Below are 115,343 nucleotides of genomic sequence, written 5' to 3'. Positions count from 1 at the left end.
CGGAGGCGACTGGTGCCAAGCGAAACACTCTCATATCCGTTTTCCAGGGCCAGTCTCACCTCATCGATAGAGAAATCGCCCTCAGGTCCTACCAGCACGGTGATGTCATCGGCACCCTCCTGGGCTGCTCCGGCAGAATCATCAGCTGGGCATGACTTGAAAATCTCGGCAAAAAAGTCTTTCTTTTCTATCTCCTCATAACAATGGCAGATAAACTTTCTGCCATTGCGGGGAGTAGTAATAAAATCTTTAAAGTTCTGCAGTTCGTTGACCACAGGTTTCCAAGCCTTGCGGCTCTGCTTGACGGCAGAAACCACAATTTTGTCTATGCGGTCTATGCGGATGACCTTGCGTTCAGAGAACTTGCAGTTGAGGAAAGAGATTTCATCGAAGCCGATTTCCGTAGCCTTCTCTGCCATCCATTCTATGCGGTCCATCATCTTTGTCGGGGCGATGGCCAGGTGAATGTGTCCGCGCCAGGCAGGCTGCTGCGGCATAACCTCCTTCACCTCATAGATGCACCGTTTGTTGGTAGCCAGCGAAACTTCTGCACGGTAGAACACCCCCTTGCCATCCATCAGGAACAATTCGTCCCCCGTCTGGATACGCAAAACCCTGAGTGCATGAGTAGCCTCTTCCTGAGGCAGTTCTGTCTGTGTAGCCGCATCTGGCACATAGAAAAATCTAACTTCTTTCATTTCCTCTTATTGTTACTTTTTCTTCTTAATTTTCTGTTATTCCGTAAGAATATCCTTTAATTATTCACTTTTTTTGCCTTTGCGGTGCTCTATCTCATCGCGAATGGCTGAGGCTGTTTCGTAATCTTCTTCATTAATGGCACAATCCAATGCTTTTTCGAGCATTTGGTCTGGCAAAGCCGAAATAGGTACCGCACAAGAAGTCGAACTCATATCATTTTTATTAAAAGGAGTAGAAATTTCCTTTATAACCAGCTCTGTTGTATACATTTCTATATCCGCAGCCACAGACAGCAACACAGCCTGGTCAGTCTTGATGCTCATACGTTCATTTGTGATTTTATTCACAAGAGTAGCAAATACTCCCCTCTCTGGCGTAGCATCAAATTCGAGATAGAAATCGTCTACATTGAGCCTGTCAAATAGTGTCCAAAGTACAGAGACCACATCATTTTTAAAATCAGAAGTTTTCGAATTACATGCCTTCAGCTGCTCTGCTAAATATTCATTAGTCATAATAGACAATGCTCTTTTTTCGGATTCGTCTACCAAACTAATAATACATGTCCCGAAAGCTTCCGGGATGCCAAAGCAGGCAGCGAGTTTAAGTTTGTACAACATCATTATGTACCCTTTCTTTATTTAAATTTATTATATTCTTACGTTATTATCTGTTTTTACTCTCGTGTTGAGTATGACCTTTTTCTTCCTTATTTCTGTTCTTTCTTCGGACGGAAGAGGACAGCAAAGGCTACAGCTACCACGAGCGCATAACCGGCAAAGATGAACCAGCAGGTTTTCCAGTCACCCATCAGATAGCCATCGTCTGTCCAGTGGCAGTAATGGTTGATGACCATACCTGCGAGAATGGTTCCGATAGATGCACCCAGGCCGTTGGTCATCAGCATGAACAGTCCCTGAGCCGATGCTCTTACCTTCACATCACATTTCTGGTCTACAAACAGACCGCCCGACACATTGAAGAAGTCGAAGGCTACACCGTAAACGATGCATGAGAGGATGAAGAAGGTAACACCCGGGAATGCAGGATTGCCCAATCCGAAGAAACCGAATCGCAAAACCCATGCCATCATGGCGATGAGCATCACAACCTTGATGCCATAACGCTTCAGGAAGAACGGAATGAGAAGGATGCAGAGCGCCTCGGCCACCTGAGAGATGGATACCAGGAGCGTAGCATTGTTAGCTGCAAAAGTATCGAGCATCGCAGGATCGCCCTTGAAACTGGTAATGAACGGAGTGGCATAGCCATTGGTTACCTGCAGACTCATACCGAGCATGCAAGAGAAGATGAAGAACATCGCCATCTCACGGCTCTTGAAGAGTTTGAAGGCATCGAAACCCCATGTCTCTACCCAGCTCTTTGTCTCTTTCTTCACGATAGGACAGGCTGGCAATGAGAAGCAATAGAGGAAGAGAAGAATGCTGAGCACACCCGATACCAGGAACTGATAATGGGTATACTGGAACTTATGGGCGTTCTCGCTCAACAAGAACGAGAATGAACCGTTGTCCCAGGTAGCACAGTTCACAATCCACATCGTGAGGATGAAGCCCACGGTTCCGAACACACGGATTGGCGGAAAAGCCTTCACGGTGTCGAGCCCGTTGCTCTTCAATATACTGAATGCCGAAGTATTTGACAATGCCAATGTAGGCATATAGAAAGCCACGCTGAAGGTGTAAACGGCAATAAACATTACCTCATTAGGAGTCTGACTAGCCTGTCCCATACCGAACAGACCAATCATGGCTGCACCTGCCAAAAGGTGACAATAGCCCAAAAGACGTTGCGGCTGGATATACTTATCTGCCACAATACCCATCAATGTAGGCATAAAAATAGATACGATTCCCTGTATGGTATAGAACCAGGAAATCTCGGCACCCATCCCAGCCTTGCCGAGATAGTTGCCCATAGACGTAAGATAAGCTCCCCAAACTGCAAACTCCAGGAAGTTCATCACTGCTAGGCGTACTTTCAGATTCATAGTTTAATGTCTTTTTATTATAAAATATTAGCTGCAAAGATACAAATTTTCGGGTAAAAAGCACACGATTTTGAAGATTATCCGCATGAAAGCTAGCATATTTAACAAATTATGTGTATTTTTGCAGCCGATTTCAACAGATATAAGAGAAAAATAATATAGAAACAACAGATATGTTAGTAAAATTTTTCCTCACGTGCAATAAAATCGGGGCTTTCACGCTAGGTGGAGGCTACGCCATGATACCGATCATGGAACAGGAATTTGTAGACAAGAACCAGTGGATGAACAAACAGGAGTTCATGGATATCATGGTAGTGGCTCAGACCACTCCGGGCATCTTCGCCATCGACATGGCGAGTCATATCGGCTATAAGCTGAAGGGAGTCTGGGGAGGCATTGTGGGTGCCATAGGCATCGCCCTGCCTTCTATCATCGCCATTCTCATCATCGCCATGTTCTTCCAGCATTTCAAGGACAATTATTGGGTGGGGAAGTTCTTCATGGGTGTGCGCCCTGCCGTAGTAGCGCTCATTGCTGCGCCTTGCTTCAAGATGGCAAAGACGGCAAACATCAACCGCTACAACATCTGGATTCCCGTTGTCTGCTGTCTGCTGATTGCAGCTTTCGGTATCTCCCCTATCTACATCATCATCGCAGCCGGTGTGCTGGGATGGCTCTATGGAAAGGTAAAAAAGTAAAAAGGTAAAAAAGTAAAAATATAGAGATTATGCTATTTCTAAAGTTATTTCTGATATTTACCAAGATTGGTACATTTAATTTTGGTGGCGGATATGCGATGCTTTCGCTCATCCATAACGAGACGGTAGTGAAGAACCATTGGCTTACCAATGCTGAGTTTACGGATATTGTGGCTATCAGCCAGTCTACACCGGGACCTATCGGCATCAACTGTGCCACCTACGTAGGTTATACCGCCTGCCTTCACGACGGCTATCCTACCTGGGCAGCCTGTCTGGGTTCGGTATTGGCTTCGCTCTCCATCATGTGGCTGCCTTTCATCATCATGATTCTCATCAGCCGCTATCTGATTACGCACAAGGATTCTAAAATCGTAAAGGATATCTTTGCGGGACTCCGCCCTGCCATCATCGGACTGATAGCTGCTGCCGCCGTTCTCCTGATGAATAAAGAGAACTTCGGATCACCAACCGACAATCCGTTTGTCTTCGGAGCAAGCATCGTGCTGTTTCTGGCTGCTTTCTACTTCACAAAATTCAGAAAGACCAACCCTATCCTGCTGCTTTTCATCTGCGGTATCATCGGAATGGTTATCTTCTAAACATCGCCCTGCGGTCTGAACCAACGGCCTCCAGCCGATGGGTAAGACAAGGGGCTGATGCCTTCAGATAGGGACAAAAAAAAATTGATTGTCTCACGACAACCAATCTTTTATTAACCTTAATAATCTAATACCATGAAAAACACGATGCAAAGGTACAAATAATCTTGTAACCTGCAATAGTTTATACCTAAAAACTACAAGAATTTAACTCTCCTTAAAAGTTCTACCATTCCAATTAAATTTTCTTTGCACTTTTATTGCATTCACAGCCTTCTTATCGTCAGCAGGTAGGAAAGGTAAAGCCAAGCGCACTACGAGGCTGTTTTCATGTTGCAGGAGCAGAGCACTAACGATTTTGAGTTCAATTTTCCCCTTGAGTTCCTCAAACTTAGCCTCGCTCATCGTATCGGGTTTGGCAACAAGTCCGGAAGCCAGTTGCTGCAAAGATTTCCCATCGAAAATCCTGCTGGCATCCTGCTCCTGCCAATCCTGATTAAAGAGATAGAGTTCACTCTCCTTCTCTACTCCGGCAAAGGTTTTTACCACGCAAAGCAGCGAATCGCCATTAACCGATGGCAGTTTCTTCATCTGCAAAGTAGCGCTTTTACTCGTTCTCAACTGAGCGAAATCAGCAGTCAGCGTATCCATCACACTCGTTTCGCCTAACAGATTCTTCACTTCCGCCTTCACTCCCATCTCCTGCAGCTCAGCAAATTCCAGCCGCAGGTTGTGGTTGAGATAAGGCACAACAGAATCGGGCATCGAAACCAGCAAGTCCTTCATTGACTTGGCTTCCATGCCCAAGCTTGCCATCATCAGGCAAGCACATAATATATATTTTATCTTCTTCATCACTACAATTCCTTAGACCACTTCTTTCCCCAAGGAGTAAAGAGCCATATCAAAAATGCTGTTGCAGGAACCAAGCATATTGCAAAAGTTAAAGCCAATGTATTCATTTTTGAAGCCTTTAAATTATTTACTAAATTTCACAAGTATGCTCCACACGCCCTGAACCAACGGTCACCGGCCGAAGGGAAAGGTAAAGGGCAGAAGCTCCTAGCCCAGGGCAACACCCTGGGTATGCGATATAGAGATGGTACTAACGCCCTGTAAGGGCAAAAGCTTCTATACAGCAGCTATATTTTAAAGCTTTTGCCCTTACAGGGCGTAGGGCTAATACAACTATTACCCAGGGCGTTGCCCTGGGCTAGGAGCTTCTGCCCTTTCAGGGCGTGCCGGGAACATTAGTTCAGAACACAAAGGATTCTGCAGCAATACCAACCATTAGAGATCCTCCAAGAATTTCTTACCCCATTTTGTATGAAGCCAAAGCGCCATAGCCCCAGCAACGACCGTAATCGTCGCATAAATCATGACTAATCCTTCCATATTTCTCTATTTTCCGACAAAATTACGGAAAATAAATGTAACTTGCAAATGATTTGCTCATTTTCTTTCGAAATTTAACCTAAAAAAGACGAAAAAGAGGAAAGCGCTTCATTACGAAACACTTTCCTCTAATTATCTAATCATTAATCGTACAATCTTCTTTCTGAAGAGATTTACTCCTCAACAGCAGCCTGTGCCGCAGCCAAACGTGCGATAGGCACGCGGAATGGAGAGCAAGATGCGTAGTTCATGCCAACCTTAGCGCAGAACTTAACAGATGATGGCTCACCACCATGCTCACCGCAGATACCTGTGCGGAGGTTAGGACGGGTAGCACGACCATTCTCTACTGCCATCTTGATAAGCTGACCAACACCCTCCTGGTCGAGAACCTGGAATGGGTCAACCTTCAAGATCTTCTTCTCCATGTATGCAGGGAGGAAGGAAGCGATGTCATCACGAGAGTAACCGAAGGTCATCTGTGTCAAGTCGTTAGTACCGAATGAGAAGTACTGAGCCTCCTCTGCAATCTGACCTGCTGTAAGGGCAGCACGAGGAATCTCAATCATGGTACCAATCTCAAATTCTACCTCTACGCCGTACTCAGCGAATACCTCCTTAGAAGTAGCGAGAATGATAGCCTTCTGCTGCTTAAGCTCCTGAACGGTACCGATGAGCGGAACCATGATTTCAGGACATGGGTTGTAACCCTCCTTCTTCAACTCGCAAGCTGCACCGAGGATGGCACGGGTCTGCATAGCTGTAATCTCTGGGAATGTGATACCGAGACGGCAACCGCGATGACCGAGCATAGGGTTGTTCTCTGCCAGAGAATTTACACGCTTCTTGATTTCCTCTACGCTTACGCCCATCTCCTTAGCCATGGTCTGCTGACCAGCCAAATCGTGAGGTACGAACTCGTGGAGAGGTGGGTCGAGCAAGCGGATGTTCACGTGGCAGCCATCCATTGCCTTGAGGATTCCGTAGAAGTCAGCCTTCTGATATGGGAGGAGCTTGGCAAGAGCCTTCTCACGACCCTCAACAGAGTCTGCCAGAATCATCTCACGCATAGCTACAATCTTCTGATCATCGAAGAACATGTGCTCTGTACGTGTCAGACCGATACCCTTGGCACCGAATGCACGGGCTACCTCAGCATCGTGTGGAGTATCCGCATTGGTACGGATTTCCATCTTTGTATATTTGTCGCAGAGGTCCATCAGCTCCTTGAAGTCGCCTGAAAGTTCTGCAGCCTTTGTCTCAATCTGTCCTGCGTAAACCTGACCTGTAGTACCGTTCAGAGAGATGTAATCACCCTCCTTGTACACAACGCCTTCAATCTCTACAGTCTTAGTCTTGTAGTCAACGTTGATAGAGCCAGCACCCGATACGCAGCACTTACCCATACCACGAGCCACAACGGCAGCGTGAGAAGTCATACCACCACGAGCGGTAAGGATACCCTCGGCAGCAGACATACCTGCGAGGTCTTCAGGAGAGGTCTCGATACGAACCATGATGACCTTCTTGCCATCCTCGTGCCATACCTGAGCATCGTCAGCGTGGAATACAATCTGACCGCAAGCAGCACCTGGAGAAGCAGGGAGACCCTGAGTGATGACCTTAGCTCTAGAGAGAGCCAGCTTATCGAATACTGGGTGCAAAAGCTCATCGAGCTTCTGAGGCTCACAGCGGAGGATTGCAGTCTTCTCATCAATCATACCCTCGTGGAGGAGATCCATGGCAATCTTCACCATAGCTGTACCTGTACGCTTACCATTGCGAGTCTGGAGGAACCAGAGTTTGCCTTCCTGTACGGTGAACTCCATATCCTGCATATCGTGATAGTGGTGCTCCAGCTTATCCTGCAGCGCGTCGAGTTCCTTATAGAGTTCAGGCATAGCCTCTTCCATAGAAGGATACTTGGCCGCACGCTCCTCTTCAGAGATACCTGCACGCTCAGCCCAGCGCTGAGAACCGATCTTCGTAATCTGCTGTGGAGTACGGATACCGGCTACCACGTCCTCACCCTGTGCATTGATAAGATACTCACCATTGAAGAGATTCTCACCATTACCAGCGTCACGTGAGAAGCAAACACCTGTAGCAGATGTATCGCCCATGTTACCGAATACCATCGCCATGACAGATACGGCAGTACCCCACTCATCAGGAATACCTTCCATCTTGCGGTAGAGGATAGCACGCTCGTTCATCCAAGAACGGAACACTGCGCAGATAGCGCCCCAAAGCTGATCGATTGGGTTGGTAGGGAAATCCTGACCGGTCTGCTCCTTGATGGCAGCCTTGAAGAGTTCAACGAGCTTCTTGAGCGACTCTACAGAGAGGTCCTTGTCAAGTGTAACGCCCTGCTCTTCCTTCACCTTTTCGATGATAGCCTCAAATGGGTCGATATCTTCCTTGTTTACAGGCTTCAGTCCCATAACGACGTCACCGTACATCTGTACGAAACGGCGATATGAATCGTATACGAAATGAGGGTTACCGGTCTTCTTGACCAATCCCTCAGCTACTTCGTCATTCAAACCGAGGTTGAGGATGGTATCCATCATACCAGGCATAGATGCGCGAGCACCTGAGCGTACTGATACGAGGAGTGGATTCTCTACAGAACCGAATTTGCTGTTCATCAATGCCTCAGTATGAGCCACAGCAGCCATCACTTCGTCCTGAAGAAGTTCTTTGATTTTTTCCTCACCCACTTCATAATATTCATTACAAGTGTCTGTTGTAATGGTGAAACCTGGAGGAACAGGTACACCAATCAGGTTCATTTCGGCAAGGTTCGCGCCTTTACCACCAAGTACTTCTCGCATTTGGGCATTGCCTTCTGCTTTTCCGTTTCCGAATGTATAAACTCTTTTTTCGTTCATAATTGTTATAGGTATATATTTTATTTCGTTTTACGTTGCTAATTATTATTAGTAATGCAAAGATACGATTTTTATTTGATACTACCAAACTTTTATACGCTTTTTTGCTATCCCGAGATTACATTTTATACTGTTGACGCACACACGGGCAGAAAATTAACAATCCCGTATACGATAGAAAGATATTTGACGAATCTGAAAGTGCGTCTCTCGGGATTGCAGCCTGGATTCTGATGTTTTTTACCTCCCTGCCGATGCGCCCGAAACTGCGTCACGACGTAGCGATGGCTACGTCCCGACGCAGTGCCAGACACGTCGCGACGTAGCAACGGCTGCATCGGGACGCAATTTAAAGGTAAAAGGATTGTGAGGCGATAACAAAAGTAACAAAAGTAACAGGTGACCTCTGATGTAAAAATGTGAATGTGAATGTGAATTTGAAATGTAAATGAAGAAAAAAGAATGCATGTAATGATATTATATCATTTAATTCTAATATAATAAGGTACGCGCGTACGTACAATTTAAATATATACTATCAAAAATCATCAATAAACAGCCTTGACAAAAGGATACACATGACAGTCCGTTTTCTTCACTTACATTTCAAATTCACATTCACATTCACATTTCATCCCTTTACAACCACCGAATATTACCTGTTACTTTTGTTACTTTTGTTATCGCCTCACAATCTTTTTACTTTTTTACCTTTTTACCTTTAAACGCCTTTTCACCTTTAAAAGCAAATAATTTGGGACAACTCTTGCATTTCTCATAAAATTGCAGTATCTTTGCACCCATAAAAAATACAAAACATTATTATGGCAAGAAAACGTAAACCATTACCTCTGTTAGAGAACATCACCATCGAGGCTGTAGCAGCCGAGGGTAAGTGCATCACACGCGTAGATGAACAGGTCATCTTCGTACCTTTCTGCGTGCCAGGAGATGTTGTCGACTTGCAGGTAGTAAAGAAGAAACATAAGTATTGCGAAGCCAAGGTGGTTCGCTTCATCAAGAAGAGCGAGGTGCGACAGGAGCCTATGTGCGAGCACTTCGGCATCTGCGGCGGATGCAAATGGCAGAACCTGCCTTACGAAGAGCAGATCAAGGCTAAGCAGAAGCAGGTGGAAGACCAACTCACCCGCATCGGAAAGATTGAACTACCTGAGTTCCGCCCTATCATGGGCAGCGTGAAGACTCAGGAGTACCGCAACAAGATAGAGTTCGGATGCAGCAACAAGCGATGGTTCACCGCCGAGGAATTGGCTCAGCTCCCTCAGAAAGAGGATGATACCGTAACATCGCTCAAGGAGCGCCACGCCCAGAACGCCATCGGTTTCCATATCACCGGAGCCTTCGACAAGATTTATCCTATCAAGAAGTGCTGGCTGATGGATGACCTCTGCAACGAAATCCGCAACTTCGTATTCGAATATGCTGATTCTCACGACTATACCTTCTACGACCTGCGTGAGCAGCACGGTTTGCTCCGCAACATGATGATCCGTAATTCGAACACTGGAGAGTGGATGCTCGTCTTCCAGTTCCACTACGATGAGGAGGGCGATGAGCAGAGAGCATTGGAGCTGATGCAGCAGGTGGCTGACAAATTCCCTCAGATTACATCGCTCATGTACGTGGATAACCAGAAGGGAAACGATACCATCAACGACCTGGAACTCAGCCTCTTCAAGGGCAACGACCATATCTACGAACTGATGGAAGACCTGAAGTTCAAGGTGGGTCCGAAGAGTTTCTACCAGACCAATACCGAGCAGGCTTACCACCTCTACTGCGTGGCCCGCGAGTTTGCCAACCTTACCGGAGATGAGCTGGTTTACGACCTCTATACCGGCACCGGAACCATCGCCAACTTCGTGGCTCACAAGGCAAAGAAGGTAATCGGTATCGAGTACGTGCCAGAGGCCATAGAGGATGCCAAGGTGAATTCTCAGGTGAACGACATCGAAAACACCCTCTTCTATGCAGGCGACATGAAGGATATCCTGACCAACGATTTCATCGCACAGCACGGTCGACCTGACGTCATCATCACCGACCCACCACGTGCCGGAATGCACCCAGACGTAATAAACGTCATTCTGAATGCAGCACCAAAGCGCATCGTATACGTAAGCTGCAACCCGGCAACCCAGGCACGCGACCTGCAGCTGATGGATGCGGAGTATAAGGTAGCTGCCGTACAGCCGGTGGATATGTTCCCTCATACCCCTCACGTAGAGAACGTGGTATTGCTCGAAAAGAGATAAACCTAGAAATCAAAATAGAAACAAGATGAAGAAAACCATCATCATGGCGCTCATGGCTGTAGCTTCGGTCTCAGCCAGCGCCCAGCAGAAGCAGACCATAGAAATACCATCATGGTTGAGCAACGTGAAATTGTCGGGGTATGGAATGACCCAGTATCAGTACAGCGGACAGAAAGATGCTGAATCCAACTCATTCAACATCCGTATGGCGCGTATCTCTCTCGAAGGTCGCATAGCAGGCGACTTCTACTGGAAAACTCAGATTCAGTTCAACGGCAACACCTCTACCCTCGGTTCCAGTCCGAGAATGGTGGATCTGTTTGCTGAATGGCAGAAATATGAATACTTCAAGGTGAAGATCGGTCAGTTCAAAAACCCGTTCACCTTTGAGAATCCGATGCACCCTATCGACCAGGGCTTCATGGGATATTCACAGAACGTGAGCAAGCTGGCTGGTTTCAGCGACCGTGCCGGAGAACATGCATCCAACGGCCGTGACATCGGTCTTCAGTTCCAGGGCGATTTCCTCAAGAATGCCAACGGCCGCAACCTGCTGCACTATCAGATTGGTGTATTCAACGGACAGGGAACCAATACCAAGGACGTTGACCAGCAGAAGAATGTGATTGGTGGTGTATGGGTAATGCCTGTAAGCGGCATGCGCATCGGTGCCTTCGGATGGACCGGTTCTTATGCAAGAAAGGGAACATGGACCGACGATGAACAGGGAAACATCATCTACAAGAAAGATGCTGCTGGAAATTCCGTTCTTGACAAGGATGGAAAACCTGTAAAAGAGACTTTCAGCGGTACCCGCAGTCTGAACCAGAACCGCTACGCCTTCTCTTTCGAATATAAGAAAGACGGCTGGACCGTACGTTCTGAGTATATCCACTCTACCGGCAAGGCTTTTGCCAAGAGCATCACCAATTTCAACGATGCCAACGCCAAGGACTGCAATCTGAATGCAAAAATAGGCGATAAGGCTCAGGGTGTATACGGATTGGTTATCGCCCCATTGGCTCAGCTGCCAAAGAACAGCCGTATCGACGTGAAGGCGCGTTACGACATGTATCAGCCTAACGGCAAGAGCAACATGCAGAGAACCCAGTATGAGGCAGGTTTGAACTTCCACATCGGCAAGCGAATCTCTATCCTTACCGAGTATGCGCTCATCAACGACAAGACACTCGCGAAGCATAATTACTCCATGGCAGATGCCGAGGTTTGCTTCAGATTCTAACAGATACAACAAAGGCTCGCTCCTGCTACAGGAACGAGCCTTTATTGTGTTTATTGTCAACTACTTATCTAGAATGAATAAGAGAAACCTACTGACATGAATTCCTTAAACTGCCAGTAGCTCTGGTCATCCTTGCGCTTCACACCATCGTCGAAACGCGGATAGAGGAAGATGTTGGTAGAAATATAGCGGTTAAACTGGAAGGTAATGGTGTTTTCCCACTCTATTTCAGCACGCTTGTAAGTGGTGTATCCCCAGAGACGGGTCTTCCACTTGATATTATCCGCTATCTGCCACGACAGATCGAAGGTACACTCTGAACCGTAATCGGTCATGCCATGCTTCCCCTCATCCAGTCCGTACCGCGTAGCCAGCGACGCTCTGCCCACATACTTCCAGTTGAAAGCCAGAGGAGCCAGATGGGCACTACCCTTCAGGCGGTGATGGAACCAGTCTACATTATAATCCATACCGACAGAGAGGTTCAGATTGAATGGCGAGAAGAAATCGGAATAAACCGTTTTGTCATTACTCTTGTAACCATGCGTAAACTGAGTCTGGCCAACCAGCTGGATGGTATAATACCACTTTCTGGAAGCCTGCAGACCGAGTTTTCCGGTGTATCGGATCATATCGTCGCTCGTTTTCAGCGTATGAACCGTATCACCCTTCGAAGTCTGATAACCCAGGCGCATCTCCACCTTATTATCCCATTTTAGCTTCTGCTTGTTATTGTAATTGGCAAACATCGTCACTCTTCCGAGCACCGAATAATTGCTCTCACCACCCTTATACCAGTTGTCAGAAACATAGTTTTGCAGGAACTGCAGATAATAATCGCCCCCTATGGTCCAGAAGTTAGGACGGGTGATGACGATATCCATCGGCGCCGCATCCACCTCAATCGCCTTCGGAGCCACCTGCTCTACGATATCAGGATGATTCTTCTTCGGTTTGCTCTGCGCAGCCAGCGGTGCTCCCACCTCCTTGAGATGAGACTCAGTATTGCGCACCAGGTCGGGACGCTTGAGATATACCTCCATCAGCGTCTGGTCGAGCATCGTTCCGAGCGAATCCTTCACCCCATCCTGAGGCTTGAGTCGCAACATGCGGGCTACCGGCCCATGATAGAAGGTGAGCGGTGTAAAGAGCTGGGCATATCTGCTATCCTTCGAATCCATCTTCATGGAATCGATGCGCTGACGGCACATCAAGAGCGAGTCTGCATAGATTTCAGCCAACCTGTTCTTCGATGCCTCTCCGGGCGCCACCTTCTTCAATTTGCGCTGGGCAGAAACAGGCGTCAGAGCCGAAAGGAACGCAAGAACGAGTAATCCAAATTTTATTTTCATACCTTAATTTTATAAATTTGGGCACAAAGGTAATAAATAATTCATAAATCTATGCCCTTTATTAGAAATATTTTTGCTCATTTCACAAAAATGTCGTAACTTTGCACCCAAATAATTCTAATTTAAATTATAAATATCGTGGCTGAAACAAAGTACATCTTCGTAACTGGTGGTGTGGTTTCTTCTTTGGGTAAAGGAATCATATCTTCATCCATCGGTAAACTTCTTCAAGCAAGAGGTTACAACATTACTATCCAAAAGTTTGACCCATACATCAACATCGACCCGGGTACGCTGAACCCGTATGAGCATGGTGAGTGCTACGTAACGGTAGATGGTATGGAGACCGACCTTGACCTCGGACACTACGAGCGATTCACCGGCATTCAGACTACAAAAGCGAATTCTCTCACCACTGGTCGTATCTACAAGGCAGTCATCGACAAGGAGCGTCGTGGCGATTATCTCGGCAAAACCATCCAGGTGGTGCCTCACATCACCGACGAGATCAAGCGCAACGTGAAGCTGCTCGGCAAGAAGTATCACTATGACTTCGTGATTACCGAGATTGGCGGAACCATAGGCGACATAGAGAGCGCCCCTTACATGGAGGCTATCCGACAGCTGAAATGGGAGCTGGGCAAGAACGCCATCAACGTTCACCTTACCTATGTGCCTTATCTGAAGGCAGCAGGCGAGTTGAAGACAAAGCCTACCCAGCACTCTGTGAAGGAACTGCAGAGCGTAGGTATTCAGCCAGATATTCTGATTCTCCGTACCGAGAAGCATCTCGAAGAGGGAATCATGAAGAAGGTAGCAAGTTTCTGTAACGTAGACCTGGACTGCGTGATTCAGAGCGAAGACCTTCCTAGCATCTACGAGGTGCCTGTAAACATGCAGAACCAGGGCCTCGACACCGCTATTCTCCGCAAGATGGGCGAGCCTATCGGCGAAACACCTGCGCTGGGTCCTTGGAAGACATTCCTCGACCGCAGAAACAAAGCTACAGAGGTGGTAAACATCGGTCTCGTAGGCAAGTACGACCTGCAGGATGCATACAAGAGTATCCGCGAGAGTCTCTCGCATGCCGGCACCTACAACGACCACAAGGTGAAGATTACCTTCATCAACTCAGAATATCTCACAGAAGAGAACGTGGCAGAACAGCTGAAGGGACAGGATGGCATCGTCATCTGCCCAGGCTTCGGCCAGCGAGGCATCGAGGGCAAGATTATCGCCGCCCACTATACCCGCACCCACGACATCCCTACCTTCGGCATCTGCCTGGGTATGCAGATGATGGTCATCGAGTTTGCCCGCAACGTATTGGGTTACAAGGATGCCAACTCACGTGAGATGGACGAGAAGACTCCACACAATGTTATCGACATCATGGAGGAGCAGAAGAACATATCAAACATGGGTGGAACCATGCGTCTCGGTGCTTACGAGTGTGTGCTGAAACAGGGTTCACGCGTGTTCAATATCTATAAGAAGGAGCATATTCAGGAACGCCATCGCCACCGCTATGAGTTCAACAACGAGTTCCAGCAGGAATTTGAGAAGAACGGCATGATGTGCGTAGGCAGAAACCCTGAGAGCGACCTGGTAGAAATCGTAGAAATCCCAGGCTTGAAGTGGTACGTAGGTACACAGTATCATCCTGAATACCAGAGTACGGTGCTGAAACCACATCCACTTTTCATGGATTTCGTAAAGACAGCAATAGAAAACAAAAAGTAAATATTAGGAGTTAAAGGAGTGATCCCCTTTACTCCTTTAATTTCAAATTTTAAAAATGAACAAGAACAACATTATCGGTTTCCTCCTGATTGCCGTAGTGCTGATTGGCTTTAGCTGGTATAACCAGCCATCTGCCGAAGAACAGAGAACGGCATTCGTTCAGGACTCCATCGCCAAGGCTAAACATGCCGAGATGGAAAAGGCCAGCAAGGCTGCCGCTGCTAAGCGCCAGACTAATGCCAAAGCAAAGGTTGAGGCAGACTCAACCGCCCTCTTCTATTCGGCACTCAAAGGCCAGGCTAAGAAGATTGTATTGAAAAACGAGAAGGTAGAATTAACACTCAACACCAAGGGTGCTACTGTAGAGAAGGCTGTCATCAAGGGCTATGTGGGACACAACCTGCAGGTGAAAGACGGTTCGGCTGATGCCAAGGACGTAACACTCTTCGACGGTAACGACCAGAGCCTCAAGTTCATGCTCGAGGCTAAAGAAGCCAACATCATCACCAGCGATCTCTACTTCACTCCATCCAACGTGACCGACAAGTCTGTAACCATGACTGCTGTGGCTGGTGAAGGCAAGACGCTCACCCTGACTTATACATTGGGTAATGACTACATGCTGCACATGAGCCTGCAGGCAAATGGCATGGCGGGTCTGTTCTCACCTAATTATAATAAGATGGATGTTGACTGGAGCGACAAGGCACGCCAGCAGGAACGTGGTTTCATGTTCGAAAACCGTTACACTACCCTCACCTACCATAATGCAGAAGGCGGTACCGACCATCTGAGCGAGGGCAGCGAGAAGATTGACGAGAAGATAGAAGAAACCATCGACTGGGTATCTTTCAAGAACCAGTTCTTCTCTGCCATCATCGTAGCAAAGGATAACTTCGAGAAGGATGCTTTCATGACCTCTATCCCTCAGGAGAAGGGTTCGGGCTATCTGAAGCAGTTCCAGGCTAAGATGAAGACAGCTTTCGACCCAACCGGTAAGAAGGCATCTGAGTTTGAGTTCTACTTCGGTCCTAACGACTTCCAGATTCTGAAGAATACCGAGAAGGAAAGTACCTTCGGCAAGGACTTGGAATTCCAGAAGCTCGTATACCTGGGATGGCCTATCATCCGCTGGATCAACCGTTTCTTCACACTCTACGTATTCGACTGGTTGAGCAACGTGTTCCCAATGGGTATCGTATTGATTCTCATCACCTTGCTCCTCAAGCTCATCACCTACCCTATGGTAAAGAAGAGCTACATGAGTTCAGCCAAGATGCGCGTGCTGAAACCAAAACTCGAAGCAGCTACAGCTCAGTATAACAAGCCTGAGGACCAGATGCAGAAGCAGCAGGCAATGATGGCGGAATATGCCAAGTATGGTGTAAGCCCATTATCCGGTTGCTTGCCTATGCTGATTCAGATGCCGGTTTGGGTTGCGATGTTCAACTTCGTGCCTAATGCCATCCAGCTTCGTGGTGAGAAGTTCTTGTGGATGAACGACTTGAGTACCTTCGACCCAATCATCGAATGGAACACCAACATCTGGCTGATTGGCGACCACTTGAGTTTGACCTGTATCCTGTTCTGTGTAGCCAACCTGTTGTACTCTTGGATGACCATGCGTCAGCAGCGCGACCAGATGGTAGGTCAGCAGGCAGAGCAGATGAAGATGATGCAGTGGATGATGTATCTCATGCCATTGATGTTCTTCTTCATGTTCAATGACTACTCAGCCGGTCTGAACTTCTACTACTTCATCTCATTGTTCTTCAGTGCCGCTATCATGTGGACCCTGCGCAAGACAACCGACGACGAGAAACTCCTCGCCATCCTTGAGAAGCGCTATCAGGAGAACAAGAACAACCCTAAGAAGGCAAGCGGCCTGATGGCAAGAATGCAGGCTCTCCAGGAGATGCAGCGCAAGCAGCAGGAAGAGATGATGCGCAAACAGGCAGAACTGAACGAGAAAAAGAATAATCTCGGAAAATAAAGATTACCAGATAAAAATGAAAGCGTAATGGATTACCCTGAAAAAGGTGTTCATTACGCTTTTTTTGTCCCCGAAAAGGTATAATTTGTTAAATGATATTATAAATTATACCTTTTCGGGGGTATTTTCATTTTTTATTCGTATATTTGCCCCCGAAAGGGTATAATATAATATTATCCCATATATAACATTACCCGATAGGGTATAAAATAACAAGAATATGAGCAATACATTATCATCATACGTCAAGGAAATGCGCAAGCAATTCGGATTGACGCAAGTAGATCTGGCGGCGAAATCGGGCGTAGGTCTCAGATTCGTAAGAGAACTGGAACAGGGAAAGGAAACACTACGACTCGACAAGGTAAACCAGGTCCTCCTCCTGTTCGGTCAGGAAATAGGCCCCGTTCCTATCAAAAATAAAAATAATATATCATGAAACAAGGAAAAATATATCTCTACGACCAATACGTAGGTCTGCTGACGGAAGACGAAACAGGCTTTACCTTCGCCTATGATTCAGATTATCTGGCATCGGATGGTGCGGAAGCCGTAAGTCTGACGCTTCCTTTATCTGATGAGCCCTACCACGATACCGTACTGTTCCCATTCTTCGATGGATTAATCCCCGAAGGATGGCTGCTGAACATCGCAGAAAGCAGTTGGAAAATCAACCAGCGCGACAGAATGTCGCTCCTCCTTGCCTGCTGCAAGGATTGCATCGGAGCAGTAAGCGTCATTCCTACAAACGAATCTCCAGCAGAAGAAACGAATGGTTCACCCCAAAAACAGAAAGGAGAATAAGATATGGAGAAATGTCTATATTGTTATAAACCGCTCAAGCCTGGTCAGGTAGATTACCATCCTGCCTGCGCACGCAAGCTCTTCGGCACCAAGGAAGCCCCTGTCCTACCCTACGTTAGAAAGGAAATAGGCGACCTGGCAAAACAGGTAGTGCGTGCCCAGACCACCCTCACCGGTGTGCAGGCGAAGCTCTCGCTCGATGTAAATCCGGGCGGAAAGAACGAACCATCCCGCTTCACAATCGTAGGTCTTTGGGGAAAATATATCCTCAAGCCACAAACCGACCGCTACCGCTGTCTACCGGAAATAGAAGACCTCACGATGCATCTCGCTGAAGCCGCCAAGATAGCTGTGGTTCCCCACGGACTGATTCGCTTTACCGATGGTGAACTCTGTTATATCACCCGGAGAATAGACCGACTGGATGATGGACAAAAGGTACCGATGGAAGATATGTGCCAGCTGTCAGAGCGCCTTACCGAATACAAATATAAAGGTTCCTACGAGCAGATAGCCAGACTCATCAAGAAGTATTCATCGTTCTCGCAGCTCGACCTCGTGAACTATTGGGAAGTGGTCATCTTCTCATGGATTACGGGCAACGCTGACATGCACCTCAAGAACTTCTCGCTCTACAACAACCGCAAGTTGGGTTATGGCTTAACCCCAGCCTACGACCTCCTCTGCACGAAGATTGTGATGCCAGAAGATACCGAGGAGCTCGCCCTGACACTCAACGGAAGAAAGAGAAAGATTCAGAAATCTGATTTCGTGAAGGTAATGACCGCCTCGGGCCTCAGCGAGAAGGTAATCAACAACATCGCCAAAAAGTTCCGCCGATCCATCGTGAAATGGCTCGACCTGATAGAAGCCTCCTTCCTTCCGGACAGCATGAAGAAGGAATACAAGAAACTGATTCTCAGCAGAGTTATGGCATTAAGATAATGTTTCTGTATAAAATAAAAACAAACACCCCCGAAAAGGTATAATTAATCAATCTACGAGATTAACTATACCTTTTCGGGGGTATATTGTTTAAGGCAAATTTGCTTCTTCAATAGTATCCAACCCAAATTTACTTCTTCAATACCGGCTCGCAGGTGATATCCACACCGAGCTTCTTGAAGATTTTCTGGTCTACATCACTCAACATCACGGTGCAATGAGCCTGACAGCCGCGAAGCTTAGGCAACTGCTCCAATGCCTTCTTGCAGTTCTCATCATTCTCCGAAAGAACAGAGAGGGCTACAAGAACCTCATCCGTATGAAGACGAGGATTGTGACCACCGAGATAATTCACCTTGGTATGCTGGATAGGCTCAATCATCGACTGAGGAATCAGCTTCAATTCATGGTCGATACCTGCCAACTGCTTGGTAACATTCAGGAGCAAGGCGGCACTACAGCCCAGCAACTCGCTGCTATGACCGCAGATAATGGTACCATCCTCCAACTCAATGGCAGAAGAGGTATGACCCGTCTCCTTCTTATGATTCTTGGCAGCTACCGTCACCTTGCGGTAATCAGTAGTAATCTTAGCCTGATTGAAGAGCATCTGAATCTTATTGATCTCATCTTCATTGCAAGCACCAGCCGCCATCTTGTTGGTAGCCGCATAGTAACGGCGGACAATCTCATTCTTGGATGCCTCGCAGCAAGCCTCATCATCAGAGATACAGAAACCTACCATGTTCACACCCATATCCGTAGGCGACTTGTATGGGTTGCTACCATAGATACCCTCGAACAGCGCATTGAGCACAGGATAAATCTCTACATCACGGTTATAGTTGATGGCTATCTTGTTGTATGCCTCCAGATGGAACGGGTCAATCATATTCACATCGTTCAGATCGGCAGTAGCAGCCTCGTATGCGATGTTCACAGGATGCTTCAATGGGAGATTCCACACAGGGAAGGTCTCAAACTTGGCATAGCCGGCATGCACACCACGCTTGTTCTCATTATAAAGCTGACTCAGACAAACTGCCATCTTACCGCTGCCAGGACCCGGCGCAGTAACAATAACCAGCGGACGCTCTGTTTCAACATAATCGTTCTGACCGAATCCCTCGTCAGAGGCAATCAGACTCACGTTGTGAGGATAGCCCTCGATGAGATAATGGCAGTAAGTCTTGATGCCCTCGCGCTCCAAACGCTGTTTGAAGGCGATGGCGGCAGGCTGGCCATTATAATGAGTGATGACAACAGAACCCACCATGAAACCACGGTTTTGGAACTCACCACGAAGGCGCAACACGTCCTCATCGTATGTAATGCCCAAGTCGGCACGCTTCTTGTTCTTCTCAATATCGGCTGCACTAATCACGATAACAATCTCGATGCTATCGCTGATTTTCTGGAACATGCGCAGTTTGCTGTCAGGCTGGAACCCTGGCAAAACACGACTGGCGTGATGGTCATCGAAAAGCTTACCTCCCAATTCGAGATACAGCTTTCCATCAAACTTAGAGATTCTCTCCTTGATATGTTCGGATTGAATCTTCAGATACTTCTCGTTGTCAAATCCTATTTTCATAATTGTTATTATATCTTGCAATTTGAAATCAAAAATCGCCTGCAAAATTACAAAAAAAGTATCGTACTAACAAATCTTTTATCCGAAAAATAAAAGAGAACTGCTACATATAGGCATGCAGCAACATCTCACCCCCTATCAGGAAGGCTAAGACAAGAAAGATAAATATATACAACTGCTCCTTGAGGATAAAATCCAAGACACGAAAATACTTGTTGTCATTCTCCTCAAGATCGTTTTTATAATCCCTCCACATGAGGGAAAAAGCCCCCAATGCAATGGACAATATAATACATACACCTACAATATCGGCTAGATCAGTCGATTGTAATAAAGAAAAGCCTGTCATTTCGTAATTCACTTAAAAGTTAATAAGAATCATTATTATCTACTATTATTAAATGATGCAAAGATAATCAAAATCTTATAACCAGACAGTTTCATTACTCAAGAAAATAGTTTCATTCCCATCAAAAAGGTGTTTCATTGGTAGAAATGAAACTGTTTTTCGCTGCAAGTTATGGGCTATGGAGATGGCAGAGAAACTGACAATACGCAAAAAGACTCACCAATAATAGGGTGTGATTACCTTCATTGGTGAGTCTATACCGCAGGTTAGTCCTTAGAAATCGGCTCTCTAAAGATGCCAAACAGCTTAAATCCGTAAGTGGAAGTTCCATTTTCATCACCACTGTGTGACATTGCTACCATCGGAAGATAGTATTCGCCCAGTTTTGACAATGCCCATTCTCCATTGCTTTCTTTTGCAATCTTTATTGATTCTACAAACAAATGAGGATCTTTCGGTTCTACTACTCCTATGCTATAGTTATATTTACCGAAAGGATTAACTTTCTTAACGGCCAGTTCTGCATAGGCAAAGGTTGTGAAACCATTTTCATCACCCGTATGAGTACGTCCAACAATCACATTGTTACCTTCACAGGTAAAATTGAGATTAGACTGTTTGAAACTATCGGTATTATGGCTACCAAGAACGGCAATACGAACTTCATGTACCTCGTTACTTAAATCCACATCAAAGATCTTAGGTTTGCCCGTCAGGTAGTATGTATAACCATTCTCATCGCCAGCATGTTTTCGACCGACTATAACGCATCCGTATTTTGCCTTATACGAAGAGGTCCCATTATTTAAAAGACCCTTGCCGGATTCAACAATACCCTTAGTGCCTTTATCTTGCAATTGATCGATCAGAACATAGCCAATCAATACTGCTTTATCATTATCAGCCATATTTAAAACTTTTTATCCCTACTCGTTTTATAAGGGCTTTTCGGGATACGCCCTTCAGCATAACTGCCGAATATGACTCACGCTGTCTTGCTCACCGACGTTCTACTCCTTTCTCATGGCGAGTGATTGTTATAACTAGCCTGACACTTAGCTCCCGTCAGGCTTGGGAGTGTTTTATATCATTCTTACTATTTGCTTAACGCTCCTATTCCATCTTTGCTCGTCTGTTTTTGGTCGCTTGCCTTCAGCACTACACCCGGCCAATCTCCACCGTCCAAACCTATATAATTAAACCATAATATATCTCCTTTACCAATTTTATATAATATAATCGTGTTGCTAGTGCCTAAATCACACGTGAGCCTATTAAGAAAAGTTTCACTGCTTTCTACTGTTTCTATATTGATTGTGCCTCCGGTCAAGGTGGTGACCTTTGAATAATCAAAACAATATTCATTAGGGAATCCAATAGCAGAAGCACGAAGACCTCCTGTAGCAGTGATTGTAGAGGATTTGATATTAATATTCCCCATTCTAGGGGCTGAAGCGCTCTTACCGGCTCCCATTCCTATACCTGGAGCTCCATTTCCACCGGTAGCTGTAATCACGGCATTTGAGATCGTTATGTCGCCACAATGTGCTGATGACGAACTGCCGATTCCTGCACCGCCGGAATAATAGGGGGTAACAGTTTGATTGCCAGTTCCACCGGTAGCATCTATGCTTACATTTTCAATAACGATGTTGCCGCCATCGCTGCTGCCGATACCAGCTCCTGCTGTACTGGAACTTTCATTAGTAGTAGTAGATATGGAGCCGCCCTTGGCTGTCAGCTTATCAATTGTTCCGTTCTTGCCTTTAATGGTGAGTGTAGCACCATCGCATACATTAATGGCGGTAGCAGTAGTGGAAGTAACACTGTTCTCCGTGCCGGACACGATAATCGTCGGACTGCCGCTCTTGACATCGATACCGATGCCGTCAGCACTGATAACAGCATTCATCAACTGCACGGTGGCATTGCCGTTGATGGTGATAGTGTTTGCGGTGGGTTCGCCATTGGTGGTGATGACATAATAGCTGTTGCCAGTAATGTTGATGTTCCCTTTGGATAAATCTATTGGATCTATACTTGCTTCCCCACCGGAGATAGAGCCTGTGTTGCCCCAATTCTCAACCGAAACCGTGCCAAGACTTACTTCATTCTTACCGATGGTCAGGTTGAAATTGTAACTCTTTCCTGCTTCTAATGCTACAGGGTTCTTTACTGTGAGATCTTTTATATCGCTTTCATACTTAACTGTCAGTTTGATGAATTCATAGTTGGTTGCAGTGTTCGGTGCTACAAGAGCGTAGTATATGCTGCCTTTCTTGCCGTAGCGGTCCTGCGAGTAAGGTATAATGTCAGATGTTGCAGTAACTGCGCTTCCGTCTTTGGCAATTCTTTCCTTAGATGTTACATACATTTCGGAAACTGAGGCTTTATCAGAAAACTCATTGTTAAAGCCGGCGATAGTGATTACCACGCGAGCCATCTGACGATCGAAGTCAAAATTAACCTTTCTGTCATCGGGAATTTTACTATAAGCTGTTGTCGCAGTCATATAGTCAGCCGACGCTATTTTATCAATACCATCCTGATTTTTTGGTACAATAAAATCTCCGCTTCCTTTTGGATAACGGGCGGTGAACGTCATAGACTCGCTGCTCCACTTGAGGAATTGCCCAGAGGTTTCTGGTCCCCATGTGCCATCTTTAAGTATGTAGTTCACTGATGCCTGTCCTTCTGTGGAGATAGTAATCGCATCACCTCCGTTGAAATTCATCTGGTCTGTTTCTGTTGTTGCCACCGGGTTGCTGCGGGTAAACACACCGCCAACGTTAGCACTCACGCGCACAGCAGTAGGGTCGTTCTGCCAGTTCGTTCCGAAGTCATCATCGCTGCTGCAAGAGGCAAGTGCAGCCATAATCAGCGCCATGCCCATATATTTAATTGTCTTCATTGTCGTTATCATTAAATTTTATCTGTTCGGTTGTTATTCGGTCTCTACATTGGAAGTCGAACCTTCCTGCCATGCGTTGGCTGTCATTTCTCCTGCCACTACTATCTCCTTGCCAGCTGTCAATGCCAATGTGTAGGCGGTGTTCTCCGCGAGAGTTACGGCTTTGCTGGATGTCCATGTATAAGGTATTCCATTCAACTTAAAGCTTACGCTGAATATTCCTTTCTCGATGTTCTGAGGTATCAGCAGACACTGGTAGGTTGCCTTTGCATTGGATGATAGAGAGGTAGCTTTTTCAAATTCGCCATACTCAGACGGAGCAACGGCAATGGTATTGGCTTCTGTAGTCTTGGCTGTGACGAAGCCTGATTCCTTGGTAAAGTCGCATATACCTTCAATGTATGTACCGTTGACTTTCAAATCGGTGATAGGATTTGTGGTTACCAAATCCGGGGCGTTGAACTCTGATCCGAGCGTTACGGTAATGGTAAGTTGGCTCAGGGCGTGCTTGAAAGCCAAATTCAGTTTGCCTCCTTCACTCAGTCCTTTACTCGGCACAAAGCCCGGCTTCTTGCAGATAAGGAAGTCGCTTGTGTAGCCGTCTTTGATTTGTGTTTCTTCAACCTTGACAGGGAGATTCGTGGTGGATATATTGTAATCTCCTTCCACATAAGGAGAATAAGCCACAATGTCAACTGCCTGTGTGGAGTTTTGCCAAAGCATCTGTGTGGCTGGTGTCCAAGCGGTGATATTGCTGCCGGTCACTTTGACGTTGTTGTATGTGTAGGTTGAATTGACACTGTTGGCAATGCAGATACCAAACTCAGCAACATCGCTTCCATCAGTTGAATGTGAGGCACGTGTCTGCGGAATGTTCACTCCCACATTGAAGCGCACAACGCCATCTTGAGGAAAATTGTTGGCTGTGGACATATCGTCATCGGACGAGCAGGCGGCAAAGCCGGTCACGAGGGCTGCAGCCATAAGAAGTTGTAATGCTTTGTTCATTTTCTGTCTATATTTTAAAGGGTTGTTATTGATTATCTGTTTGTGCTTCACCTCCGTTAATACTTGAACCTTCCAGCCAGTTGTTGATTGATACCGAACCGAGGGTTATCTCGTTGCGACCAACGATAAGGTTGACGGTGGTGTACTTGCCGCTCTCAAGCGCGATGTCTTCGGTATGGGTAAAGGTGTAGGTCTTGCCATCTATCACGATGTTGATAGTTCGGAAATCGCTCTGCGGCACCATTATCGAGGTATAGCAGGTGTTGGCAGCAGTAGCGGGGAGGACGATGTCGCTCTGTTCACCGGTGGCAGTCACTACAGTGCCGGTGGCAGTCACATAGTTTACTGTGGCAGCATTCTTTGCCGTAGCGGTAACGGATGCTACTGTCGGAGTGGTTGCCCATTGGTTGCGGAACTGAAGGTTCACAATGAGTTTTGACATCACGTGGTTGAACATCAGGCTCACAGGATTGGCTGTTGCCGTAATGCCGGCTCCTTCGATGCCGGTGTTAACTGCTACCAATAAGTCTGACGCTTCCTGCTTCTCTGTGTCGAGCGCATACTCATCGGCAGTGAAATCTGTCACGGCACGGTTAGGATAGATGCCAAGGAAGTAGTGAGGCGTTTCCATGTCTTTCCACAGCATCTGCGGTGAAGCTGTCCATTTAGCGCCATCGTAGGTGTTGATACTGTTGTTTACCACGAAGTCTGCGGGAACTGCGGTGGCATTGCCTGTCCACGCATAGATGCTGATTTTGTCATCCTTCGCAAACTTCTGATTGCCGTCGGCATCAGTGGTAGTGCGTGTCATCTGTCCGATGGAAGTGGCAACGGTGATGTACTTCGATGTGGTCGAAGTATCATCATCGCAGTGACATGAGGTCAAGCAGAAGGCTGCAAATGCAATGGCTAAAGTTGAAAATTTCTTGTTCATACTGATTAACCTTACTGAATCATTATTATCTACTATTATTAAATAATGATGCAAAGATAATCAAAATCTTATAACCAGACAGTTTCATTGCTCAAGAAAATAGTTTCATTCCTATCAAAAAGGTGTTTCATTGGTAGGAATGAAACTATTTTTCGCAGCATTCTACCGTTTTTTCCGAACAGAATTTCTCCATTGTCCTGGTGTATATCCCGTCTTAGCCTTGAAAATCTTATAGAGATGGGCGTGGGATGAGAAGCCGCATTCTGTAGAAATGGTATCATTGCTGTACCTGCATTCTTCCAGCAGCATACGCTGCGCCTCCTTGAAACGGATATCGCTGAGCCAGATACGGAAACTACTCTTCAGATAATTCTCAAAATAGCTACTCAATTCGGGGCGAGGAATGCGCAACTTTGCCGATAGCATCGGCATATTCACCGTACTGTCTCTATATCCGCCATTTTCACACCACTTATCAAGCAAAGATTCTATCATATCTATTTTTTCAGAATCCAGCCCCATCACTTCACTCTCTTCCATCATCTCAAAAGGAGCATCAGTAGTATCCATCTCCAATCTCACCTCTGTTGGCATGATAATGTAACCGAAACCCAAGAAATGGACGACAAAGGAAATCAGAGAAAAAAGCGCCAACGGTGCCACGCAATACAGAAGAGGACGATAGCAGATGGCAGCAGCCATCGCCAATGCCATGATACCCATCAAACTATAACTGGCATAAGAATATCTGTCGAAAGGAAGCAAATCTTCTGTCGTATTATCCTCGATGATTTTTCGATGATACCGCATCTCTACGACTGTAGTATAAACGCAATACAAAATAGAAAGTACAAATAATGCGAGCATCACATAGAGCCACCCCCCCATGTGCATTCCCCTAGGAGTATCATTGTATCCGAAAAAGAAACAAATCAATATCAATGCATAGCTCACAACTCCCACTATGGCAAAATTCCTGCGCCCGCCTCTATGGGATATGACATGATACGCAGCATAGGAAACGATGAAAGAAATAGGAGAATAGAAGAGAATATTGACAACGGCTCCTATTTCATCGCCTTTAGCACGGAAACCATAAAGCATTTGTAAAACATAATGTCCAGCAAGTACAAACATGGAAAAAGCAAGGAGCCAACGAGACACCTCATAACGACGGTTGGACCAGCGAATCTGAAACCTGGACAATACCAATATCAAGCCCAACATCGACACTATAATGCAGCAAGCAAACTGCACAAGAAACAATGTATTCATTTACTAAATATTTATATCTTTCTTATATTCCTGAAAATTTAGCATTTAAAACGAAACGAAATCTACTCCTAAGGATTCAGCTCTTAAAACGAAACGAAATCTACTCCTAAGGATTCAGTTCTTAAAACGAAACGAAATCATTTCTGATGCAAAAATACAAAAAAAAGTTGCTTTCGAACAATGTTTTACGCAAATTATTCTTAATTCTCAAGGATTTGCCGTATCTTTGCATCTTGCAATGGGCAGCATAACATGTCATATCGCAAAAACATGAAGTTTAAAAGAAAACATAACCGACAAATGAAAAAGAATTTACGTACCGCCTCTATCTGCGTGCAGGGAGGCTATGAGCCAAAGAACGGCGAACCGATTGAAGTGCCAATTTATCAAAGCACTACTTTCAAGTATGACAACTCTGAGGAGATGGCTATGCTCTTCGACCTGAAGAAGGAAGGCTACTTCTATACCCGTCTCCAGAACCCTACCAACGATGTTGTGGCTAAGAAGATTGCCGAACTCGAAGGTGGCGTGGGAGCCGTATTAACCAGCAGCGGTCAGGCTGCCAACTTCTATGCAGTATTCAACATCTGCGAAGCAGGCGACCATATCGTTACATCTAATGAGATTTATGGTGGTACCTTCAATCTCTTCGGCGTAACCCTGAAGAAACTCGGCATCGAGTGTACTTTCGTGAATCCGAACGATAGCGAAGAAGAAATCCAGAAGGCTTTCCGCCCTAACACCAAGGTTGTTTTCGGCGAAACCATCAGCAACCCGGGCTGCGCAGTACTCGACATCGAGAAGTTTGCACGCATTGCTCACAAGAATGGGGTGCCTCTCATCGTTGACAACACCTTCGCTACACCTATCAACTGCCGCCCATTCGAATGGGGTGCCGACATCGTTACCCACAGTACCACCAAGTATATGGATGGTACGGCTTCACAGGTAGGTGGCGTTGTAGTAGACAGCGGCAACTTCGACTGGATGGCTCATGCTGATAAGTTCCCTGGTCTCTGCACACCGGATGACAGCTACCATGGTCTGACCTATGTGAAGGCTTTCGGCAAGATGGGTTACACCACCAAACTCGTGGCTCAGCTGATGCGCGATCTCGGCAGCATCCCTGCCCCAATGAATTCGTTCATCCTCAACCTCGGTCTTCAAAGTCTCCACCTCCGTATGCGCCAGCATTGTGCAAATGCACAGAAGGTGGCAGAGTTCCTGCAGAACGATGAGCGTGTGGCTTGGGTTCATTATAGCGGTCTGGAGGGCGATGAGTATCATGCGCTTGCCCAGAAGTATATGCCAAACGGCACCTGCGGTGTTATTGCCTTCGGATTGAAGGGAGATCGCGAGACAGCCATCAAGTTTATGGATTCTCTCGACATGATCAACATCGTAACCCATGTAGCCGATGCCCGCACCTGTGTGCTCCATCCAGCCAGTCACACCCATCGCCAGCTCAGCGAAGAGCAGCTGAAGGAAGCAGGTGTTGCGCCAGATCTGATTCGCCTCTCTGTAGGTATCGAAGATGTAGAAGACATCCTCGATGATATCAAGCAGGCTTTGGATCAGATTTAAGACAAATAGGATACATAACAACAAAGCAACATTATAACAGTAAAATTAGAAACATGATTAAAGCTATGATTTTAGCTGCTGCGGCTCTCACGATGAGCACAGCTGCTGATGCACAGACTATGATTCAGAAAAATGACATCAAGGTAGAAAACCACCTGATGACTCCTGAGGCTCTCTGGGCAATGGGACGTATCGGTGGCGCCGAAGCTTCGCCTAACGGCAAGCAGGTGGTGTACCAGGTGGGTTACTACAGTGTAAAGGAGAACAAGGGTCATCAGATGCTCTTCATCATGGATGCCAACGGCAAGAACAAGAAGGCATTGACCACCGATGCAAAGAGCGAAACAGATGCTGCCTGGATTCAGGGCGGACAGAAGATTGCCTTCATCCGCGACGGACAGCTCTGGAGCATGAACCCTGACGGTACAGGCAGAAAGCAGCTCACCAACGACAAGTTGGGCATCCAGGGTTTCCGCTTCTCTCCTGACGGCAAGAAGGTAATCCTCATCAAGGAACTCCCTTACCACGGAACCATCAAGGAGAATCCTTCTGATCTTCCATTGGCTACCGGCCGTCTCGTAACTGATATGAACTATCGCCACTGGGACCACTACGTAGAGAGCCTTCTCCATCCTTTCGTGGCTGATGTGGCTGAAGACGGTACCATCAACGCCGGCGAAGACATCCTGAAGGATGAACCATTCGAGTGCCCTATGGCTCCATTCGGTGGCATCGAGCAGCTGGCATGGAGTCCGGATTCCAAGACCATCGCCTATACCTGCCGTAAGAAGGAGGGCGTTCAGTATGCCATCTCTACCGACTCTGATATCTATCTATATAATATAGGTACGCGCGAGACAAAGAACCTCTGCAAGGAGGCTGGCTATGTAGAGCCTAAGATTGATGCTACCAAGAGCATGAAGAACCAGGCTGTCAACGCTCCTGAGAATCTGAAGAACAATCCGGGTTACGACGTGAACCCTCAGTTCTCTGCTGACGGCAAGTACATCGCTTGGCAGAGCATGGCTCGCGACGGCTACGAGAGCGACCGCAACCGCCTCTGTGTTTACGAACTCGCTACCGGCAAGAAGAACTATGTATCAGAGAAGTTCGACTCTAACGTAGAGGGCTTCGTATGGAACAAGGACAACAAGAGCCTCAGCTTCATCGGCGTATGGCACGGAACCCTGAACCTCTATCAGGCTAACTTCAAGGGCGAAGTGAAGCAGATTACCAACGAGTGGGCTGACTACGGAAGCATCTCGCTTGCCAACAACGGCAACAAGCTTCTTGCTACCAAGGCTAGCATGAGTCATCCTACAGATATCTACATCGTAACTCCAGGCAAGGATGCCAAGAGTACCAAGGTAGAGCAGATTACCCGCGAGAACGACCATATTCTGAACCAGTTGAATATGGGTAAGTGTGAGCAGCGTTGGGTAAAGACTACCGACGGCAAGCAGATGCTGGTATGGATCATGTTGCCATCTAATTTCGATGCCAACAAGAAGTACCCTACCCTTCTCTTCTGCGAGGGTGGTCCTCAGAGTCCGGTAAGCCAGTTCTGGAGCTACCGATGGAACATCCAGATCATGGCAGCCAATGGTTATGTAGTCGTATTGCCTAACCGCCGCGGTCTCCCTGGTTTCGGAAGCGCATGGAACGAAGAGATTTCTGGCGACTGGACAGGTCAGTGCATGAACGATTATCTTTCAGCTATTGATGATGCTGCCAACAATCTTCCTTACGTAGACAAGGATCGTCTGGGTTGTGTAGGTGCCAGCTTCGGTGGTTTCTCAGTATACTATCTCGCCGGTCATCACAACAAGCGTTTCAAGGCATTCCTCTCTCACGATGGTGCTTTCAACCTGGAGAGCATGTACACCGATACCGAGGAGGCTTGGTTCTCTAACTGGGAATACGAGGATGCTTACTGGAACAAGGACCAGACTGCCAACGCCAAGAAGACTTACGAGAACAGTCCTCATAAGTTTGTAGACAAGTGGGATACTCCAATCCTCTGCATCCACGGCGAAAAGGATTACCGTATCAATGCCAACCAGGGCATGGGCGCCTTCAATGCAGCCCGCATGCGTGGCATCCCAGCCGAGCTCCTCATCTATCCTGATGAGAACCACTGGGTATTGAAGCCACAGAACGGCGTGCTCTGGCAGCGCACTTTCTTCGGCTGGTTAGACAAGTGGTTGAAGAAATAATATATAAAAAAGGCTTGCTCCGTAATGAAGCAAGCCTTTTTTATATATTATAATTCTAAGATTTAGCTTACGCGATTCAACTTCTTGATGATAGAGAAGATGAAGAGAGCTGAAACCAGACAGATACCTGCGAGAACACCCCAGATGGCAATGAGGTTGAAGTTCTGACCCCACATGATGCCAGGAATCATAACCAACTGGTTACCGATGGCTGTTGCACCGAACCAGAGACCCATCATCAAACCAGCATACTTTGGAGGAGCTACCTTCGATACAAATGAAATACCGATTGGAGAAAGCAGAAGCTCTGCGAATGTAAGAATGAGGTATGTCGAGATGAGGAGGTTAGCACTTACACGTGTACCCTCTGTAGCAGGATCGCCCTGTGTCAAAGGAAGCTCCAGCCCCATAGAACCTACAGCCATCCATACGAAACCGAGAGCTGCAACAAGCATACCCAAGCCAATCTTCTCTGGCGATGTAGGCTCCTTGCCAATCTTGTGGAGCCATGAGAACAAAGCAACGCTCACTGGTGTCAATGCCACTACATAGCATGGGTTGAACTGCTGGAAGATAGGAGCCTCAACATCTACGGCACCTTCAAGGTTGCTGTACTTGTAGAAGAGGAAAGCGATGGCAGCAACAATGACACCAAGAGAGATGCCCTTACCCTTGCCAGTCTTGCTCTGTGCCAGACCGAAGCAACCGTAAACCACGAAGATGCAGGCTACGAGGTTGGTAACATCGAACGCCATTGACTGCAGACCCTCTGAAGTCTTCTGTGTATAATCGCGGGCAAAGAGTGTCAATGTATTACCATTCTGGTGGAAAGCCATCCAGAAGAAGATAACCACAGCGAATACGAGACAGAGGCAGATGATGCGCTCCTTGGTCTCAGCTTTAGAAAGTTCGTTTGTCTCATTAGCAGAAGTCTTATCATCCTTACTCTTGGTCTCAGAAGCAAGAACATGCTTGTATGTAAAGCTGAAGGCATAGTAGATAGCGATACTGAAAATCAGTGAAGCACAAGCCACGGCGAATGCGAAGTGATATGAATCTTCCACCGACACGCTCAGGCTCTCCTGCGCCCACTTCATAATCTTGATGGCAGCAGTAGGAGCAAACATAGCACCGATGTTGATAGCCATATAGAAGAGTGAGAAACCGGAATCACGTTTGCTGGCATACTGTGGCTCGTCGTAGAGACGTCCAACCATCACCTGCAGATTACCTTTGAACAGACCGGTTCCCAAAGCGATGAGGATAAGTGAAATACCCATGGCAGCAACGGCAACGGTTTCCTTGCCAAGAGGAAGCGAGAGAACAAGATAACCTATGAACATGATGAAGATACCTGTGGTAACCATACGTCCAAAGCCAAACTTGTCGGCTGCGATACCACCGATGATAGGAAGGAAATAAACCATCATCAAGAATGTAGAGTAAATAGTACTTGCCAATCCGGTTTCAAAACCGAAGTTGGCTTGCAAATAAAGCAAGAACACAGCAAGCATGGTGTAATAGCCGAAACGCTCACCCGTGTTTGCCAAAGCTAAGGCCCACAGACCTTTTGGTTGATTCTCAAACATAATTTTTTGTTTTGTTGTTATTTTATTATTTAGTTATTCTTTTCTCGCAATTTTTGTGCAAAGATACATAAATTATTCCATATTTCAAACTTATTGCACCAAAAAGCGCACTTCACATAGCATTTTTCTACTAGGAACCGGCTAAAATTCTAAAAAACAGACAAATCAGATAAAAAATTTCCGTTTATATTACAACGTAATTGCATTTTTTTTCGTACCTTTGCACCCCGAAACCATGAGGAGGTTTCGGGATACACAAAAATACTTCAAAAAATTCTAAATAGAAAGGTAAAAGGATATTTATGAGACAACTTAAGATTAGTAAGAGTATAACCAACCGTTCCAGTGAAGCACTCGACAAGTACTTGGTGGAGATTGGTAGAGAGCCTATGGTCTCTATCGATGAAGAAATCGAACTTGCCCAGAAGATTCGCAAAGGCGGTCGTGAGGGAGAACGTGCCAAGGAGAAATTGGTAAAAGCAAACCTTCGTTTCGTTGTATCTGTTGCTAAGCAATATCAGCACCAAGGTCTTTCTCTTACCGACCTCATCGACGAGGGTAACATCGGTTTGGTAAAGGCTGCTGAAAAGTTTGACGAGACTCGCGGCTTTAAGTTTATCTCATACGCCGTATGGTGGATTCGTCAGAGCATCCTGCAGGCTATTGCCGAGCAGAGCCGTATCGTTCGTCTGCCTTTGAACCAGGTAGGTGCATTGAGTAAGATTAGTGCAGAAATCAGTAAGTTTGAGCAGGAGAACCAGCGCAAACCTTCTGTTGCTGAGCTCGCTCAAATTACAAAGATGGAAGAAAGCAAGATTGACCAGACTATCAAGGCAGATAATCACCACATGAGTATCGATGCTCCATTCGGTAGCGATGATGATGACAATGCGATGGTCGACGTGATGGCTTCGGGTGATGACAGCCGTACCGACAAGGGTGTAGACTTCGAGTCTATGGCGAGCGAGCTTGACCGCGTTCTCAATTCTGTATTGAAAGACCGTGAGCGCAAGATTCTGTGCTACTGCTATGGTATCGGTTGCCACGAGAAGGGTTTGGAGGAAATCGGTAGCGAGTTCAACCTTACCCGTGAGCGTGTTCGCCAGATTCGCGAAAAGAGTATCATCAAGCTCCGTGATAGCGGCAAGATCAAAATCTTGATGAAGTACTTGGGATAAGTTAAGTGAAGAGTGAAGAACGAAGAGTGAAGAATTCTTTTGCTTTTCTTCACTAGGGTTTGAAGACGAGAGAAAAATAGATAAAAACAAAGTTGCTAATAGCAACGAAAGTAAAAAAGGGCAATCAGTTGGTTCATCCCAACCTGATTGCCCTTTCTCTATTAACTATAAACTGTTAACTATTAACTATTAACAAAGTTTCCAAACTTATCAATAAAGCCACTGATACCTTCACGGGATGCCTCGAAGTAAGGATATTCATCACGCAAGCAAATTTCGTCGTAAAGGAAATCCGCCACTACCGTATCGTTACCATCCGGCATTACCAGTCCCATCTTGCCATTCTTCTCAGCTATTACCGGCATGATGCTCAAGTCATCATTATAAATGTAGCAGGTGCGCAAGAAATCATAAGTTGGCGAGAGTAAGATGTTGCCTTGATGATCTTTCATACCAAACTTTCCATCCTGCTCAAATACTTCATGATACTGAATGTATTTCGCCTTGATGCGCTGGTAATAGAAAACCATCTTGCGCTTATCGTTGACAAAATCCAGCATATACTGGAAGGTGTCACAATAGTTGGCTACCGAACGGACCAGAATCATCTTCAAGTCAAGACCATCCAATGCTTTTCTGTTCAGATCAATATACTTGGCTATCGCCTTCTCCTTCTCTGGTACAGAGAGGCTGGCTAGCCTTTCCTCAAATTTCAACATAGCTTGCTTGGTACCCGACATACCCTTGATATACCGGTGTATCTGTCTGCCCATCTCTGAACATACAAACTTGTCAATCTCCTGCTGCTCTATCGGGTCAGCATAGTCCTTAATCAATGATTCAGGTGTCGCATTCATGGTTATTTCCTTTCTTTTAAAAATTATACTTTCACTCTTCACTTATTTCACATTAGGCTTCTGCAATCCATATCCCTTTCTCTTATCTTCAAACAAGAGGAGGAAAGAGATGATAATAGCAATCACACCGAAGGCTGCAAAGATAGTCATCGTCTGGGTATAGTCGATAACACCATCAGCACCCGTGTTAGCCTGGTTCACCTTTCCAATCCATACCGGAATGAGAGCCAGTCCGATGTTCTGGATATAGAAGATAAGGGCGTATGCAGTTCCTAAGAGTTTCATTGGGATAATCTTTGGCACAGATGGCCACATGGCTGATGGTACCAGACCAAATGCGATGCCCAGGATGAGCATCAGCACGATGGCAAGCACCCATGAGTTGATTGGCAGGGCAAACATGACGTGCACAAAGGTCAGGAGGCAACTGCCGATAATCATCAGCGTAGCACCCTTGCCATACTTATCGTATATACTACCGAAGAGCGGTGTGAGGAAGATGGTACCGAATGGCAACATCGCAGGAATCAGACCTGCCAAATTAGCATCCACACCATACTTGAAAATCATCAGTTTGGTGGCAAACTTCAGGAATGGGAATACACCGGCATAGAACATCAGGCAAAGGAATGCCACATACCAGAAACCTGTTGTCTTGAACAAACCGCCCAAGTCTGAAAACTTGAAACCTTCTTCCGGTTCTGTAGCTACAGCTGCTGCAGAAGCATCCTCCTTCTTGTCCATCACGCAATAAACCAGATAAACCAGTACACCAGCACAAAGCAATACGGCACCTAAAGCAACAGAAGCAGAAACACCGCCCATTGCCTTGGCAAAAGGAAGAGAAGCACTCAGAGCTGCAGCAGTTCCCAAACGAGCCGTAGCTACCTGTACACCCATTGCCAGAGCCAACTCATGGCCCGTAAACCACTTCACGATAACCTTGCTCACTGTGATACCGCATATCTCGCATCCTACACCATAGATGGCAAAGCCAAGAGCAGCTATCACTACCTGCGTACTATAAGTACCGAAGAATGGTACAGCAACCATTCCGTCAAACTCATGACCTAAAGCATACCACTTCAACAAGGCTCCACCAAACATCAGGACGGTAGAGAGGATACCAGTGAAACGGATGCCAAACTTATCAAGGATAAGACCACCGAAGAAGAGGAGCAGGAGGAACACATTGAAGTATCCGTAAGCTCCAGAGAAGAAGCCGTACTCATCCGAATTCCATCCGAGTCCGAGACCATTCTCTGCTCCCTTGGCTGCTGTCAAGAGAGGCTCCAGTGGAGACATCACATCTGTAAAAAAGTAACCGAACATCATCGTGATACTCACGATGAGGAGGGCGGTCCAGCGAGCTGACTTCGAGTCGCTCAATTTCATCTGCATTTTTTCTGTTGTACTCATTTTCTTTAAAACATAAATGATAAACCCGTTATCATTATTAATTATCAATTATTAATTATCATCTATTTCCGTTTCACGTTCTTCGTTCTGGTGATATCAAAGAGATAAGAGAGTTTCAGAACAATCTGTCCGTAGTTACTCTTTCCGAAATAATCACGCTTAGAAGCACCGTAGATATTTCCCAGACCATAGTAGTATCGGGCTTCGGCAAGGAAATGACCCACCTTCGGAATACTGTATTCAGCACCCAGACCCAGGGCGATACCATAATCGAGTTTGTTCTTGACTGCCATCGTATCCTGAGCCACCACCGGACTTACACGGTTATTGTCGGTTGCCGGCATGTGCTCTACCGAGAAGTTGGTCTTCTGCGAATCACTCAGATAGAGACCAAACTGCGGACCGGCATTCACGAAGATATTCAGTCCTCTTGTCTCCCTACCCCATGCCAGATGCGCGAAGACAGGCACCTGAATATAGTTGATGGTACGCTTGTAAGCCATCGCCTCTTTGGTTTCGGTGATAATCACCGGATTATTCTCCATATCCAGTATATCCTCTTCCCATCCTGCCTGCGCATAGTTTACTTCGGCATAGATAGAACAGATGGTCTTGAAATATTTCTCACAGGTATATCTCATCGAGAAACCGCCCGTCAGTCCGCCGTGCTGCTTCTGCTGTACCTCGGGTATGAATCCTACGCTACTCATCATATAGCCCCCATTAAAACCGATGGCGAAATCATTACGATGCTCTCCTATCTGTGCCGAAACTGGAATTCCGAAGATGAGCATCAGAATCAGCAGCCCAATATTTCTATTCATTATCAACTATAAATTGTAAACTATAAATTGTAAACTATAAACTAGTACTTCACCGCCTCTATCTGATGATTAAAGGTATAGTGAATCAACTGGAAACTCTTGTTCTTGTATCCTCCTCTACTGGTCTTCTCGAAACGGAGTGGAGTCTGCACAGGCTGGTAAGTCATCTGCTGGCGCTCACCTGTAAAGTTCTTGCCATATCTCTTGACGCCCTGAATCAGATACATTCCGTGATCGAAACCGGTGATGGCGAATCTTGGCTGTGCCACCATCATAGGCTGATGGAACCATCGCTCATAACGGCTCTCAAGCGCCTTGGTCTGTGCTGAGTTCGGGTTATAATAGAAGGTGGAAGGGATATAAGTATCATACTTATAGAATCTTTCCAGATTATACTTGGCATACATCAGCCATTCGGTATAGCCGAAGAGAGAGATGGCTGCACCCGGATACTTCGCATCAAATTCGTCGAGCTTGTTCAACACCTGAGTCAACTGTGGCGAACGTCCCGTATTCAGGATGATCACATTCTGCTTGGAAGGCATGAAAGCCTTGGCAAACTGATCGATACTTGAATTCACATTGGTGATGCTATAATTGATTTTCCTGCGTTCCAGTTCCTTGCGCAGACCGAACGTAAAGTTGCCCTTTCTCGAAGTAGAATCATTGCAGTCTACAAAGATAGGATGCACATTGGTAAAACGGCTCAGGAATGCCTTGATGGTCGCATCATTCAGCGCATCATCGCTCTGATAAACCTGGAAAATCTCTTTGTTTCTTTCTACATCATCTCCGCTGATAGAGAACGGAATCACCATTTTGATGCCGTAGTTCTTGCAGAAGTTGGTCAGCGGAGCCACCTGCTTGGTATAAAGTGGACCAAAGATGATGTCGCATTGGTTAGCGCCCTCCTGCAAGAGTGTATTCCGGATATCAGCATCAATAGGAACGTTCCAGGCACGCACATCTATATCGGCGCCCTGCTGCTTCAGGGTTTCGCAAGCCAGCAGCAATCCGCGGTAATACTCCACCATTCGCTTGCCGTCGCCATCAACATTATGCAAAGGTAACATCACGCCTACCTTTACCGCATTTCTGGCAACAGCAGCCTTTGAGGTTGCCGGAGCTGTAGCAGTTTTCTGAACCGTTGCCCCATTCCCCGACTTCTGACCGTTCACCTGATTAGGATTCTTCTGGTCTTTGGTGTATGGAATAAAGAGCGTAGCTCCCTTCTGCAGCATGTATCCCTCACGCTTCATCTCCGGATTGGCATCCATCAGTTCAGGAAGGCTCAATCCATATTTGTTGGCGATACCAAAGATAGTATCTTTCTTCTTAACCGTGTAAATGTCGCGCCATTTTACAGTCTGCGCGCCAATGCTGACACTGAGCAGAAGCCCAACGAGCAGCAGGAAATATCTCATTTTTTGTCTCATATCACAAGATTTTTTTAACGATATCTTCAAATATTTCATGTTTTCATCTGCAAAAATACAAAAAATCTTGCATCTGACGCAATATCTCTCATCTTTTTATTATCTTTGCACAAATTATTTTAGAAATGAGACGAAAAATAGCATTACTTTGCATCATGTTGCCACTTTTGACGTGTCAATTACACGCTCAGGAAGTCAACGACGACGAGGAGGACAACACAGAAGAGACGACCAAGGTCAGTTCTCTTCTCATGCCGAATGCCTTCTCTCCAAATGGCGATGGCATCAACGACATCTACAAGCCCAAGGATGGTTACCGGAACATTGAGGAGTTCCACGCCTATATATATAATAGGTGGGGACAGAAACTCTATGAATGGACCGACCCTGCCACGGGATGGGATGGCACCTACCGCGGAAAACCGGTCAAGGAGGGTGTCTACTTCTGTCTCGTCAAGGCGAAGGGGGCAGATGGCGTTGTGTATAACATCAAACGTGATGTCAACCTGCTCAGAGGTTATACCGAAGAGCAGAACAGTAACTATTAGGCAAACAGCAATTAGCAGAATTGGAATATGAATTCAGAAGAAAAGATAAATGTATGGGGCGCACGGGTCCACAACCTCAAGAACATAGATGTGGAGATTCCGCGTGATTCCCTCACCGTGATTACCGGACTCTCGGGTTCGGGCAAGAGTTCACTGGCCTTCGACACCATCTTTGCCGAAGGTCAGCGCAGATATATCGAAACATTCTCTGCCTATGCCCGCAACTTCCTGGGTAATATGGAACGCCCGGATGTTGATAAGATTACGGGATTGAGTCCGGTCATCAGCATAGAACAGAAAACCACCAACAAGAATCCCCGCTCTACCGTGGGCACTACCACCGAGATTTACGACTATCTCCGTCTGCTCTATGCCCGCGCCGGTACTGCATACAGCTATCAGAGTGGCGAGGAGATGATGAAATATACCGAGGAACAGGTCATCGACATGATTCTCAGCGATTATAAGGGCAAGGCTATCTTCCTGCTCGCTCCCCTCGTACGCCAGCGCAAGGGTCATTACCGCGAACTCTTCGAAAGCATGCGCAGAAAGGGGTATCTCTACGTGCGACTCGACGGCAACATCCTCGAAATCGTTCCCAACATGAAAACCGACCGCTACAAGAACCACAATATAGAAGCTGTGGTCGATAAACTGGTGGTGAAGGAAGAAGATGAGGAACGCATCCGCAAGAGTGTGGCAACGGCTATGAAACAGGGCGACGGCATGGTAATGGTTCTTGAGAAAGGTGCCAAGGAGGCCAAGACATACTCCAAGCGTCTCATGGACCCTGTAACGGGTATTGCCTACCAGGATCCAGCTCCTAACATGTTCTCCTTCAACTCTCCCGAAGGTGCCTGTCCGCATTGCAAGGGTCTGGGAAAGGTGAACCAGATTGATATCAAGAAGGTAATTCCCGATGATAAACTCAGCATCCATGAAGGCGGCATCGCTCCGCTCGGCAAATACAAGAACCAGATGATTTTCTGGCAGATAGAATCATTGCTCAGCAAGTATGACCTCAACCTGAAGACACCTATCTGTGAGATTCCGGGCGATGCCATGCAGGAAATTCTCTATGGTTCGCTCGAAAACGTGAAGATTGAGAAGGAAAAGGTGCATACCTCTACCGACTATTTCTGCGCCTACGATGGCATCATCGACTACCTGCAGAAGGTGATGGAGGATGACGAGAGTGCGGCGGGCAAGAAATGGGCCGACCAGTTTATCTCTACCATCGAATGTCCTGAATGCCACGGTTTGCGACTCAAAAAGGAATCGCTCTCTTTCAAGATCTGGGATAAGAATATATCCGAAGTAGCCAGTCTTGACATCGATGAACTGCGCGATTGGCTCGAAGAAGTGGAACAGCATCTTCCTTCGATGAAAGCGAAGGTGGCTCACGAAATCATCAAGGAGTTGCGCTCACGCGTTACCTTCCTCCTCGATGTGGGACTCAATTATCTCTCGCTCAACCGCCAGTCGGCTTCTCTCTCGGGTGGCGAGAGCCAGCGCATCCGTCTGGCTACTCAGATTGGTAGCCAGCTGGTCAACGTGCTCTATATCCTCGATGAGCCGAGCATCGGTCTGCACCAGCGCGACAACGAACGTCTGCTCAACAGCCTGAAGGAACTTCGCGACCTGGGCAATACCGTTATTGTGGTGGAGCACGATGAAGATATGATGCGGGCTGCCGACTGGATTGTAGATATCGGTCCGAAGGCGGGACGCAAGGGAGGTGAAGTTGTCTTCCAAGGCACACCTCAGGAGATGCTCAAGACCGATACCATCACCGCCCAGTATCTCAACGGCAAGATGGCCATTGAGGTGCCTGCTCTCCGCAGAGAAGGCAACGGCAAGCATATTACCATTCACGGAGCTACGGGCAACAACCTCAAGGGGGTGGATGTTGATTTTCCACTCGGCAAACTCATTGTCGTAACGGGTGTCAGCGGCTCAGGCAAATCTACTCTCATCAACGAGACCCTCCAGCCTATCCTCTCTCAGCATTTCTACCGTTCGCTCAAGAAACCGATGCCATACGAGAGCATCGAGGGTATCGAGAATATCGACAAGGTAGTGAATGTAGACCAGAGTCCTATTGGCAGAACGCCTCGCAGCAATCCAGCTACCTACACAGGCGTGTTCAGCGATATCCGCTCGCTCTTCGTAGGACTTCCCGAGGCAAAGATCCGCGGTTACAAGCCGGGCAGATTCTCCTTCAATGTGAAAGGTGGAAGATGCGAGGAATGTAAGGGTAACGGATATAAGACCATCGAGATGAACTTCCTGCCGGATGTCTACGTACCTTGTGAGGTATGCCACGGCAAACGCTACAACCGCGAGACGCTGGAGGTAAGATACAAGGGAAAGAGCATCGCCGATGTTCTCGACATGACCATCAACCAGGCGGTAGATTTCTTCGAGAATGTTCCTCAGATACTGCAGAAGATCAAGGCATTACAGAATGTAGGTCTCGGATACATCAGGTTAGGACAGAGTTCCACTACCCTCTCTGGCGGTGAAAGTCAGCGCGTAAAACTGGCTACCGAACTCTCGAAGCGTGATACGGGCAAGACGCTCTATATACTCGATGAACCGACAACCGGTCTGCATTTCGAAGACATCCGCATCCTGATGGATGTACTCCAGAAACTGGTAGACCGTGGCAATACGGTCATCATCATCGAGCACAATCTCGATGTCATCAAACTCGCCGACTGGCTCATCGACATGGGTCCGGAAGGTGGACGAGGCGGCGGTCAACTCCTCTTTGCCGGTACACCAGAAGAAATGGTGAAGCAGCAAAAGGGATATACCTACAAGTTCCTCGCCCCTTTACTGAAGAAATCAGGGAAACCTGAATAAATCAGGATAGGAACGAAGACTGTGGCAGAAGAAAAAATCCCCCAACCTACTTTCTTAAGCGGGTTGGGGTATTTTTATTTCAATATAAAATATGATGACTGCTACCCTTTCATCTTTACAAATATCAAAGGCCCAATCCTTGTAAAGGAGGAAGACATGGATACTTATATCAGAAACCACGAAAATGACTTCATCGGTCAAGCCGAGGAATCCTTGCCAATCAAATCTTGCAGAAGATTGTTTGAATTATTCGACATAGATACCGACCGGCTTGAATTATAACATACCGCCAAAGTACATGATATATGAATGTACTTTGGCGGTACGCTATTTAAAGAATTTATTTACTATCAGAGTTATTCTTCCTCTTCAGAATCACAGCCACTATCGGCGAAGCCATCATCGAAACCGGTATCATATTCTTCTTTATACCCAAGCTCATACTCCCTCCTTTTCTTCCCCTTATACCGACATGCATCATCGTAAGAATCGCCTCGTATATTTTCGATACCATCATTATACCCATCCTCCTGCCCCTGATCAAGAGCAGCCTCAATGATTAATATTTAATTAATGATAAAGAAATAAAAAAGAATATTGATATGATATACAATATATCGTATTTTCAGAAACTTTTCTAGTTTTTTTTGTTATTTCTCAAAATAATATTGTACCTTTGCTCTCAAAATAAATATAATTATGAATATAGCATATAACATTAAGATTATGTGGGATTGCTTGATACCTCAAGTTAGAGACTTCAAAAAACAAATCCCTCACTTATGAAAATAAAGAAAAGCTTAAGATTCGTATTTACTTTTTATAAAGAAAGAAAGTGTTTGATGCACTTAATTACAAATCTTAAATAAGCATTTTTCTGACATAACAAATCAATCTAAACTTTTGTTGTTCAGAAACTAACATGTTGAATAAGTAAGCTTATAGAATTAAGAAACATAAAATGAATATATTCTCATTCTTCTCTGGAGCCGGCTTCCTTGATTTAGGCTTTGAAACTCAGGGACATTTTAATGTGGTATTCGTCAATGAATTCCACAAAGCCTTTAATGATGTATATAAGTATGCACGCAAAAACATGAATTTGCCAATGCCTATTTACGGACATCATGTAGAAGATATTACTTTATATCTCGACGCAGAGCATCAGGAACGACTTGCGGCACTGAAAGCAATGGTTGAAGAATCAAAAGCTCATCAATTAACAGGATTCATAGGAGGACCTCCATGTCCAGATTTCTCTGTTGCCGGTAAAAATCGAGGTAGAAATGGTGACAATGGTCGTCTTTCCGGTACGTATGCTAGTTTGATATGTGAAGCTATGCCTGATTTCTTCTTGTTCGAGAATGTGAAAGGGCTTTATCGCACAGCAAGACACCGTGAATTTTTTGAAGAACTCAAACAGCAGTTTAGAGATCACGGATATTATTTGACAGAAAGACTGATTAATTCTTTGGAATATGGAGCTCCGCAAGATAGAGACCGAATTATCTTGATAGGTTTTCATCAGAGTGCAGTTAATAGGCTGCACTTGTCGGTTCAAGACAACATGCTTATGGATTTTCCTTGGGATAATCATAAGTTGTACAATCTGGAGGATATTAAAAAACTTCCATGGCCAGGCGTTGAACCATATCATGAAGGTATAATGACAAATATGCCTGAAGGAATTATTGAGCAGTTGACAGTGCAGTATTGGTGGAACCGAAACGATGTTATGCACCACCCTAATGCTGATATGTATTTCCAGCCGAGAGCTGGTATATATCGTTTCCAGACCAAAGATGAGGGGGATGTTGCTCGTAAATGTTATAAAAGGCTTCATAGATGGAGATATTCACCAACAGCAGCTTATGGCAATAATGAGGTTCATGTGCATCCTTATCTTCCAAGAAGAATATCTGCTGCAGAGGCATTGGCTATTCAGTCACTCCCACCGGAGTTTGTCTTGCCGCCAACCATTTCGCTGACAGATGCCTTCAAGACAATAGGCAATGGGGTTCCCTATGTTGCAGCACATGCTATAGCAAATACAATTTATGATTACATTCATCAACATAATCCAGAATTATGAAACTGACAATAGAACATGTTATAGATTTAGTTGACCAGCTACCAAAAAATAATCTATATGATTATGTTAGTGGCGGTAAAAACAAGGCCAAACTTATAGGAGTAAACAGAGATGATCAAAAATTAGAAATAGTTAGAGTCAACTCTGATAATTCAGAATCGGGTGCCAATATGTCAAAAGATGTCTTGGAGAAACTGTGCTCCAAGGTTAATTCTAACCAACCTTTCAAATTTGATAGTGTTCTTGACGGAAGCGGCAATACACGTTCTACATTTGAGGCTATATTTGCACATACAACAGAGTTCTATGCATGTAAAGTTGATAATGTCAAGCACTTGATTTGGGTTCCACAGATTAAGCATGAAATAGGTAAAATCTGTTATTATGATACGATTAAGGATAAAATTCAAGAATTGGGATTAGATTTCTCAACAAGTATAAATATGGCTTATCGAAATTATATAACAGCTATCAAGAGTAAACCATTCCTGCTTCTTGCCGGTATCTCAGGTACTGGCAAGAGTCGCATTGTGCGTGAATTAGCACGTGCTTGCTGGGATGTTGATTCCAATGAGTATGAGGCGCAAAAGCCAAGAAACTTTGAAATGATTCAGGTAAAACCAAATTGGCATGATTCAAGTGAATTGATAGGCTATGTTAGTCGTATTGGCGCAGATCAGGATGGTAATGGTATTTCATTTGTTGTTGGTGATTTTTTGAAGTTTATAGCGAAAGCTTGGGGAGAACCTGATGTTCCTTATTTCCTATGCTTGGACGAAATGAATCTTGCCCCAGTAGAGCAGTATTTTGCAGAATATCTGAGTGTAATAGAGTCAAGAAAAGTTGATATGGAAGGGAACGTTGTAACTGATCCTATACTAAAGCAGAATGCTCAATCTTGGTATTGGAACCTTTGCACAGAACTTACTGATGATGAAAAATTGAGAGCACAATTCCGTGACAAGGGTATATCTATTCCTCAGAACTTGATTGTAGTAGGAACAGTGAATATGGATGAAACGACCTTCTCTTTCAGCCGTAAGGTACTTGACCGTGCAATGACAATAGAAATGAATGATGTCGATCTTTATGGTGGCTTAACTCATCGTTACGAACAAATCGGTAAACTCTCTTCAGAACATCTTGTTGGAAATGCTGTAGAAGGAGTTGATGTTTACGAATCGAATAAAGATGTTTGTGATGTGGTAATCAACTATTTGCAAGATATTAATAAGAAACTCGAAGGAACACCTTTCAAGGTTGCCTATCGTACAAGAAATGAATTCTTACTCTATATTGTTAATAATCTCCCATACAATAAGGATGATTCTGGAGAAGAGTTATCTTTAGATTTTGTTATAGCTCGTGCATTGGATGGTAACTACTCAGCACCCCTATGGGCATGAGTAATCGTCTTACTGTTGTACTACAGCAAGAATTGCATTGAATTTAGAATTTCCGTTCTTCATAGCAGTTTCAGCAATGGAGTGCAACTTGGCAAAATCATCGGCACCGCTGTCTGTTCGGAAGCAACCGCTGACTTTCTGCTTTATCTTGATTTTCCTAACTCCCCGCTCACTGGCATTGTTCTCGTAAGGCACACTTGGATTGGAGAGAAAGGTAAATAGGTAGTCTTTGACTTTAAGGATACCCCTCTTGAATTTCTCAAACTCGTTATCTAAATGCGTGAGGCTTTCACCCAAGAGGTTCTTCATCTTTGTCTTCAGTACCTTTATCTTTCTAGAGGTAATGTTGTCCTCTCTTCTGAGATTTATAGAGTGTTCTATCAGATGGATGAATCTCCGTGACCAGTTCTGGTTTGGATCCAGTTCGTTCAGATACTCTGCATTCCTAAGAAGATGAGCCAGGCAGACCTGATGGTCCTTAACATTCATCTTGAAGTAGCTCTGATGTCTGTCAGTCACAAGTGTCGAATAGGGAAGTCCCTTTGGAAACCTGGAATCTATGGCCTTCTGACCTCGCGATTCTGACTGGAACACGTATGTAAGCAGGTCGTTCTGGAATATCCAGTTCCAATGCAGATGCTTTCCTACCGTAGCACCAGTTTCATCGGCTCCTACGACAGACGCTGTTTCCAGCCTCTTGCGTATTTCCTCATATGCACAGTCTGCCTTGCCGCTATTCTCTTTGAGTATGTTCTGCACTGTACCCTCACTTATATTCTGGCCGGACAGGTCGGATATAAGTTCTGCAATCCTTTTGAACGGAATACACTGCACTACATTAAGGTATGTCACCAGTGCACGGAGGTTGTCACCATACTTGATACGACAGTTGGGAGCTTCGCAGTTGTTTACGCAACCGCATTCACAGACCTTCTCGTAATACTGTTCCTCGCAGGTCTCTACGACCACCTTGATATCAACAATTTGTGTCTTACGGATCTTCTGGCATGGTATATCAATCAAGAGCCGACCACAGCATTTACAATAGACTGGTTCGTGCTTTACAATTACGTCTGGTTCTGCTATAGTCTGCAGTGTGTGACCCTTGTGGCCAGGCTGTCCACCGCTCGGCTTTCCGCTTGGCTTGCGAAGAGACTTTGTCCTGCGCAGCTCACGGGAAGCGATACTTTCTTGGGATGGAGGGATACTGCTGTTACTGCTGTTTTTCTCGGGCTTTCCTGGTGTACTTGATGTATCGTCATCAGCTCCCTCGAGTTCCTTGATGCGCTCTTTAGCAACGGCAAGTTCTGCCTTTGTGGAAGCAAGTTCTGTCTTTAGATTATGTATCTCCACGTCCTTCTGGTTAATGACACGGTTGAGGCGTCCGATCTCCTCAGTCTTCTCGGAGTCGGACTTCTCAAGTTTGCGCAGACGCTGGTTTATCTGGCGCAAAACAACATCTATGTCAGTACAGTCGCTTGCCATTTTTTTGGTGCAAAGATAAGCATTTTTCTCCACATGGCAAAATCACGATTTACATCCATTAACGCAGACTTTTGACTTACGGGGAATGCAAAAACGCATCTCCTGGCAGATAATCTGTTGAAAGGCGATAATAGACAAAGGAGACATGTTGGAGGCATCATCGGAAAAGAACTCGTTAAATGAACTGTTTTAAACAGCCTACGTCCTCATCGACTCAATCATTAAAAAGTTTGTAATGATGAAGAAAATAAGCAAAATCAAGTTTATGCTTTATTAACGAGAAGTTTTCTATAGGGGTGCTGAGTAGTTACATTGGATGAAATCACTAATATGAAGATTCTTTCCCGAATAGAAGGCGATGAAACAAAGGTTAGTGCTGAATTCCTTACAGAGCTAGAAAATACAATAAAAAGGAGTTTAGAGGCTATAAGTCATGAAAGTTTCGCTAAAGAGCAGACGGAAAATACGCACAAGTCTATTTCGTTGGCAAAATTGAGTGAAATGAAGAAACGTCTTTCATCGGGTTATACAAGTTTTTGGAGCTAATATATGGAACTTCTGACGATTAAACATCAAGATTTCACAATGAGCATCGAATGTAGTAAGTTCGATGCCATTTGGCAGAAGGCTGCGAGTAATGTAGGTGTTGAGAATCTTACATCTTCTTACTCGTGGTCTGAAGGTGTGTTGTCTGTAGTCAGAATGGATGAAGAAGGCCATAAAAACGCCCTTTCTCTTGGGGATGATGCGCCTGCAGTATTCTTTGATAATGCAGAATACCCAATATGGGTTGAGTTCGAAGATTATGTAACAGGCGCAGATTTTGGCAGCACTCTTCAGAGCGACAATGAGAATTTTAGCTTCAGAAGAGGGATACTTGCAGGTTTCCTAAATTATAAAAACGATATTGGCAAAAGTGAAATTCTTATCAACTATACAGTTGGAAAAGAGATTCGCCATTTCTCTTTTGGCTTTGAAGTGTTGAGTTCAAAACTGAACTATCATGAGCACTGGAGACAGATAGTAGAAGATATAGAAAAAGAATACCGCATGTTGTCTCTTGATTATCTGAGACGAACTTTTCATGGTTTCACTCCAGATGAAGAAGGGGAAACGCCAGAACTTATATGGTGGAATATATTTGCAGGCGAACAGAAGAAGTTTATCAATGCAGTCAAGAGTATTATCGAGCGCCCCCGTCATAGGCTGCATAGTATTGAAACCTATGTCCGGGCAGATAAGCTAATTCACATACCAACCTCTGTTGAAAATGAATTGGCAGAACATCGCAAAGAACAAGCTCACCTTTATCGTGTAGAACGACAAATACAGAGTAATGATACGCAAGAGAACCGCTTCTTGAAGTATGCTCTTCAGCAGATAACTGCAAGATATGAGTCATTGAAAAAACGGATTGAAGCTACTAAGGGGGTATCAGATGCTTTTAAAAGTGAAATGGATTCTGTTTTAGCTACGTTGAAATATCTTGGTAGAAATCCTTTTTTCCGCACCATAGGGCGATACAAGGGCTTGAATCAGGAAAGTATGGTGCTGCAGAAAGCAACCGGTTATAGTCAGGTATATCGAACCTGGAACCTTCTTCGTCGTGCATATTCTTTGTACGACGGCGTCTATCGTCTTCAAACCAAAGATATAGCAACACTTTATGAAATTTGGTGTTTTATAGAGGTTAGCCATATTGTAAAGGAACTTCTTGGTGACGATGTAGATATGGATCACCACAACCGAGGTGAAATGAACGGTTTATTCACCTGGAATCTTAAAAAGGGAGAACATTCGTGCATCTTGTTTAAGAAAGACGGGGTGGAGCTTGCAGAACTTGTCTATAATCCCAAGCATACTGATCAAGAAAATGACTCTATCAGCATGGAAAATCTTGTTGTTCCAACTGTTGCTCAAAAGCCGGATATTGTCTTGCAGCTTACAAAGAATGACCTTCAGAAAAATATGAAGATGACTTATCTCTTTGATGCAAAGTATCGTATTGACGGCAAAGTGAATGGTGTTGATACACCACCAGAGGATGCTATTAATCAGATGCACCGCTATAGGGATGCCATTTATTATAAGGACCATACGTCTGCAGAACTTAAAAAAGAAGTCATAGGTGGTTATATTTTGTTTCCTGGTGGTGGAGAAAAGGTCGATGTCGAAGTCTCAAAATTTTACAAGACAATAGACGAGGTTAATATTGGTGCTTTTCCGCTTCGTCCAAAGGATGCTGAGAATAGAGATTTGTTGGTTAAATTCATTGAATCTTTGATAGGAAGAGCTTCTATAGAGATACTTGATGAGAGTATTCCTCAAAAGGGCTTGTACTATACCTCAGATGAGCCAAAGAATGCAGAATACATGATTTTGACCATTGATAAAGAAGTTAATGATGATTTGAATGCTGTTCTTGATGGTTATGCCAACACAATAGTTATGGGCAAGAAGGGTATAGAAGAAACGAAGGATATTCAAACAATCCGATACATTGCTCCTATCACTTTTGGCAGTCATATTAAGGGCTATTATAGGGTGTCTAAGGCAAATCTGATTCGGGTAGAAGACGAAGAGTATCCTATCCGTATTAAGTTTGATGTTGGCGACTGGGTATCGTTAGAGCATCCTGCTAAATTCGGTATGCCTAAGTGGGCTCTTCGGGGTGTTTGTAAGACTAAAGAAGAATTCTTTAGACATTGCAAAGAACAGGCTATTTATAAAGAGAACGAATAATATATATTAAATAAGTAACTGTTCAAAATTAATTTTACAAATATGAATAATTCACGAATAAGTTCGTACCCACAGAGGCCAAGGCCCTGTTCGTACAATAGAAAAGCGAGTCCGTAGTCTCGTAATCTATCGGTCTTATCCATTTGCCCTTAAGTATACGCCAAAGAATCTCGGCAGGATTAAGTTCTGGAGAATAAGGTGGAAGATAGACGAGGAACAATCCTCTATTCTCCCAAATTTTCCTCAGTTCTTTCACCTTCCGATTTCTATGAACAGAAGCATTGTCCAAGACAATTACAGTCTTCTTCGTGACATTGAAAGAGAATCTGTCAAGATAGTCCACAATCTTGTCTGCGTTGATGGACTCTTTTGTGGTAAAGCCTTTATATTGGTTCCTTTTGGTAATCATACCAAAGATATTAAGCCGGGCAGCTTTCTCGGATGGGATGTAAACATCCTCATTCTTGAATTGCCAGCCATATGGAACATATCCATTTGTACAGACATGGCTTTCGTCGGCATAATATAGCACAAGTTCCCCTTTGGAATCAAGTTCTTCAAGTTCTTGCAACTTCTCTTTCTTGTATGCGTAGAGCTGCGGTGAGGGTTTGCCCCTTGGGCGTTTTCTTATACGCTTATATCTTGCACCAATGTTTCTAAAAAACGTTTGAAGGTAATGTCACTGGCTTCTTTACCAGTCGCATTCTGCCATGCCTCACGTGCTTTAGACACGCTTTGACGGTCTTCCTCAATTGCCTTGCGGACTGCTTCTTCATCAGAACAATCCATAATAGGCTTTCGACCCTGACCAGGACGTGTCTCCAAGCCTTTGATGCCATTTTCTTCATAACGTTTTACCCATGCGTAGACAGTAGGTACAGTCACCTCAAGCATTTCTGCTATTTTGGGAGCTGATTTACCTTCTGACTTCAGCAATATGGATTTGCATCTGATACGAAAACTATGAGTAGGGCCATTATGATAGCCTTTCTCTAATTTGAGGCGATCAACCTCTGATAATTCAAGTACTTTTATTGGTTTCATAATTCTACTTTTTCTATAAAACGGAAAATGAACCATATTAGTACTGATATATATAAATAATTTAGATCACTTACTTATATAAATATTTTATTGTATGATGAACGATTTTCAAGTAAAAAGTAGTCGATTACATTTTGAAGATTTGGAACCATCTATGTTTGAAAAGATGATTTTAGAAATACTTGACTTTTCAGGTATGTATAAAGATATTCGTCACTATGGCAAAAAAGGCGCTGATCAGGGCGTTGATATTTATTGTAAAGAAAAAGATAGTGGCCTAACATGTTTTGTCCAATGTAAGCGCTATAATAATTTAAAGAAATCACAACTTTGTGCGATTGTTGATAAAATTATTGAAGGGAATAAAAATACTGATGGTCAAAGCTTATTGGTGGTAACATCCTGCGAGGTAAGAAAAGAAGCTTACGAGGATTTTGATACTTACGCTAAAGTTAAAGGTTTCTCAAAGGTAGAAATATGGGGTGAGTCAATTTTGACTTCCAAGTTACACCAAGAAAAGTATAAAACTATAAAGGAGAACTATTTTGGCTCAGATATAGGCAAAGAAGAGCTTGCTCGAAAAAGAATAGAAGCAGCAAAACTTGGTGAACAGTTAGTTAATCAAAGCCTATTGCGTAAATTCAGTAAGTTGACAAATGAGGATGGACGCCATTTGTTAGAGTACCCTTACGATAAATTTAGGGCTTCCGAGGTGATAATTCGTTCTATATACGATGAAGATTATCCAGATACAGATGATGAGGGAAAACATGATTCCTGGTTTAAATCTTTCCCTTTTAATATATATCATGATGGTATCCAGATGAAAATAGCTCCTTGGATGTCTGAAACAATTGTCATCTATCCATGTGGAGAATGGATGCTCAAAAGCGAATTTGATAAATGTAAATATGATGGCGAATATATGGAACTTAATGTTGATATCATAGGTAATATTCCTTACTCGTACATTGCAAATATCAAAGAAGATGGAGATGAATATTTTGATTGTCCAATTATATTTTGCGCTTTCAATGGGAAGTCGGGACCATTTATCAATATATGGTATGACTTTTATGACAGAGAAATGCATGCGCACATACGTTTTGAAAAGAGTAGAAAACGAGCATTGATTACCGAAAACGACTATTGGCGTTTGAAAAGAAAATATGGTTTAAAGTAGAGAAGATGTTTCTTCTCCTTGTATAAAATAAACAGAGGGAGTATAAGCTAACTTTTATTGTTACAGTTTATACTCTCCTCTATATTTCTTTGCCATCTTCGGTTTCTCCGTGGAGACGATTTGAGTTTATGGTATAACGATATAAGGTTCCGTTTGCTTCTTTCCGTCCTGATTGGGAACCAACGTTATAGCAACCATCTGACTTACGACGGTACGTGGGAAAATAACTTGTTCAACTTCATCTGTATGGTCATTTCGAAACTGACACGTGATTTGCCTCATCCTTTCAGTATGAATGGTGTAATTCGGAGAGACGATACTCTCTACGTGAAGCTGTTACAAACATGGTTATCCACTCTGATTTCATGGTAAATGGAGTTCTGAAGGTTGAGAAATTTGACGATAGTTTTGTGCTAACCAATACAGGACTTTTGAAATTACCAATCGAGCAAATTTATAAAGGTGGAGAGTCTAAAGCACGTAATCAGCGCATACAGAACATGTTCCGCATGATAGGCTTTGGCGAAAACCTGGGTTCCGGCTTTCCTCTCATACTAAGTGCTTGGAATGAAAAGCATTGGCTCAAGCCTGAATGATTGGAACAGCCAGATCTTTTACAAGTTAAATTAACTTTGCATATACAAAATGAGCCTGTAAATGAGCCTGTAAATGAGCCTGTAAATGAGCCTGTAAATGAGCGACAGCAAGCCATTCTTTCTACAATGAAACAAAATCCATCTATAACAAGAGAGAATTTGGCTAATAAGCTAGACGTTTCGATTGCAACATTAAAAAGAGAGCTTACTTCGTTAAGAAAGAAAGGCTACATTTCACGTAGAGGAAGTGATAAAAATGGGCAATGGATAATACTCAAGAATCAGTAAGATATAATAAATATCCCCCAAGCTACTTACTCTAGTGGATTGGGGGATTTTTTTTTATATAGATATCAGTAACAACATACTTGATATGGGATGGGCATCCAAAAGGACTGCTACCCTTTCATATAGGGAGAATTGGCATTTATTCTATCTAAAGCTAATTCTTTCATTACAAGACATTAAATCTCACAGGCTCCTCGCCTGTACGTAATTTGTAGTCTTCATAAAGCATCTTCTGCATCTTGTCAACCATGGCTTTCTTTGTGGCCTTGGCAGATTTCCAACGTCTAAGCGCCTCTTCTCTTGTTAATTTATTCATATCCAATCCTCCATTATTAAATTATGAGCATCCCAGATGTCCGCTCTTTCTAAATTTCATTCTACCAGATTAAGCTTTCAAGAACTACTATCGGGAAGAATACGACTGCAAAGATACGGATTATTTTTGAAACTAAAGCATCTTTATCCTAATAAAATGCAGATAAATTTTATTTTAGCAACACGGCTGCAAAGAAACAGTATCTGGTAGAGTGTAGTGAGAAAATCGTGAGGGATAACCCCAAATCGTGAGGGATAGCGTGAGGGATATTTCCGTTTTTGAAGTATCTATCACGCTATTCAAGTATCTGTATATTAACATATTAAAATGTATGATACATGCAAATCGTGATGGATGATAGATGATTACATAAAATTATTTCATATGAAGGCTGCGCTGGGTTACGAATGTGGCTGCGCTGGGTTACGAATGTGGCTGCGCTGGGTTACGGATATGACTGCATCGGGTTACGAATATGGCTGCATCGGGTTACGGATATGACTGCATCGGGTTACGAATATGGCTGCATCGGGTTACAGATATTACTGCGTAAGCTAACGGAGACGTATCTGTAAGCTTATCGAGACGTCTGCATCAGCTAACTGAGACGTCTGAACCCGCTTACAGAAATACTTGAATTGTCTTACTGAACTACTTGAGTTGCTCGACTGAACTACTTGAGTTGCTACCCTTCCACTGGACTTACCGAACACGTACTTGCTCTTTTGGTAAAGTGAGGGTGTGTCATAAGTTTATGATTCACCCTCTTGACTTTTCCTGATGCACAAAAAAAGCACGGAATATTAAACTCCGTGCTCTTTGAACACTAAAATAATTCAATGTCTCTCAACATGCCACCTCCTCCATCCTCACCAACTTGCCAGCGACAAACTGCATGATGATTTTATGGAGCATTGTACCCTGGCGCAGCGCCTCGACCCTTGGAGCTGCGGCATATCGCTTGATTTGTTCCTCAGCCTCTTGCCATTGGGCTTCTGCCTTAGAAAGTTTGCCATCCTCTGGCTTTGACTCGTAATCTTTCTTCGACAACACCTTCAGCTCCAGGATATAACTATGCTTCGTAGCATAATGAGTAAGATTTGGCAAAAGGAAAAAATCACAATAGCCATGGTTCAACTCTAGCTCCGGTGCGGTATAATAGTAATTGTTCAAATTCAGATATGCCATGAAGAAACCTTGAAGATTGCGCTCCGACTCTATGCCGTCACGAACTGACGATACCTTGGAATAGGCATCTGCCATAAACTGTAATCCTTCACGCCACTTACCCTCAAGTGCCATGTAAGTAAACAGAATTTTCATCTGGTTCAAGTCAACAAACTTTTCCTCCTGATATTGCTCCAACAAATAACCATAGTATTGTTTACGAACATTATTGTTTGGAATACCCAATATCATCATATCACCAAAAGTACCCTTTATAGTAAGCATACCATAATAGAACAACAGACTGGTGAATGTTTGAGGATTAGTCAACCTACTGGCAGGAAATGTCTCTTCCAGGGTTGTCACAATCTGCCCCGTCTCGGCTATCGTGCGGATAACACCTTTGCGGTCGCCATCCAACTTATCCAACTGAAGAAGTTTCTTCATCTTGTTGTAGTCAGTCTTTGTGTTTGGGTCTATCATCTGCTTTGGAGCTTCTCCCCTATCTATATAATTTCGGAGATAATAGATGACCATATCACTATTGAACACCTTACTCTGAGTATGCAGAGCATCCTCAGAAAAACAATAGTTATCATACCAAGGTTTCATCTCGTCTATCATCGCCTCGATATCGCTTGCTGCAGGAATACCCCCCATTTTCTTGTAATAAGCAAACATCTTGCGCACTTCCTCCAAAGAGAAGCCCAACATCTGATTGAACTCTGGCTTGGTGGAGATATGCCAGCCAATATTGAACCCACTCGTCACATCATCCAAGGTCACAGGACTGACACCTGTAATGAAGATACGCTCAAACATGCCCTTGAACTTCTTGAAGACATCACGGTAGAAACCGTCGGCATGGGTGATTGCCCAATATACATTCTCGCCCTGCTCATTGAGCACGGTATTGGTGAAATTGTCATATTCATCGATGATCAGATAGAGAGGAATGCCCTTGGCTGCAGTCTCATCCTGAAGCAAAGCCAGTTTCTCCGTACCAGAATCCGACTTAAAAAACCTCTCCTTAAAATCTGCCAGATAAAACTCTTGGTAAACTCGCATGAAACCGTCCAATTTGACACGCAGATACATATTGAAGTTTTCCTCCAACTTTTCGATACCACCACCCACATACGAGAAATCAAGGTGAAGAATCTGATACTTTCCCTGCAAAGGAGTAGGATGCTTACCAACCCATAAATCACCGAAAAGAGTTTGGAATTTCTCTTTCTTGCTACAGTCATAGTAAGCATGGAGCATACTCAGGAATATGCTCTTACCGAACCGACGTGGACGAATGAAGAAGATGTTGCTTGGTTGGTTTTCCAACAAAGGCAAATACATCGTCTTATCCACATAATATTGATTTTGCTCTATAACAGCCTCAAAGTCATTGATGCCGTAAGGCAAACGTTTCATATTCTGATTCATGATTGCTCCTTTTAATATTTTACCTTTGCAAAAATAAGAAAATTATCTGAATATGCCAAAGAATCTGTCTGTCTTTTCTTTGTATTGCTAAAAATTATTGGTATTTTTGCAATATGAACCCTATATAACCTCCTAATAGTTGAATTGATTTGATGGCTATGGTGATTTTTTCCGAGACTCGTTTGTTATAACACAAAAAAGCACGGAATATTAAATTCCGTGCTCTTTTTTGCTTTTATATTTAATCTTGTCAAAACCTTCACCATACACACCGATAACGGCACTCTGACTGACAAAGGCATGGGGATCTATCTCGCTGATAAGACGGAAGATAGCAGGAGCCTGACGCTGCTTGGCTAACACGAAAAGCATCTTCACATCCTGACCGGAATAAAAACCGCTGGCATTCACCACCGTTACTCCCCTATCAGCATCTACATTGATGCGCTTGCCTATCTCCTCATACTTCTGTGAAATGATAAAGAACTGTACGCTTCGTCTTCTGCTGTTTACCACCTGGTCGATGCAGAATGCCTGAACGCAAAGAACTACATAACCATATAACACCTTCTCCCAATCGTGTACCACCAGATAGCTGGAACTGATGATGAAGATGTCGCATATCATAATCACTCTACCTAGAGAAATGTCGCGATACTTGTTGACGATGGCTGCGATGATATCCGTACCACCCGTACTTCCACCAACCGAGAAACCGAGTCCGATTCCGCAGCCACAGAAAACGGCACCCAGGAAAGCAGCCCATAAAGGTTGGTTTTCCAAAAGATGAAAATCACCTAAACGGCTGGAGAAGAAAGAGGTCAGGATGGTTACCACTATAACGGCATAAACAGTCTTGACACAGAACTTTGCTCCCAAAATCTTGAACGCACATATTAATAAGGTGGCGTTGACGATAAAATACGGAATTTGCACAGGGCAACCGGTTGCCCAATAGATAATACTGGAGATACCAGGAAGTCCGCTTGCTGTTACATTGGTTGGCAAGAGGAACACGTTCCATCCAATAGCGTAGGATATCATACCTATCGCAATCAAAACATAGTCTTGTACAGACTTCCACAAGGGTCGAGGAGGAGTCATAATTAATTTATAATTTACAATTTATATTTTTTTTAAAGCTTTTGCCCTTACAGGGCGTTTTTAAATGCAATTATATTTACCCAGGGTGTTGCCCTGGGCTAGGAGCTTCTGCCCTTACAGGGCGTGCTGACTATACATTTCTGGGCGTGTGGTTTTTACCAGAATTTCTTCTGCTGCTCTGACCACTCAAATCCTTGGGTAGCCATTTGGGCTTCTAATGCCGCACGGTTCACATTGAAGTGATTACAAATCTCATCGAGTGTTTCAAACTCGTGGTCACGAAGCAGGAAGTTGATGGCGCTTACGAGCATCGGAACATCATTCATTGGTAACTTATCCATCCTTTTTATATTGATTAATTAATATTTATTATTGATTACTTGAGGCACCATGCCTCTTTCGGGGTGCAAAATTACTGCAAAATTCAGACAATACCAAAAAAATCCCAGCAATCTTTTACCGATTGCTGGGATTTTTATAAATTATTGATGATTTACGCATTCACTGCAACTGAAATCCAGTCGAAGACGAATGAGCAAATACCGAATGCTACGATACCTACGGTGCAGATAGCAAGCGCCAACTTGGTTGAGCATGCGCTCTGGAAAGTAGGAAGCGGATTATCGCTGTGCTTGATGAACATAGCCTTCACGATGAGCAGGTAGTAGTACAAGCTGATAACTGTGTTTACCAACGCGATGAATACTACGCCGTATGCCCAGGCTCCCAATGTGGTGTGGATGTCGTGTGTACCAACTGCTGCCATGAACACGAAGAACTTCGAGAACATACCAGCGAATGGAGGAATACCACCCAATGAGAACAATGCCAAGGTCATCAGGAATGCCAGACGTGGGTTGGTCTTGTACAAACCATTGTAGCTGTCCATCTGAACTGTACCGTTGTTGTGCTCCTCAATAGATGAGATGATGGTGAAGACGCTCAGGTTGGCTACTACGTAAATCAATACATAGTAAGTCAGGGCGCTCACGCTCATCGCTGAGTTACCTACCACAGCCAACATGATGTAACCAGCCTGAGAGATAGAAGAGAATGCCATGAAACGCTTCAGGTCGCTCTGACGGATGGCAAACAGGTTAGCGATAGTGATAGAAAGTACAATCACGATGTAAAGCAATACGGTCCAGTACTCTACCATTGGCTGGAACACCTTCATGAGGATAGCGCAGAGAGTAAACGCTGCAGCACCCTTAGATACTACTGACAAATAACCTGTAACAGTAGTTGGTGCACCCTGGTATGAATCGGCTGTCCAGAAGTGGAAAGGAACCAAGGAAATCTTGAAACCGAGACCACTGAAGAAGAATACCATACCGGCAATGGTCAATGGTGATGCTGAAATAACCTTTGCTACATCATCGAAGTACAAAGTACCACAAGCTGCATAGAGCAGAGAGATACCATAGATCATCACGCCACTTGAGAAAGTAGCGGTAAGGATGAACTTAGCACCTGCCTCAGCAGAATTGTGACGGTACTTATCGAATGCTACCAAGCAAGCCATTGGCACAGATGCCATTTCGAGACCGAGGAAGAACAGGAGGAAGTGGTTAGCACTAACCATCATGTTCATACCGAGCAAGGTAGAGATAATCAGCATATAGAACTCACCCTCCTTGAAGGCTGTGTCCTCGCGGCTCAACCACTCCTTAGCCTGTACCATCACGATGAGGGTACCCAGCGCCAGGATAGTCTTCAAGACACCGGCAGCAGGACCTGTTGTGTACATGCCGCCAAATGCCTCTGTGGCTTCTGTTGGGAAGATATTGATGGCAATGTGAGCCACCATCAAGAGACATACCAGAGGATTGAACCACTTACGGTCTGCGCTCTTGGAACTGCAGAAGTCAGCAATGAAAGTGATCAACAGAACTACCATCAGAGTGGCTTCTGGAATCATATTTAAAAATTGACTGTAATTCATTTCTTCTGATATTTATTACATGATTACACTAAAGATAGGACCTACAGCGTCCATGATAATCTTCTCTGCCCAGAGTGGGAACATACCGAGACCTGCAACGCAGGCGATAAGACCTGCTACAGCGATACGCTCGTCCCAGGTAGCATCGTGAAGCTTCTCCAACTTAGGACTAGGAACCTTCTGATAAAGGATCTTACCAACACAACGCAGGATGTAAACCGCTGTTACTACGATAGAGGTACATGCGATGATGGTACATACACGATGGAACATATCTGCATTCTGGAAAGCACCTACGAAGATGGTCATCTCGGCTACGAAACCAGAGAAACCAGGCAAACCGAGGTTAGCCAAACCAGCTACTGCATAACCTACTGAGAGGAATGGAATAATCTTCATCAAACCACCCAGGTAACGTACGTCACGTGTACCAGCCTGATGGTAAATCATACCGATAACGGCAAAGAAGAGGGCGGTCATCAAACCGTGAGACAACATCTGGAGGATTGCACCAGTAGCGGCTGTCTCGGTCATCATACAGAGAGCGAAGAGCACCATACCACAGTGAGATACTGATGAGTAAGCGTTGATGTACTTCAAGTCGGTCTGCACACATGCTGACAAAGCACCATATACGATAGAGATGGTAGTCAGTACGAGGAACACCTTGATCCAGAATCCGTGAGTAGCAGCTGGCAAGAGGAACATGGCGATACGGAAGCAACCATAACCACCAAGCTTCATCAATACACCGGCGTGCAACATAGATACGGCTGTTGGCGCACTGGCGTGACCATCAGGAGACCATGTGTGGAATGGGAACAGCGCACCAAGGATACCGAAACCGATGAAGAGCAATGGGAAGAACACGTTCTGCACGCTCTCTGGAATCGCATGAGCACCATTAGTATGGTGAGCGATATCGAGGATTTCGAAGGTCTGAGCACCACTATAGAAGTAGATACCCAGGATACCGATAACCAAAAGAGCTGAACCACCCATCAACATCAAAGTCAACTTCATGGCTGAATACTCCTTTGCACCACTACCCCATACACCGATGAGGAGGTACATAGGAATCAGCGCAACCTCATAGAACATGAACATGGTGAACATGTCGACAGAGATGAAGAAGCCATATACACCGATGCTCAGGAGTGTGAACCAGAGGAAGTATTCCTTCTTCATTGGTTCCATCTGCCAGGAAGCAAATGTACCGGTGAACACGATGATAGAAGTCAAGAGAAGCATCACCACTGAGATACCATCCACACCGAGTGAATAGTTGATGTGCAATGGTTCAAACCAAGGCACACAGTAGGTGAAGAGCATCGGAGCTTGGTCGGCTGGCATTGTCTCACGAGCTTCGAGAAATGCAAACACCAAATAGATGGAGAGACCGAGCAATACGCTGGCACCTGCTACCATCACACCACGAACCTGCTTGTCGTTGCGTGCCAACCAGAGGCCGAGCAACATCAGGAGTGGTACTATGACGAATATACTTAAATTCATTTCTTTTCTATTTACTTAATTGTGAGACTTTCATTAAAGAAGTGCGAGCAGGCACAATGTCAATGCTACGGTACCGGTGAGGAACCAGATAGCATAGCTGCGAACATCACCACTCTGCCATGGGCGGATGGTTTCACCTGCCTCCTGTGTACCCCAAGCCATGAAGTTGAAGGTACCATCGATAACGCGACGGTCGAACCATGCGATTGGCTTTGAGAAGCAACCGAAGACAATCTTGTGGGTGAAGAACTGCCAAGCATCGTCGATATAGAAACGGTTCAAGGCTGCCTTGTGCAACTTAGGCATCTTCTTAGCCAAAGTGTCTGCCAATGGAGTCTTCTTAGGAGCATACATGTAAGTAGCCAGACCGATACCGATGATAGCAACGATAACAGAGGTTGTTGCCACACTCATGTCGATATGGATATCGTAGCTCTGACCTGTAGCAGATACGAAGTGACCAAATGGAATCAAACCGCAGAGGCAAGAGATGATGGCGAGGAATACCAATGGACCCCACATCACGAAAGGAACCTCCTGTGGTTTGCGACGGTTCTCAGGATCAAGCTCATAGTAGCTCTGTCCCCAGAAAATGACATAGTAGAGACGGAACATGTAGAATGCAGTCATACCGGCAACCACTGTCATGAACCAGCCCATGAATGGAGAGAACTGGAAGCATGCTGAGATAATCTCATCCTTTGACCAGAAACCTGCGAATGGAGGAATACCTGCAATCGCCAAGCAACCGATGAGGAAGCAGATGTTGGTAATAGGCATGTACTTGTGCAGACCGCCCATGTAATCCTTGAAATTACTGCCGATGATGACGATGATGGCACCAGAGCAGAGGAAGAGCAATGCCTTGAACATAGCGTGGGTAAACAGGTGGAAGATACCAGCCATATAACCCAAACCACCATGGTGGTTATCTACTGCGAAGCAGACACCGAGAGCTACAAGCATGTAGGCAATCTGAGAGATAGTAGAGAAAGCCAGACCACGCTTGATATCACGCTGGCAGCAAGCTACAGCTGCTGCATAGAATGCGGTAAAGGCTGCAATGTAAGCTACATAGTGCAATGTCTCAGGAGCATACTGAACCCAGATTGGGAAGAGGCTGGCTACCTGATATACACCGGCTACAACCATGGTAGCGGCGTGGATCAACGCAGAAACAGGAGTTGGACCCTCCATAGCATCTGGCAACCAGATGTGCAATGGGAACATCGCACTCTTACCGGCACCACCGATGAACATGAGGAACAACGCTGTTGGCATTACCCAAGCTGCACCTGCCAAAGCAGAGTTGAGCTCTGGCTGAGCATTCAAGTCATAGTTGAAGGTTCCTACATAGAAGCTGTAGAACAGGATACCGATGAGGAAGAAGAGGTCTGCGAAACGGGTTACGATGAACGCCTTCTTGCTGGCATGAACTGCAGCATGCTTTGGATAGTAGAAACCGATGAGCAGGTATGAGCAGACACCCACCAACTCCCAGAACAGATACATCTGGAAGATGTTGGTAGCTACTACCAGGCCCAACATAGACATGGTGAAGAGGCTCAGGTAAGCGTAGAAACGCTGCATACCCTTCTCGTATTCCTCAACCTTGTAGTTCTCATCACGCTCTGCCATATAGCCGAAGCTGTAGATGTGAACCATGAAGCTGACGGTGGTAATCACGATGAGCATCAATACAGAGATTGGGCTCAGACGGAAACCGATGTTGAAGGTGAGCAACTCAGTAAACTTCAACCATGTGAAATTAAATACGGTAACAGTTGGGTACATACCTGTAGAGGCATCGCGACCCACTGCAAAGAAGTACTCGTATGCTGTATAGACAGACATCGCGAATACACAGCCCATCAATACGGTACCGATGAGTGCTGCTACCGGTCTTTTCATCTTCATACCCACAAGTCCCAGAACCAGGAAGCTCAGGAATGGCAGAAGAAGTATCAAAAATGCATAATTGTATTCCATTGTCTTTTAGAATTTCATGTTTTCAATACTGTTCACCTGGTCACTGTGATAGTTGCGGTAAACGTTGATAATAATAGCGAGTGCTACGGCTGTCTCGGCTGCTGCTACTCCGATAGAGAACAATGTGAAGAAGAAACCTTCCAACTGTCCTGGGAAGAGGATGCGGTTGAACACAGCGAAGTTCAAATCGGCTGCATTCAATACAAGCTCGATGGAGATGAGCATGGCAACGAGGTTACGGCGTGTACAGAAGCCATAGACTCCGATGAAGAACAAGAGTGCTGAGAGCACGAAGAAATATTGTACTGGAATCATTTCTTATCCTCCTTTCTTGCGATTAAGATACCACCGATGATACATGCCAACAGGAATACAGAGATAAACTCGAATGGCAATACATAGCCATACTTGTCAGCACCTACCAGTGCAGAACCTACCTGATCCATTGGCACCTCGGTGTCGGCTACGGTTGCAGCCATATCAATAAAGTGATTCTTCAACACGATGACTGCCAAGGTTACGAAACCAACGAGGCAGACGAGTGCGCGACCTACAATCTTGCTACCCTTGACATGCTCCAAAAGACCCTGGAGAGTACGCTTTGATACCAACTGGATAGCGAAGACATAAAGCATGGTGATACCACCGGCATATACAGAAATCTGAGCTGCACCCAGATAAGTATAGTCGAGCAGGAAGAACATGCCTGCTACACCGAAGAGTACGAACAACAGGAAGGTTGCCGCACGCATGATGCGCTTGGTGAACACGCACATGATGGCTGAGCCAAGGATGACTACTGCCAAGATGACGAACATAAATAAATTTGCTGTTATCATTGTCTAAAGTCCTCCTTACTTAGTCTTGGTGTTAAACTTACCGATTTCCAATGGGGCACCACCCTCGATGAGGTTTGGAAGGCTTCCGCCCTTATAAACCTCCTTGTCAAGGTGCATCACCAACTTGTTGCGGTCGAAGACTGCATTCTCGAAATCGTTGACAAACTTGATTGCACCGAAGTTACATGCGTTCACACAGAGCTCGCAGAACATGCAGTCGCCCAAGTCGTACTGGTAATCTACCAGCTTGCGCTTCTTCTTGCCTGTCTCTGGGTCCTCCACCATCTCGGTTACGATCTTGATGGTATCGTTAGGGCATGACTTCTCACACAATGTACAACCCACACACTTGTAAGCCTCGTTCTCATCACGAACAAAGACCAGGCGACCACGGAAACGTGGAGAGATGTGGAGTGTAGTCTTGCGGTTCTCAGGATACTGCTCTGTGCTCTTTGGTGTGAAGTACTCCTTCATGGTAGTCTTCATACCGATAGCGAGGGTCTTCAAACCCGCTGCAATACCGCCGAAATATGAATTGTTAGACATACTTTCTTATTATTATAATAATGTGTATTAAAGATTATCCGTGGAATCCGAATGCTACGCATACTGTCATCAAGATCAGAATGACCAGTGACAATGGCATCAGATACTTCCACTCCAACTTCAGAATCTGGTCGATACGCAGACGTGGGAATGTCCAACGTACCCACATCAGGAGCCAAACCACAGCGAAGGTCTTACCGAAGAACCAGATGAAACCAGGAATAAGGTTCATCAGATTGTCGAAGCCCTCGATACCGATGTTCAATGGCGCCCAACCACCGAGGAATACGGTAGAAGCGATACCAGAAATCACGAAGAGGTTGAGGTACTCAGCCAGGTAGTAGAAACCGAAGCCCATACCTGAATACTCAGTGTGGTAACCAGCGGTCAACTCACTCTCAGCCTCAGCCAAGTCGAAAGGACCACGGTTTGCCTCAGCATTACCTGCTACGAGGAATACGAGGAAAGCCAGGATAGCTGGCACATGACCCTTGATAATCAACCAGTTCCAAGCACCAGTCTGTGCCTCTACGATACCGCTTACCTGCATGGTGCCGGTAAGAACGACTGCAGAAATCAGACAGAGACCGAGAGACATCTCGTAAGAAATCATCTGTACGGCACCACGCATGGCAGATACCACAGAGTACTTGTTGTTAGATGCCCAACCAGCGAGGAACACACCCAGCACGCCGATAGAACTTACGGCTGTGATGAGGAATACACCTACGTTGAAGTCAAGAATATGAGCTCCCTTGTTCCATGGAAGGAATGAGAAAGTACCTACAGAGGCAATGATCACGAGGAATGGTGCCATGTAGTAGAGCAGCTTGTCGGCTCTATCTACAGCGAAGATCTCCTTGATCAACATCTTGAGCACGTCGGCGAATACCTGGAAGATACCCCAAGGACCTACACGCATAGGGCCAAGACGGCACTGGAAGTAGGCACACACCTTACGCTCCATGAAGATAAGTACGATAGCGATGAGGGCGTATGCTGTCAAAATGCAGATACCCACGAGCACGCACTCAATCAGAATCGACAGGAAGTCGCCCAGACCCAAGGTCTGGCGAAGCAGATTGTCGATGAATGTTGTTACTATACTAAAATCAAACATAATTATCTATCAATATCAGGGATTACGAAATCGATTGCTGCACCTGTAGTGATGAGGTCGGCGATCTTCTGACCACGGAGCATTGGATCCAAGGCTCCTGTGAGTGAGAGACCCATCGGACGCATCTTCATACGGTATGGACTCTTGTCACCCTTTGAGTCGAGATATACACCAAACTCGCCGCTGGCACCCTCTACAGAGAAGTACCACTGTCCCTCTGGAACCTTGATGATTGGCTTCTGCTTGATGTAGTACTCACCCTCTGGAATGTTGTCGATCAACTGCTCGATGATGTCCAAGCTCTGATACAACTCCTGGATGTGTACATAGTAACGATCCATTGAATCGCAACCGGTAAGGGTGATTTCCTTCCACTCTACCTTGTCGTACATATCGTATGGATGACGCTTACGGGTATCGTTCTTCCAACCTGATGCACGACCAGCAGGACCGGTTACGGCATAGTTGATACAATCCTCAAGGTTCATTGGACCTACACCTTCGAGACGGTTGTGAGTAATCACGTTGTCGCCGAATACGTCGAGGTATTCCTGAATCATCGGACGGAGATACTTGCAGAGGGTCTTCACATTCTGAACGAAGTTAGGGTCGATATCTGCCTGCAGACCACCGATACGGTAGTAGTTTTGGATCAGACGGCCACCGGTTGTCTCCTCCATCACGTTCAATACGTGCTCACGGTCACGCATACAGTAAAGGAATGCGGTCAAGGCACCCAAGTCCTGTGCGGTACAGCCGAGGTACAACAAGTGAGAGTCGATACGCTGCAACTCATCCATAATGGTGCGGATATAGCGGATGCGGTCTGAGAGTTCGATACCCATCGCCTCCTCGATAACGCCAACCAGAGCGTGGCGGTGCATCATCGCAGAAAGATAGTTCAGACGGTCGGTCAATGCCAAGGTCTGTGGATAGGTCATGTTCTCCCACATCTTCTCGATACCACGGTGAATATAACCGAGGTGTGGATAGATGCGCTTCACGGTCTCACCATCAATAACGGTCTGCAATCGGAGCACACCATGAGTAGATGGGTGGTTAGGACCGATGTTGACAACATAGTCGTTCTCGTCGAAGCGACGCTTCTCTGTAGCAACGAGATGTCCATCCTCGCTCAAGGAATACTCCATGGTGAAGTCATCCTCTGGCTCATCAGTACAAGGGAACTTGTTTGCCTCAGGACTCATATCGAAATCCTTGCGCAATGGATAGCCCTGGAAATCGGTGCGGAGGAAGAGACGACGCATGTCTGGGTGACCCAGGAACTTGATGCCGACAAAATCGAATACCTCACGCTCCAGAAGGTCAGCCACCTTCCAAAGGTTAATAACTGTAGGAATCACATCACTGCCATCCACCTTCTTGGCGATGGTCTTTACTGAGCAGCGCTCGTTGGTCTGAGTATTCTCGAGAATATAGATACATCCGAGACCTTCCTCACCGAAGTCTTCACCGATGATGGTAACAAGGTAGTCGAAATGCTTCTCGTTCTTCAACTTCGCCATTTCAGAGGCGAAATTATCAAAACTCAATTCAATATTATTCAGTTTCATGTTCTTATACCTTATTATATTAATCAGTTAGACCTTTCTGAGGGTCGAAATCCTCAGGTACTTCAGTTACGATGATAGGCTCCTTGTGTCCGAGCTTCTCGCTGTCAGAGAGGTTCTCGTTGCTCAAGCCGCGAAGACCACCCTTGCTCATAGAGAGTTCCTTCTCATCCTGAGTCATCTTGTGGTTAGCACCACCGAAGAATTTCTCAACCTTTACCTTACGCTGCAACTGCATCATACCGTAAAGGATTGCCTCAGGGCGTGGAGGACATCCAGGGATATAAACATCCACAGGAACCAACTCGCTGATACCACGAACCACGTTGTAGCTCTTCTTGAACGGACCGCCAGAGATGGCGCATCCACCTACAGCTACCACATACTTAGGCTCAGCCATTTCATCGTACAAACGTTTGAATACAGGTGCCATCTTATTGGTAATAGTACCGGCACACATAATCAAGTCAGCCTGACGTGGAGAGTTACGGGTTACCTCGAAACCGAAACGGGAGAAGTCGTAACGTGCACAACCTACAGCCATGAACTCGATACCACAGCAAGAGGTACCGAAGGTCAAAGACCAGAGAGAGTTACTGCGTCCCCAGTTGATGGCTGCATCAAGGGAACCGACTACCACATTCGCACCACCCTCATTGAGCTCCTGCGCAATCTTTTCGAGGGTGTCATTGTCCTTAAACTCGTCGTAAGGAATACTCTTGATAGAGGCTCTTTTGTTTACTTCCATTCCAATGCTCCTTTCCGCCAAGCGTATGCAAGGCCAAATACTAATACCAACAGGAAGAACCCGATGCTCACGAGAGCCATAGATCCAAACTGCTTAACTACGACTGCCCATGGGTAAAGCAATACTGTCTCGATGTCAAACATCAGGAAAAGGATGGCGAAGAGGTAGTAGCCGATGTGTGATGGCAACCATGAGCTGCCACGAGTCGGAATACCGCACTCAAAAGGTTCACCCTTTACCGGATTGTATGAACGAGGACCGATCAACTTCGCGATGACATAAGCAGCCACCACCAAGGTTACAGCCGTCAGCAAAACGGTGATAAATAGTGTAAAGTTCATAAAATTTTTATAACGTTATTTTATATAAATGCTTCTAAGCGGCTGCAAAGGTAACACTTTTTTCTGAAAGAGCACATTTTTTTATGGTTTAATTTACATCTAAAGTGAAAAAACTCAAAAAACAGCCTGATTTCATCAGTTAACAGACAGTATTAACGAAGGTTCGGAAACAGCTAAAACGAGCGTATTTTGTAGCAATAAGGAACTGAACAGTAGGAATTTTTACCCAAAAATTCATCCGCTTCGACATTGTTTCCGGCACAACTTTCATCGCCTCTCCTACCCTTCATAAAAAGGATGAGAAAGAGATTATCTATAATCTCAATGGCCAGCAAGTAGATAAGACTTCAGCCCAAGGCGGCATCTTCATCTCCCGCCAGAAAGGTAAGTTCTATAAAGCATCCGGCTCTTCCCGGGGAAGAAGATAGTTCTGCTGGAGAATTCAGATGTTTGAATAAGCAGAAGATTATGATTGAATAAGCGTATTCTGATGTTTGAATAAGCAGAAGGATATGATTGAATAAGCGAAAGGAGACGTTTCTTTGGGTTCAAAGAGACGTCTCTTTTAGTTTTAGGAGACTGCTTCTCGAGTTGAAGGAGACTGCTTCTCGAAGGTTGCCACTAGGCTCAGCAGACCTGCTGAGCCTAGTCAGCAGCTCTGCCGACTGCAGTCAGCAGGTCTGCCGAGCCTAGTGACAACACCTTTTAATCGTACAACTACAACCCTTATAGTCGTACAACCATACACCCTATAGTCGTACAACTATAAACCCTTTTGTTGTACAACCATAAACCCTTTAGCTGTACAACCATAAACCTTTTAGCTGTACAACCATAAACCCTTTAGTTGTACAACCATAAAACGCAACCCCGCCAGGCGTTCCTCCTTTGACGCCTAGCGGGGTTGCCCTTTTACTTTTTTACTTTTAAACCTCCTTTTCAGCAAACAGGCCGAAGAGCTCAGCATCTATCAGGTCAGTAACCTTTCGGAAATCTTCAGGATTCTCTCCGAACTCCAGATTATCACCATCGATGATGATGAGGCGACCTTTATAATCCTTGATCCAATCCTCATAACGCTTGTTCAAACCCTGGAGGTAATCGATGCGGATGCTCTTTTCGAAATCGCGGCCACGCTTCTCGATATGCTTCACGAGCGTAGGAATGCTGCTCTTGATATATATCATCAGGTCTGGGAGTTTCACCAGACTAATCATCAGATCGAAGAGATCGGTATAGTTCTTGAAATCCCTGTCGCTCATCATACCGATATCATGAAGATTAGGCGCAAAGATACGCGCATCCTCGAAGATGGTTCTATCCTGTACGATGGTCTGCTCTGAACGGGAAATCTCCACAACATCATGGAAACGCTTGTTCAGGAAGTAAATCTGAAGATTAAACGACCAACGTTCCATATCCTTGTAATAATCAGCCAGATATGGATTATTATCTACCGGCTCGAAATTAGCTTTCCAGCCATATCTCTTGGCAAGCATCTTGGTTAATGTTGTCTTGCCGCTACCTATATTTCCTGCTATTGCTATATGCATCTTTGGTAATGTTGAATGTTAAATGTTGAATGTTGAATTGGGCTAACGCCATCCACTCTTTCTTTTTTACTTTTTTACCTTTAAGAGAACAGCCCGAAGAGCTTGGCATCTATCTTATCTACGATTTCACCAAACTGCTTGGGATTGTGCTCGAAATCGAGATTATCAACTTCTACGATAAGCACCTTGCCCTTATACTTGTTCATGATGAAATCTTCGTAAAGATTGTTGATACCTTCCAGATAATCCAAAGGCATCTTCTGCTCATAATCACGACCGCGCTTCTGGATATTCTTCACGAGGTGAGGAACTGAAGAACGGAGATATATCATCAGTTCAGGCATCTCCACCACTTCCATCATCGACTCGAAAAGCTCCATATAAGTCTCGTAGTCGCGCTGGTCCATATTGCCCATCTTTCGGTTGTTGGCCGCAAAGACATAAACACCCTCAAAGATGGTGCGGTCCTGGATAACCGTCTCTTTACTGTGTTGGATTTCCAGCAGATTCTTGAATCGCTGCTTCAGATAGAACACCTCCATATTGAGAGCCCATCGCGAGATATCCTTGTAATAGTCATCGATATAGGGGTTTTCAGCCACGGGCTCCAAGTACTGTTTCCATCCATAATGTTTAGAAAGCATCTTGGTGAGTGTTGTCTTGCCACTACCGATATTTCCTGCTATTGCTATATACATTTATTTTTAATGTTTAATGTTGAATGATGAATGTTGAATTTTTGATGCGATACCACCCTCAATTCTACATTGGCTGCAAAAGTACAATAAAAAATCGGGATAAACAAAAAAATCCAAGCAAATATATGATTTGCTTGGATTTTTGTTTTCTATTCCTGCCTTGCAGGGAATCTGTATGTTAATAGTCACGTTCGATGAGTTCGAGACACATGCGGGAGTTGTGGTAAGGACATTTCCAGAAACCCGCCTTATCATCCTCCTTGTTGACCGTACCATCTTCCAGGATAGCCCAGTGCCACTCACCGTTCTTGTTATCCAGCAGATGCTTGGCTACATAGTTCCAGCAGGAGATGGCAACCAGAAGATTCTCTTCGGTACGGAAATACTGATAGAGGTCGATATGTCCGATGATGTTCTCGCACTGCACCCACCACTGGCGCTGGAGATCATACTTATCTCCATCTTTCCAATGCTCATAAACCATACTGCCATCCGGACGTAAGCCTTCATCTGCAGCATCGGCTATACGACGGATGATGCGCTCTATCTTATGCAGCAATATCTTATCGTCTAAAACCAGCGCGGTTTCGTGGAGCAGCCAGGACGCCTCAATATCATGACCATAGCTCTCGATGTTGCGCTTGCCCTCCCACTCGTCATTGAAGAAGAGGTCGAGATGATAAGTCTCCTTGTTCAGAAGCTTATCGGTGAAGATATCGAGCAGATTGCGGATGCTCTTCTCCAGTTCCGGAGTCTTCCATACACGATAAAGATTGGTATATGGCTCGATGATATGCAGATGGGTATTCATCGTACGGGAACCATTCTCATCCTTATCAGAGAGACGCATGTCTGCAATCGGATTCCACTCACGGGTCAATGCCTCGATATATCCGTTGTTCTTGGCATCAAAGGCATGCTTCTCGATGTCATGATACAGGGAAATGGCGATATCCAACGCCTCCTTGTCACCTGTTGCACGGGCATACTCCGAGAAACCATAGATGGCAAAGCCGATGGCGTAAGTCTGCTTCTTGGTATCGAGCGGATTGCCCTGATAGTCAACACTCCAGTAGATGCCGCCATATTCCCTGTCGAGGAAATAATCGCGCACATAATCCTTGGCACGGGTGGCAGCCTCAAGATACTCCGGCTTCTTCAAGACACGATAGGCAGCAGAAAACGCCCAGAGGATTCGGGCATTCATCACCGCACCCTTCTCGGCTTCAGGATGTACCTGGTCGTTACCATCTACACGTCCATAAAAGCCGCCGTTTTCTTCATCTTTCACTTTCGTCAGCCAATAGCTGAGGATGTTATTCTCCAGAACATCCCGCATCGTTTCTTTAAGATTTTCCATGTTTCCTTTCTTAATAGTGATTATTAGTTATGTTAAAACAGTTATTTGCGGATAGGGAACTTCCAAGACAGCACCATCAGCAGGAAGGCGATGACGGCTGGGAAGAGAGAGAACAACGACCATACCATCGTAAGCACAGAGTCGGTGACACTGGCTGGATCGATCATCGTATTACCCATCTTATCTGTTATCATGTTGGCACCTGCCCAGCCCAGGAAGAGGGCAATGAGAGAACCGGAAATGGCGGTACCAAACTTCTGGCTCATCGTACCGGAAGAGAAGATAAGACCTGTAGCTGATGTTCCGAAATGCTCGGTATGATAGTCGGCTACATCGGCATACATAGACCACATCAATGGCGAATAGATACCGATACCCATAGAGGTAAGGATAACGATAACTATCATCACCCAGATATACGACGGATCCATCGGGATGAAGAAGAAGACAACCGAGAGAACCAGACAGAGTGCTGCAGCCCAGAAGAATGCCATGCGCTTGCTGCCTACCAGACGGGTGAACCAAGGAGATACACCACCGAAAATCATACAGGTTACTTCACCAAACGCCATGAAAACGGTATAGTTGATAATCAGTCCCTCGATGGTTACATTGCCATGCAGACAGTAATCGAACATATAGCCAGCAACGGCATAGCGGAATCCATTGAAGAAGTTGGTGCACACAGCGATGGCTGTCATATAGAGCCAAGCCTTGTTGTGAACGAGGTCGGCAAACTGATGGAATGAGAACTTCTCAGCGCGCTTCGGCTTCAGACGTTCCTTGGTAAGAAGTCCGCAAGCCAATGTCATCACAGCAGCAATAATACCGAGCACGGCACCAATGACAGCATACTGATGAGCGGCAGAACCACCTACCATCTTCTGGAGATAAGGGAAAGAAAGCAGGGTGACGAATCCCATGGCATAAGCACCCACCATACGGAAAGAAGAGAACTGGTTCTTCTCATCATCATCCTCGGTCATCACACCGAGCAATGAGCCGTAAGGCACATTCACCATGGTATATACCGCCATCATCAGCAGATAGAGGGCGTAAGCATAGATTCGCTTGCCCACAGGACCGAAGTCTGGTGTATAGAGCAAGAGGGCGAATATCAATCCGAAAGGAATGGCACCATAGATGAGCCAAGGACGGTAGGTACCGAAACGGCTCTGGGTACGGTCGGCAAGAGTACCCATCAGTGGGTCAGTAACCACATCGAACATGCGGGCTACGAGCATCAGTACTGCCGCATCCGCAAACGAGAGTCCGAAGACATTTGTAAAAAACAGAGGAAAAGCGATAGACATCACCTTCCATACAATACCACCCGCAGCGGCATCACCCAATGCATAAGCTATTTTTTCTTTTAAACGAGCCATTGTTTTTATTTTTAATGTTGAATGTTGAATGTTGAATGTTGAATGTTACTAAAAAAGGGATTCGCCCCTTATCCATATTCAATAATACGGATGAGGAGTACGAATCCCTACAATCTTAATACCTGAAACTTATTTACTTAAAGTCTGTTTATTTTTTGCTACCAAAGCCTTGATCTTCTCTACAGAGAACTGAGTACGATAATCATCCTTTGGTGTGTTCATGCAGTAGTCTACCAATCGGTCGATGGTAGAAGTTGCCACATGCATGCGGGTATCAGAAGAAGCATAGTAGATGAATATCTTGCCATCCTCATCTGCAATCCAACCATTGGCAAAGACTACGTTCATTACATCACCGATATACTCAGGACCTTCCGGTACGAGGAGATATCCACCTGGTTCTGCAATCACCTTTGTAGGATCCTCAAGAGAAGTCATGTACATATAGAGCACATAGCGGAGACCGCTGGCACAGCCACGAACACCGTGAGCCAGATGCAACCAGCCCTTATCAGTCTTGATAGGATGAGGACCCTCACCGTTCTTCACCTCCTGGATGGTATGATAGTGACGGGCATTGATGATCTTCTCTTCCTTGATTTCGGCATGAGTGATATCATCAACAAGAGCCCAACCGATACCACCACCAGAACCTGTATCGATGAAACCATCCTGTGGACGGGTATAGAAAGCATACTTGCCATCAACGAACTCCGGATGGAGAACCACATTGCGCTGCTGGCTTTTGGTCTTCAAGTCAGGAAGGCGCTCCCAGTTTACCAGGTCCTTGGTACGGGCGATGGCTGCAGTAGCAGTAGCAGCACTGAGGTCGCCAGGCTGTGCATCATCATGACGCTCTGCACAGAACACGCCATAGATGTAGCCATCCTCATGAGCTGTGAGTCGCATATCATAGATGTTGGTAGCAGGAACAACATCCTCCGGCATGGTGATAGGCTCATCCCAGAAACGGAAGTTGTCAACACCATTAGGACTCTCTGCTACGGCAAAGAAACTCTTGCGGTCAGCACCCTCAACACGAACAACGAGGAGATACTTACCATTCCACTTGATGGCACCCGAATTGAGGGTAGCATTCATCATGATGCGCTGCATGAGATAAGGGTTGCTCTTCTCATCGAAGTCGTAACGCCACTCCAATGGTGTATGTTCTGCGGTGAGGATTGGGTTCTTATACTTTTCGTAGATACCATTTCCCCACTCTACGGGTTCATTCTTACGGCTCAACAGTTCCTCATGATGAGCGCGAAGTGCTTTCACTTTGTCTTGAAATGTAGTCATATTTTATTTTATATTAATGTTGAATGTTGAATGTTGAATGTTGAGTATAAAATGCACATTGGACTAAAGCCAATTCAACATTCAACATTCAACATTTATTTAACCTTTACAATGTCTTTGGCAAAGAGAACTTTCTTTTCCTTCTTGAATTTCTTGAAGTCCTCGACGATGGCTCCATCGCCTACTCCAGGGAGGTAAGCCTCTTCCTGAGGTTTGTCCCAGGCATTACGCCAGAAGAGTACATAACTCAACTGATACTTCTGAAGTACAGGCCAAAGGGTTTGGGTAAACCAATCCTTCTTGCTGGAGATACCCCTGCAACCCGTTTCGGTGAGGGCAGGAATCTTGCCAACCTTCTTGGCTGCCTCCATCAGCACATCGAGTGTAGCAGCAAGGTTCTGCTGATAGTTGGCATCGCTGTTGTCGAACTCGTAGACGTCAACACCCAGCATATCCACATACTTTTCTCCCGGGAATCGCTCCAGGAATTTTTCTACCGTCTTCTCGTCGCTGAGATTTGGTGACCAAGCCCAAACGATGTTATTGCACCCTGCTTTAGTAAGTATATTTAGGGTTTTTACGTATAATTGGTTATATTGTACAGGTGTGCAACTGCTAGCTCCCCACCAGAACCATCCGCCATTCATTTCATGCCATGGTCGGAAGATGACAGGAACCAGTTTACCATCGTTTGTCTTCAAAGAAAGGATGAAATCGGAAACCTTCTTGAGCCATCCGTCGAACTTCTGTTGCTGGGCGCCTCCATCCAGGACTGCAGCCACAGCATCACCTTTCGGATCCCAGGCATTCTCGCCAGTAACCGGATTCCAAGGATGCCAACTCAAAGTAACGATGCCTCCTCTCTCATTTTGGGCAATGATTTCTTTTCGCATACGATCGAAAGACACGCCATCAAGGTTTTCCTTGCTGTCCAACTCTATTTTTCCGAGATCAAAGCCCATCACGGCAGGATAATCACCTGTAGTGAGTAATACATCGCTCTTTCCTTCATCCCATTTCCAAGTAGTACCATACACCGGATCATCCTGATGACCGAGCATGATTCCCTTGTTCAGTAATTTCTGCAGTCTGACCTTCAGTTGCTCTGCCGGAGTATTGCAACATTGCTTTTTATCCTTGCAGCTGGAAGTATTGGCAGTCTGGACTGATGCGCCCGTAACGCCATCAACCTGTGCCATTGCTCCTTGCATCGCCATGAGGCAAGCTGCACCAATCAAAATTCTTTTTCCTATCATATATCTATTTCTTTAATTGCTGAATAATCCAAGCCTGCCATTCATCCCACTGCTCCTGATACCAGTAATGACCGGTCATCTGGTACAGACTCAAGGTCTTTGGCGCTTTTACCGAATTATAAAGTCCGTAAGACGATGTTGGCGGAACCACCTCATCATTATAACCGAAACTGTACCAGCCAGGAACGGTGATACAACGGGCGAAGTTGACGCCATCATAATAGCGTGCACCTTCGAGTCTTGCCTTTTCCAAATCTGTAAGTTTTTGCTCTTTCCATGCAGCCCCCTGCGCCTTGTCTTCCTTATAGAAGTAGTGAGGCCATCCGCCTGCAACTCCGTGAATCTCAGCTTCATAATCACACATAGCATCATGAACAGGAGCCAGGAAAGTGATTCGCTTGTCGAGAGCTGCCACAGCGATGGAAAGGAATCCACCCTGTGAAGAACCCGTTACACCGATAGTCTTCCCGTTCCACTCAGGAAGCGAAGCAATATAATCCACACCACGAACAGCACCGGTTACTACCCGTCTGTAAGCATTGCGATAAGGATTCTCGAGATTGGTATCCCAGTAACCATTCAGTTCGCCATTGGCAAGATCATCATAAATCTTCTGCTGCATGGTAACAGGAACACCATGAATACCGATTTCCAGTACGATGCATTCAGCAGGAGCCGTATAAGTATCGCCGGCATAAGGGCGCACACCCGCACCAGGTACACGGAGCAAAGCCGGATACTTACCTTCTTTTACCGGGACACTCAGGATGCCATACATCTTAGAGCCCCATCGGTTGTTGTTATAACTGATTTCATATACATTCTTATCCTTGGTACAACGCTCAGGCAGAAGCACCTTGGTAGGATAGAGGTCATTCTGTCTTGCCTCATCCAGTGCCTTCTTCCAGAAAGCATCGAAATCCTTAGGTTCCTGTGCGAAAGGCTGGATCTTCTCTGGAGAAAACCCTGCCGTGCAAAGTCCCTCGTAATCCTTGCCATCAACATGAGCGATAACCTTGAGGCGGTAGAAGCCCGGTCTGTTCAGACTGCCGCACCATTTCATGGTTCCGTCCTTGAGAGTGGTACTTTTCTTCACCTCCGGAAACATTGCCGGTCCGGCTTCGTAATCAACCTTCACCTGGTTGAGTAGCGTACCGCTCTTTCTCACATTCACCGTGAAATTAGCCTTCTCGCCTACCCGATAATTCCAGTCCTGATGGTCAGGAGTTACCGTTACCACGATGTTGTTTCCTCTGATTTGTGCGCTGAGGCTTGAAGTCCCCAGCACACTCATCAGAACACCTATAATTATTAACCTAAAAACATTTGCTATACGATGATTCATATTGTCGTTGGTAATCTTGTTAGTTAAACATTCTGTTTTACGGTTGCAAAGTTAACACAATTCTTTCTATAACCCTTGTACTATTTTGCTAAATGATTACACTTTCTTTTCAAAGCATAAAAAAAAGCATTATTATATCATTAAATTACCTAAAAATATACACTAAAAAAGGTGGCAATCCCTTTTTAATGGGATTTGCCACCTTAATTATATAATTCATGATTGATTCGTTCAAACTATTATTTGAAACTTGGAACCTGATCACGGGTAATCACATTCTTGTTATTGAAGAAATTCTTCATGAAAGTTGATGTATTGTATGAACTGTTGAAGTAATCAATGCCATCGGCATCCTTACCATACCAAGGCATAGTCCAGCTCCACATCGCTCCATCGGTGAACATATTCTCAATAGAAGGAATGGCATCACACTCACCCAGTGTAATCAGCTTCTTACCATTGGTAATCTTGCGAAGTTCCTCATACTCCTGAGCAAAAGATGAATGATAAGGAGTCTTCTGGCTATTGCAGTAGTAATCACGTGCGATGATATCTACATACTCATCTCCTGGATACCAGTCCATATCATTGGTGATAGTCTTGTCATTCTCATCCTGATAGTAACCTTCAGAAGTCCAGACCCAAATCAAGTTATTCACGCCCTTCTCCTTGAAGGTATCATACATCAGTTTCCAGAGTTTCTTGAACTGAACAGGACCATTAGATCCCCACCAGAACCAAGGTTTGCCGGAATCACCCCACTTACCATAGTTACCACGAGCCTCATGAAGAGGACGCCAGATAACAGGGATACCCTTTGCCTGAAGAGCCAGGAGATAATCGGCAATGACATTCAAGTCGCGCTTTACGCGATTATTCTCCCAAGTACCATTTCTTACAGCTCGTCTACAGGTGAAAGAGGTCTTCTCTGCATAGAACGAATAAGAAGAAACGTCGTTAATCTTATCCTCAGATGCAGGAACATTCCAGTGCCACATGCATTCTACGATACCATTGTTGTTATACCAGTCCTCTACTACGCTTGTGTTGGTATAGTCTATCCAACTAGAACTGCTCAATGGCTTACTGTTGTTGAAGTGAACGAAGTCGAAACAGTTGAGTGCAGGATACTTGCCTGTGAGTTCATACATCTTCTCTGCATTCTCCGTATTCCAGTTTACATTAGCCATCGCACCGGCAAGGGTCTTCTTTCCGAAATTCTCCACCAGGTAAGCATAGAGCTTCTTGGTTGCCTCTGTAGCATTGGCGTTACACAAGTCAGGAGTAATGTCAAACAGTTCTGCATCCCAGTTGTTGTAAGCACGGGTAGAGAGACTGAATGTATACTCAGAAGCGAAATTATACGAACTGTCACGCACCGAAGGCTTCATGATCTGAATCTTATAATTCGTGGCAGCCTTTGCATGCAAAGGAATAATTAGCTGATTACCCTCAGTATAAGAAAGGGTATCATCCACATAATAAAAGGTGGAGTCATCGGTATATACTTTAATCGTCGTGTTAGGAGCTGCGTATACAGGCTCATCGTATGTGACAACCACATTGACGAAGGTATCGAGTTCAGAAGCTCCATCTTCTGGCGAAACTGACACCACCGATGGTGCCGTCGCATCGTCGAAATGACGAGCAGGCAAGTAATCGGTGTCGTTGTCAGAACATGCAGCAAAGGTCATAGCCAACATCGCTGCACATAAAAATAATATCTTCTTCATAATCTAAAAGTCTTTAATATTTCTTTGGTTCAATACGGAACTGACCGAAGCAATGGTCCACATTCCAGGCATCAGCCGTATTAGGCTGCATCACGAATTCCAATGCAACAAACTGGTCTGCCTCTGTAGGCAGGCTGCCACCCTTCAAGACATCTGTAAGAGGAATAGATACAGTTACCCATTTACCATAGGTATTGTTGATACCCATAGATACTGGGTCAAACTGGCATCTTCCTTCGCCACCAGCCTGCAGGGTGAAGTTGTATCCACCATTCTTACTGCCGCTGGCACCATTGTCACCATAGTTGTTGAATGGATTAGAAGAATTGGTAGCCACCTCAAACTTCAGCACATAGTTCTCTGGGTGAGCCGAGGCATCAAACCATTTCCAGTTGCAACCGAAACCAGTACTGTTCCATGACCATGCATCATAGGTACCCTTGACACGGAGGAAACCGAAACCGAGCGACTCTGGGTCGCCACTCTTGGTACCATCTGTAACAAGTCCCTTGCCCCAATCGTTCCACCAACCGAGGTCGCCGGTGAAATCACCGAACATCAGCTGGTCTGTCATGCGATAAGGAATCGTTACTGTCTTGTCCCCACTAATCTCATGCCATGAGAAATGAATCAGTGAATTGTCTGGGCAATCCTCAGGAATCACGATGCTGGTGAATTTCTCTGAGCAGGAATCACAATGGATTTCCTTTCTGTAGCCGGCATCCACATTCTCGATATATACCTTTGCAGGACTTGTCTCTGTGGTATCATTGAATCCATAGAGATCCATATAATCGGAAGTGATCTGAACCTGGTTGCCCTGTAGAGCAAACTCGTTCTTCAATCCTTCAATCTCTACGCTAGGAATAGAAACCGGGAAATTAATTTCCGTTGTTCCCTTATCTGTCTCATAGAGGAGGATATCGTTCTGCACACCAGGAATGACACGTGGAATCTTGACCCACGCCTCATCGGTTGTTGCATAAACCTGACGGACATCTACATCAACGTCGTTGAAGCGAATCTTCTTGGCATTAGCCAGGTTCTGTCCCTTGATGTGAATCATCTGGTTGAGCACACCGCCATTGAGCGGTGCCACATAACCAGTATCCTGCACATCATAAATCTGGCTGATAGCAGGCGCTCCACTGTTGGAGGTTCTATCTGGCACAGAGTAATCTACCACATCACTGCATGATGCAAAAGCGATGATTGCCATCGCAGATAGACTGATATTTTTGATATTAATCTTCATAATTATCTTCTTTTAAAAGAATTACACATTAATTCCAACCTGGGTTGTTGGATGAGATGCTATCATTAACATTGATTTCATCTGCTGGGATTGGATAAAGCAGATTGCGCTCTGTACGAGCCTTGTTGATATTTGCCTCATCACGACCTCCGATGGCATTCATTGCCTGGAGATAGATACCCCAACGAATCAGGTCCCAACGGCGGTCGCCCTCGCAGGCAAACTCCTTGGCACGCTCTTCCAGGATGCTGCTTCGCATACCGGTCTGGGTAGATACGGCACTCATCAATGTGGCATTCGAGCGCTTGCGAACTACATTGAGATACTTCATCGCCTCTTCCAGGTTGCCCAACTCGGTTTCTGCCTCAGCATAAATCAGGAGTACATCGGCATAGCGCAGGAATGGCCAGTAACTGTCTGGATACTCCAAGGCATCATTCTCACAGTCATCATACTTGGTGGTGAATGCCAGACACTCACTGCCCTGGTTGTACTGGTATGCCATACCCGTATTCTTGTACTCTGCATCCGGTTCACGTACATAGTTGCCATAAACATCATTACCGGTAATCTTCTCACACCAAGACTGTGGATAATAGAAGCATCCGTTATACTCTTCCTGGTAATAATATCTCCAGGTGTGACGTACACCCTTCACAATACGCAAGTCCTGGTCATCGAAAAGCTGATACCATGCATTGGTACAGCCTACCCATCCACCAGAAGTGAGGAACTCGCTACCTGCACTCTCCTTATAACCCGAGTAGGTGGTGTGAACATTGGTACGATAGTTGTCAGAAGCTGAAGAAATGGCAGAACGTACGCCCCACATCATCTCTGAATCTGTGCGATGGTTACGAGACCACAGATTGTTGTATGCACTCAACTCGTATGGCCCAAACTCGCCGTCAATCACCTTCTTAGCCCATTTAGCAGCCTCGGTGTAAAGCTCATGCGGATCCATATCCTGATATCCGTCTACCTGAGTCTTTCTGAATGTCTCGGTGGCTGGAGTACGATAGAGCTTGTATTCCTTGCCATTCACTGTTACCGTGCGGAAAGGCTCTCCGGTACGTACATTCACCTCAGTGCCTACCGGCATGGCAGCAGAAGCCATGGTAGCATATACCTTAGCCAACAAACCTGCAGCAGAACCGGCATTGACATGACCCTCCTGATACTTGTTGTTATCACGATGGTACATCAAATCAGAAGCCTTGGTCAGCAAATCGATGATGTGACCGTAAATCTCCTTCACCGGACGGCGGCTGTGCATGAACTCACCACTGGCACTCACGTCGGTAGCCATATATGGAATAGGTCCGTAAGCTCTAACCAGCATGAAGTAAGCAAAAGCTTCCTGGAAGTAGCACTCGCCGATGGCATTGTTCTTGTAATCCTCGCTCACATTGCTCATGGCTGAGATATAGCGCACAGCGATATTGGCATCATTAATCAGATTGTAAGGCCCCTTCCACATCTTGTCCAATGCAGACTCAGCCTGGAAGTTACCAGCACCCAGAGTACCAAACAGCCAGTCTGGACCGGAAATATAGTCAGCATCAAGTTCCAACACCTTAGGGAACTCACCCCAAACGAACATATCGTAAAGCCAGTTGCTATAAACACCTGTCACCCAAGTATCAACAGCCTCTTTTGAGTCACCGACATTGTCAGGACCAACCATACTTTCAGGCTTCTCTGTCAGATAATCATTACAGGAAGTGGTAACCATAGCACCGCAACCCAGCAACATGGCCGACAGTATATATTTATTTAATCTTTTCATAATTCTATATTTAAAATATGTGTATCTTTAGAAAGTTGCATTGATACCAAATGTGAATGTACGGGCTGATGGATAAGAGTAGATATCCACACCACGACGAGAAGAGTCGCTACCGAATGCATTTACATCTGGGTCATACCAACTGTAGTCTGTGATAGTGAATACGTTGGTGGCAGTGAAGCTAAACTGCAAGCGCTCCAAGCCTACGCTCTTGAAAGGATGATTCCAGTTGTAGGTCAAGCTGATGTTCTTCAACTTGATATAGCTGCCATCCTCTACATAGCGGTTACTTACCAGGAAATTACGCTCGTAGCCAGAAGAAGCCTTAGGCCACTTGGCATTTTCGTAGTTGTCGGCTGTCCAACGGGTATTATAGGCATCCACAGTAATATTACCGATGTTACCCAACTTTATATCCTGCAAGTTACCATTGAAGATATCGTTACCATGAGAACCCTGAAGCATGAAGCTGAGAGACAGATCCTTCCATGTCAGGTTGTTGGTCAAGCCCCATGTATAGTCTGGGTTGGTATCACCGATGATGGTACGGTCTGCCTCGGTAATCTTGCCATCATGATTGAGGTCAAGGTAACGGATTTCACCAATCTTCGACTTCACGTTTGCTGCACTTGCAAAGGTATACTGCGGATCGGCACGTACGGCTGCTTCATTGTTATAGAATCCATCCTCTACATAGCCATAGATGGCACCGATAGGGCAACCATTGCGCTGTATAAACACGTTATCTGCACCATCCCACAAGGTGTTGGCATACTGGTCACCATTCAAGCCGCCAATCTCATTCTTGTTGAATGCCAGGTTCGCATTGATGTTCCAATGCCAGCCGTGGCTGTCAACAGGAGTGATGCCCAATGTCAACTCAAGACCCTTGTTGGTTACATTACCCGAGTTGGTCAACTTGTTAGAGAAACCTGTAGAAGAAGGAATCTTCACCTCCTGCAGCAAGTCGCGGGTCTTCTTGTAATAATAGTCGGCAGTGAAGGTCAGGCGGTTGTTAAACAATCCGAAGTCAACACCGAGGTTATACTGAGCAGTGGTCTCCCACTTGATATCTGAATCTACAGGACCGCGCCATGAAACCATAGCCGAACCACTCTGAATGCTGCCGTTGAATGGATAGTTGGCAACACCGAGCTGAGGCAAGGTACGATAAGAACCGATACCCTGGTTACCAGTCTCACCATAAGAGAGACGGAACTTCAGGTTAGAGAAGATGTTCAAATCCTTGATGAACTTCTCCTCAGATGCACGCCAAGCGAAGGCACCTGAAAGGAAGGTAGCCCACTTGTTCTTGTCAGTAAACTTAGAAGAACCATCAGAACGTACACTGGCAGTGAACAGATACTTATCCATCAAGGTGTAATTGATACGACCCAGGAAAGAAGCAAGGCGCTGATTACCCTTGTCGCTGGCGAGAGTAGCCTTGTCGAGTGCACGGCTCAAGTCATTATCCTTTGTCAAGTCATCAGGGAAGTTGGATGCCAGGATAGAGGTGTTGTCCCAAGACGCATTCTCTACCGTGAAACCAGCCACAGCGTTAAACTTATGAACCTTAGCCAATGTATAGTCGAATGTGAGGAGCGACTCAGCAGTCAGACTCTTCCAGATATTAGCAGCACGACTAGCCTTACCATTGGTAGGAGCCTTACCCTCCTGGGTATGACGGTCGTAATAGCTTCCACGATGAGAATCATTATAAGAGAGACCCAGGTTCTGGCGGAACTTCAGAAATGGGAACAGCTTGATTTCAACGAAGGAACTGCTGAAATAGTTGATGCTATGCAACTCATCCTTGGCGCCGTTTACATAAGCTGTAGGATTCGCAGCCAACCAGTTGAGATCATCCATCTGGGTTGTATCCGTGTTAGGACCGTAGGTTGGAGGGAACAGCAACGCAGAACGTACAACACCGGTATTGTAACTCAATGTGTTGGCAAAATTAGTAGTACTGTTGGTGAAGCTCTGGTTAGTACCGATTTTCAACCAACTGTAGATATGGCGTGCGATGTTGGCACGAAGTGCATAACGCTCGTAGCCTGAATTCTTGATGGTACCGTCCTGCTTGGCATAGTTGCCAGAGAATGAATAGTAACCCTTGTCATCACCACCGCTCACGCTGAGGTTGTAATCATGCTGGAAAGCAGTCTGAAAAATCTCATCCTGCCAATCAGCTACATCAATCTGGGTAGAGTTGCCATACTCATCATAGTACCAGCCTGGATGAGCATAATCCTCAGGCTTACCGGTATACTTACCTGTATTATAATTAATGTGACCATCATTATAATACTGATAGCCCCATGTACCAGGATATGCCAAGTTTGTTTTATTAGAACCCAGATAATACTGGTCGCTGATAACCTGCTCGTTCTGATAACGGGCATAAGTAACAGGATCCAGCATATCAATCTTCTTAGAGATATGAGAGAAGCCCCAGTTGCCAGAGAACTCCACCTTTGGCTTACCGGCCTTACCACGTTTGGTAGTGATGATAACGACACCGTTAGCACCACGAGAACCATAAATAGCTGTAGCTGAGGCATCTTTCAGGATTTCGATATTCTCGATATCATGAGGGTTGATCATGCTCAAAGGGTTACTGCCCTGCTCATTCTGAGTAGCACCATTGCTTGGAGTTGAACCGGTATCGAATGGGATACCATCTACAATATAAAGAGGTTGAGAAGAGGTGGAGAATGAATTGGCACCACGTACCACGATACTCATACCACCACCAGGAGCACCATCGCTCTGGTTAATCTGCACACCGGCCACCTTACCCTGCATACCATGAGCCAGATCGAGCGCACCACCCTTCATCAGGTCTTCACCCTTCAGGGAACTCAAGGCACCGCTCAAGTCGCTCTTCTTCATCGTACCATAACCTACGACTACGACTTCATCCATCACCTTGAAATCTTCCTGCATCGTAATGGTTATATGCGACTTACCAGCCACATTGATGACCTGGGTCTTCATACCCACACTAGACACCTTGATACGTGTCTTACCCTTAGGCAGAGTAATACTGAAATTACCATCCATGTCGGAAACACCTCCAGTACCAGTGCCTTCCACGATAATGCTTGCACCAATCAGAGGTTCATTGTTCATGCTACCATCCAGGATGGTACCCGTCAACTTATTCTGGGCGAAAAGCTGGCAGCTCATAACAAGCGCCAAGAAAGCAAAAACTATTCTTTTCATAAATTATTATTATTGTTGTTAATTGAAATCGTTGTCATTATCATATTGTTTATTCGTCGAAATCAAAATGTATTATCATTTAGCTGATTGTTTTTGTATTTCATTTCGGTTGCAAAGTTAATACTATTATTCAATACTATATGATATTATTTTGCCGATTACTAACATTTATTTGCTTTTGATAAAAAAAAGGTGATAAATCCACCCTAAATGAACTTATCACCCCTAATACTTATTTGTATTCTATTATTGCGTTTAAACGCAAAACATAACAATCACGTCTTTACCGCAGAGATTACTGAACGTACTTCTTACCATTCTTGATAACAACTCCCTTGTAAGACTTGCCAACCTGCTGACCTGCGAGATTGAACACCTTTGAAGACTTAGCTGCAGGAACAGCAACAGCTTGAGAGATACCTGTTGCTACATAATCCTTTACACAAACGTAAGCACTTGCCAAAACAAACTGAGCACCAGCAGGACCCTGAAGATAGACCTGCTTTACAGAGCTCTTGGCAGCAGCATCAAGAGGTAACTCTACAGATGTAGCACCTTCTGCGAATTCAGCCTCGCTAGCAGCAGCACCACCATTATACTCAACAACCAACTTACCATTAGTAGCAGTAGGAGCAGCGAAGCTGACAACTACTTTATCAAAGTTACTGTAATCAGCCGTTCCAAAATACCAACCCTTACCAGACCAGTCATCAACAATAGTTACTGTCTTTGAGGCAGCATCATAAGTAGAGTTACCCCAACCACTTCCCAAATCACCGAGATTCAAATCTGACTTCTGAGGTTTGTTACCTGCCAATACAGCCTTGTACTCCTCTTCAGTACCTACATACGCTCCAGTAACAACAAGTTTACCAGTATTCTTAGCCTGAAGATAATATTGTGCAAACTGATCACTATACTCCTCATTCAACTTAACGCCCAAAACTAAGGTACCTGCAATAGCCTCTACTGTAACATCATTATTATAACCTGTAGTATATTGAGTACACAACTTAAAATCACAGGTAGACTCACTGAATGTTACCCAAAGATAATCATAGTCAGAGAAGTCTGTACACTTCTTTGGTTCTGTCTCACCATCACCAGTAACAAAACCGACTCCAGCACCCTTCCATGCTTCGGTAAAGGTCAGCGTATTACCCTCTACAGTACATCCATCACCCCAAGAACCGAAGGCTGTTGAAATCTGCTCAGCAGCGTTAGCGCAAAGCGCCATTGCCAATCCACACACTAAAGTAAATAACTTTTTCATAAGCTTTATATATTTTATAGGTTTAAAAATTTAAAAATCTAATTGTTTATTCTATTACATGAACTAATTTACCATTCACGGTTGCAAAGTTACAAGAAAATGCCGAAAAGAAGTAATATTATCTTGCTCATTATCAATACTATTCTTTCTACATGCCATTTTTTTTAGAATTTGATGCAATTTATCTAAATATAATTCGTATTTTTGCAGCGCAGTTACATCAACGGCACCCTATTTTTGATTTTAACCATAACAAAACCCAATATGAAGAAAATAGCATTATCCTTACTGGTAGCTCTGAGCTGCATCTCAGCCAAAGCTGCCGACGGCAAGTCGCTGTTCGTATCATTCAACGATGGTAGCAAGATAGAGTTTGCACTGAGCACTCTACCGGAAGTAACCTTCGGAGATGATAAGATGACTGTAAAATCTACAGCTACTACTGCCAGTTACGAACTATGGAAGGTTTCCACCTTCACTTATGGTACAACAACAGGCATCAAGCAGGTAGAAAACAACAACAAGTTTGCCTTCGAAGGTGACCGCATCATCGTAGACGGTACCAATAACAAAGTGAGCGCCTTCGCACTGGACGGAAAGAACATCAAACTCTCCCCTATCACAGCTGATGGCAAAACTATCATTCCGCTGGATGAGTTGACTCATGGCGTATACCTTATTAAAATAAACAACAAATCCATAAAAGTAGCAAGACAATGAAAAAGATATTACTCTCACTCCTGGCAGTAATGATTTCATTCACTGCCTTGGCACAGACTGAACGTTTCAAAATTACCATCAACAATTCAGAAGGAAAGCAAGCAGAATGGAATCTGACCGGCAAAGGAAAAACGGTCAGCAGCATGAAGCATAATGTCAACAACCAACTGGAAATCTATCTGAATGGGCAAGATACCGGAGCAAAAGAAACTTATGACATCAACAAGATCAACAATATCACCTTCTCTATCTATCACGAAAGCGAAGTGGACGATGTAAATCTCGCAGACCCTTCTGCTAGAGAAAAGACCAAACGTCTCTACAAATATCTGCAGCTGAACTATGGCAGCAAGACCCTCTCTTCGGTCATCGCCAACGTTAACTGGAACACCCAGGAAGCAGACAAAATCTATAAGGCAACAGGCAAATATCCTGCCATGAACTGCTATGACTTCATCCATATCTATGTTCCTAAGCAGGGTTCCAACGGCTGGATCAACTACAACGACATCACTCCTGTCACCAACTGGGCAGACCAGGGCGGACTGGTATCGCTGATGTGGCACTTCAACGTGCCTAAGACAGAAAGCACCACTCTGGGAACAGATGGAAGCGGTGTGACCTGCACCCCATCCGAAACATCCTTCAAGGCAGCCAACGTATTTACTGCTGGCTCTTGGGAGAACAAATGGTTCTATCAGGAGATGGACAAGGTGGTGGAAGTTCTGCAGAAGTTGCAGGATGCAGGCGTTGTTGCCGTTTGGCGTCCTTTCCATGAGGCTGCCGGTAATGCCTGTCTGAAATCAGGTGCCAGCTGGGGTAAGTCCTGGTTCTGGTGGGGATATAATGGTGCTGAAACTTACAAGAAGCTTTGGCAGACCATGTTTGATTACTTCCAGAACAAGGGAATCCACAACTTGATTTGGGCTTGGACCACACAGAATTACAATGGCGATGCCAATACCTATAACAATGATGCCGACTGGTATCCTGGCGACAAGTATGTAGATATCATCGGTCGCGACCTCTACGGTTATGATGCTGCCAAGCAGGCTCAGGAGTTCAAGGAGATTCAGGCACGCTATCCTGGTAAACTCATCGCTCTGGCTGAGTGCGGAACTGATGCCAACAACAAGACAGCTACCGCAGGTATTGACGAAGCATGGAACGCCGGTGCAAAATGGAGCTTCTTCATGCCTTGGTATGGAAGCAACATGCCATCCAACGACTGGTGGAAGGCAGCATTGAGCAGCAAGAACGTGATTACCCGTGACCAGGTGAACCTGAATGCCAACTACGTAGAGGAAAGCGCAGTAGATGCTGTGAAGAACATGGGCATCGGTACCAATTTCGGCAACTGCACAGATGTAGTAGCCATGTGGATGAACATGAACAGCAATTCTGTTACTGATTTCGAGAAAGCTTGGGGACAGGAGCCAACGACCAAACCGATGGTAGATTTCCTGAAGAAGAACGGTTTTAATTCCGTCCGCATCCCCGTTACCTGGTTCCAGCACATGAAGGCAGACGGAACCGTGGATGAAGCCTGGATGAACAGAATACAGGAAATCGTTGATTACGTCATTGATAACGGAATGTACTGCATCCTGAATGTTCACCATGATACAGGTGCAGACGATGAGAAAGTAAAGCACTGGATCAAAGCTGATGAAGCCAACTATAAGGAGAACAAGGAGAAGTTTGAATATCTCTGGACTCAGATTGCCACCCGTTTCAAGAACTACGACCAGCACCTGCTCTTCGAAGGCTACAACGAGATGCTAGATGCTGACAACACCTGGAATGCGCCAAAGAATGCTAGCAGCTATAAGGGTTTGAACGGATATGCCCAGAGCTTTGTGAATGCAGTACGTGCTACCGGTGGCAACAACGAGACCCGCAACCTCATCATCAATACCTATGCTGCAGCTAATGGTGACGACGTATTGAACAACCTCGCCATCCCTACCGACAAGGTGGATGGTCATATCGCAGTAGAAGTTCACACCTATGCTCCATGGGACTGGTTTGCCCAGAAAGGCAAGTGGGATGCTTCCTGCAGCAATGAAATCAAGAATATGTTCACCCGCCTGAACAAGAAGTTCATCAGCAAGGGCATTCCTTGCATCATCGGTGAATATGGTACTCACGGAAGCAAGAGTGTCAGCAAAACCAGTTCTGCCAGCGAGATTCAGGCTGCTGCCGACCAGGCTGCCGACATCGTGAAGCAGGCAAAGGCATACGGCGTAGCGACCTTCTACTGGATGAGCATCTTCAGCGAAAAAGACAGAACGGTTCCTCAGTGGACACTCCCTACAGTAGTGGAAGCCATGAAAAAGGCTTATAATGAATAACATCGCGACGTATCTGTTGCTGCGTCGGGACGCGTCTGTTATTACGTCGGGACGCAGCAAATGCTACGTCGGGACGTAATTTCGGGAGCATCGGTAAGCGGAATCGCTTACCAATAGGAGTGACAACAGGTGGCAATAGGTGACAATAAAAATATCGCTTATTGCCACCCATTATTCACTCATAATCAGAGTGTTACAATATGAGTGGCAGATATGGCAACAAAATCGACAAAAAAAAATACAATAAACAAAAAAAAGAAGGGTGCACCATGAACTGATGGCACACCCTCCTAAAACAACTAACAATTTCACTAAACTTATAACTTACCAATCTTCTTCATTCTGTCTACCTGCGTCTTTACTACATCCAATGTTGATTTATCAGTAGAAAAAACGGAGTTCAGACCTTGCGCTTCCTGAGCAGGATCACCGGTGTAGTCATCACCTACCTGCCACTGCTCATGCTTAGGATTGGCAAAGCCGCCCCATCCCCAGAAGTTACAACCGGCAAAGTAACCGCCTGATGCAGCATTGTCGCCAACAAGACTGAACACATACTTATAATATCCATCACGTGCTTCTGTTGTAGAAGAAGTTGAGAAAGAGAAACCATCACGAGGATAGCCGAACTCCTCCATCACCAATGGCTTCCTGATACGTCCGCATACCTCAAGATGTTCATCAATATACTCCTTGGTGTTCTGGCAGGAGATTCCCAAATCTTCCTGCAAATGGTCTTTTCTCGCCCAACTCCAGTTGTATGGCCAAAGATGAATGTTGCAATAATCTACATTCTTGTCGGCACAGATCCGTTCCCAACAGTTCAGTTCACCTTCACATCCCCATTTACCTTCGCTACCGATAGAAATCAGATGATTCTTATCGAGCGAACGGATCAGCTTGCTCGCTTCACCCAGCCACTTTTCGAAAGCAGGCAACTGCTCTTTGCTGAAAGCACGAGGCTCGTTACCTATCTGCCATGACATGATAGCCGGGTCGTCCTTATACTTCTTCTTTGTATATCTGTTGGTTCTCGTAAGTATGAATTTCACATAATCATAGAATAGCTGATGCGCCTTTTCGCAGGATGCATATTTGGCGACGAAGTTCATGAAGGCAGGATATCCATCTTCGTTAGGACGGGGAGCCTGACCCAAACCAGCCTGCTCCAGGTAATAGCCATAACCGCCACTCCATTCCCAGGAATTGTTCAGATAGAGCACGGCCAGCATCTTGCGTTTGCCCATCTCCATCAGCAGATAGTCGAGACCGGCAAGAATCGTATCATTATAAACGCCCGGAGCTTCCTGCAGCGTCGGCTCAACCTTGGTCTTCACTCCTCGCTTTCCATCAGAGCCCACCAGGATGCGGAGGTTGTCAATGCCCATCTCCTTCATTTTATCGAGTTCCTTGCAGAGACGCTCACGGTTGCCGCCCTGTCCTTCTGAACCGAGGATGGCACCATACCAGAAATTGGTACCTACATAATAATAAGGTTTACCGTCGCGAACGAAATGTCCGTCCTTTACCTGCACAAAGTTTGACTTCGCAGAGATATTGCATGTAGCCAATGCCATCATCAATAAAACAAATATCTTCTTCATTTATTATTTAAGTTTACAGTTTAAAGATTCATTTTCGGTTGCAAAGATACTAAATAAGGGCAAAAAAGCATGATACTTTTTTGCCCTTTCTACATATAAATCTAAACTATGCTTATTTATTATTGCTTTTTCTCTATTTTTCTAAGGTTTCGGATAGATTTTCAGGTAATCTTCCATCCCTTTGGCTGCTCCCTGCATCACACCTTTAAATATATAGGAGTCGGAAACCACCTGCTTCTTTCTGTCGAAGATGGTCATGTGAGGAAGAGGCTGCACATTGATATCCCAGACGTATGGGATAAGTCCTGCCTTCATCATTTCGGCAGTCACAGCACCATACCATGCCATCATACTCTCATTATGCTTCTCCTGATTACCACCGAAGAGAGAGGCATCCTTACGGTTGGCACCATATTCACCGATGACTACCGGATAGCCCTGATCTACAAACTTCTGTTTCATCTTCATCACCTGATTGGTGATATGCTGGTAGGCATCCACGTTCTTGTTATTATACCAGATGGTGTTTACGGTTCGTCCCTGGTCATCGGCAGGCGCATGTCCTTTCCAATAAAGAGCCACCTTGCCCCAATCGGCATCTTTGTCCATCAGGGTAAATATATAAGGATCGTAGAAATGAACCTCTGACATCAGACGGTTCTTCACCTTATCCTTCAGACGGGTGATGTCGTAAGAATCCTTTGCAGCCAAATCAATCTCGGTCTTTGGAGTCTGTACGATGAGCACACGGCTGGCATTATTACCACCGGTAGCACGGACGGCATCGATAAACACCTGTTCGTATGCCAGGAGACGGTCGGCAAACTCCTTACTATCAGGAGCCAGCATGTCGCCTTGAACCTGCGGACTGGCGCCTCCCACTCCCGGTTCGTTGAGGGCAGCAAAGAGAACCCGCTGGTCATACGTCTTGAAATCCTTTGCTATATTCGTCCACAGCTTGCGGAACATCTCCTTATGCTCTGCCACATTCGCCCCACTGGTAAAAGCATCATGCTCCATCCATCCGCCATCCCAGTGTTCGTTGATGATGACACAGAGACCGGCATTGAGACCATAGTTTACGATTTCCTTGATTCGTTTCATCCAGACAGGATCTATGGTCATATTCTCCTTATCCGTAAGATGTCCAGCCACCCAGGATATAGGGATGCGAAGACTGTTGAATCCCTGCTGTTTCAAGCTCCGGATATAGCTCTCAGTAGTCTTATCATTCTGCCATGAAGTTTCCGACTTCAGTCCAGCCTGATTGGTAAAGACATCATTCCAGTCGCACGCCTCCATCGTATTACCCAGGTTGACTCCTGGAGCCATATAATGAGCCAGTTCGGTAGCCGTGAGTTTCATTTTCGAGATACGGCCATCCACTGGTTTAACCTGTGCGCCAGCCCAAGCGAAATGAGCGGCAGCCAATATAATCATAACTATCTTCTTCATATATCAATCTAACGTATTATCGGGTTTTGAAGTTATCATGTTGCAAAGATATCGAAAAAACTGTAGCGTGAATGTATACTTTTGATAAAAGGATAGGTATATTATGTTAGGATGTACGATATTTGCACAAAAAAAGGACGCACATCAGAGAAAAATTCCCCTGATATGCGCCCACACCTACTTTATATCAAACCTAAAGACTTAATATCTCGTTTTTTATTTAGCAGGCCACTTTGCTGCAGCAACAGCAGCCTGGATACTCTCAAGCATATTAGTATTGCTAACACTTGCACCAGCACGGTTGAAGATAGTCATGCTAGGATAATTACTATTTGTATCCCAAGCCATTGGAACACAACCATTATTGATAGCACTAGTTACAACAGCCTTGTAATAGTCCTTAACTGATGCATCATGAACAGCATCCTTACCGATGGCCAGACGCTGGTTGGCACCAAACTCACCAATCACTACAGGATAACCCTTGTCGAAGAAGTTGGTCTTCATCTTCTTCATCTGAGCCTCAACATAATCCTCGTTGTATTTAGCATCAGCTGTACGACCAGCCTCAGAACCATTGGTGTTATTCTTGCCCCAATAGAGGCAATACTTGCCCCAATCCTTGTCTTCACTCAGATCGGTAAAATTATATGGATCATAGAAGTGAACCTCTACCATCAATCGGTCGGTAGCAGAATCCTTAATCTTAGACATGTAGTTGTTGGCTACGAATTTATCGATATCGGTATTAGGCCCCTGAACTATCAGAACTCGCTTGGCATTGTTGCCACCTGTGGCACGAACCGCCTCAATGAAAGTCTGCTCATATTCAGCAATTCTATTGGCCAAATCCGCAGTGCCCAGCAATGCATTGGCATCACCGCCACCCACACCAGGCTCATTCATACCGGCAAAGATAAGACGCTCGTCATAATTCTTGAAACTATTGGCTATCTGAGTCCAAATCTTGGTGAGTTTTGCCTTGGTAGCATCCACATCAGTAGCAGCAGTGAAGCCATCATGCTCAATCCATCCACCATCCCAATGCTGGTTGATGATGACATAGAGATTGTTCTTGATGCAGTAATCTACCACCTCGTGAACACGGGTCAGCCAATCGGCATCGATGGTGCAAGCCTCAGCATCTGTGATGTGCCCCATCACCCAAGAACAAGGAATACGGACGCTCTTGAAACCGGAAGCCTTCACCAGGTCGATGAGCTGCTGAGTAGTCTTTGCCGACTGCCAAAAAGTTTCAGAACCGATACCGGCATTCTTCCAGTTATTGGCAGCATTTCCTGCCTCCATCGTATTACCCAGATTCCAACCCGGATACATCAAGGCAGCAATATCCATAGCTGTCTTGCTCATATCACCAGTAGTAGTACCCTGCTCCTGGTTAATGGTAACAGCTTCGGTGATGGAAGTACTGTCGTTTACCACCATGGTATAGCTGATGGTTGCCGAACGGGCATTGCTGATGTTGGCAGCCACCGAATAGTTGCGGGTGTATTCCACCATGTTGGCACGAGAAGTAATCTCACTCACCCAGTCATTGCTGATTACCTGAGAATAACTTGCATTTGCCTTCAGGGTTACTGTAACCTGACCACCGGCAGCCCCCACATTCATGGTTTTACCTGATGATATGAGCAGTCCCTCGGTAGAGTTCTGGCTCACGGTGATAGTCTTGGTATCAGAACCAGCCGCTACGGTGATAGTTGCCGAACGATCATCATTGGCTGTATTTTCCTCTGCCTTGATGAGGAAATGATGGGTAATACTAGAAGAGCCAGCCACTGGAGTTACAGCCAACCAAGCCGCTTCGGTAGAAACCGTTGGTACCTGAGCCGCCTTGACATATAAATCAGTCTCACCACCATTCTTCGTAAATGCCATATCAGAACGGGAAACCACGAAGTCCTTAGAGAGTCCTTCACCGCCTCCGATGGTATCCTCATCAGAACAAGCTGAGAAACTGACCATGGCAAAAGCCATGATCAGAAACGATAAAATTGTTATTTTCTTCATATTCATAGAATATCAAAATAATACGTATGATTACTTACTTGGAGTCAAGACATGATTAATCTTAACCTTAACCTGAGTAGGATCAACCAGGTCTTTCCACAAATCGTAGAGTTCGATGGACCAAACCACTGCACCCGAGCACTTATCTGCCAAAGAAGCGGAAACTTCGTAGGTGCCATCGCCCTTCACATAAGTGCGACCGAATTCAGAACCGCCCCAGTAGCTAGGATACCAGCTAGGTGTGGCATAAGAAAGTTCTGTCTTGTAGTTCTTGGAAGCAGAATCCTTCAGGTTGCCGTCGATACCTGTGATGGTGAAGTTGACAATCAGATTACCAGTGAATGACAAGGCTGAAGCATCCACTCCATTTGCCTTGGTATTACCATACTCATTGTAGATTTCAATGCGACCGTCTGTGCCCTTGCCATCCTTGTTGACGAACTCTGTCTTGGAGAAATCCATAGAGAATTCAGGATCCACATCAAACTTGATGCTCACAATCTCTGCAGTAATCTTGGATGCATCGATGGCATCAGCTGCCAGATTGTTGATATCCACACAGAATACCGCTGCACCTTCTGCCTCGGCACCACCTGTCTCCATCCAAACCGTATAGAGACCATCGCCAGTAACGTTGGCATCATACTTGGAATTATCAAAGGCTGACCAGCGACTTGGATCCCAAGAAGCATCACCATACTCCAAACCAGCCACATGACTGCCCGCACCTTCCTTCATGTTATCTGTCAAACCAGAAAGACGGAAAGTAACCACCATGTTCTTGGTAAACTTAATCTGAGCCTGGTTGATGCCAGGATTGCTACCCGTAGAACCATACTGGTTGAAAATCTCGATACGGATTCTACCATTATTCTCAAGGTCACCGACAACCAATTTGGAATTATCAACCTTCAACTCAGGTGACATACGAACAGGACGAATCGCCAAGCCCAGGTTGCGGGCCGAAACACCAGATGAAGCAGTACCATTGCTCAGATTGAGCGTCTGGCTATAATCCGTAGCGATGCTATAGTTATTGCCGCTCCAATACAAGCCCTGGTTGCCCTCACCTACCTTGGCAGTTCCATTGCGGTAACCGGTGTAAGGCATAAAGATGCTGTTGCCATTGGCTGCAGTAAATCTGATACCCTTCACGCCCTTCACCTCAACTTCTGTCTGAGTGGTATTGGCAATCAACTCACTCATCTGATCAGCTGTAGGAGTAGAACTGCGCATCAAGGCACCCGCATCCACGTTCACCTTCTTCAAGATATCCTTATCCGTACCGGCGATATCCTCCACTGTATTGTAATCGATGAGATAAGTACTCTGATTCACACCAGTCAAATCACCATAGCCCAGAAGGGTACCTGTCTCTTCCTCTGATTCTGCACCCAGGTTGCATTTAGCCCAAAGGATGCTCAAACCCAAGTCAACATATTCCATTGTCTGAGCAGGAGTGGTAAAGCTCTTGGTCTCACCATAGACAAAACCATCGCCCAACTCGAAATATGATGTATAATAGTAAGTAGTTCCAGGAAGCAAACCTTCCACACGTTGACTGATGGTCTTGGCACTGGCAGAGATTGGATAATTGATACCATTCTCTACATCTGCCTCAGAGGTTGAAATCTTGAAACCATAGTTCATCTGGGTCTCTCCCTCTATCAGGATGCCTTCCAAGCCATTGGCTGTAGCACTCAGGGTAGCCTTGGTAGCCGTAACATCCGTGGCTCCGGCTGTAGCAATCTGGGCATCAGTAGCCACGAAGCTCTTTACCTCACCAAACTTGGTTACTATGCCCTGTAACTGTACGTAAGTGGCATAATAATAGGTATTGCCCTTGGTCAATCCCGAGAGAGTGGCGGTTACATTACCTTCGGCATCAATCACGCCAGGCTGCTTGGAGCCGGCTGTGGTAGGATCGGGGTTGGTACCGTAAACAACACCCACCGCATAGGCACCGGCATCCTGCTTACTCAAGTCCAAGACCTTGCCGCTGACTACTGCCGAAATAGCAGTAACAGAAGCATCACCCGTCTCAATGGTGCTAATTACATTTCCTGTGGCTGCAGAGTAGTCATCATCGCTACAGGAAGAGAGCGAGCAAAGACCGACCATCAGCAGCATCACACCTGCTAAATATTTCATTTTCATAATCTAATCCACATTAAAGTTTCTAATCTTATTTACCCTCTGAAGGTGTCACTACAGGAGCACCTGTATCCATCTTCACGGTGATAACCACTTCGATGCTTGAAGAACACTTGAAGTCGGTAAACTCATTTTTGCCGGAATCAAACTTGAAGCATGCGGCAGGTCCCCATGGGTTCAATACATAACGACGGAAGGAGTTGGTACTTGGGTCGTCATCTGTATATCCTCTTGGGATGAGTGTATCATCAAAATCAACACTCTTGCCATCTACCTTGATGCTCTTGATGGTGATATCGCAGTTTGGATTGTCCTTCAGAATCTTGTTGACGTCGATGTAGAGAAGATATGGATTGCTCTCTGCACCCTCAAACTTCAAGGAATAGTCGCCATCGCCTGTGATGAACACATTGGTGCTCATATAGTTGGCGATATCGCCATCGTGCTTCCAGCCCCAACCGGAGTTGTTGAAGAAGAGGTTTGCCTTATACTTAGGACCTGATGCAGAACTTGCGCTCTGGGCTACCCAGTGGTATGCCTGATACTGATAGAGATTGCCCTGGTCATCAAGACACTGGCTACCGAGCCACAAATCCTTCAGATGTCCGGTATAGTCATCCTTGCTGACTTTCAGAATACGCAGGGTGTTGTCGGCATTGGCATGCATGTTGTAATTGCCCGTTGCAGAAAGCTGGGTATTTCCGAAGCCCTTGTCGAAAGTGAATACGCCTTCATCGTTCAAGGTATATTTACCGGAAACCTGACTTCCATCAGGAGCGGTATAGATATAACTCTTTGACTCGCTGTTCATCACGAGGGTTGCATCCTCGATACCACTAGCTGCTGTAAGCTGAATGCCCTTGGCACTACCGTCGAGGTTGCAATAGTCAAACTGCCGTCCCTCTTCATTATCAGGGTTAGCCAACTTGTAGGTGATTTCCTTATTGGTCTTCTGCTCTACCCAGTCGCGCCAGTCAGTCATCAGCGTTGGCTTCACCTGGGTGTTCTCTGGCGCGGAAGGAGTCCAATTGTCCCAGTATTCCTCTGAAACGAAGTTGTAGCAAAGCAAGCACTTGCCCTCATCAGAATTGTCTCGAACTGTTGCTATCTGCAAACGGTCGTCGGCAAGTCCCATCAGCTTCAGTCCGCTACGCCAGTTGGTAGCAACCTGGTCATGTCCCGAATTGTGGAGCAGTTCCGCATCCGAGAAGGTGATGGTATGATTGTCTGTATCCAGCATGTAAGTACCCTTAAGGGTCTCACCTGTCTCAGCATTATATACGGTGACATGGGCACCGCCAATCAGGTCGAACTCCATATAACCATAGTCCATAGCCGACATCACCCAGGAGTTGTCTGCGATACCAGGAGTCCAGTTCCAATGGTCGCCGGCTGCAGCGGTCTGTCCCATCATGCAGGTACTCCAGTCATCATCCATACCCCAGAATCCGAGCGGACCTGCCCAGAGGTCTGAATGCTTGGTGATGACATTGGCATCGATATCCAACTTCCATCGCTTCGATTTGCCTACGCCGCCACTCAGATAGGTCCACAGAGGATCGGTAACGAATTCGGCACAGAAATCATCTACCTTGAACTCGGCGTAGGGTCCCCAGAGGAAACCGCCGCGGGTTTCAACACCGATACGTGCCTGATAGGTACCATTGAAAGGAATCTTCAGGCTCACCTCATCCTGCTGGAAACGTCCCTGAGGCGTATCAAAGACCACCGAATAGCTCGATGGCAACAGACTCTTGAACTTGACAATATTAGGATTGCTTTCGTCGTGAGTAATCGTGAAGGCGATGTTCTCAGCCAAATCCTCAGAAGACAAGTTCTTATCGCCCAGACCAAACCCGTCTGGAGAGCAGCTCGCCATGACGAGAATCATGACAGCTGCCAAAAGCGAATATATTTTATTTATAATCTTCATAAAACCAATACTTTAAAAAGTTAGAATTACCAACCAGGATTCTGCTTCAGGAGACCATGAGAAAGTCCGATCTCGGTGATAGGAATCTGAATCAAACCACGTTTCTTGATGATATTCTCGGCACTGATGGATACGGTGGTTTTCTCGCCGCCATCCTTCACTTCCCAGGAACCGGCAATCTCCCTGGCTGCCTGCTCCACGCCCTGACGGAGCTGATCCCAATAGCGGATTCCCTCGAAGGCAAACTCAAGCTTGCGCTCTTTCAGGATGTTCTCCTTGGTGGCTGTCTGCTGAGAATAGTTGCCACTCAGGGTGGTGCCATCATCCTCGGTATAAGCACGCTTGCGAACCTGGTCGAAGTAAGACTGGGCATTAGGACTGCCCAACTCTGCTGCCATCAACAGGACATCGGCGTAACGGACGAGGACCCAATCCTGGAACTGACTGATTTGGAAATCGCCTGCACCCACTGTTTCCGTGTAATGCTGCAACTTGCCATCACCAGCAGTTTCGTGCTTAGACAAAGGGGTATATTTCTTAACGAAATATCCGGTGTATTCACGCTGGTCGGCAAGATAGGTGTTCTCGTAATCCTTCAACTGTGAAGCATCGATGATAGAGGCTGAACGGCGGGTATCACCCGTAGCATAGGCTGAAGCAATGGATGGTGTAACAGTGCATGCACCCCAACCCTGGCCATAGCCTTCGTAAACCAGACTACCGGTACGCATTCCTATCATTACCTGGAAACGGTTACCATCATTGTTGCCATTATAATCGGCTGTGTAGTTGAACTTCATCGAGAGTATGGTCTCTGGGTTTCCAGGACCAGCCCAGGAAGAGTTCTCATGTGCCCAAAGTCCTACGTGGTCACCGCTCTTGTCATCAGCAGAAGCTGGCCACAAATCTCTGAATCGAGGTACCAGACTGAACTCGCCACTGGAGATGATATCCTCGCAGGCTGCCAGGGCATCCGCCTTGGTCAAGCCCAGCTGATCAGGCTCCTTGCCATAATAGCCACTATAGAAGAGGTATGCGCGAGCCAGAATTGCCTCGGCACCATACTTGGTGATATGTCCATCGTTGGTAGCCGCATCCTTCTTAGGATAGGCATTGGCAGGAATATGCTCGATGGCATACTTCAAATCTCTGAATACCAGACTATATACAGAGTCAGGAGCAGCCTGAGGAACCACTTCGCTGGTGGCATGTTCCAGCAACGGAATATTCTCCCAAAGGCGAAGCATATCGAAATAGCACAAGGCACGAAGAGCATGAGCCTCACCCAGATAGGTGTTCTTTGCATTCTCATCATCCCAGGTAATGCCTTCACCCTTATCGATAAACTCATTGCAGCGGAAGATGGCTGCATAATAGCTCTTCCACAAGGTTTCGTGCATATCGGTATAAGACGGTGCCTGATTCATGTCGAAACGGTCGAGAATCTGCGTGTTGCGGCCATCGGTGTTACCCGTACCGCCAAAGCACTCATCACTCATCGTCTCGGTCAACTGATAGACGGTGAACGAAGGACCATCTGAAACGGTACGCTGCCAACCATCGTAGCAGGCATAGAGCGAGCGAAGTCCATCTTCCTGACTCTTATAGAAATTGCCGGAATTTGATTCTGTCTTGGAAGCCACATCCAGCCAACTGTCGCTGCAAGATGCCAGACCTCCCATAGCCAAAATACCCAAAGCGGCTATCTTTATTTTATTTGTCTTCATAATGATATCTCCTTTAAATTAGAACTTAAGATTCAAACCTACCATGAAGGTACGTGGACGTGGATAGTAACCCAAATCTACGCCTGATGCCCAACTATTGACACCATAACCGATTTCTGGGTCCATGCCGTCATACTTGGTAAAGGTAAACGCATTCTGAACCTGGAAGTACAAACGGGCCTGAGATACGAACTTCTGATGAAGCAGCTTGGCAAAATCATAACCTAAGGTGATGTTGCTGATTCTCAGGAAGTCACCATCCTGGATAAAGAGGTCGGAGAACTGATAGTTCACATTGGTCTCTGTTACACGTGGATATTTGTTGGATGTTCCCTCACCTGTCCAGCGCTGCAGAATAGCTGAAGTGTAGTTGGCAGTCTTGGCACCTACATTGCGGTAGCTCTGAACGATGTCGTTGCCTACAGAACCGTTGGCGGTTACAGAGAAGTCGAGTCCCTTGTAGCCGAAGCCGAGTGAGAAACCATAGGTAAAGTCTGGCATACCATTGCCCAGGTTTACCTTGTCGGCATCATTGATGGTACCATCGTGGTTGACATCGTAATACTTTACATCGCCAGGTTTTACAGAAGACCCCTGAAGTACGCCATTGCCTGCCGCTACCCACTCGTTGATTTCTTTCTGGTTCTGGAAGATACCAGCGGTCTTGTAACCCCAGAAGTAACCGATTGGTTCGCCATTGCTGCAACGGTAGAACTCGGTAGAGTTATCATAGAGCTGACCATTACCATCGGTACCATGAATGATACCATCGGATGTAGGGATGCTTCCCACCTTATTCTTATTATAGGCACCGTTGACATTCACATAGTAGTTGAAATCTCTACCAATGTTGTCGTTCCAGCCCAAACCGATTTCTATACCGGTATTCTCTACGTCACCTCCATTGAAATAAGGGGCTCCCGTACCGGCTGTGCCTGGGATAGGCTTAACCAGCAACCAGTCTTTGGTGGTCTTCTTATACCAGTCGATGTTGACATTCAGCTTGCCCAGGAGACGCAAATCCAAACCGAAGTCCAACTGCTCTGAAGTTTCCCACTTCACATTCTCGTTAGACAGACGGCTTTCGTAAGCACCATAGTAATTTGACTGTCCGTCAGCACCCAAAGCCGTACCGAAGTTATAGTAAGCGCCCGATGTTGAGATAGGAGAAATAAACATCAGGTCGCCAATATTCTGGTTACCAACCTGTCCCCAGCTTGCACGCACCTTGGCATAATCAAGCACCTTGAGCAGAGGCTTCACCCATTTTTCATTGGTTACAATCCAACCGGCAGAAACAGAAGGGAAGTAGCCCCAGCGGTTGCCACGGGCAAACTTAGAAGAAGCATCGGCACGCAGGGTAGCTGTTGCCATATAGGTTTCCTTCCAGTTCCAGCTTACACGACCAAAGTAGCTCACCATGCGCTGTGACAGAGAAGGAGCACCGCTGGCACCCAGACCATCGGTAGCGGTGGCAGCGGTACCATTGCTTACATAAGCATGGTTCCAGTCGGCAAAGCCACTCTTCAGGGTGGCATTGGATGCACTTACGCCTACGCCATCAAAGCGCCAGGACTCCATACCTGCCAAGGCTGTGAAGCTATGATCCTTTACCTTGAAGTCGTAAGACAGGGTGTTGGTCCAGGTCAACTGCCAGTTATGTCCCATATTCTGGTTCACACTGGTACGGTTGGCTGTGTTGTAGCTATAGATAGAGAACTGATAGAGAGGAGTAAACGAACGGTAATCGCTTGCATAATATTCGTAACCTACTACGGTGCGATACTTCAAGTTCTTGATAGGCTCAATCTCCGCATACACATTACCGGTGAAACGGGCTGCATTCGTCTGATTGTTATTGTTCGTCATCATCAAGCCGTATGGGTTGCCATCGGCATTATACCAGTCGCTGTTGCTGGTATCATTAAAAGGAGAATCATACTTGTTGTTGTCGCTATAGACTGGCGACAATGGAGAGGTATTGAAGGCACTGCGCAGAGTGTTGTTATAAGCATTGCCCACAGCGATACCCGTATTCTGGGTATAGATGAAACTGATCTGCTCACCCACCTTCAACCAGTCCTTCACCTTCCAGTCGGAATTGACACGGAAGTTGTAACGTTCATAATTGCTGACGTCCTTGCCGCCAACAATACCTTCCTGGTTCATATAACCCAGAGTCATGGCATAATTAGCAGTCTTGCTACCGCCATTTACACCTATATTATAAGAAGAAGTCTTGGCATTCTTCACAAACATCTGATCTACCCAGTCGGTATCAATCAAATCACCATTGGCATCATAGATACTCTTGTATTTGCTCCAGTCGTAGGCGTTCTTACCCGAGTTGATGGCAGCCTCATCCAGAATAGTCATATACTCACTGGCATTGAGCATATCAATGCTGCGTGGCTTGTTCTGCCAACCCACATAGCCGTCGAAGCTAACCACGGCACGGCCTTCCTTACCACTCTTGGTAGTAATCAGAACCACACCATTGGCCGACTGCGAACCATAGATGGCAGCCGATGCCGCATCCTTCAGCACATCAATGCTTTCGATATCGGCAGGATTCAGAGAAGCGATGTCACCACGTACACCATCAATGATGTAAAGCGGATCAGAACCACTCACGGTACCCATACCACGGATATTTACCTTCAAACCGGAACCCGGCTGACCGGATGTTGAGATGATGCTCATACCAGGAGTCTGTCCCTGGAGCGCCTGAAGCGGATTGGAAGTGTTCAACTTGGCGATGTCATCACCCTTCACGTTGATGTTAGCACCCGTCACCAGCTTTTTCTTCTGAACACCGTAACCTACTACGACAACTTCATCAAGTGACTGCTTGTCTTCATTTAAGGTTACGTTGATTGTCGAACCTGTAACTTTAATCTTTTGGGTGATAAAGCCCAGATACGAAACTTCGAGTGTTTGTCCTTTCTTTGCTTCAATGGTAAAGTTACCATCCAGGTCAGTAACGGCACCAGTCTTTGTACCCTGCACCATGACACTTGCACCAATCAATGGTTCATTGTCACTGCCAGAGATGACAGTACCCTTAACCGTCTGAGCATTGAGGACACCCGCTCCGATTCCTAACATTGCCTGGAACACCAACATGATGGCTACCAGAGCAACTTTGCAGAGCATGTGGCTCTGCGAGAATTTCTGAGATGTTTTTCTCATAATTACTTTAGGTTTAAATTAATAATTGTTGCTTCTAGGTGTAATATAGGGCCTATGTAACATAGGTCGAATATTGCCTTTATATAAATAAGGTATAAGCCTCGGTTATGAGGATTGCCTCGATTTATCGTTGTTTACATTTACTTTTCGGGGGCAAAGATAGATAAAAAACAGACACAATGGGGTATGTTTTGGTTAATCAATTACGTATAAAATGTTGCGCAACCTACATTTTTTAACGAAAAAGCACCAAAATGTAGCATAAAATACATTTTGGTGCAAAAATAGTTTAATTAATATGATATTTTATCAACCCCAGCATCGGAGCTTTCAATATCTGGGAAATCTTGAGATGAAACTCATCCTCCATCACATTTCTCAAAGGTGATTCAAAGTAATGAGCTATGCTTCCAACAAAACCAAGCATCGGGATTTCTTCTTCCAAGGATGAATGCCATGCCTTCATGCCTGGCTCCAACTGGCTTATATCCTCGGTGCTCGCCTTGACATATTTAATATAAGGTGTGAGATTCTTTGCGTAGAACTGATTGAAACTCTCCAGTATCATGCGATAGAGAGCCATCGCTTCGTTCAGTTCGTCAGTCCCGTTCTCGTGTTTCTCACCTTCTGCTATCTGTTCTGAGATAAAAGGACAGATGGAAGCCAGGAAGCGATTGGCAAGCGGCTGTCTGTACACCTTATTAATAATAGTAGGATAATCCAAGCCCGACCAGGCAAGATATTTATTCTTTAGCGATACAGGCAATGTGCCCTTGAAGATACCATTGAGGAAAAGTTTGCCGATTACTGCCCCACTACCCTCATCGCCCAGGATATATCCCAACGGAGGCGTGTTCATCACAATCTTCTCTCCATCGTAAAGACAACTGTTGGCACCGGTTCCCAAAATACAGGCGATACCCGGTTTCTTGCCAAACAGGGCACGGGCTGCTCCCAGCATATCACCTTCTGCCTCAACCTTGGCTTCGGGAAAAGACTGCTGCAAGAGTGATTTCATGCGAGACTTCATCGCCTCGGTTACTCCACTGCCATAAAAGAAAACCTCCTGAGGCTGCTCTGACAGAACAAGTTCCTTACACAATACATCCAAAATCTCGGCATCACTCTGATGAATCGGACTGATGCCCTGCGTTTTACAGGTAACCATCACGTTACCCTGTTCATCAACCAGAGCCCAATCGGTCTTGGTACTGCCACTATCTGCTATGAGTATCTTCATATTCTTATCTGATTAATTAACGTATCCTTTGACGTTGCAAATGTAATCAATTTATATGAAAAATGCAAAAGATAACCCTAAAAATCGAACGTAAAGGTGCTAATATATCAAAAAAGGCGGTTTTCTCTTTGCTTTTTCACGAATTATTAATAACTTTGCAGTCAAATTTACTAAATATGAAGAAGAGACTATACATCATAATTCTGCTGATGGTGGCATTCGTGCTGCCAAGCAACGCAGTGCTCAAGGAAGCCAACCTGGACACAACGCTCTATATGCTGCGTACAGAATTGACCAACTATCACATAGACTTGGAGAAACAGAACCAAGCTGCCAAGGCTCAACAGTTGGCTGTGATTCAGGAACTCATCAGTATTGTGAAACAGGCTGACCAGAACTCCATCATGCTCTATTCGCAGCGCAATGGGTATATTTTCGACATGACGTATGCCTGTCATGAGGCTACAGAGCAGTTTAAGAAGTTTAAGTCGAAGGCTGTTCCTTTCCGCCAGATGATCAAGAAGAACAATGTTGAGGTGGCTCGTTTCGATTCACTCATCAACTATCTCTACGGCATGAACACCATGTTTCTCAGCGAAGAAGCACAGGTGAACCGAAACGTAGACCTGACTCTGGCTGTCAATATCCGCCGCCAGCTGGTAGAGAAACAGAAACAGCTGCAAGCCTATGTACAGGCTTACGACAGAACCGACCGTAAGTTACAGGCACTCAACGACTATGCCAACCGCAGATACGAAGATATCCAGAACAGCATCTTCAATAATGGAGGCGACAACTATCTGCGCATACTCCGTAACTTCAGCATGAACTATAAGGAGGCGAAGACATCTGTAACCGAGAAATACAAGCCCGTACCGGGCATGATGTCGCAATGGGATGTTCGTATCATCTTCATCCTCTTCGGTATCATCATCTTCTGGGGGCTCATCTCCATCTTCCTCAATCTCTTTACCATCCGCATCGTGATTACCCAACTCATGAAGCATGGTATGTTCGAGAACAAAAAGGAAAGTTTTATGGCAAAACGACCATGCCTTATCATGGCGATGACGGTAGTAACCTTCGCAGTTATTCTCGGTATCGTAAGAATGGCGGTTACCCAGAACTTCGTGATTATGGCAAGCCAGCTGCTGGTAGAATATTCCTGGCTGGTTGGCGTCATCCTGGTATCTATCCTGCTACGTGTAGACAACGATAAGATCAAGAATACCTTCCGTATCTATTCACCATTGATGCTGGTAGGTTTCATCGTTATCGTGTTCCGTATCATCCTGATACCAAACGACCTGGTAAACCTTATCTTTCCACCAGTTCTTCTGCTCTGCGCTCTCTGGCAGTGGAATGTGATTGGCAGAAAGCACAACCAGGTATTGCGCACCGACAAGACATACGCATTCATATCGCTTGCCGTATTCGGAGTAAGTACCATTTTTGCCTGGACAGGTTTCACACTGCTTGCCGTCCAGCTTATCATCTGGTGGACCATGCAGCTTACCTGCGTGCTTACCATCACCTGTTGCGAAGGATGGCTCAGCGTATATGCCAAGCGTAAGAAGTTGGCTGACAAGGCGATTACCAACAAATGGCTGTATCGCTTTATCTATAAGGTATTGCTCCCTATTTCAGGCGTACTCTCGTTCATCATCTCTATCTATTGGGCTGCAGATGTATTCAACATGAGTGATACGACATGGGAGATATTCAACAAGGATTACATCAAGACCAGCAACTTCACTGCATCGCTTTTCAGTATTTCAGAGGTAGCTTGTCTGTACTTCCTGTTCAACTACATCAACATTACTTCTGTAGACTTCATGCGCCATCACTTCGAGAAGGCAGACCCGACTTCTGCTGCCTCAAAGATTGTGATGTTCAAGAACGTGATGCAGGTGATTATCTGGGGTATCTGGCTGATGATAGCCCTGAACGTGTTCCAGGTAGGAAAATCATGGCTGCTTGCTATCTTTGCCGGCTTATCAACCGGTCTGGGTTTTGCATCAAAGGATATTCTCGAAAACATCTACTACGGCGTCTCTCTGATGATGGGTCGTGTGAAGGTAGGTGACTATATCATCTGCGACGGCACCCGTGGTAAGGTGAGCAGTATCAGTTATACCTCTACGATGCTGGAGGCTACCGACGGTTCGGTCATAGCTTTCCAGAACTCGCAGCTCTTCTCGAAGAACTACAAGAACATGACCAAGAATCATGGTTATGAGCTGGATATTCTGGAGGTAGGTATTGCTTATGGCAGCAATGTGAAGGAAGTGAAACAGATTCTCATCGATGCCCTGATAAAACTGGACTGTATCTATCAGGACAAAGGGGTGAAGGTATTACTGAAGAGTTTCGATGACAGTTGCATCACCCTCAGAATTGTGGTATGGGTGAACGTGCTTACCCAAGCCATCGATGATGCCACCATCATGGAGTGCATCTACGATACGCTCAACGATCACAACATCGAGATTCCGTTCCCACAGCGTGAGATTACAATTAAACAAGTTAATAATTAACAGTTTGTAGTTTACAGTTAATAGCAGGTTTACTCCCTATTAACTATAAACTATCAACTATAAACTATAAAAAGATATGGCAACATTCATAGCAGGTCCTTGCGTCATCGAGTCTATGGAACTATTGGAAACAGTAGCTCAGGAACTCGTCCGCATCAACGAAAAGTTAGGAACCCAAATCATATTCAAGGCTTCATTCGACAAAGCCAACCGTACCAGCATCCACTCTTTCCGTGGTCCAGGACTGGAGAAAGGACTCCAGATGCTGGGAGATATCAGGGAGAAGTACAACCTTCAGGTTACAACAGATATTCATGAAAGTTATCAGGCTTCAGCAGCAGGCGAAGTATGTGATATTCTCCAGATTCCAGCCTTCCTCTGCCGACAGACCGACCTTCTGGTTTCTGCAGCCAAGACAGGCAAAACCGTCAACATCAAGAAGGCACAGTTCCTGAGCGGTAGAGATATGAAATATCCTGTAGAAAAGGCTTTGGAGAGCGGTGCCAAGGAAGTTTGGCTCACAGAACGCGGCAACTGTTTCGGCTATAACAATCTCGTGGTAGATTTCAGAAACATCCCTGACATGAAGGAGATTGTGCCAAATGTCATCATGGACTGTACCCATAGCGTTCAGCGCCCGAGTGCAGGTGACGGCAAGACCGTAGGCGACCGTAAATTCGTTCCAGCAATGGCAAAGGCGGCTAAAGCTTTCGGAGCTACCGGCTACTTCTTTGAAGTACATCCAGACCCAGACCAGGGCAAGAGCGATGCAGCCAATATGCTGGAATTAAACAAGTTGGAATCACTTATAGAAGAACTCCTGTAAGTGAAGAACGAAGAAACAACGTTCGGCGTCCGAAGGGAAAGCCAATTCAAATGATTTAGAAATGACGGATAAAAATAACAATATAGATGATAAGATTGTTCGCGGTTATGGCGAACAGGCTCTTAGAGACGAGGCGCAGGCCATCCTCGACCAGATACCTTATCTGGACGACAACTTTGAGAAAGCTGTAGACATGATGTATCATTGCCAAGGCAAGATTATCGTTACAGGTGTGGGCAAGAGTGGACACGTAGGTGCCAAGATTGCCGCTACACTTGCCTCTACAGGCACACCAGCCTTCTACATCAATCCACTGGATGTCTATCACGGCGACTTAGGTGTGATGACCGACAAGGATGTGGTTCTGGCACTGAGCAACAGCGGTCAGACCGATGAACTGCTCCGTTTCATCCCGATGGTACTTCACATGAATGTACCTATCATCTCCATCACAGGAAATCCAGATTCCCTGCTGGCAAAATACTCCAACCATCATATTACCGTAAAGGTAAAGAAGGAGGCTTGTCCGCTGAACCTCGCCCCTACCAGCAGTACTACTGCAGCATTGGCTATGGGTGATGCACTGGCTATCGCCCTGATGCAGGTACGCCACTTCAAGCCTCGTGACTTTGCACAGTTCCATCCTGGTGGAGAATTAGGCAAACGACTGCTGACCACAGCAGAAGATGTGATGCGCAGCGATGATATGCCTATCATTCCTAAGGAAATGCACCTGGGCGAGGCTATCATCCACGTAAGCAAGGGCAAACTGGGATTGGGTATCTCATTGGATGAAGACAACCACGTTATCGGACTTATTACCGATGGTGATATCCGACGCGCCATGGAGAAATGGCAGGCAGAATTCTTCAACAAGACTGTAAGCGACATCATGACCACCACTCCGAAAATGGTGACTCCGAAGACGAAGATTTCGGAGATCCAGCGCATCATGCACAAGTATAAGGTGCATACGGTACTGGTTGTAGACAAAGATAATCATTTAAAGGGCATTGTAGATCACTATGCCTGCATGGTATAATTTTTTAGGCACGGATAACACAGATTACACGGATTTATAGATAACACGGTTATAGATAAGATGAGATATTTTTTATTAATAGCAACATTATGGCTGTCTTGTTCGCTGTGCAGCGCACAGACTAGCGATTCACTGATCGTAAATCAGCTTCGTGGGAAAGGTGTCAGCTTTTCTCACGATAATTCAGTAACCCTACTGATGAACGGTCAGGAAAAGTTTGATGATATGTTCCAGGCAATCCGACAGGCTAAACATAGTGTACACCTGGAATACTTCAACTTTCGCAACGACAGCATCGCCTCCCTTCTCTTTGATATTCTTGCACAGAAAGTCAAGGAGGGTGTGAAGGTGAGAGCCTTATATGATGGTTTCGGAAACTCTTCCAACAACAAGCCTCTGCGAAAGAGACATCTCAAGAAAATCCGTGCCAACGGCATAGAGATTTATGAATATAAGCCCCTGAAGTTTCCATGGGTACATGCAATATTCAACCGTGATCACCGTAAAATCGTTGTCATCGACGGACAGATTGCCTACACAGGAGGTATGAACGTTGCCGACTATTATATAAAAGGTACGAAGGTTGTAGGAGAATGGCACGATATGCACTGCCGCATCGACGGAAGCGAGGTGAATACCCTGCAGAAGATATTCCTCAAAATGTGGAATAAGGTGAGCGGACAGAATGTGCACAGCACTGAGTTCTGGAGATATAAGAAGAAGGATTATCTGGTAGAGAATCTCAAGCCAGATACGACAGCAACAGCCTACAGAAAGATGGTCGGCATCATCAACCGAGAACCGCATATTACAAAGGATATCATCCGATATTTCTATGTGAATGCCATCAATGATGCACAGGACAGCATCAAGATTATCAGCCCCTACTTCACCTTGAGTCATAAACTCAAAAAGGCATTGAAGAATGCTGTGAAAAGAGGAGTAAAGGTAGAAATCATGCTCTCTACCAAGAGCGACATTCCGCTGACTCCTGACTGTGGTTTCTATAATGCGCACAAACTGATGAAGGCAGGATGCAATGTTTGGATGTACACACGGGGCTTCCACCATACCAAGATTATCATGGTAGACGGCAAGTTCTGTACCGTTGGCAGTGCCAATCTCAATGCCCGAAGCCTGCGCTGGGACTATGAAGAGAATGCAGTGATTGTGGATTCTTGCACTACCCAACAACTGGTACAGCTTTTTGATGGGGAAAAGAAAGACAGTTTCTTACTCAATGAGAAGAACTGGAGAGAGTGGCGTACGGGCTGGCAAAGATTCAAAGGATGGTTTGCAGCAAAGGTACTCACTCCATTCTTGTAAAAACAAGATATAAGTATAACCCAACTTTCACTAGCAGAAGTAAAACAAACAGAGATGAATGAAGAAATGATGAAAGCCATGGCTGGCAAACAGATGCCGGAAATGGCAATAGTAGAGAGCAATACACTCGCCGCAATGGGACTCAGACAACTGCTTGAGTCGGTGATGCCCATGATGAAAATCTCGACCTTCGGTTCGTTCCGTCAGTACGAGGCAAACAATCCAGACCACTTTGTTCATAGCTTTGTATCTATGCACATTGTACTGGAACACCGTTACTTCTTCACACAGGGCAACAGGAACCGCCACGTGATCGTTCTAACACCCAGCAACGATCCCAATTCGCAACTTGCAGAATTTCATTGTCTCTGCGTCAATGTACCAGAAGGATACCTGATAAAAGAGCTTCTCAACCTGCAGCATTCCGGTCATCCTCATGGCGAACATATCCCTGCCATGCCCCCCGTCACTCAGGAAAAAGTTCTGTCGGATAGAGAAATAGAGGTATTATCTCTGGTAGCACAAGGGAAAATCAACAAAGAGATAGCCGACCAACTCTGTATCGGACTGACTACTGTGATTACCCATCGCAAGAAAATACAGGAAAAACTGAGATTAAAAAGTGTGTCTTCACTCACCATTTATGCTGTGATGCATGGTTTTGTTGACATCAATATGATCTAGCCTTCACCATAAATAGTGATACAGAATTATCACATACCTAAATATAATGATAGCGCCTTCCCCTCATGTGAGAGGAAGGCGCTATCATTATATAAAAATAACATTATTTAAGCTATCAATCCATAGAAAAGCTACAGTTTTACAGAAGAAATATCAACCAGATTGTTCACGATGGCATAAATTGTAAGACCCGCAGGGGAGTGAATCTGAAGCTTTCGGGCGATATTTCTGCGATGCGTAATGACCGTATTGATAGAGATAAACAAGTGGTCAGCAATCTCCTTGTTGGTCATTCCCTGAACCAAAGCAACAATGACATCTTTCTCACGGTCGCTCAACTGTTCATCGCTCATCGGAGTCTGATTAATCATGCTCGAAATCTTGGCACTCACATCGTTCTGCTTCAGTTTACGCTCTGCATTTCTTACTGCAGGAATAAAGATTTCTTCCTCAACCTCAGAATGATGTTTCAGCCATTCCTCATTATTATATATATCATAAAGAGTAGCGCTCAGCTGATTGTTATGCAAGCCATCAGAAGGCAAATACTTGATGATGATGCTCTTCAACTCCTTCAGTTTCATATCTACCTGAGCATGATGCTTCGAGAAGGTTTCTATATCAAAGTTTGCATTGGCATTACCATCAATAAGTGCCTGAACATAAGGGAATACCATCTTTTCCTCATACCGCATGTGATTGGTTATGCTATGAGCATAATCATCATAAAGTTTGAGGATAAGACGTGCCAGATTATCCGTTTCATCCAAAGCCTCAACGAGTTCCTTACGGATGAAAGGCAACTGGAAATCAATATAATAGACATGAGACGCCTTGAGATAATGCAATAAGGTCGGCAACGACAAGCGGTCGGCATTGTCGTATTCCTTGTACCCATTGATGGTATAGTTGACCACAGCCAAGAAAGTATAGGTATCCACCTGCTGTTCTTCGCAAACTTCGCGCACAGTCTTATCTCCAAAGCCCAGGTTGATGCCGAAGCTGCCGAGGCTCTGTAAAATGTTATAATTGTCTCTAATGATGCTGATCATCTTGTCATCAGCTTCATACATCTTCTGATTTTTCATCTTTCTTTATCCTTAAATGAAAACATCCTTGTATCAAGAACATTCATAATGTTTCTATTTCGGCTGCAAATATACAAAAAAGTTTCGAAACTCGCAATACCTAAAAATGGGGATGCGACAGTTTACCGATTTTTAGGTATTGCAAGATTTTTTAAAACCTCGTACCTTTGCACCCGAAATCGAGAAAGAGCGCGGTGATGATTGCCATTCCCGAGCGGCAGAGCTGCGTAATTCCTTATCAAGTCAGATTGGCTTTAAGGAGATACTAGGCCTCTAAAGTGTCGAGACCGCAAACAGACATCCGCGCTCTTTTCTTTTATATAAAATTATACGATAACAATAATTTCAAAATATTAAAGATGAACAGTTTAAGAATTGGATTGATGTCCGCTGCCCTCGTTGCCGGCTTGGCAACGGCAAGTGCACAAACTGTGGCTGCCGATAGTGTAATGCAGCATGTAAACGGCAAGCGCCTCAGCGTGGGTGGTTATGGCGAGGTTGCCATGAGCCGCAACTTCTATAGCGACGCTGGAAAACGCTACTCTAACGCCACCGCTTATAAAAACGCACCCGACCACGGACGCTTCGACATTCCTCATGCAGTAATCTACCTGGGTTACGACTTCGGAAAGGGATGGACCATGGGTACTGAGATTGAGTTTGAACACGGAGGTACCGGACAGTCTATCGAATACGAGGCAGAGGAAGCCATCGAGTACGAACAGGAAGTGGAGAAAGGTGGCGAGGTGGAACTGGAACAGTTCTGGATTCAGAAGTCATTCGGCAGAGCTGCCAACATCAAGATGGGTCACATCGTGGTACCTGTAGGTCTTACCAATGCCTATCATGAGCCATTGAATTTCTTTACTGTTTATCGTCCGGAAGGCGAAAATACCATTCTGCCCTGCACCTGGCACCAGACTGGTATCAGTTTCTGGGGAAAGAGCGGTAAGTTCCGCTATGAGGCACAGTTTCTGGCTGGCTTGAACGCCTATCGTTTCAGTCGCAGCAACTGGATTCAGGGCGGTGCCAAGAGTCCATACGAGTTTGAGGTAGCCAACAAATATGCTGTGGCTGCCCGTGTAGATAACTACAGTATTCCAGGTCTGCGCATCGGACTGAGCGGTTACTACGGCAAGGCGATGGGCAACACCACCCCACAGGATACCCAGCACAAGAACATCAAGGGAAACGTATATGTAGGTGCCTTCGACTTCACCTACAACAAGTACAACTGGAAGATTAGAGGCAACGTGGATTATGGCTATGTAAGTGATGCTACAGCCATCACCAGCATTGTATATCCAGGTACGGCGAATGTTAAGCCTAATGAATCAGGCAGCGGCAAATACTTCGGCAGTCATGCCATCGCTACCATGGTAGAAGCAGGCTATGATGTCTTCTCTCAGATTTCCAAGTTGCGTGAAGACAACCAGAAACTGTATGTGTTCGGTCATTTCGAGTATTACGATTCATCCGTTCACAATACCACCGCCAAGTGGACCAACCGTAAGATTGTGGCAGCAGGTATCAACTACTTCCCTCTCCCACAAGTCTGTGTAAAGGCAGAGTACAATCAGCGCATCTTCCACTCTAAGTACAACAATGAGCCAGCCGTAAACATCGGTATCGCTTATCAGGGCTTCTTCCTCTAATCCAGGGGAAAAGAGCCGTTTCATAGAATAATAATTATCATATTCAATCATAAAAAACAAAGAAACATGAAAAAGATTTTCCAGAAGGCATTCTTGTTCGTAGCAACAATGACCTTATCTTTGGGTTTCGCTTCTTGTAGCGATGATGATGACCCAGTAACAGAGGGTAACGTAGTTCCAGCAACAGAATTGTCTGCAGTAGCTAACACTTATGTTAACGACATTATCAATCCTACCTACAAGGATTTGAGAGACAATGCCAAGATTTTGAAGGATGCATGCGACAAGGCATACACCAACGCCAAGGCTGGCAACTTGAGCGATGCAGATATCACCGATGCCTGCGAGGCTTTCAAGAACGCTCGTCGTGAATGGGAGCGCAGTGAGGCATTCCTCTATGGTGCAGCAGCCAACAACGAGATTGACCCACACATCGACTCATGGCCACTCGACCACGACCAGATGGTAGAAGCACTCAACAATCAGAGCATCATCTCCGGTATCAAGGGTTCAAACCCTGCTCAGTTTATCTATACAGAACACCAGCACTTCGAATCAGTAATCGGTTTCCACGGATTGGAGTTCGTACTCTTCCGCAATGGTGCTGAACGTACTGCAGCCATGCTGAATGCCAACGAGACAGAAGCAGGCATGACATCTGTGAAGGGTATTGATGAGTTGGCATTTGCTGCCGCTGTAGCTGGCGACATCTACAACATGACTTCACTCCTCCAGTATGGTTGGAATGGTGATGCAACCCTCGGTTCTTGGTTGACATCCAATTGCAATTGGGTGATTGATGGTCTTAAAGATCTGGAAGATAGCGCAGGTGCCCTTTCTTCTGCAGGTATCGGCTACGGTCAGTTTCTCCTCAATGCCACAGGCGAGAAGGCTTGGTTCCCAACATGGCAGGAGACCTTGGAGAATGTATTCGTAGGTGGTTGCTCTAGCATCTGCCAGGAGGTTTACACCCAGAAACTCGGCCAGGCTTATCGTGTTGCTACCGGTCATGGTGGTATTACAGAGGAAGGCGAAAAAGAGTCTAAAGACTACATCGAGTCACCATACAGCAAGCGTTCATTCATCGACTATCAGGACAACATCTACTCTATCAAGAACTCTCTCTATGGTACACGTGATGTAACTGCTACCACTCCTGTTGCTAATTCATTGATGACTATCATGAAGAAGTATAACTACAGTGGCTACAGCGCATTGAGCACAGCTCTTGACGAGGCAATCGCAGCATTGGAGTCTGCCAAGAAGAGCGGTATTGCCTTCGTTGATAATCCTGCACATGCTCAAGTAAAGACTTGCATCGACAAGATCAACACTTTGGATGATGAATTGAATAAAGCTGGTTCATGGTTCCGTGCATTGAAGGTTTCCAAGTAATTTATCCATTACAGCAGAAACAACAGAAATAAAGAATTACGTAGCTTTGCTTTCTTCAATAGAAGCGAAGCTACGTCATTTGGGTTAAATATAATATATCACAAAGAAAATACATTATGAATAAGAATTTTAAGAATTACGCCTACATGTCGTTCGCCCTGGCTTTGGCTACGACAATGGCTAGCTGTTCTGACGATGACAACAAAGTTGAAATTCAGGAAACAGATGCCGCATACGTAGGTAAGGAAGTGGGTAACTTTACTGCAGATGAGTGGTATCCAGGTGGTAAACTGGGTACAACAGAGAACACAGGTTCCAGCAGCTACTCAGACCAGACACCTGCAGTAGATAACGACCAAGAACTCTTCAAGCAGTTCTTTATCGGCGAGCAGATGTTCGAGCGCCAGTATTCATGGAATACAGGTGTATTCAAGGGCTTAGGTCCTGCTTCAGTCCGCTCATCTTGCTTTGATTGCCATCCAGAGTATGGCCATGGCAAGCGCAAGGCACAGTATGAAACCCGCTATGGTAACGGTAACGGCTATCTGCTCGTAGTATATCATCCTGTAGATGGTGCCAACAGCAATGATGGTGGCTATGTAGCTGAGGTTACAGGTATGCCTCAGACACAAGCACAGTCTCCATTCTTGCCACCTATCGATGAGAGCCAAATCAATATGAGTTGGGAGCACGTCCACAAGATGGAAACAGAAGAGATTCCTGCCATGCAGTTCCCTGATGGCGAGAAGTTTGATTTGATTTATCCTGAGATTTCTATCCCTAAAAGTGCCTTCAACACCAGTCCTACTCCATACGAAACCGGCAATGGTGCAGTAGCTGTAAGATTGGAATCTACCATCGGTATCGGTGGTACAGGTTTGATTGATGCCATCCCTAACGAGGCCATCAAGGCACAGTATGCAGAGGAAGCTGCCTACTTCAAGAAAGCTGGTCTTAAGGTATCTGATTACATCAACCCAAGCATGTGGGATGCAGATGCAAACGACTTCGCAGCAGGTGCTTTTTATACCACATTCGGTCGTGATGCAGCAAAGAAGAGTGCTGATGGCAAACTTGACAGTCATACCCAATATGCTACAGGCGGTGTCCATGCCGATGGTAGCACTTTTGACCCTAACACTAGTGATCTTAACAAGAAGATAGTAAAGCGTTACACCTACGCTTTGACTCGTGGTTCTTTGCAAGATGGTCCTGGTGCTAATGCTATTTGGAATATCACCAATGTAACTCGCGAAGACCGTCCATTGCTTTATACTACGACACCATGGGCAACAGCCATGTCTCAGAATAAGGATGTTATTGCAGCTATTAAGAAAGATCCTACTTCTCCTTACTATGCTGATGGTACAGATGAAGGTATTGCTAACGCAGTAAGAGTTCTTTTGGATCCATATACCAACCAATTCGACAACAGCATCCATAACTTCAAGTCAGAGCAGAGCATGGATGATTACTATGCT

86 protein-coding genes and 1 pseudogene (2 of these 87 cut by a window edge) are annotated in these 115,343 nt (G+C 45.4%); 32 read left to right on the top strand and 55 right to left on the bottom strand.

The window, feature by feature from the left end; genetic code table 11:
* The 3 genes from KUA46_RS02095 to KUA46_RS02085 form a co-directional block, all read right to left on the bottom strand.
* On the bottom strand, positions 1-698 hold the 5' portion of the coding sequence (locus KUA46_RS02095; RefSeq protein ID WP_218487272.1) for a 16S rRNA (uracil(1498)-N(3))-methyltransferase. Its footprint begins 58 nt before the window's first position; the window shows 698 of its 756 coding nt (coding positions 1-698); the start codon lies at positions 696-698; the stop codon falls past the left edge of the window.
* Between the two features lie 60 nt (positions 699-758).
* Positions 759-1,322 carry a UvrB/UvrC motif-containing protein gene (locus KUA46_RS02090; protein WP_153137278.1) on the bottom strand — a complete coding sequence of 188 codons (564 nt, stop codon included), beginning with the start codon at positions 1,320-1,322 and terminating at the stop codon, positions 759-761.
* 86 nt (positions 1,323-1,408) lie between these two features.
* Complete coding sequence (locus KUA46_RS02085) at positions 1,409-2,710, bottom strand: MFS transporter (protein ID WP_022121161.1); 1,302 nt, start codon at positions 2,708-2,710, stop codon at positions 1,409-1,411.
* Between the two features lie 173 nt (positions 2,711-2,883).
* On the opposite strand from KUA46_RS02085, the gene KUA46_RS02080 reads away from it, so the two are divergent.
* Together KUA46_RS02080 and KUA46_RS02075 are read left to right on the top strand one after the other, a co-directional pair.
* Positions 2,884-3,411 carry a chromate transporter gene (locus KUA46_RS02080; protein WP_022121160.1) on the top strand — a complete coding sequence of 176 codons (528 nt, stop codon included), beginning with the start codon at positions 2,884-2,886 and terminating at the stop codon, positions 3,409-3,411.
* A 29-nt stretch (positions 3,412-3,440) separates the two neighbouring features.
* Complete coding sequence (locus KUA46_RS02075; protein WP_022121159.1) at positions 3,441-4,013, top strand: chromate transporter; 573 nt, start codon at positions 3,441-3,443, stop codon at positions 4,011-4,013.
* A 207-nt stretch (positions 4,014-4,220) separates the two neighbouring features.
* Here the strand turns inward: KUA46_RS02075 and KUA46_RS02070 are convergent, their stop codons facing one another.
* Positions 4,221-4,868, bottom strand: coding sequence for a DUF3256 family protein (locus KUA46_RS02070; RefSeq protein ID WP_218487271.1), 648 nt, complete (start codon positions 4,866-4,868; stop codon positions 4,221-4,223).
* Between the two features lie 713 nt (positions 4,869-5,581).
* Positions 5,582-8,302 carry a pyruvate, phosphate dikinase gene (ppdK, locus tag KUA46_RS02065; protein ID WP_218487270.1) on the bottom strand — a complete coding sequence of 907 codons (2,721 nt, stop codon included), beginning with the start codon at positions 8,300-8,302 and terminating at the stop codon, positions 5,582-5,584.
* Between the two features lie 824 nt (positions 8,303-9,126).
* Between ppdK and rlmD the strand changes: the two genes are divergently transcribed.
* Together rlmD and KUA46_RS02055 are read left to right on the top strand one after the other, a co-directional pair.
* On the top strand, positions 9,127-10,578 hold the full coding sequence (gene rlmD / locus KUA46_RS02060) for a 23S rRNA (uracil(1939)-C(5))-methyltransferase RlmD (protein ID WP_153137270.1): 1,452 nt from the start codon (positions 9,127-9,129) through the stop codon (positions 10,576-10,578).
* Between the two features lie 25 nt (positions 10,579-10,603).
* Positions 10,604-11,821 (top strand): porin, encoded by a 1,218-nt coding sequence (locus KUA46_RS02055; protein WP_218487269.1) that lies wholly within the window; start codon positions 10,604-10,606, stop codon positions 11,819-11,821.
* A 68-nt stretch (positions 11,822-11,889) separates the two neighbouring features.
* Here the strand turns inward: KUA46_RS02055 and KUA46_RS02050 are convergent, their stop codons facing one another.
* Entirely contained in the window at positions 11,890-13,173 is a 1,284-nt protein-coding gene (locus KUA46_RS02050) for a DUF3078 domain-containing protein (protein WP_218487268.1), read from the bottom strand.
* A gap of 138 nt (positions 13,174-13,311) precedes the next feature.
* On the opposite strand from KUA46_RS02050, the gene KUA46_RS02045 reads away from it, so the two are divergent.
* From KUA46_RS02045 to KUA46_RS02025, 5 genes are all read left to right on the top strand, one after another.
* On the top strand, positions 13,312-14,916 hold the full coding sequence (locus KUA46_RS02045; protein ID WP_118079775.1) for a CTP synthase: 1,605 nt from the start codon (positions 13,312-13,314) through the stop codon (positions 14,914-14,916).
* A gap of 55 nt (positions 14,917-14,971) precedes the next feature.
* Entirely contained in the window at positions 14,972-16,909 is a 1,938-nt protein-coding gene (gene yidC, locus KUA46_RS02040; RefSeq protein ID WP_218487267.1) for a membrane protein insertase YidC, read from the top strand.
* Between the two features lie 220 nt (positions 16,910-17,129).
* Positions 17,130-17,348 (top strand): type II toxin-antitoxin system Y4mF family antitoxin, encoded by a 219-nt coding sequence (locus KUA46_RS02035; RefSeq protein ID WP_153118223.1) that lies wholly within the window; start codon positions 17,130-17,132, stop codon positions 17,346-17,348.
* Positions 17,345-17,713 carry a HipA N-terminal domain-containing protein gene (locus tag KUA46_RS02030; protein WP_153118224.1) on the top strand — a complete coding sequence of 123 codons (369 nt, stop codon included), beginning with the start codon at positions 17,345-17,347 and terminating at the stop codon, positions 17,711-17,713. The genes KUA46_RS02035 and KUA46_RS02030 overlap by 4 nt, the downstream gene beginning before the upstream one ends.
* Before the next feature lie 3 nt (positions 17,714-17,716).
* Complete coding sequence (locus KUA46_RS02025; protein ID WP_218487266.1) at positions 17,717-18,658, top strand: HipA domain-containing protein; 942 nt, start codon at positions 17,717-17,719, stop codon at positions 18,656-18,658.
* Positions 18,659-18,788: 130 nt separating this feature from the next.
* Here KUA46_RS02025 and KUA46_RS02020 read toward each other — a convergent pair whose 3' ends face one another.
* The 6 genes from KUA46_RS02020 to KUA46_RS01995 form a co-directional block, all read right to left on the bottom strand.
* Positions 18,789-20,252, bottom strand: a complete 1,464-nt coding sequence (locus tag KUA46_RS02020; protein WP_218487265.1) for a DUF1846 domain-containing protein — start codon at positions 20,250-20,252, stop codon at positions 18,789-18,791.
* Between the two features lie 615 nt (positions 20,253-20,867).
* A complete protein-coding gene (locus tag KUA46_RS02015; protein ID WP_218487264.1) occupies positions 20,868-21,509 on the bottom strand; it encodes a hypothetical protein in 642 nt (213 codons plus the stop codon).
* A 188-nt stretch (positions 21,510-21,697) separates the two neighbouring features.
* The gene (locus tag KUA46_RS02010) at positions 21,698-23,512 is read right to left on the bottom strand and encodes a fimbrillin family protein (RefSeq protein WP_218487263.1); all 1,815 of its coding nucleotides are present in this window, start codon (positions 23,510-23,512) and stop codon (positions 21,698-21,700) included.
* A gap of 33 nt (positions 23,513-23,545) precedes the next feature.
* Positions 23,546-24,520 (bottom strand): fimbrillin family protein, encoded by a 975-nt coding sequence (locus KUA46_RS02005; protein ID WP_218487262.1) that lies wholly within the window; start codon positions 24,518-24,520, stop codon positions 23,546-23,548.
* A gap of 25 nt (positions 24,521-24,545) precedes the next feature.
* Positions 24,546-25,454 carry a fimbrillin family protein gene (locus KUA46_RS02000; protein WP_217327040.1) on the bottom strand — a complete coding sequence of 303 codons (909 nt, stop codon included), beginning with the start codon at positions 25,452-25,454 and terminating at the stop codon, positions 24,546-24,548.
* Between the two features lie 162 nt (positions 25,455-25,616).
* The gene (locus KUA46_RS01995) at positions 25,617-26,729 is read right to left on the bottom strand and encodes an AraC family transcriptional regulator (protein WP_256625052.1); all 1,113 of its coding nucleotides are present in this window, start codon (positions 26,727-26,729) and stop codon (positions 25,617-25,619) included.
* Positions 26,730-27,029: 300 nt separating this feature from the next.
* Between KUA46_RS01995 and KUA46_RS01990 the strand changes: the two genes are divergently transcribed.
* Both KUA46_RS01990 and KUA46_RS01985 read left to right on the top strand, forming a co-directional pair.
* Positions 27,030-28,313 carry an O-acetylhomoserine aminocarboxypropyltransferase/cysteine synthase family protein gene (locus KUA46_RS01990; RefSeq protein ID WP_022120665.1) on the top strand — a complete coding sequence of 428 codons (1,284 nt, stop codon included), beginning with the start codon at positions 27,030-27,032 and terminating at the stop codon, positions 28,311-28,313.
* A gap of 53 nt (positions 28,314-28,366) precedes the next feature.
* On the top strand, positions 28,367-30,529 hold the full coding sequence (locus tag KUA46_RS01985; RefSeq protein WP_218487261.1) for a S9 family peptidase: 2,163 nt from the start codon (positions 28,367-28,369) through the stop codon (positions 30,527-30,529).
* Between the two features lie 62 nt (positions 30,530-30,591).
* Here the strand turns inward: KUA46_RS01985 and KUA46_RS01980 are convergent, their stop codons facing one another.
* Positions 30,592-32,118, bottom strand: coding sequence for a peptide MFS transporter (locus KUA46_RS01980; RefSeq protein WP_218487260.1), 1,527 nt, complete (start codon positions 32,116-32,118; stop codon positions 30,592-30,594).
* 302 nt (positions 32,119-32,420) lie between these two features.
* Here KUA46_RS01980 and KUA46_RS01975 point away from each other — a divergent pair, with 302 nt between their 5' ends.
* Entirely contained in the window at positions 32,421-33,296 is an 876-nt protein-coding gene (locus KUA46_RS01975; protein ID WP_006847025.1) for a sigma-70 family RNA polymerase sigma factor, read from the top strand.
* A 182-nt stretch (positions 33,297-33,478) separates the two neighbouring features.
* Here KUA46_RS01975 and KUA46_RS01970 read toward each other — a convergent pair whose 3' ends face one another.
* From KUA46_RS01970 to KUA46_RS01955, 4 genes are all read right to left on the bottom strand, one after another.
* Positions 33,479-34,153: a hypothetical protein gene (locus tag KUA46_RS01970; protein ID WP_118063181.1), complete on the bottom strand. Its 675-nt coding sequence runs from the start codon at positions 34,151-34,153 to the stop codon at positions 33,479-33,481.
* A gap of 42 nt (positions 34,154-34,195) precedes the next feature.
* Positions 34,196-35,572 (bottom strand): MFS transporter, encoded by a 1,377-nt coding sequence (locus KUA46_RS01965; RefSeq protein ID WP_118190312.1) that lies wholly within the window; start codon positions 35,570-35,572, stop codon positions 34,196-34,198.
* A gap of 62 nt (positions 35,573-35,634) precedes the next feature.
* Positions 35,635-36,396: an outer membrane beta-barrel protein gene (locus KUA46_RS01960; protein WP_153112817.1), complete on the bottom strand. Its 762-nt coding sequence runs from the start codon at positions 36,394-36,396 to the stop codon at positions 35,635-35,637.
* A 41-nt stretch (positions 36,397-36,437) separates the two neighbouring features.
* Entirely contained in the window at positions 36,438-37,832 is a 1,395-nt protein-coding gene (locus KUA46_RS01955) for a LysM peptidoglycan-binding domain-containing protein (protein ID WP_254364774.1), read from the bottom strand.
* 239 nt (positions 37,833-38,071) lie between these two features.
* Between KUA46_RS01955 and KUA46_RS01950 the strand changes: the two are divergent.
* From KUA46_RS01950 to KUA46_RS01930, 5 genes and pseudogenes are all read left to right on the top strand, one after another.
* Positions 38,072-38,380 (top strand): annotated as a pseudogene (locus KUA46_RS01950) (T9SS C-terminal target domain-containing protein); the annotation flags it as partial.
* Between the two features lie 27 nt (positions 38,381-38,407).
* The gene (gene uvrA / locus KUA46_RS01945; RefSeq protein ID WP_006847031.1) at positions 38,408-41,248 is read left to right on the top strand and encodes an excinuclease ABC subunit UvrA; all 2,841 of its coding nucleotides are present in this window, start codon (positions 38,408-38,410) and stop codon (positions 41,246-41,248) included.
* A gap of 21 nt (positions 41,249-41,269) precedes the next feature.
* Positions 41,270-41,530, top strand: a complete 261-nt coding sequence (locus KUA46_RS01940) for a hypothetical protein (RefSeq protein WP_153137241.1) — start codon at positions 41,270-41,272, stop codon at positions 41,528-41,530.
* 679 nt (positions 41,531-42,209) lie between these two features.
* Complete coding sequence (locus tag KUA46_RS01935; RefSeq protein ID WP_153137239.1) at positions 42,210-43,340, top strand: DNA (cytosine-5-)-methyltransferase; 1,131 nt, start codon at positions 42,210-42,212, stop codon at positions 43,338-43,340.
* Complete coding sequence (locus KUA46_RS01930) at positions 43,337-44,746, top strand: McrB family protein (RefSeq protein WP_218487258.1); 1,410 nt, start codon at positions 43,337-43,339, stop codon at positions 44,744-44,746. Before KUA46_RS01935 ends, KUA46_RS01930 begins: the two co-directional genes overlap by 4 nt.
* A gap of 9 nt (positions 44,747-44,755) precedes the next feature.
* Here the strand turns inward: KUA46_RS01930 and tnpC are convergent, their stop codons facing one another.
* Positions 44,756-46,231 carry an IS66 family transposase gene (gene tnpC / locus KUA46_RS01925; protein ID WP_434725783.1) on the bottom strand — a complete coding sequence of 492 codons (1,476 nt, stop codon included), beginning with the start codon at positions 46,229-46,231 and terminating at the stop codon, positions 44,756-44,758.
* Positions 46,232-46,561: 330 nt separating this feature from the next.
* On the opposite strand from tnpC, the gene KUA46_RS01920 reads away from it, so the two are divergent.
* Together KUA46_RS01920 and KUA46_RS01915 are read left to right on the top strand one after the other, a co-directional pair.
* The gene (locus KUA46_RS01920) at positions 46,562-46,777 is read left to right on the top strand and encodes a hypothetical protein (protein WP_218487972.1); all 216 of its coding nucleotides are present in this window, start codon (positions 46,562-46,564) and stop codon (positions 46,775-46,777) included.
* Between the two features lie 3 nt (positions 46,778-46,780).
* Positions 46,781-48,973 carry a DUF2357 domain-containing protein gene (locus KUA46_RS01915; RefSeq protein WP_153137235.1) on the top strand — a complete coding sequence of 731 codons (2,193 nt, stop codon included), beginning with the start codon at positions 46,781-46,783 and terminating at the stop codon, positions 48,971-48,973.
* Between the two features lie 34 nt (positions 48,974-49,007).
* On the opposite strand, the gene KUA46_RS01910 is transcribed toward KUA46_RS01915, so the two are convergent.
* Together KUA46_RS01910 and KUA46_RS01905 are read right to left on the bottom strand one after the other, a co-directional pair.
* Positions 49,008-49,604 (bottom strand): IS630 family transposase, encoded by a 597-nt coding sequence (locus tag KUA46_RS01910; RefSeq protein ID WP_232823346.1) that lies wholly within the window; start codon positions 49,602-49,604, stop codon positions 49,008-49,010.
* Positions 49,601-50,017 (bottom strand): helix-turn-helix domain-containing protein, encoded by a 417-nt coding sequence (locus KUA46_RS01905; protein WP_106812837.1) that lies wholly within the window; start codon positions 50,015-50,017, stop codon positions 49,601-49,603. Before KUA46_RS01905 ends, KUA46_RS01910 begins: the two co-directional genes overlap by 4 nt.
* Positions 50,018-50,111: 94 nt before the next feature.
* Here KUA46_RS01905 and KUA46_RS01900 point away from each other — a divergent pair, with 94 nt between their 5' ends.
* The 3 genes from KUA46_RS01900 (at position 50,112) to KUA46_RS01890 (ending at position 52,084) form a co-directional block, all read left to right on the top strand.
* Positions 50,112-51,200: a restriction endonuclease gene (locus tag KUA46_RS01900; RefSeq protein ID WP_153137233.1), complete on the top strand. Its 1,089-nt coding sequence runs from the start codon at positions 50,112-50,114 to the stop codon at positions 51,198-51,200.
* Between the two features lie 365 nt (positions 51,201-51,565).
* On the top strand, positions 51,566-51,796 hold the full coding sequence (locus KUA46_RS01895; protein ID WP_254364814.1) for an ATP-binding protein: 231 nt from the start codon (positions 51,566-51,568) through the stop codon (positions 51,794-51,796).
* Positions 51,797-52,084, top strand: a complete 288-nt coding sequence (locus KUA46_RS01890) for a winged helix-turn-helix transcriptional regulator (RefSeq protein ID WP_228114872.1) — start codon at positions 51,797-51,799, stop codon at positions 52,082-52,084.
* A gap of 166 nt (positions 52,085-52,250) precedes the next feature.
* Here KUA46_RS01890 and KUA46_RS01885 read toward each other — a convergent pair whose 3' ends face one another.
* The 26 genes from KUA46_RS01885 to KUA46_RS01760 form a co-directional block, all read right to left on the bottom strand.
* Positions 52,251-52,400, bottom strand: coding sequence for a hypothetical protein (locus KUA46_RS01885; RefSeq protein WP_006847038.1), 150 nt, complete (start codon positions 52,398-52,400; stop codon positions 52,251-52,253).
* An 846-nt stretch (positions 52,401-53,246) separates the two neighbouring features.
* A complete protein-coding gene (locus KUA46_RS01880) occupies positions 53,247-55,004 on the bottom strand; it encodes an ATP-binding protein (protein WP_218486772.1) in 1,758 nt (585 codons plus the stop codon).
* Positions 55,005-55,214: 210 nt separating this feature from the next.
* The gene (locus KUA46_RS01875; RefSeq protein WP_218486773.1) at positions 55,215-56,108 is read right to left on the bottom strand and encodes a YitT family protein; all 894 of its coding nucleotides are present in this window, start codon (positions 56,106-56,108) and stop codon (positions 55,215-55,217) included.
* A gap of 155 nt (positions 56,109-56,263) precedes the next feature.
* Complete coding sequence (locus KUA46_RS01870; RefSeq protein WP_006847041.1) at positions 56,264-56,449, bottom strand: DUF4250 domain-containing protein; 186 nt, start codon at positions 56,447-56,449, stop codon at positions 56,264-56,266.
* 152 nt (positions 56,450-56,601) lie between these two features.
* Positions 56,602-58,053: an NADH-quinone oxidoreductase subunit N gene (locus tag KUA46_RS01865; RefSeq protein ID WP_022120140.1), complete on the bottom strand. Its 1,452-nt coding sequence runs from the start codon at positions 58,051-58,053 to the stop codon at positions 56,602-56,604.
* A gap of 15 nt (positions 58,054-58,068) precedes the next feature.
* Positions 58,069-59,568, bottom strand: a complete 1,500-nt coding sequence (locus KUA46_RS01860) for a complex I subunit 4 family protein (protein ID WP_218486774.1) — start codon at positions 59,566-59,568, stop codon at positions 58,069-58,071.
* 33 nt (positions 59,569-59,601) lie between these two features.
* The gene (gene nuoL / locus KUA46_RS01855) at positions 59,602-61,557 is read right to left on the bottom strand and encodes an NADH-quinone oxidoreductase subunit L (RefSeq protein ID WP_022120138.1); all 1,956 of its coding nucleotides are present in this window, start codon (positions 61,555-61,557) and stop codon (positions 59,602-59,604) included.
* A 6-nt stretch (positions 61,558-61,563) separates the two neighbouring features.
* Positions 61,564-61,872, bottom strand: coding sequence for an NADH-quinone oxidoreductase subunit NuoK (gene nuoK, locus KUA46_RS01850; RefSeq protein WP_006846356.1), 309 nt, complete (start codon positions 61,870-61,872; stop codon positions 61,564-61,566).
* A complete protein-coding gene (locus tag KUA46_RS01845; protein ID WP_118085634.1) occupies positions 61,869-62,396 on the bottom strand; it encodes an NADH-quinone oxidoreductase subunit J family protein in 528 nt (175 codons plus the stop codon). Before KUA46_RS01845 ends, nuoK begins: the two co-directional genes overlap by 4 nt.
* 15 nt (positions 62,397-62,411) lie before the next feature.
* Positions 62,412-62,942: a NuoI/complex I 23 kDa subunit family protein gene (locus tag KUA46_RS01840; RefSeq protein WP_118153999.1), complete on the bottom strand. Its 531-nt coding sequence runs from the start codon at positions 62,940-62,942 to the stop codon at positions 62,412-62,414.
* Between the two features lie 34 nt (positions 62,943-62,976).
* Positions 62,977-64,062 carry an NADH-quinone oxidoreductase subunit NuoH gene (gene nuoH / locus KUA46_RS01835; protein WP_006846359.1) on the bottom strand — a complete coding sequence of 362 codons (1,086 nt, stop codon included), beginning with the start codon at positions 64,060-64,062 and terminating at the stop codon, positions 62,977-62,979.
* Between the two features lie 2 nt (positions 64,063-64,064).
* Positions 64,065-65,636, bottom strand: a complete 1,572-nt coding sequence (locus tag KUA46_RS01830) for an NADH-quinone oxidoreductase subunit C (protein WP_153083866.1) — start codon at positions 65,634-65,636, stop codon at positions 64,065-64,067.
* A 19-nt stretch (positions 65,637-65,655) separates the two neighbouring features.
* Positions 65,656-66,381 carry an NADH-quinone oxidoreductase subunit B gene (locus tag KUA46_RS01825; protein WP_117727080.1) on the bottom strand — a complete coding sequence of 242 codons (726 nt, stop codon included), beginning with the start codon at positions 66,379-66,381 and terminating at the stop codon, positions 65,656-65,658.
* Positions 66,372-66,722 (bottom strand): NADH-quinone oxidoreductase subunit A, encoded by a 351-nt coding sequence (locus KUA46_RS01820; protein ID WP_022120133.1) that lies wholly within the window; start codon positions 66,720-66,722, stop codon positions 66,372-66,374. Before KUA46_RS01820 ends, KUA46_RS01825 begins: the two co-directional genes overlap by 10 nt.
* A 926-nt stretch (positions 66,723-67,648) precedes the next feature.
* The gene (locus KUA46_RS01815; RefSeq protein ID WP_117587062.1) at positions 67,649-68,275 is read right to left on the bottom strand and encodes a deoxynucleoside kinase; all 627 of its coding nucleotides are present in this window, start codon (positions 68,273-68,275) and stop codon (positions 67,649-67,651) included.
* 80 nt (positions 68,276-68,355) lie between these two features.
* Complete coding sequence (locus tag KUA46_RS01810; protein WP_022121469.1) at positions 68,356-68,973, bottom strand: deoxynucleoside kinase; 618 nt, start codon at positions 68,971-68,973, stop codon at positions 68,356-68,358.
* 178 nt (positions 68,974-69,151) lie between these two features.
* Positions 69,152-70,333 carry an AGE family epimerase/isomerase gene (locus KUA46_RS01805; RefSeq protein WP_218486775.1) on the bottom strand — a complete coding sequence of 394 codons (1,182 nt, stop codon included), beginning with the start codon at positions 70,331-70,333 and terminating at the stop codon, positions 69,152-69,154.
* Positions 70,334-70,374: 41 nt separating this feature from the next.
* Positions 70,375-71,718 (bottom strand): MFS transporter, encoded by a 1,344-nt coding sequence (locus KUA46_RS01800; RefSeq protein ID WP_153093840.1) that lies wholly within the window; start codon positions 71,716-71,718, stop codon positions 70,375-70,377.
* A gap of 129 nt (positions 71,719-71,847) precedes the next feature.
* Positions 71,848-73,020, bottom strand: coding sequence for a glycoside hydrolase family 130 protein (locus tag KUA46_RS01795; protein WP_218486776.1), 1,173 nt, complete (start codon positions 73,018-73,020; stop codon positions 71,848-71,850).
* A gap of 95 nt (positions 73,021-73,115) precedes the next feature.
* Positions 73,116-74,276 carry a glycoside hydrolase family 26 protein gene (locus KUA46_RS01790; RefSeq protein WP_256625003.1) on the bottom strand — a complete coding sequence of 387 codons (1,161 nt, stop codon included), beginning with the start codon at positions 74,274-74,276 and terminating at the stop codon, positions 73,116-73,118.
* A 4-nt stretch (positions 74,277-74,280) separates the two neighbouring features.
* Positions 74,281-75,570 carry an acetylxylan esterase gene (locus KUA46_RS01785; RefSeq protein ID WP_218486819.1) on the bottom strand — a complete coding sequence of 430 codons (1,290 nt, stop codon included), beginning with the start codon at positions 75,568-75,570 and terminating at the stop codon, positions 74,281-74,283.
* Positions 75,571-75,860: 290 nt separating this feature from the next.
* Positions 75,861-77,354 (bottom strand): glycosyl hydrolase, encoded by a 1,494-nt coding sequence (locus KUA46_RS01780; protein WP_153104238.1) that lies wholly within the window; start codon positions 77,352-77,354, stop codon positions 75,861-75,863.
* Positions 77,355-77,367: 13 nt separating this feature from the next.
* Positions 77,368-78,609: a glycan-binding surface protein gene (locus KUA46_RS01775; protein WP_153104237.1), complete on the bottom strand. Its 1,242-nt coding sequence runs from the start codon at positions 78,607-78,609 to the stop codon at positions 77,368-77,370.
* A gap of 28 nt (positions 78,610-78,637) precedes the next feature.
* A complete protein-coding gene (locus KUA46_RS01770; protein ID WP_228115263.1) occupies positions 78,638-80,398 on the bottom strand; it encodes a RagB/SusD family nutrient uptake outer membrane protein in 1,761 nt (586 codons plus the stop codon).
* Between the two features lie 27 nt (positions 80,399-80,425).
* The gene (locus tag KUA46_RS01765) at positions 80,426-83,626 is read right to left on the bottom strand and encodes a SusC/RagA family TonB-linked outer membrane protein (protein ID WP_218486777.1); all 3,201 of its coding nucleotides are present in this window, start codon (positions 83,624-83,626) and stop codon (positions 80,426-80,428) included.
* 295 nt (positions 83,627-83,921) lie between these two features.
* On the bottom strand, positions 83,922-84,899 hold the full coding sequence (locus tag KUA46_RS01760; RefSeq protein ID WP_153104235.1) for a hypothetical protein: 978 nt from the start codon (positions 84,897-84,899) through the stop codon (positions 83,922-83,924).
* A gap of 264 nt (positions 84,900-85,163) precedes the next feature.
* Here KUA46_RS01760 and KUA46_RS01755 point away from each other — a divergent pair, with 264 nt between their 5' ends.
* Together KUA46_RS01755 and KUA46_RS01750 are read left to right on the top strand one after the other, a co-directional pair.
* Positions 85,164-85,619: a T9SS C-terminal target domain-containing protein gene (locus KUA46_RS01755; RefSeq protein WP_153104234.1), complete on the top strand. Its 456-nt coding sequence runs from the start codon at positions 85,164-85,166 to the stop codon at positions 85,617-85,619.
* Positions 85,616-87,973, top strand: coding sequence for a cellulase family glycosylhydrolase (locus KUA46_RS01750; RefSeq protein WP_218486778.1), 2,358 nt, complete (start codon positions 85,616-85,618; stop codon positions 87,971-87,973). The genes KUA46_RS01755 and KUA46_RS01750 overlap by 4 nt, the downstream gene beginning before the upstream one ends.
* A gap of 317 nt (positions 87,974-88,290) precedes the next feature.
* Here KUA46_RS01750 and KUA46_RS01745 read toward each other — a convergent pair whose 3' ends face one another.
* The 8 genes from KUA46_RS01745 to KUA46_RS01710 form a co-directional block, all read right to left on the bottom strand.
* Complete coding sequence (locus KUA46_RS01745; protein WP_119230319.1) at positions 88,291-89,577, bottom strand: glycoside hydrolase 5 family protein; 1,287 nt, start codon at positions 89,575-89,577, stop codon at positions 88,291-88,293.
* 141 nt (positions 89,578-89,718) lie between these two features.
* Positions 89,719-91,032: a glycoside hydrolase family 5 protein gene (locus KUA46_RS01740; protein ID WP_218486779.1), complete on the bottom strand. Its 1,314-nt coding sequence runs from the start codon at positions 91,030-91,032 to the stop codon at positions 89,719-89,721.
* Between the two features lie 216 nt (positions 91,033-91,248).
* Positions 91,249-93,063: a cellulase family glycosylhydrolase gene (locus tag KUA46_RS01735; RefSeq protein ID WP_218486780.1), complete on the bottom strand. Its 1,815-nt coding sequence runs from the start codon at positions 93,061-93,063 to the stop codon at positions 91,249-91,251.
* Positions 93,064-93,093: 30 nt separating this feature from the next.
* Entirely contained in the window at positions 93,094-95,214 is a 2,121-nt protein-coding gene (locus tag KUA46_RS01730; protein WP_256625004.1) for a hypothetical protein, read from the bottom strand.
* Between the two features lie 34 nt (positions 95,215-95,248).
* Complete coding sequence (locus KUA46_RS01725; protein WP_153138860.1) at positions 95,249-97,150, bottom strand: hypothetical protein; 1,902 nt, start codon at positions 97,148-97,150, stop codon at positions 95,249-95,251.
* A 26-nt stretch (positions 97,151-97,176) separates the two neighbouring features.
* Entirely contained in the window at positions 97,177-98,877 is a 1,701-nt protein-coding gene (locus KUA46_RS01720) for a RagB/SusD family nutrient uptake outer membrane protein (RefSeq protein WP_022120883.1), read from the bottom strand.
* An 18-nt stretch (positions 98,878-98,895) separates the two neighbouring features.
* On the bottom strand, positions 98,896-102,069 hold the full coding sequence (locus tag KUA46_RS01715) for a SusC/RagA family TonB-linked outer membrane protein (RefSeq protein WP_218486781.1): 3,174 nt from the start codon (positions 102,067-102,069) through the stop codon (positions 98,896-98,898).
* 289 nt (positions 102,070-102,358) lie between these two features.
* Positions 102,359-103,309 carry an ATPase gene (locus KUA46_RS01710; RefSeq protein ID WP_218486782.1) on the bottom strand — a complete coding sequence of 317 codons (951 nt, stop codon included), beginning with the start codon at positions 103,307-103,309 and terminating at the stop codon, positions 102,359-102,361.
* 176 nt (positions 103,310-103,485) lie between these two features.
* On the opposite strand from KUA46_RS01710, the gene KUA46_RS01705 reads away from it, so the two are divergent.
* The 5 genes from KUA46_RS01705 to KUA46_RS01685 all read left to right on the top strand — a co-directional run bounded on the left by KUA46_RS01705 (position 103,486) and on the right by KUA46_RS01685 (position 109,724).
* On the top strand, positions 103,486-105,846 hold the full coding sequence (locus KUA46_RS01705) for a mechanosensitive ion channel family protein (RefSeq protein WP_218486783.1): 2,361 nt from the start codon (positions 103,486-103,488) through the stop codon (positions 105,844-105,846).
* Positions 105,847-105,922: 76 nt separating this feature from the next.
* On the top strand, positions 105,923-106,672 hold the full coding sequence (gene kdsA / locus KUA46_RS01700) for a 3-deoxy-8-phosphooctulonate synthase (protein WP_022120879.1): 750 nt from the start codon (positions 105,923-105,925) through the stop codon (positions 106,670-106,672).
* A gap of 61 nt (positions 106,673-106,733) precedes the next feature.
* Positions 106,734-107,714: a KpsF/GutQ family sugar-phosphate isomerase gene (locus tag KUA46_RS01695; RefSeq protein ID WP_022120878.1), complete on the top strand. Its 981-nt coding sequence runs from the start codon at positions 106,734-106,736 to the stop codon at positions 107,712-107,714.
* Positions 107,715-107,774: 60 nt separating this feature from the next.
* A complete protein-coding gene (cls, locus tag KUA46_RS01690; protein WP_118190335.1) occupies positions 107,775-109,040 on the top strand; it encodes a cardiolipin synthase in 1,266 nt (421 codons plus the stop codon).
* A 54-nt stretch (positions 109,041-109,094) separates the two neighbouring features.
* Entirely contained in the window at positions 109,095-109,724 is a 630-nt protein-coding gene (locus KUA46_RS01685) for a response regulator transcription factor (protein ID WP_022120876.1), read from the top strand.
* A 131-nt stretch (positions 109,725-109,855) separates the two neighbouring features.
* On the opposite strand, the gene KUA46_RS01680 is transcribed toward KUA46_RS01685, so the two are convergent.
* Complete coding sequence (locus tag KUA46_RS01680; RefSeq protein ID WP_153093817.1) at positions 109,856-110,812, bottom strand: LuxR C-terminal-related transcriptional regulator; 957 nt, start codon at positions 110,810-110,812, stop codon at positions 109,856-109,858.
* A gap of 359 nt (positions 110,813-111,171) precedes the next feature.
* Between KUA46_RS01680 and KUA46_RS01675 the strand changes: the two genes are divergently transcribed.
* The 3 genes from KUA46_RS01675 to KUA46_RS01665 form a co-directional block, all read left to right on the top strand.
* Positions 111,172-112,467 (top strand): hypothetical protein, encoded by a 1,296-nt coding sequence (locus KUA46_RS01675; protein ID WP_218486784.1) that lies wholly within the window; start codon positions 111,172-111,174, stop codon positions 112,465-112,467.
* A gap of 66 nt (positions 112,468-112,533) precedes the next feature.
* Positions 112,534-113,862, top strand: a complete 1,329-nt coding sequence (locus tag KUA46_RS01670) for an imelysin family protein (protein ID WP_218486785.1) — start codon at positions 112,534-112,536, stop codon at positions 113,860-113,862.
* Positions 113,863-113,978: 116 nt separating this feature from the next.
* Positions 113,979-115,343, top strand: the 5' portion of a protein-coding gene (locus tag KUA46_RS01665) for a di-heme oxidoredictase family protein (protein ID WP_218486786.1). 477 nt of this gene lie beyond the right edge of the window; only the first 1,365 of its 1,842 coding nucleotides appear in the window; the start codon lies at positions 113,979-113,981; its stop codon lies off the right edge, out of view.

It is taken from the genome of Segatella copri, assembly GCF_019249765.2.
Lineage (GTDB): Bacteria > Bacteroidota > Bacteroidia > Bacteroidales > Bacteroidaceae > Prevotella > Prevotella copri_K.
This window is presented reverse-complemented; position numbering and strand designations above follow the sequence as displayed.

What these genes read in the sequence shown, in the direction of transcription:
- KUA46_RS01990 (WP_022120665.1), top strand. Translation starts at nt 27,030, where the DNA reads ATGAAAAAGAATTTACGTACCGCCTCTATCTGCGTGCAGGGAGGCTAT.
- KUA46_RS01770 (WP_228115263.1), bottom strand. Translation starts at nt 80,398, where the DNA reads ATGAAAAGATTAAATAAATATATACTGTCGGCCATGTTGCTGGGTTGC.
- KUA46_RS01705 (WP_218486783.1), top strand. Translation starts at nt 103,486, where the DNA reads ATGAAGAAGAGACTATACATCATAATTCTGCTGATGGTGGCATTCGTG.
- tnpC (WP_434725783.1), bottom strand. Translation starts at nt 46,231, where the DNA reads ATGGCAAGCGACTGTACTGACATAGATGTTGTTTTGCGCCAGATAAAC.
- KUA46_RS01670 (WP_218486785.1), top strand. Translation starts at nt 112,534, where the DNA reads ATGAAAAAGATTTTCCAGAAGGCATTCTTGTTCGTAGCAACAATGACC.
- nuoH (WP_006846359.1), bottom strand. Translation starts at nt 64,062, where the DNA reads ATGTTTGATTTTAGTATAGTAACAACATTCATCGACAATCTGCTTCGC.
- KUA46_RS01800 (WP_153093840.1), bottom strand. Translation starts at nt 71,718, where the DNA reads ATGGCTCGTTTAAAAGAAAAAATAGCTTATGCATTGGGTGATGCCGCT.
- KUA46_RS01965 (WP_118190312.1), bottom strand. Translation starts at nt 35,572, where the DNA reads ATGAGTACAACAGAAAAAATGCAGATGAAATTGAGCGACTCGAAGTCA.
- KUA46_RS01860 (WP_218486774.1), bottom strand. Translation starts at nt 59,568, where the DNA reads ATGAATTTAAGTATATTCGTCATAGTACCACTCCTGATGTTGCTCGGC.
- KUA46_RS01695 (WP_022120878.1), top strand. Translation starts at nt 106,734, where the DNA reads ATGACGGATAAAAATAACAATATAGATGATAAGATTGTTCGCGGTTAT.
- rlmD (WP_153137270.1), top strand. Translation starts at nt 9,127, where the DNA reads ATGGCAAGAAAACGTAAACCATTACCTCTGTTAGAGAACATCACCATC.
- KUA46_RS01730 (WP_256625004.1), bottom strand. Translation starts at nt 95,214, where the DNA reads ATGAAATATTTAGCAGGTGTGATGCTGCTGATGGTCGGTCTTTGCTCG.
- KUA46_RS01820 (WP_022120133.1), bottom strand. Translation starts at nt 66,722, where the DNA reads ATGAACTTTACACTATTTATCACCGTTTTGCTGACGGCTGTAACCTTG.
- KUA46_RS01755 (WP_153104234.1), top strand. Translation starts at nt 85,164, where the DNA reads ATGAAGAAAATAGCATTATCCTTACTGGTAGCTCTGAGCTGCATCTCA.
- cls (WP_118190335.1), top strand. Translation starts at nt 107,775, where the DNA reads ATGAGATATTTTTTATTAATAGCAACATTATGGCTGTCTTGTTCGCTG.
- KUA46_RS01915 (WP_153137235.1), top strand. Translation starts at nt 46,781, where the DNA reads ATGGAACTTCTGACGATTAAACATCAAGATTTCACAATGAGCATCGAA.
- KUA46_RS01830 (WP_153083866.1), bottom strand. Translation starts at nt 65,636, where the DNA reads ATGAAACTGAATAATATTGAATTGAGTTTTGATAATTTCGCCTCTGAA.
- KUA46_RS01805 (WP_218486775.1), bottom strand. Translation starts at nt 70,333, where the DNA reads ATGGAAAATCTTAAAGAAACGATGCGGGATGTTCTGGAGAATAACATC.
- KUA46_RS01885 (WP_006847038.1), bottom strand. Translation starts at nt 52,400, where the DNA reads ATGAATAAATTAACAAGAGAAGAGGCGCTTAGACGTTGGAAATCTGCC.
- KUA46_RS01845 (WP_118085634.1), bottom strand. Translation starts at nt 62,396, where the DNA reads ATGATAACAGCAAATTTATTTATGTTCGTCATCTTGGCAGTAGTCATC.
- KUA46_RS01935 (WP_153137239.1), top strand. Translation starts at nt 42,210, where the DNA reads ATGAATATATTCTCATTCTTCTCTGGAGCCGGCTTCCTTGATTTAGGC.
- KUA46_RS01870 (WP_006847041.1), bottom strand. Translation starts at nt 56,449, where the DNA reads ATGGATAAGTTACCAATGAATGATGTTCCGATGCTCGTAAGCGCCATC.
- KUA46_RS01760 (WP_153104235.1), bottom strand. Translation starts at nt 84,899, where the DNA reads ATGAAAAAGTTATTTACTTTAGTGTGTGGATTGGCAATGGCGCTTTGC.
- uvrA (WP_006847031.1), top strand. Translation starts at nt 38,408, where the DNA reads ATGAATTCAGAAGAAAAGATAAATGTATGGGGCGCACGGGTCCACAAC.
- KUA46_RS01715 (WP_218486781.1), bottom strand. Translation starts at nt 102,069, where the DNA reads ATGAGAAAAACATCTCAGAAATTCTCGCAGAGCCACATGCTCTGCAAA.
- KUA46_RS01775 (WP_153104237.1), bottom strand. Translation starts at nt 78,609, where the DNA reads ATGAAGATTAATATCAAAAATATCAGTCTATCTGCGATGGCAATCATC.
- KUA46_RS01900 (WP_153137233.1), top strand. Translation starts at nt 50,112, where the DNA reads ATGATGAACGATTTTCAAGTAAAAAGTAGTCGATTACATTTTGAAGAT.
- KUA46_RS01790 (WP_256625003.1), bottom strand. Translation starts at nt 74,276, where the DNA reads ATGATAGGAAAAAGAATTTTGATTGGTGCAGCTTGCCTCATGGCGATG.
- KUA46_RS02035 (WP_153118223.1), top strand. Translation starts at nt 17,130, where the DNA reads ATGAGCAATACATTATCATCATACGTCAAGGAAATGCGCAAGCAATTC.
- KUA46_RS02005 (WP_218487262.1), bottom strand. Translation starts at nt 24,520, where the DNA reads ATGAACAAAGCATTACAACTTCTTATGGCTGCAGCCCTCGTGACCGGC.
- KUA46_RS01720 (WP_022120883.1), bottom strand. Translation starts at nt 98,877, where the DNA reads ATGAAGACAAATAAAATAAAGATAGCCGCTTTGGGTATTTTGGCTATG.
- nuoL (WP_022120138.1), bottom strand. Translation starts at nt 61,557, where the DNA reads ATGGAATACAATTATGCATTTTTGATACTTCTTCTGCCATTCCTGAGC.
- KUA46_RS01685 (WP_022120876.1), top strand. Translation starts at nt 109,095, where the DNA reads ATGAATGAAGAAATGATGAAAGCCATGGCTGGCAAACAGATGCCGGAA.
- yidC (WP_218487267.1), top strand. Translation starts at nt 14,972, where the DNA reads ATGAACAAGAACAACATTATCGGTTTCCTCCTGATTGCCGTAGTGCTG.
- KUA46_RS01710 (WP_218486782.1), bottom strand. Translation starts at nt 103,309, where the DNA reads ATGAAGATACTCATAGCAGATAGTGGCAGTACCAAGACCGATTGGGCT.
- KUA46_RS01865 (WP_022120140.1), bottom strand. Translation starts at nt 58,053, where the DNA reads ATGAATTACAGTCAATTTTTAAATATGATTCCAGAAGCCACTCTGATG.
- KUA46_RS01980 (WP_218487260.1), bottom strand. Translation starts at nt 32,118, where the DNA reads ATGTTTGAGAATCAACCAAAAGGTCTGTGGGCCTTAGCTTTGGCAAAC.
- KUA46_RS01825 (WP_117727080.1), bottom strand. Translation starts at nt 66,381, where the DNA reads ATGGAAGTAAACAAAAGAGCCTCTATCAAGAGTATTCCTTACGACGAG.
- KUA46_RS01880 (WP_218486772.1), bottom strand. Translation starts at nt 55,004, where the DNA reads ATGAATCAGAATATGAAACGTTTGCCTTACGGCATCAATGACTTTGAG.
- KUA46_RS01920 (WP_218487972.1), top strand. Translation starts at nt 46,562, where the DNA reads ATGAAGATTCTTTCCCGAATAGAAGGCGATGAAACAAAGGTTAGTGCT.
- KUA46_RS01810 (WP_022121469.1), bottom strand. Translation starts at nt 68,973, where the DNA reads ATGTATATAGCAATAGCAGGAAATATCGGTAGTGGCAAGACAACACTC.
- KUA46_RS02030 (WP_153118224.1), top strand. Translation starts at nt 17,345, where the DNA reads ATGAAACAAGGAAAAATATATCTCTACGACCAATACGTAGGTCTGCTG.
- KUA46_RS02025 (WP_218487266.1), top strand. Translation starts at nt 17,717, where the DNA reads ATGGAGAAATGTCTATATTGTTATAAACCGCTCAAGCCTGGTCAGGTA.
- KUA46_RS02075 (WP_022121159.1), top strand. Translation starts at nt 3,441, where the DNA reads ATGCTATTTCTAAAGTTATTTCTGATATTTACCAAGATTGGTACATTT.
- KUA46_RS02090 (WP_153137278.1), bottom strand. Translation starts at nt 1,322, where the DNA reads ATGATGTTGTACAAACTTAAACTCGCTGCCTGCTTTGGCATCCCGGAA.
- KUA46_RS01975 (WP_006847025.1), top strand. Translation starts at nt 32,421, where the DNA reads ATGAGACAACTTAAGATTAGTAAGAGTATAACCAACCGTTCCAGTGAA.
- KUA46_RS01735 (WP_218486780.1), bottom strand. Translation starts at nt 93,063, where the DNA reads ATGAAGAAAATAACAATTTTATCGTTTCTGATCATGGCTTTTGCCATG.
- KUA46_RS01795 (WP_218486776.1), bottom strand. Translation starts at nt 73,020, where the DNA reads ATGACTACATTTCAAGACAAAGTGAAAGCACTTCGCGCTCATCATGAG.
- KUA46_RS02080 (WP_022121160.1), top strand. Translation starts at nt 2,884, where the DNA reads ATGTTAGTAAAATTTTTCCTCACGTGCAATAAAATCGGGGCTTTCACG.
- nuoK (WP_006846356.1), bottom strand. Translation starts at nt 61,872, where the DNA reads ATGATTCCAGTACAATATTTCTTCGTGCTCTCAGCACTCTTGTTCTTC.
- KUA46_RS01745 (WP_119230319.1), bottom strand. Translation starts at nt 89,577, where the DNA reads ATGAAGAAGATATTTGTTTTATTGATGATGGCATTGGCTACATGCAAT.
- KUA46_RS01725 (WP_153138860.1), bottom strand. Translation starts at nt 97,150, where the DNA reads ATGAAGATTATAAATAAAATATATTCGCTTTTGGCAGCTGTCATGATT.
- KUA46_RS02000 (WP_217327040.1), bottom strand. Translation starts at nt 25,454, where the DNA reads ATGAACAAGAAATTTTCAACTTTAGCCATTGCATTTGCAGCCTTCTGC.
- KUA46_RS02015 (WP_218487264.1), bottom strand. Translation starts at nt 21,509, where the DNA reads ATGGCTGATAATGATAAAGCAGTATTGATTGGCTATGTTCTGATCGAT.
- KUA46_RS01905 (WP_106812837.1), bottom strand. Translation starts at nt 50,017, where the DNA reads ATGAAACCAATAAAAGTACTTGAATTATCAGAGGTTGATCGCCTCAAA.
- KUA46_RS01815 (WP_117587062.1), bottom strand. Translation starts at nt 68,275, where the DNA reads ATGCATATAGCAATAGCAGGAAATATAGGTAGCGGCAAGACAACATTA.
- KUA46_RS02070 (WP_218487271.1), bottom strand. Translation starts at nt 4,868, where the DNA reads ATGAAGAAGATAAAATATATATTATGTGCTTGCCTGATGATGGCAAGC.
- KUA46_RS01675 (WP_218486784.1), top strand. Translation starts at nt 111,172, where the DNA reads ATGAACAGTTTAAGAATTGGATTGATGTCCGCTGCCCTCGTTGCCGGC.
- KUA46_RS01930 (WP_218487258.1), top strand. Translation starts at nt 43,337, where the DNA reads ATGAAACTGACAATAGAACATGTTATAGATTTAGTTGACCAGCTACCA.
- KUA46_RS01780 (WP_153104238.1), bottom strand. Translation starts at nt 77,354, where the DNA reads ATGAAGAAGATATTATTTTTATGTGCAGCGATGTTGGCTATGACCTTT.
- KUA46_RS01785 (WP_218486819.1), bottom strand. Translation starts at nt 75,570, where the DNA reads ATGAGTGTGCTGGGGACTTCAAGCCTCAGCGCACAAATCAGAGGAAAC.
- KUA46_RS02085 (WP_022121161.1), bottom strand. Translation starts at nt 2,710, where the DNA reads ATGAATCTGAAAGTACGCCTAGCAGTGATGAACTTCCTGGAGTTTGCA.
- KUA46_RS01765 (WP_218486777.1), bottom strand. Translation starts at nt 83,626, where the DNA reads ATGAAAAGAATAGTTTTTGCTTTCTTGGCGCTTGTTATGAGCTGCCAG.
- kdsA (WP_022120879.1), top strand. Translation starts at nt 105,923, where the DNA reads ATGGCAACATTCATAGCAGGTCCTTGCGTCATCGAGTCTATGGAACTA.
- KUA46_RS01895 (WP_254364814.1), top strand. Translation starts at nt 51,566, where the DNA reads ATGGTAAATGGAGTTCTGAAGGTTGAGAAATTTGACGATAGTTTTGTG.
- KUA46_RS01680 (WP_153093817.1), bottom strand. Translation starts at nt 110,812, where the DNA reads ATGAAAAATCAGAAGATGTATGAAGCTGATGACAAGATGATCAGCATC.
- KUA46_RS02010 (WP_218487263.1), bottom strand. Translation starts at nt 23,512, where the DNA reads ATGAAGACAATTAAATATATGGGCATGGCGCTGATTATGGCTGCACTT.
- KUA46_RS01840 (WP_118153999.1), bottom strand. Translation starts at nt 62,942, where the DNA reads ATGTCTAACAATTCATATTTCGGCGGTATTGCAGCGGGTTTGAAGACC.
- KUA46_RS01960 (WP_153112817.1), bottom strand. Translation starts at nt 36,396, where the DNA reads ATGAATAGAAATATTGGGCTGCTGATTCTGATGCTCATCTTCGGAATT.
- KUA46_RS01985 (WP_218487261.1), top strand. Translation starts at nt 28,367, where the DNA reads ATGATTAAAGCTATGATTTTAGCTGCTGCGGCTCTCACGATGAGCACA.
- KUA46_RS01875 (WP_218486773.1), bottom strand. Translation starts at nt 56,108, where the DNA reads ATGACTCCTCCTCGACCCTTGTGGAAGTCTGTACAAGACTATGTTTTG.
- KUA46_RS01995 (WP_256625052.1), bottom strand. Translation starts at nt 26,729, where the DNA reads ATGAATACATTGTTTCTTGTGCAGTTTGCTTGCTGCATTATAGTGTCG.
- ppdK (WP_218487270.1), bottom strand. Translation starts at nt 8,302, where the DNA reads ATGAACGAAAAAAGAGTTTATACATTCGGAAACGGAAAAGCAGAAGGC.
- KUA46_RS02055 (WP_218487269.1), top strand. Translation starts at nt 10,604, where the DNA reads ATGAAGAAAACCATCATCATGGCGCTCATGGCTGTAGCTTCGGTCTCA.
- KUA46_RS01750 (WP_218486778.1), top strand. Translation starts at nt 85,616, where the DNA reads ATGAAAAAGATATTACTCTCACTCCTGGCAGTAATGATTTCATTCACT.
- KUA46_RS02050 (WP_218487268.1), bottom strand. Translation starts at nt 13,173, where the DNA reads ATGAAAATAAAATTTGGATTACTCGTTCTTGCGTTCCTTTCGGCTCTG.
- KUA46_RS02020 (WP_218487265.1), bottom strand. Translation starts at nt 20,252, where the DNA reads ATGAAAATAGGATTTGACAACGAGAAGTATCTGAAGATTCAATCCGAA.
- KUA46_RS01970 (WP_118063181.1), bottom strand. Translation starts at nt 34,153, where the DNA reads ATGAATGCGACACCTGAATCATTGATTAAGGACTATGCTGACCCGATA.
- KUA46_RS01955 (WP_254364774.1), bottom strand. Translation starts at nt 37,832, where the DNA reads ATGAGACAAAAAATGAGATATTTCCTGCTGCTCGTTGGGCTTCTGCTC.
- KUA46_RS01740 (WP_218486779.1), bottom strand. Translation starts at nt 91,032, where the DNA reads ATGAAGAAGATAGTTATGATTATATTGGCTGCCGCTCATTTCGCTTGG.